Raw genomic sequence first — 115343 nt, 5'->3', positions numbered from 1 at the left:
GGGTGCGACGTGGTCACGCCGTCAGCGCCGCCTTGAGGCGGTTCAGACGGACAAGCGCGTGGTCCTTGCCGAGGATCTCCATCGACTCGAACAGGGGCGGCGAGACCTGGCGGCCGGTGACGGCGACACGCAGCGGGCCGAACGCGAAGCGCGGCTTGATGCCCATCTCGTCCACGAGCTTCGCGCGCAGCGCCTCCTGCTGGGCGTCGGGGCCAAAGTCCTCGAGCCCGGTCAGCACCTCGATCGCGGCATCGAGGATCTCGACGGCGTTCTCGGGCAGCTTGGCGATCGCGGTCTCGTCGAACGCGATCTGCTCGTCTCCCAGGAACAGGAAGCCGAGCATGCCGGGCGCCTCCCCCAGGAGCTGCATGCGCGTCTGGACGAGCGGAGCCGCCTCGGCGAGGATCTGCTCCTCGTTGGGGCTGAGCTCGCGCACGTCCGCAGAGCCGACGAGCCCTGCGGCATGCAGGTACGGCACCAGGCGTGCGGAGAAGTCGCCGAGCGGAAGCATGCGCATGTGGTCGGCGTTGATCGCCTCAGCCTTCTTGAGGTCGAATCGCGAGGCGTTGGGCGTGACGTCCTTGATGTCGAACGCGGCGATCAGCTCGTTGACCGTGAACACGTCGCGGTCCGGGCCGATGCTCCAGCCCAGCAGCGCCAGGTAGTTCAGCAGGCCCTCGGGCAGGAAGCCGCGCTCCCGGTGAAGGAACAGGTTGGACTCGGGAGCACGCTTGGAGAGCTTCTTGTTGCCCTCGCCGGTGACCATCGGCATGTGCGCGTACTCGGGCACCACGTCGGCGTAGCCGAGCGCGACGAGCGCGCGGAACAGCACGATCTGGCGCGGGGTCGAGGACAGCAGGTCCTCGCCGCGCAGGACGTGGGTGATCTTCTGCGTCGCGTCGTCCACGGGGTTGACGAGCGTGTACAGCGGGACGCCGTTGCCACGCACGATCACATAGTCGGGGATGCTGCCCGCAGGGAAGGTGACGTCGCCGCGGATCAGGTCCGTGAACGTGATGTCCTCGTCGGGCATGCGCATGCGCAGCACCGGCTGACGTCCCTCGGCGCGGTACGCGGCCTTCTGCTCCTCCGTGAGGTCGCGGTCGAAGTTGTCGTAACCGAGCTTAGGGTCGCGGCCGGCGGCCTTGTGGCGTGCCTCGACCTCCTCAGGCGTGGAGAACGCCTCGTACGCGTAGCCGCCCTCGAGCAGCTTGGCGACGACCTCGTTGTGGAGGTCGTGACGCTGGCTCTGACGGTAGGGCGCGTACGGGCCGCCGATGTCGGGGCCCTCGTCGTAGGTGATGCCGAGCCACGACAGAGCGTCGAGCAGCTGGTGGAACGACTCCTCGCTGTCACGCTCGGCGTCGGTGTCCTCGATGCGGAACACCAGGTCGCCCCCGGTGTGGCGGGCGTAGGCCCAGTTGAACAGCGCCGTGCGGATCAGACCGACGTGCGGCGTGCCCGTGGGCGAGGGACAGAAGCGGACGCGAACCTTGCTCATTGCTCTCTTTGCTCAGATCTTCGAAGGGGTGAGGAAGCGGGTGGGGCGCTAGCGGCGGATCACCGGGTTGCGGAGGACGCCGAGGTCCTCGATCTCGACCTCGACCACGTCGCCGTGGTCGACGGTGGTGACCCCTGCGGGGGTGCCGGTGAGGATGACGTCGCCCGGCAGGAGCGTCGTCACCTCGGAGACTGCGGCGACGGCGTTCATCACGTCGACGAGCATGTCCTGGGTGGAGGCGTCCTGCGTGGTGTCGCCGTTGACGCGTGCGGTGATGCGGACGTCGTCGTGGGCCAGGTCGGTCTCGATCCACGGGCCGAGCGGCAGCGAGGAGTCGAAGGCCTTGGCGCGGAACCACTGGTTCTCCTGGCGCTGCAGGTCTCGAGCCGTCACGTCGTTCGCGCAGGTGTAGCCGTAGATGTACTGCTCGGCATTCTCCGGCGCGACCTCCTTGCAGATGCGGCCGATGATGATCGCCAGCTCGGCCTCGATCTGCACGTCCTGGCTGTACGCGGGGACGACGATCGGGTCGTCGGGGCCGACGACGGCGGTGTTGGGCTTGAGGAAGAGGATCGGCATCTCCGAGTCGGGGATGGCGTTGCCCATCTCCTTCGCGTGCTCCGCGTAGTTGCGGCCCAGGCACACGGCCTTGGAACGCGGGATGACGGGTGCGAGGAGCCGCACCTCGTCGCTGTCGAGAGGGATCCGCTCGCCCGTCGGCTGGCCCGGGACGAACATCGGGTCGCCGGTGAGCACCACGAGCTCCTCTGAGCCCGGCTCGCCGTCGACGATCGCGTAGCGGGGGTCTTCTCCGGTCGTGAATCGTGCGATGCGCATGGGCTCCAGCCTAGTGCGTCGGCCGCCGCGCGCCGCCGGGGCGTGCGTGCCTACGATGGCGGCATGCCCCGGAACCGTCAGCAGGTGATCGATGCCGCCGCGGAGGGCCTGGACTCGCTTCTCGCCAGGACCGACGCGTCGCCCGACTTCGCGCTGGGCGACGCCTACCTGGGTCGGCGCGTGGCGGACGTCCTCACGCATCTGCATGGGTGGCATCTGATGTTCCTGGATTGGGTGGAGGCGATCCGCACAGGGCAGACCACCGCCTATCCCGCCGACGGGTACACGTGGCGCGACCTGGCCTCGCTGAACGACTCCCTCTACGACCGGTTCAAGGACCTCGACTATGCGGCTGCGCGTGCGGCCTTCGTCGCCTCCCATGACGACGCGGTCGCGGCGCTGGGCACGCTCGACGACGAGCAGCTGACCTCCACGGACGAGGTGGAGTGGCTGGGCAACGAGGCGTTCGCCGACGTGGCGCACGAGTGCCTGGGAGGGCACTACGACTGGGCGCAGGGCGTGCTCGACGCCGCCGGCGTGCCCGCCGCGTAGCCTTCACGCATGACCTTCGGTGACACGACGCCTGCGCGCGCCGCGGCGCAGCCCGCGTTGGACCGCGCGAGGATCGGCGGCCTGGACCTTGCCAGGGCGATCGCGTTCATCGGCATGGTCGCGGCGCACATCGGGGACGACGGCGCGGGCGGCTCCGGCCATGGCTGGGAGTGGCTGTGGGTGGCGAGCGGCCGCTCCTCGGCGCTGTTCGCGGTGCTCGCGGGGGTGTCGATCGGGATCATCGCGTCTCGCAGTCCATCGGCGGGTCATGCACGGGTCAAGGTGGCCGTCAGGGCCATGCTTCTGGTGCTGGTCGGCGTGATCGTCACGGCGCTGGGCACACCCGTGTACGTGATCCTTCCGAACCTCGGCCTGATGATGCTGATGGCGTCGCTGGCGATCACGTGGCGGACGTCCTGGCTGTGGTCGGGCGCGGTGACCCTGCTCATCGGAGGTGGACTCGTGCTGCCGTGGATCCAGTCGTGGGCCTCGGGTGCCGGGCTCGACGCGGTGCCCCTGCTCGACCGCCTGTGGTGGCACCACTACCCCGCTCTGGTCTGGACCGGCTACCTGCTGGTGGGGCTGGCGCTGTCACGGCTGGACCTCCGCGCGGGGGCGACGCGACTCGCCATGGTGGTGGGCGGCGCATGCGCAGGCGTCGGAGTCGCGGTGCTCGGGCTTGGCCTGGGCGGCATGCCGCCGTGGCCGCTCGACGATGGCGCGTTCGGCTGGTTCACGTGGTGGGCGTCGATGGAGCCGCACTCGTACAGCCCCGTGGAGCTCGTCTCGAACGCGGGCATCTCGGTCGCGGTGATCGGCGTGTGCCTGTGGCTGTCCGATGCAGCGGGCCGCGGGCTCTCGGCGGTGCGCGCGCTGGGCGCGATGGCCTTCACGGCGTACGTCGCGCATCTGTTCGTCATCGCGTTCGTGGGTCCGGAGATGGTCTACTACCCGAGCAACACGGCTCTGGTGGTGCTGCTCGTGACGTTCACCGTCGCCGCGTGGGCGTGGCGCCTGGTGTTCCCGCAGGGGCCGCTCGAGACTGTCATGACCCGGGCGTCGAATGCCGCCGCGGGAGCCTACGACTCCCGTCGCCGCGCGTGATCCTCCTGCCGCGCATAGCCTCGCCTCATGCATCGCGCTCCTGCTGACGTCGTCGGGTGGCTCTTGGACTCGGATCCGGCCATCCGCTGGCAGGTGCTGCGCGATCTGCGCGACGCGTCGGCCGACGAAGTGCAGGAGGCCCGCGCCCAGGTGGCGCGTGAGGGGTGGGGCGCCGCGATCCTCGGAGCGCGCAGGGACGACGGTTCGTGGGACTCGGGCGCGCATTGGCCCGACTGGGCGAACGAGGAGATCGTGCGCGCCGAGGGCCAGCCGTGGACCTCGACCGCACCGACGCTGACCGAGCTGCGGCTGCTGGGCGCGGATCCGTCTGATCCTGTGGTCGCCGAGGCGGTGGCCCGGGCCACCGCTGCCGTGCGCTGGGAGTACGCGGGCGAGGAGTTCTTCGCGGGCAAGGTCGAGCCGTGCATCAACGCGGCGACCGTCGCCACCGGCGTCTACTTCGGGCATGACGTGAGCGGGATCGTGGCACGCCTCCTGACGGAGCAGATGGCCGACGGCGGCTGGAACTGCGAGCAGGAGAACGGCTCGGTGCGGGGGTCCTTCGACACGACGATCGCGGTCGTGGAGGCGCTGCTCGCCTACGAGCGCGCGGGCCGCGCGGGGACGCTGCCGCCGCCGGGCGGCGAGGCTCCCGATCTGGACGTGGTCGCCGAGCGCCGACATGGCGGCGAGGAGTACCTCCTGGCACGACGCCTGTTCCGGCGCCTCTCGACGCGCGAGGTCGCGGACCCCGACTACCTGCTTCCCACGTTCCCGCCCCGCTGGCAGCACGACATCCTGCGCGGGCTCGAGCACTTCAGGAACCGTGGCGGCACTCCGGATATCCGCCTGGCCGACGCGATCGAGGAGCTCGCGGCGCAGCGACTGCCGGACGGTCGGTGGCCGCTCGCGCGCGTGATCCGCGGGCGCGCCTGGATCCCTGGCGAAGGACCGGCAGGGACTCCAAGCCGATGGATCACGCTGGGCGCGCTGCGCGTGGCGCGCTGGTGGAACGAGGCTCCCTGACGCCAGTGAGCCACCCTTGATGTCAACCTGTTGACATCAAGTTGTTTACCGGTTTACATAGAACCATGTTGCTCCCGCTCACCTACATGCTCCACGAGGTGATCGCCCGCATGGACCACCGCGCCGACACGGTGCTCAGGTCCGAGCTCGGCATCTCCTTCAACCTCTTCCAGTTCCTCGCGATCGTGGCCGACGAGGAACCCACCGACGTCACCGAGCTCGCCTCGTGCCTCTACATCTCCAAGGCCGCCGTCTCCAAGCGGCTGCCCTCATTGACCGACGAGGGCTGGCTCACCGTCGGTCCCGACCCCGAGCACGGACGACGGCTGCGCATCCAGCTCACCGAGAAGGGCCGCGACGTCATCGTGACCGGGAACGCCCTGCTCGAGAAGACCCTCTCCGAGGTGCTCGGCGAGGACAACGTGGACCCCGCCGAGCTCGCACGCTTCCACGGCTTCCTGACCACCCTCAACACCCGACTCCTCGACACGGAAGATCCCTGGCTATGAATATCCTCGTCATCATCGGCCACCCGTTTGCGGGCAGCCTCAACCACGCCCTCGCCCACGAGTACGCCGAGTCCGCCCGCAACGCCGGGGCGAACGTCGACGTGATCGACCTCGCGGAGGACGCCTCTCCCGACCACCCGCGCACTCTCAGCGATGTGCGCCGGGCGCGCGCCGGCTCCCCGGAGACGATCGACGCCCACGTCGAGGACTACCTGGCGCGTGTCCGCGCCGCCGACCACCTCGCGCTCTTCTATCCCATGTGGTGGGGGACCTATCCGGCGGTGCTCAAGCAGTTCTTCGACCGCGTCCTCCTCTCGGGCGACGCGTACGCCTCCCGCGCCAAGGCGTCGGACTGGGTGCGCGGGCTCAAGGGCCGCACCGCGCGCATCACACACACGTCCGACAGCCCTCGGCTCTTCGCCAAGATCGCCTACCACGACGCGTCGATCGCCTCCGTGAAGACGGCGACGCTCTGGTACACGGGCATCAAGACCGTCGGCGTGCGCCACTTCGCGAGCGTTCGAGGCTCGAGCCTCGCCACCCGCCAGAAGTGGATCGCCCGCATCGGCCGCGACGGGGCCACGGATGCGAAGCGCACCCCGAACCCTTCCAAGAACATGCTGCAGGCTCGCGCCCTCGTCGACGCCTGATCTGGTGATCGCCGCCGCGTCGCTCCCCGTTCACCCACCGGGATCGACGCGGCGGCGAGCCTTGCGACAATGGTGCGCATGACCGTCGACTCCCCCGCCGTGCGCACGCTGACGCGCGCCGAGTGGGAGCCGCTCGCCGCCGCTCACGCCTCATCGGCCGACACACTGACGGCTGGCCGACGTGAACGCGCCTCCCGTGGCGAGCGTCACGCGATCGAGGACTTCCTCTACGAGTACTACTCGACCAAGCCCGCCCAGCTCGCCCGCTGGCACCCTGGCGTCGGTATCGCCCTGGAGGCGGCCGACGCGCATGCAGGCTGGCGCTTCTATCGCACCGACGACGGGCTCACCCGGATGGACGTCGACGCCTTCATGGAGGCGCGCGGCGGGATGGTCGACTACGTGGCCGCACTGCTCGCCCGCACTGCGGGGCGGCCCGCCTCGTTCGGCTGCTTCGGGCTGCACGAGTGGGCGATGGTCTACCGGATGGACGAGGACGATCGCCGCCACCCGCTCCCCTTGCGGTTGGGCGCCTCCGGGACCGATGCCGTGGTCGAGTCGCACCCGATTCGCTGCTCGCACTTCGACGCCTTCCGGTTCTTCACGCCCGAGGCCGCACCGCTGAACGAGCTCCAGCCCACGCGGGAGAGCGTGCCCGCCATGGAGCAGCCCGGCTGCCTCCACGGGAACATGGACCTCTACAAGTGGGCGATGAAGCTTGCGCCCGCGGTGCCGTCAGCGGTGACGCTCGACGCGTTCAGGCTCGCGCTCGACGTGCGTCAGGTGGACATGCAGGCGTCGCCCTACGACGTTTCTTCGTACGGCCTCGAGCCGATCGCGATCGAGACCCCTGTCGGCAAGCGCGAGTACGTGGAGCGCCAGCGGGAGTTCTCGGAGCGGGGCGGCGTCCTGCGCGAGCGGCTGCTCGGCGCGATCAGTGCGCTGCGTGCGGCTGCGACTGCATAGAGTCGCCCACCAGCTCCAGCAGCTCGGGTGCGCCGACGTTCGCGCCGAACGCAGGCGTGCCCGGCTGCAGGTGGCGACCCTGCGCGAGACCCCCGATCGGTACGGGGTCGAAGCCGAGCGAGTCGACCAGGTGCCCCACCGTCGTCACGTCGGCCTGCACGTCGCCCGCGAGCGCGATGGCGCGTCGGCCGTCTGACCCTGCAGGCAGGGGTCCGTCCTCGAGGTCGTGGTAGCCCATGTGGTTGAACCCCTTGACGACGCGGGCGCCTGCGAGGTGGCGCGCGACGATCTCGGACGACGAGGTGGCCGGGTCGGTGAGGTCGTCGCGGATGCCGTCGACCTCCCACCAGTAGTTCATGGCGTCGACGACGAGCGTGTCGTGGAACAGGTCGGCGGGAAGCACGTGGTGCTTGCCGAGCGGGAGCGCGAGGATGACGACGTCGGACTCGGCGACCGCCTCGTCGGCCGTGGCGACGCGTGCACCCGGCACCAGCACCTCGATGGTGAGCGCGATCCGCTCGGGGTCCCCCGAGCCGGCGACCACCACGTCGTACCCGGCGGCCACCGCGAGGCGCGCCAGGACCGTGCCGAGCTTGCCGGCGCCCAGGATCCCGACGGTGCGGATCTGCGCGTGGGCCGTCACTTGGCACCGTCCGCAAGCAGCTCGCGCACGCGCGGGAACACCTCGGTGCCCAGCAGCTCGACGGCACGCATGCGGGTGGACGCGGGAACCGCGCCGCCGCCGGTGTACACCAGGTCGAAGCGGCCGACGCCGAGCCCGCCGATCGCGGCCGCCATCTTCTTCGCGACGGTCTCGGGGGATCCGACGTACAGCGAGCCGTACTCCACCTCGGCGTCGAACTGGGCGCGCTGCAGGGGCGGCCAGCCGCGGCTGGAACCGATGCGGTCCATCATCGCCTTGTAGCCGGGGTAGTAGGACTCGCGCGCCTCCTCGTCGGTCGCGGCCACGAAGCCGTGGCTATGCATGCCGACGGGGTGGGCGGTGGTGCCGAACTGGTCGGTCGCGCGCTGGTACAGGTCGATGTACGGCGCGAAGCGGCCCGGGTCGCCGCCGATGATGGCGAGCATGAGACGGAAGCCGTAGCGGGCGGTGCGAACGACGGACTCGGGCGAGCCGCCGACGCCGACCCACGTCTTGAGGGCGCCGGAGTCGGTCTTGGGGAACACATCGGCCTCGTGGAGCGACGCGCGGGTGGTGCCCTCCCAGGTGACGGGCTGCTCGGTCAGGAGCTCCGAGAAGAGGCCCAGCTTCTCCTCGAACAGCACCTCGTAGTCCTGGAGGTCGTAGCCGAACAGCGGGAAGGACTCAGTGAAGGAGCCGCGGCCCAGGATCACCTCGGCGCGGCCGCTCGAGACGGCGTCGAGGGTGGAGAAGCGCTGGAAGACGCGCACCGGGTCGTCGGAGGACAAGACGGTGACGGCGGAGCCGAGGCTCACCTTCTCGGTGCGGGACGCGATTGCGGAGAGCACCATCTCGGGCGAGGAGATGGCGAAGTCGGACCGGTGGTGCTCCCCCAGCGCGACGGCGTCGATCCCGATCTGGTCCGCGAGCGCGGCCTCGTCCACCACCTGGCGGATCGACGCGGCGTGCGACATCGGCTCGCCGGAGTCGTGCAGCGGCAGGTCGCCGAAGGTCTCGATGCCGAACTGGACGTCGGACGCGGGGATGCTCATGGTGGCGGGGCCCTCCAAGGTGACGCGATTACTTGATTTCTCATGTAATGAGCGTCTGGAAGGGCCGCGATATTCCTGGGCTCCACCCCTCGTTCCGCCTTGGCTCGGCCCGCATGACCGCCGCGCACGCTACGCACGGGACAATGGACGCGATGACTTCCACCGACGCGCCCCTGATCGCCCGCATGCCCGACTTCGTGAAGGGCGTCGAACCCGACCCCGACGCGCTGTACGAGGCGTTCGCCGAGTGGGCCGCCGAGGACGGGCTGCCCTTGTACCCGCATCAGGACGAGGCGCTCATGGAGATCGTCTCCGGGTCGCACGTCATCCTCGCCACCCCCACCGGGTCCGGGAAGTCGCTCGTGGCCGCGGGGGCGCACTTCGCGGCGCTCGCCGACTACCGCGCGGGCGTGGGCGGACGCACCTTCTACACGGCACCGCTCAAGGCCTTGGTGAGCGAGAAGTTCTTCGCGCTGATCGACCTCTTCGGGTCGGAGAACGTCGGCCTTATGACGGGCGACTCCGCCGTCAACCCGGACGCTCCGATCATCTGCTGCACCGCCGAGATCCTGGCGAACCTCGCCTTGCGCGACGGCAACGCGACCGACGCCGCGCTCGTCGTCATGGACGAGTTCCACTTCTACTCCGACCCGCAGCGCGGCTGGGCATGGCAGGTGCCGCTGCTCGAGCTGCCCGACACTCAGTTCGTGCTGATGTCAGCCACGCTCGGCGACACGTCCTGGCTGGTCGAGGACCTCAAGTCGCGCTCCGACCGCGACGTCGCCGAAGTGACCACCGCAGAACGGCCCGTGCCCCTCAGCTTCGAGTACATCGTCGAACCGCTGCCCGAGGTGGTCGAGCGCATCGTCGAGACGGGCAAGGCCCCCGTCTACATCGTCCACTTCACGCAGAAGGACGCCGTGGAGCGGGCGCAGGCGCTGCTGAGCATGAAGGTGTCCTCCAAGGAGGAGAAGGCACGCATCGCCGACGCGCTCGACGGCGTCCGCTTCGGCACTGGCTTCGGCAAGACGCTCAGCAAGTTCCTGCGCGCAGGCGTTGGCGTCCACCACGCCGGCATGCTCCCCAAGTACCGGCGGATCGTCGAGCGCCTCACACAGCAGGGGCTCCTCAGGGTCGTGTGCGGCACCGACACCCTGGGCGTCGGCATCAACGTCCCCATCCGCACCGTCCTGCTCACCTCGCTCGTGAAGTACGACGGCGAGCGCATGCGCCACCTCACCGCGCGCGAGTTCCACCAGATCGCCGGGCGCGCGGGCCGCGCAGGGTTCGACACCGAGGGCGACGTGCTCGCGATGGCACCCGAGCACGTCATCGAGAACCGCAAGGCGCTGCTCAAGGCCGGGGACGACCCGAAGAAGCGCAAGAAGATCGTCCGCAAGAGCGCACCGGCCGGCTCCGTGAACTGGACCGACGCGACGTTCGAGCGACTCCGCGACGCCGAGCCCGAGGCGCTCGTCAGCCGGTTCTCCGTCACCCACGCGATGGTGCTGAACATCCTGTCGCGCGGCCTGCCCAACCCGTGGCTGGACCGCGAGGCGGAGGACCCGGTGCTCGCCATGAAGCACCTGCTCGAGTCCGTGCACGAGACCGATACGCAGAAGTCGGCACACGTCCGGCAGGCGCTGCGGATCTACCGCTCGCTCCGCGTCGCCGGGGTCGTAGAGAAGGTGCGGGTGCCCGACGCGTCGCGGCCGAGCGGCTGGCGCCCCTCCGTGAAGCTCACGGTCGACGTGCCCAAGGGCTTCGCGCTCAACCAGCCCCTCTCGCCGTTCGCGCTCGCCGCGATGGACCTTCTCAACGTGGACGCGCCCGACCACGCGCTCGACGTCGTCTCCGTCATCGAGTCGACGCTGTCCGACCCCCGCCAGCTGCTCATCGCACAGCAGAACCAGGCGCGTGGCGAGGCGATCGCCGCCATGAAGGCCGACGGCATCGAGTACGAGGAGCGCATGGAGCTCATGGAGGAGATCACGTGGCCTCAGCCGCTCGCCGACCTCCTCGAGCCCGCGTTCGTGACGTATAAGCGCGCGAATCCCTGGATCCTCGACGCAGAACTGTCACCGAAGTCGATCGTGCGGGACATGCTCGAGAAGGCCATGTCCTTCGGCGACCTCATCTCCGCCTACGGGCTCGAGCGCACCGAGGGCGTCGTCCTGCGCTACCTCGCCGAGGCCTACCGCGCCATGCGCCAGACGGTCCCCGAGGAGCACCGCACCGACGACGTGGTCGCGATCACCGAGTGGCTCGGCGGCATCGTCCGGTCCACCGACTCGTCGCTGCTCGACGAGTGGGAACGGCTCATGAACCCCGACGCCGTCATCGCCGACGACGCCGACCCCGCCTCGGTCCCGGCGCTCGGCTCCGACTCGGGACCGGCCCGCCCGATGACCGGCAACCCGCGCGTGCTGCGCCGGCTCGTGCGCAACGCGATGTTCCGCCGCGTGGAGCTCGCCGCGCGGGAGGACTACGCCGCTCTTGGGGCTCTGGATGGCAGCTCCGGCTGGAACGCCGATGCCTGGCGCGACGCCCTGGACCCGCTGTTCGAGGCCCAAGGGGACGACGCGATCGGCATCGGCCCCGACGCCCGCTCCGCCGCGCTGCTCACGTTCGTGGAGCCTGGAGGCGATCACTCGGCTGGGCATGCGCTCGCAGCCCTGGCGGTCACACGCGACGCCTCGCTGCCCGAGGGCACCTGGGTCGTGCGCCAGGTGATCGACGACCGCGACGGCGACCACGACTGGGCAATCATCGCGCTCGTGGATCTGGACGCCTCGGACGAGGCGGGCGCGCCGGTGCTGAAACTCCTCCACGTGGGCCCGCAGTAGCCCACCCAAGCGGGTCGCTCACCGCCGCCCTGCCACCCGCCCCCACCGTTCCGGGTACGTGAGTGCCTGTAATGAGAAGTGCGTGCATCTGACGGGTAGCTGAGTGCCCGAGGGCGTGACTCAGGCGGGATTGGCAGCGCTTCTCTCGCACTAGCCTGCAGTCATGAGCAGCGCTTCGGACCCGCGGTGGAGAACCATCGAGAAGTGCACGCCGATCCTCGAGGAGACGTTCCGTCCCCGCGGCGTCATTCGCGTGCGCTGGGTGGCGAGTTTTCCGACTAATGGGAGCGCGAGCGCATGGCTCTGCGTCACGACAGACGCGGAGCGTGACGCGATGCGAACTGATCCGCATGTCGGCGACGGTGTCCGAGAGACGCTGCTGGCTCAAGGCTTCCCCGCACGTGACGCAGCAAAATCGGGAGCTTGGATCGAGTCCCAGGAGACCGTTGACCGAGACTTCGACTCAAGTTGGTTCCACGCGATGCGCTAGCGCAACGGCCACGACGCCGTCTGAACCGACCGGGTGGATTGGCAACTAGCGGGCTTGCCCAGAGGTGTCGCAATCCCAGACGAACTGCACGCAGTCAAGGGGCAAGATAGTCCGGAGACTACGGCAGCGCAGTCGCCCCGCCCGCTGTCAGCTCTAGATGGTTCGCAGTGGGAGATGCGGTCCGAATTGCTTCTTCGAGGTGGATCGCCAGGAGCGCGACTCCAGGCGAGACGGCACCAGAGCCGGGCTGGCCTCCGACTCCCGCTTCCATCCCCGACGCTTCGAGACGCCCTACCTGTTGCGCCAGATCTGACAGCACGCATGACAGGGGCCAGGCACGGGAGGCCAATACGTCGACGATGACGAGCGCGTCGTCGCGGTCGCGGACCAACTCAAGGTCAGGGTCGAGCGCACTGGCGATCGCAGCGATGAGTTCGTCATCGGTGCGAGACATGGTTCAAGTATGCGCACTTGGCCGGACGGACGAGCCTGGTACACGACACGTAGCGGGCGGATTGGCAAATCGCGGGTTGCCGACGCACGTGGTCTCCGCGCTCGGTGGATGACGCAACCGAACTGGCAATCAAATCGATTCCACGTCACAAACCCGCCGCTGCTGGACACTACTCAGCATGGGGGTACCTGCAGCGAGCGACGCCGACGAGTGGGAGCGAGCATGCGCTGGTGACGGCGAGGCGCTCGGCGCGCTCTTCGATCGCCACAGCGCTCGAGTGTTTCGCCACGCCCTGTACCTCCTCAAGCATCGTCAGGATGCCGAAGATGCGACAGCCACAGCGTTCCTTGAGTTGTGGCGAAGGCGGAGCCAAGTGCGACTTGTCGAGGACTCGGTGCTGCCGTGGCTGCTCGCGACCACGACGAACGCCTGCCGCAACCTCGCTCGGTCCACGCGGAGGTACCGGACGCTCATCGACGCACTGCCCCGGAGTGAGGCTCTACCTTCCGCTGACGAGGCCCTGGCTACAGAGTCCTCAGAGCTGCTCGAGCACATCGACCCGGACGTTGCGGCAGCGATTCGCCGTTTGCCCGCGACGTCTGCCTGCCTCCTCGCTCTGACCGCCCTGGAAGGCATGTCGTCAGCGGCGGCCGCCGAAGCGGTGGGCATCACTCCTGCTGCGGCGCGCAAGCGCCTCTCTCGGGCACGTTCTGAGGTGCGCGCTTCCCTCGGCCGGACGGCCCCACTCGATGATCTGAAGGAGGCACGGCATGGCTGACACACTCGACCCCGTCTTCGCTGCCGGGCTGCGCAGTGCACTCGTCGACACGTCGAACGGTGCGAAGCGCCCACAGCGAGCATGGTGGCGCCGAAGCTGGGTAGTCGCCGGGCTTTCCTTCGCCCTCCTGGCTGGAGCGGGCGGGGCCACAGCAACGCTGGCCGGAATCCCCGGAGGGGAAGTCTCCACCACGCTCGGCGCGACGGTCAGCACGACCGGCGTCGGCGATGGACGCCTGTACCTGGGGGAAGCGCCTGATGGCGCCGACGCAGTCGAGTACACATTCACGCCCCTCACCGGAGGGACCTTCGCTCTTGGCGCGGGCGGCACCCGCTTCCTCTACACGGACAAGGAGGCAGCCGACTACCAAGCGCCGGGGGGTGACCAACTCCCTCTCGGCGTAGTGGTCGACGGCTACCTCTCGGTCACCACCACGACCGCCGACGCGGCGTGGTCGCTTACGGCGGCCTACGTGTCGAACGAGTCCGTACCGCTCGCCACCAACGCACGCGGTGAGACGTATGGAACGGTGGCCTATGGTGCAGACCCGGACCTCATCGCTGCAATGGCGACGAACGGCTTGTTCGGCTATGTCCGCCGCGAGGACCTGCAGGCCGTGTACGGTCCAGAGCCGACATCGCCAGCCGAAGCCCTGGAGCGGCAACAGGAGCCTGGCTACGGCATCGGAGACATCCCCGTCTACCAGAGCGACGGCGTCACCGTCATCGGCGAGTTCGAAGTCGGCTGAGACTGCGCGGGAAGAGGCGGCTCCGCGCTCGGCTCGGCAACTAGGCGCGAATCCGCGAGCATCTCACGGGAGTAGCGTGCCTTCTGGGGCGACCGCGGATGCGGACTACTTCGCTCCGAGGGGGATACGAATGAGCGTCAACAGATGGGCCGTGCGCGCCGTCGTCGTGGCGTCGGCAGCCGTGTGCCTCGCAGCATGCTCGGACGGATCGGACGCACGGATCCCCGAGGTGGCCGAAGCCGAGTCGCTCATCGCACGGGCGTACGACGCGCGCGAAGACACCGCGGCATTGTGCGATCTGAGCTCGTCGCTAGGGAACTGCAAGGCACTGCTCCAAGGTGCAGGCACCGCACCCACCGCCGAGCCCGAAGTCGTCTGCACCCAGCCATACGAGGGCCACGACAGCTACACGCCGGGCCTCCTGGTGAGAACCGTCACCGTCGACGACTCCGGGCTAGCCGTCACCCACGACACGGTTGCGATCGACACCCCAGGCGGCGCGAGGCTGATGAACGTCGTCTACTGGGAACCGTGGGGCGTCTCGGACGGCAACACCACCGAGGACACCGTCGAGTTCGACTGCTGACCGCAGCGCCTCACGCCCCTGACCGCCTCAGGCCACCCGCGCCGCGCTGAGCGCCGACCGAACCTCCGGCAACACCTCGGTCGCAAGCAGCTCGATGGACCGCAGGGTCTGCGCCTGACCGAGTCCGCCGAGCCCCACCTGTGCGAGGAAACGCGTGTGGCCGAGCACCTCGTGCTCCCACAGGATCTTGTCGACGATCTCCGCCGGGCTGCCGGCGAAGAGCGCCCCTTGGGGTGAGGCCCAGGCCTCGAAGCCTGCGTGGTCCAGCCGTCCGGCACGAGGCATGTTCTGCGCGATGTACGAGGAGTAATGCGGGTAGAAGGTGTCGCGCGCACCCTGCGAGGTCTTCTCCACGTAGAAGTGCGAGGTGACGCCGACGCGGTTCGGCTCGCGCCCCGCCTGAGCGGCGGCCCGCTGGTAGAGCTCGACGAACGGCGCGAAGCGCGCGGGCTCACCCAAGATCGCGAGATACAGCGGCAGGCCGAGCACTCCCGCGCGCACCACCGACGCGGGGGTCCCGCCCACGGCGAGCCACACCGGCAGCTTCTCCTGGAACGGTCGGGGCCACACGCCCGCGCCCCTCAGCGGCGCACGCGTGGACCCCTCCCACGTCACGGACTCCTGGTCGCGGATCGCAAGCAGCAGATCCAGACGGTCCTCGAAGTACTCGTCGTAGCGCTCGAGCTCCTGCCCGAACAGAGGGAACGACTCGGTGTACGCGCCGCGCCCCGCGGTGATCTCGGCGCGCCCGCCCGAGAGCTGGTCGAGCGTCGCGAAGTCCTCGTGGATCCGCACCGGGTCGGAGCTGGACAGCACCGTGACGGTGCTGGTGAGGCGGATCTGCTCGGTCTGGGCTGCGGCGGCGGCGAGCACCATCTGGGGCGACGACACCGCGAAGTCCTCACGGTGATGCTCGCCGACCCCGAACACGTCGAGCCCCGCCTGGTCGGCGACGCGCGCCCATTCGAGCAGGTCCTTCAGCCGGGTCGCGGGCGCGATCGGCCTCCCATCGGCGTCGCGGGTGAGCTCGCCGAAGGTGAAGATGCCGATCTCGAACGGGTTGTCGAGCGACATCACGCGTCCTGCGACTGCAGCTCTGGCACGGCGGCGAGGAACTCGCGCACGTCGGCGAGCTCGGCCGCGTCGATCCCGTGAGCGAGTCCGGGGTAGACGCGCGCCTGCAGTGCGGAGTGCTCCGGGAGGAACTCGGCGGTCCGGTCGACGGCGCCGGGCGCGATGACCAGGTCGTCGGCGCCGCGGCCCCAGAAGACGGGCTTGGCTGCGTCACGCAGCGCCGTGTCACCGGGCTGTGGGTGCCCCAGCACGAAGCCCCCGAGGACGACGGCCGCAGGGACCCGCTCGGGCCGCGAGCGCAGGAGCTGGCTCGCCATGAGCCCGCCCTGCGAGAAGCCGAGAGGGACGACGGGGGTGTCAGCCCCCAGGTTGGCGTCCACCCAGGCCCAGATCGCGTCGGTCGCGGCCTCGACTGGTGCAGCGTCGGGGTTGCCGGGGCGCGTGATGGGGAACCAGGCTGCGCCGGCACCGGCGGGAACCGGTGCACGGAGCGAGGCCCAGCGTCGACCCCACCCGACGTGCGGGACGAGGCCGACGAGGTCGCGCTCGTGCGAGCCGAAGCCGTGCAGGAGCAGGAGGACCGGCGAGCGGTCGTCGGCGCCAGCAGCGTCGGACGACCGGATCGCCTCGGTGATGGCCGTCATCGAGCCATCAGCTCGTCGGTGGTGACGTCGGGCAGCGCGAGCGTGACGTTCGTGCCCCACGGGTCCTTGACGGAGACGGAGCGGCCGTCGGCGTCGAAGTCGATCTTCTTGTCGCGCAGGCGGACGGTGAGCGCGTCCAGGTCCTCGCGCGTCGGCAGGGTGATGGAGACGTCGCCCAGGCCCAGGCTGGCCGCGCGCGGGCCCGCTCCCCTGCTGTTCCACGTGTTCATCGCGATGTGGTGGTGGTAGCCGCCGGCCGACGCGAAGAGCGCGCCCGGGTAGTCGGCCTGGGTGGTCTCGAAGCCGAGCGAGTCGACGTAGAACGCCTTGGCGGTCGCCACGTCGCCCACCTGCAGGTGGACGTGGCCGACGGTGCCGGCGAGCGACGGACCCGCGGCCACGGTCTCCTCGGTGAGGTGCTTCTGGAGGTAGGCGTTCGGGTCCAGGTAGATGGTGTCCATCGCGATCTGGTTGCCGCTGCGGCGCCACGTCTCGCGGGGGCGGTCGGTGTAGAGCTCGACGCCGTTGCCCTCGGGGTCGGTGAAGTAGAAGGCCTCGCTGACCAGGTGGTCGCTCGAGCCGGCGAAGCGGCTGCGGGGGTCCTGCGCGGCGCGGTAGACGGTCGCGGAGAGGCTCTCCGGGGTGTCGAACAGGAAGGCGGTGTGGAACAGGCCGGCCTGGCGGGGGTCGACGCCGGGGAGGTCGGGCGTGTGGATCAGGCGGACGAGCGGAGTCGTGCCGCGACCGAGGACGCGGTGAACCTCGCGGCCGCGGGTCGCCTCCTCGAGCGCCTCCATGGCGAAGGCCTGCGTGTAGTAGCTGGACATCTCCTCGAGGTCGCCGACACGGAGGGTGACGGCGCCCATGGTGGTGTCTGCGGAGAGGATCTGATCGGTGGTGGTCTGGTTCGTCATGATGCGGGTCCTTCGTGTCTCTCGCGCCCGGTGCGGGCGCCTCTGGTGACGAACATACATCAATTTGGTTGTACCTACAAGTATCTATCGCAGACACTGCTCGACAGGCCGCGCGAACAGGGACGACGCCCGTGCCGGGTCTAGTCTCGACACCAGACCCACGAAAGGATCCACCATGGCAGAGCCGACCGGCACCGCACGCCTGGCAGTCCTGATCGACGCCGACAACGCGGGAGCCAAGCACCTCGAGCGCCTGCTCGCCGAGATCGCCAAGTACGGCACCGCCGGCGTTCGCCGCGCCTACGGCGACTGGACCTCCACCCAGCTCGGATCCTGGAAGGCGACGCTCCTCGAGCACTCCGTCCAGCCGATCCAGCAGTTCAGCTACACCACAGGCAAGAACGCCACCGACAGCGCACTCATCATCGACGCCATGGACCTGCTGCACTCCGGCAACCTCGACGGCTTCTGCCTCGTCTCCAGCGACAGCGACTTCACCCGCCTCGCCGCGCGCATCCGCGAACAGGGCCTCACCGTCTACGGCTTCGGCGAGCGCAAGACCCCCAAGCCGTTCGTCGCCGCGTGCGACACCTTCATCTACGTCGAGAACCTCGAGACCCCCACCGCTCCCCCCAAGGAGAGCGCGTCGTCGTCCCTCAAGAACGACAAGGCGCTCACCAAGTTGCTCACCGAGGCAGTCGAGGCTGCCGGAGGGGACGACGGCTGGGCTCAGTTGGGCACCGTCGGCAGCAACCTGTCGCGGCTCGCTTCCGACTTCGACTCCCGCACCTGGGGATACAGCAAGCTCACCGACCTGATGAAGGCGCACCCCGACTATCAGGTCGAGTCGCGCTCTGCGGGCGAGGGCAAGTCGCCGAACGCGTATGTGCGCCGGAAGCAGACCGGGCGGCGCTGAGCAACCCGGAAGCGTGCGAAGCGGCGCGAGAGCGACGCTCAGTGACCCGCAACGAGCGGAAGCGGCGCGAAAGCGACGCTGAGCGACCCGCTTCGGAGGGGTCAGGCGACGGGGTCGCCCGGCTCCAGGCCCAGGCTGAGCATCAGCTCGCGCACACGCCCGTCGATCTCCTTGAGTTGATCCTCGGTGTCGGCGGGCGCGATCGCCCAGTCCTCGTAGCGTCGACCGGGGAAGTACGGGCACGTGTCGCCGCAGCCCATGGTGACGACGACGTCGGCCGCCTTGATCCTGTCGTCCGTCCAGGGCTTGGGGTACTCGTGCGAGATGTCGATGCCGTGCGCGGCCATCGCGGCGACTGCCTTCGCGTTGAGCTGGTCGGCAGGCTCGGAGCCGCCGGACCACGCGACTGCGCGGTCTCCCGCGTAGTGCAGGAACAGGCCCAGGGCCATCTGGGACTTCCCGCCGTTCTTCACGCACAGGAACAGCACTGCGGGCTTGTCGCTCATCGTCGGACTCCTCTCGGGCCGCGCCGGTCCGAGGGCAAGACGGGCGTCGGCGGCTTCTGCCGCACAGCCTGCCATGCGCAGGTGGACGGCAGGTGAACCTGGCGAGCCCGGCGGCGCTGAGTGACCCGCGAGGAGCCGAACCGGCGCGAAAGCGACGGTGGGTGACCCGCAACCTGCGAGACCGGCGCGAAAGCGACGGTCAGTGACCCGCAACGCGCCGAACCGGCGCGAAAGCGACGGTGAGCGACCCGCTTCGCTAGGGGCCGGGGGTCAGCCGGTAGACCAGCCCGGCGTGATCGTCGGTCACGTACACCGACCCGTCCGGGCCGACTACCGGCATCACCGGCCGACCCCACCGCGCACCGCCATCGTCCTGGAAACCCGTCATCAGGTACTGCGCCGCGCCGAGCGTCGCCGTCGCGTCATCCCAGGGAGCGAAGGCGACGTAGGGCTCCTGCGGCGGGGTGCGGTTCCACGATCCATGCGCGCCGACGAGCGCACCGGCGCCGAGCACGTCGGCAAGCGCGGTGTCGTGCGTGAAGGTCATCCCGAGCGGCGCACTGTGCGCGGGCAGCCCCACCTGCGTGGCCGGCAGGGCGCCGCAGTCGAGCCGCGAGCCGTCGGCGTTGAACTCCGCGTCCGGCACGTACGGCACGTCGGTGACGCCATCCCGCGAATCAGGGACGCACAGCGGCCAGCCCAGGTCGATGCCGTCGGTAAGGCGCGTCAGCTGCTCCACCGGGTTGTCGTTCACGAACTCGGTGAATACCTCGCCGAAGCGCCCCGAGTCGTCCTGGAACGGGTACGGCAGGTTATCCATCTGGTTCACGGCGACGAACAAGGTGCCGTCGGGCGCGAAGTCGAGCGCGAAGCCGTTGCGGACCCCTCGTGCGAAGACACGGTTCCCTGAGCCATCGAGCCCCACGGCCCCGACGGCGGCCCGCTCGGGGTTCGCCTCGCGCTCCGCCGGCTCGCGATTGGAGCGCGAACCGAGGCTGTAGTACACGGTGCCCTCCGAGATCGCGACCGCCTTCGCCCCGTGGCCGTTCGACGGCAGCCCGTCGAGGATCACGCGCGGGTTAGAGGCGACCCCCGCGGCGTAGTCGTACGCGACCAGCCGGTCCGACTCGCCGACCACGAGGGTCGCCCCGTCATCCGTGAACGCAAGGCCCTGCGGGCTGCGGAGCCCGTCCAGCATGACCGACGACGCAGGCGCCTCACCCCCCTGACCCGGCGTCAGCACGTGGACGACGCCGAAGTCACCCGAGGAGACAAGCAACCGACCGTCCGGGGTCCAGGCGGCAAGTCGCGCATCCGGGATGGCCGTCCACACCTCGGCGCTCCAGCCCTCGGGGAGGTTCACCGACCGCCCCTGCGCGGGCCCGGGGTCGACGCCGTCGGCGACCGTCAGCGGCACGGAGGCGAGCTCACCGATCGCCATCGGCGCTGGCGCGGCGGACTGCGACTCCGACGGCGCTGCGGTGACCACTGGCTCGGTCGGGGCGCTGGTCGAAGGCGTCGGCGCTGGCTCGTCAGGCGTGCACGCGGTAAGGGCCAGCGCCGCGACAGCCGCCACGGCGGCGAACTGCGCGCGGCGAGGAACTCGAATGGCGGGGACCATGCCTGCACGATAGGCACACGTCAAGCGCGCAGACCAGGCCCGACGCAGGATCGCACGACACGCCGGGCGGCCCGGCGAGCACAAGGCCGGCGCAAGGAAGCAGCCGTGCGGCGTGCCCCGGTCAGCGCTCGGAGCGTGCAGGCCGCGCCGTCGAGGACCTGACCACGAGGTCGAACTCGACGGGCGCGAGCGTCGGTTCCGATGCGTCGCCGTCCATCATGCGCATCACCGCCTCCGCCGCGGCCTTGCCCTGCCGCTCGGGATACTGCGCGACGGTCGTGAGGCCGAAGAACTCGGCGAGCCCGTGCCCATCGATGCCGACGATCGAGAGGTCCTGCGGCACACGCACGCCCAGATCCCGGGCAGCGAGGAGCGCGCCGATCGCCATCTCGTCGGACGCGGCGACGATCGCGGTGGGCACGTGGTCGGGGTCGGCGAACATGCGCTTGGCGGAGGCGTAGCCGGATTCGATCGTGAAGTCGGTCGGGTGGAACAGCTGCGGATCGACGGGGATGCCCGCTGCGTTGAGAGCGGCCTCGTAGCCCTGCCTGCGGTTGGACGGCACGTGGAAGTCACGCTCGGTGGCCGGGTCGCCCCCGAGGTGCGCGATGGTGCGGTGCCCGAGCGCGATCAGGTGCGAGGTCGCGAGCCGGGCGACGGCCACGTCGTCGATCGCGACGGACGGGCTGCCGGGCAGCGGTCCACCCACCCCCACGACGGGCTTGCCGACGGCGCGCAGCAGCCCCAGCTCGTCATCGGTGAGCTCAAGGCTGACGGCGATCACGGCGTCGACTCGCTTGCGCGCGAGCGACCGCTCGAACACTCCCCTGCGCTCGTCGCCCGAGCCCATGAGGTTGTAGAGCGTGACGTCGTAGCCGTGTGCGGTGAGCTCGGCCTGGGCGCCCTCGATCACGGCCGTGTAGAACCAGTGGGAGAGGAACGGCACGACGACGCCGACGTTCGCAGTCTTGCCGCTCGCCAGTCCGGAGGCGTTCGCAGAGACCGCATATCCGAGCTCGCGCGCGGCTTCCCTGACCCGCTCCTGGGTGCGCGGCGACACCGACCCCCGTCCGCTGAGCGCGCGGGAGACGGTCGCGTTGGAGACTCCCGCCAGGCGGGCGACGTCGCCGATGTCAGGCATCACGCCTCCCCTCCTGGTCTGGTCGCCCAGCCTAGTGGCCGACGCTCGCCGCACCCTGGCGCCAGAGCTGGCCCGGTCCCGACGGCGCGGTCAGCGCCGCAGCCACACGGTCGCGTCGGGCGGGAGCACGTCCGCGACGGGGGCCGACGCGAGCAGCACCTCCTCAGTGCCGAGCGGCACCGGAGCGTCAGAGAAGTTGGTGACGACGAGCGCGTCGCCGCACTCGAACGCGAGCACGCCGGGCTCCGAGTCCGCCCACAGCAGCTCGCCGGTCGCGAGCCCGAGCTCCTTGCGCAGCGAGAGCGCCGAGCGGTACATCTCGAGCGTGGAGCCGTGCTGACCGCGCTGGGCGTGGCGGGCCAGGTCAGCCCAGTCCTCGGGCTGAGGCAGCCAGGACTCGCCCGCGTGGCTGAACCCGAAGGACGGCTCGTCGGCGGTCCACGGCAGCGGCACGCGGCAGCCGTCGCGGCCGTAGCGCTCGCCCTCGGTGCGGAACCAGGTGGGGTCCTGGCGCGCGTCGTCCGGGATGTAGACGTGCTCGGGCAGGCCGAGCTCCTCGCCCTGGTACAGGTAGGCGGAGCCGGGCAGGGCGAGCATGAGCAGGCTCGCGGCGCGGGCGCGGCGGAGTCCGAGCTCGGGGATGGGCAGGCCCGGCGAGTCGGGCCCGATGCCGTGGCCCTGCGGGTTCTCGGCGGTGAGCGCGAGGCGGCTCGCGTGGCGGACGACGTCGTGGTTGGACAGCACCCAGGTGCTCGGCGCGCCCACCGCGGAGAACTCGCGGAGCGACTCGGTGATGACGCGGCGCTGGTCGTCGGCGTCCCACTCGGCGGCGAGGTAGGCGAAGTTGAAGGCCTGGTGCATCTCGTCGGGCCGCACCCACTTGGCCATGCGGGACAGCGGGTGGATCCATGCCTCGGCGGCCAGGATGCGGTCGCGCCCGTACTCCTCGACCACCTGACGCCAGCGGCGCCAGATGTCGTGCACGCCCTCCTGGCCGAAGTAGGGGGTGGGGGCGTCGTCGTCGCCTCCCATGGAGCCGCCCTCGGGGTCGACGTCGTGGTCGGGCAGCCCGTCCTGCTTCACGAGCCCGTGGGCCACGTCCACGCGGAAGCCGTCGACTCCCATGTCGAGCCAGAAGCGGAGGATGTCGTCGAAGTCGCGGCGCACGTCCTCGTTGGACCAGTCAAGGTCGGGCTGCGAGCTGTCGAACAGGTGCAGGTACCACTGGCCGGGGGTGCCGTCGGCCTCAGTGATGCGGGTCCAGGCGGGGCCGCCGAAGACGGACTGCCAGTTGTTGGGCGGCTCGTCGCCGTTCACGCCGCGCCCGTCGCGGAAGAGGTAGCGGGCGCGCTCGGGCGAGCCGGGCTCGGCCGCGAGGGCGGCCTGGAACCAGCGGTGCTCGTCGGAGGTGTGGTTCGGGACGATGTCCACGATGACCTTGAGCTCCAGCTGGTGCGCCTGGGAGATGAGCTCCCTCGCGTCATCGAGCGTGCCGAACAGGGGGTCCACGTCGGTGAAGTCGGAGACGTCGTAGCCGCCGTCGCGCTGCGGCGAGGCATAGAACGGGGAGAGCCAGATCGCGTCGGCCCCAAGCTCCGCGATGCTGTCCAGGCGCTGGACGATGCCGGGCAGGTCGCCGACGCCGTCACCGTTGCCGTCCGCGAAGGAGCGCGGGTAGATCTGGTAGATCACCGCGGTGCGCCACCACTCGGTGGAGATGCCAGTGGTGCGGGCCTCGTCGATCGCGGTCATGGACTTCCCCTTTGAGGTGCTGCGCGTGCGGGGTGGCGCCCGGGAGACGCCGGCCTCGGGGTCGAGACGTTCACGACCCGAACAGGAATGTAAACGCTTCCAACGTCCCTTGGCAAGCCACATTTGCTGGAACTTTGCGGCGATCTCGCCCGTTGGTGCGCAGTCCGAGCACGACGGATCGAGATCGTGATGTAAACGTTTCCTTATCCGCCAACCGCCGAGCGTGCTGCCTGCGCTCAGACGTCGACCCGCACGCCCTTCTCGAACGACTCGACGATCGCCTCGGCGAGCTCCAGCGCGCGACGCCCGGCGCGCGCATGCACGGGAGGCTCCTCCCCCGCCCTGAACGCCGCGAGGATCGCGTCCACATGGCGATCGAAGGTGTAGACGAACGTGCGCGCCTCATCGTTGAAGTAGCCCGGTTCCCACACCTGTCGCGTCTCCTCGCCCGCCTTCTGGAGCGTGAGCCGCTTCACCGTGTCCTGGACCAGCAACCGGCCTTCAGTGCCGTTGACCTCGATGTACTGGGTGTCCGGATAGGCGTAGGACGAGTCGTAGGAACCGACCAGCGAGCCGACCGCCCGGTTCGCGAACTCCACCGCGACCGCGAGCGTCGTGTAGAAGCCGGCATTCGTCTTGTCCGTCGCCTGAGCCATGACGGAACGGATCGGGCCCGCGAGATGCTCGAGCATGTCCAGCCCATGGCACTGCGTCTCCACCAGGTTCGCGAACGGTTCGGTGCCGAAGTTCGGCTCGCCTCCGAACCTCCACGTCACGAACACGATGTCGCCCAGTTCCCCCGCGTCGATAGCCGCCTTGGCACGCAGCACCGGCTCGCCGTAGCGGTGGTTGAAGTTGAGCGCTACGAACAGGTCCCGCTCCTCCGCGGCGGCGATGATCGCGTCTGCCTGGGCCATGCGGAACACGAGGGGCTTCTCCAGCAGGAGCGGGACGCCGCGCTCGATCAGATGCATGGTCGGCTCGTAGTGCGCCTCGTTCGGCAGCGCGAGCGTCACCATGTCCGGCCGCTCCACGTCGAGCATCGTGTCCAGGTCGGTGTAGCCACGGGTCCCCCACTGCGCGGCCATCGCGTCGGCCTTCTCCTGCCGCCGCCCCACGACCGCCACCAGCTCGGTGTCCGGCCTGCGCGAGAAGATGCGGGCGTGCTCGCCGCCCCACCAGCCTGTGCCGACCACCGCGATCCGCAGCCTGTCCTCCATGACGCGCCTCCCTCGCGGCGCCTCGCCGTCGAGGCGCCTACGGCAAGCCTGCTCCTTCTGGGCCCGCCGCGAAAGCGGAGGCGCCGCGTCGGGCCGACATGACGGCGCCCGCGCCCGCGATGGTGACGAGCGCGATGCCGACCACCACGCCCCACGTGAGCGCCTGATCCAGCAGCACGAGCCCGGCCAGCGCGGCCACGGCGGGCGCGAGCGCCATGAGCACGCCGAACGTCTCCGCCTTCATGTGCCGCAGCGCGGAGATCTCGATGCCATACGGGATCGCCGAGGACAGGACCGCCACCGCGAAGCCGAGCGCCAGCACGTGCGGCTGCAGCAGCGTCGTCCCGGTGACCGCGAGCGCGAACGGCATGGTGACGAGCGCGCCGAGGGACATGGCTGCGGCGAGCCCCGTCACGCCGGGCAGCGCGGCGCCCGCGGACCTTGCCATGAGGATGTACACGGCCCAGAGAACCGCTGCCGCGGCGGCGAACAGGACACCCAGCAGATCCAGGTCATGCGCGGTGCCGCCGAGCAGCAGCACGCCCGCGGCCGCGGTGACGGCCCAGAGGACGCCGCGGAGGCTGCGGCTCGCGACCACGCTCAGGGCGAGCGGGCCGAGCACCTCGATCGTGACGGCGATGCCGAGCGGGATCCGGTCGATCGCCAGGTAGAAGACGACGTTCATGGCCGCGAGCGACAGGCCGTAGCCCACGAGGATCTGCCAATGCGCGAGCACTCCGGCGCGCAGGCCGCGCCACGCGAGCGGCACGAGCACGACGGCGGAGAACAGCAGGCGCAGCGCGACCATGCCGATCGGCCCCGCCGTGGGGAACACGAGCACCGCGACCGATGCGCCCGCCTCCTGGCAGACGAGGCCGAGCAGGACCGCGAACGGCGCCACCGTCGCGGCATTCACGCGCCCGGGCATCCTCAGCCTGCCTGGACCGGTCGGTCGACGATCGACGTCTCGCCAGGGACGACGGCGATCGCACCCTGGGTGAGCGAGGCCACGTCGGCCTGTAGGACGGGCACGTCCTCGGGGCTCGCGTGCACGGTCAGGTGGGCCGAGGCGACGTAGGTCGGCTCGTCGAGGACGGCGGCGTGGGAGCCGGCCCACTGGTGCAGGAAGGACAGGACGCGGCCCGCGTCGGCGTGGGGCACCTCCATGACGCAGCGCGTCAGGGGCACCCTCTCGACGACGGTGGCGCGGTCAAGCGCCTCGGAGACGGCGCTGCCGTAGGCGCGGACCAGACCCCCGGCGCCGAGGAGGGTGCCGCCGAACCACCGGGTGACGACGGCCACCAGATCGGTGACCTGGCGGTGCCGCAGCACCTCGAGCATGGGCACGCCTGCGGTGCCGGCGGGCTCACCGTCGTCGTTCGACCGTTGCCGATCAGCATTGTCGCCCAGGATCAGCGCCGTGCAGTGGTGCCGCGCATCCCAGTGCTCCTTGCGGATCGCGGCGATGACGGCGTCGGCCTCCTCCATGGAGCCCACGGGCTCCAGGTGGGCCAGGAACACCGACTTCTTGATCTCCAGCGAGTGCTCGACCGGCGACGCGATGGTCGACGGGAGCGGCGAGGAGGTCACTGAGGCAGGGTATCGGCAGCAGGCATCGGGCCAGCGCCGCCCGTCGAGGCTCCCCCGGGCGAAGCCGACGCCGGGACTCCGTGGCGGAGGCTCAGGCGTCGACGGCGCGGGCGGCCCGCGCGGCGATGACCTCGTCCGCGTGCTCGTCGGCCCAGCCGTTGATGGAACGCATCACGGGGCAGAGGCTCTCGCCCAGCGAGGAGAGCTCGTACTCGACGCGAGGCGGCACCTCGGCGTAGACGGTGCGGTCCACGAGGCCCGACGCCTCGAGCCGCTTGAGGGTCTTGGACTGGAGCTGTGCGCTCATGCCTGTCATGTCGCGCACCTCTCCGAAGCGGCTGCGTCCCTGCTCGAGCGCGGTGACCGTGACGACGGTCCAGCGGTTGGCGAGCAGGTCCAGGATCTCGGCGAGGTCCTCATCATCCACGCGACATCGTGGGCTCTTCTGGTCGCTCATGACGCCTCCTTCCGGGGTCTTCTTCGTGGGTTGCTGAGCACAACAATACGTTCTCAAAACATATTTCGTCCAGATCGGGAATGAACCTCGCCGCTTCCGCCTTAGTACTCATTGTCATACCGACAACGCATCAGCGAACTGATGCAGAAGAACAGGAGTCAGACCATGTCCGCAGAAGTCGCATCCACCATCGGCGCCACCTACGTCCAGCCGTCGGCCACCCAGGCCCTCACCCCCGGCAACAAGGTCGCCGACCTCTACGCCACCAACATGGCAGGCCCGGTCGTCCAGCGCCTCACCGAGCGCACCTACTGGGTCGAGGCCTTCAACTACCAGACCATCTTCTACGTGGGCGACGACGCCGTCCTCCTGTTCGACGCACCCGAGGGCATCTCCCCGATGGTCGCCGGAGCGATCGCACAGGTCACCGACAAGCCCGTCACGCACGTCGTCTACTCGCACTACCACGCCGACCACATCGCGGACGTCGGCATCTTCGTGGACGCCGCCAAGGAGCGCGGACAGGAGCTGACCATCGTCGGCACCGCCAAGACCCTCGAGAAGATGCAGCTCGTCGGCAGCCAGTACCCGGTGCCCACCGAGGTGCTCGCCTGGCCGAACGCCCAGTTCACCTTCGAAGGCCTGACCGTCGAGGTCCACGGCTTCGAGTGGGCCGCGCACACCGACGACCACTCCGCATGGCTGCTCAAGGAGGAGGGCGTGGTCCACTCCCCCGACCTGATCAACCCCGACCAGCCCCCGTTCTGGCGCTTCGCCGGCAACGAGCGCTTCCTGTTCAGCGCCGAGAACCTCCGCCAGGTCCGTGACCTCGAGTGGACGTTCCTCTCCGGCGGCCACGGCAACGTCGGCTACCGCGAGGACATCGACTTCGACCTCGCGTTCATGGAGGACCTGGTCGCCGCCGTCGGCGAGTCCATGGGTCGCAACGACTTCATGAGCTTCATCGACCCGAACGCCAACGCCCACACCGGCTTCCTCGCCGCATGGATCGACAAGATCGCTACCGAGGCAGTCAACGCCCTCCGCCCCAAGTACGGGAACCTCTACGGATACGAGGACGCCACGAAGCCGAACGCCGAGATGGTCGCCTTCTCGATGTTCGAGCACCGCTGATCCAGCGCCACCCGGACGCGGCCGGGGCACCACACGCCCCGGCCGCCCCGGCGCCCAGACCTCCACCACCGTCGTCCCCGAACCCAGAAGGAGCACTCCCATGACCACCACAGACCAGACCACCACCCCGCTCCGCGCCCTCGTCACCGGCGCCGGGGCAGGCATCGGCGCCGCCTCCGCACGCTCGCTCGCGCGCAACGGCGCCAAGGTCCTCGTGACCGACATCAACCTCGAGGCCGCGCAGCGCACCGCCGACGAGATCACCGCTGCGGGCGGCGTCGCCATCGCAGCGGCGCTCGACGCGTCCAGCAACGACGATCACGTGGCCGCCGTCGCGCTCGCCGAGAAGGAGTTCGGCGGACTCGACATCGCCATCAACAACGCAGGCCTCACCATCCCGTCCACCCCCACCGCCGACGTCACCGACGCCCAGTGGCACAAGGTGATCGACGTGGACCTCACCGGCGCCTTCTACGGCGTCCGCGCCCAGATCCCCGCGCTCCAGCGCGCAGGCGGAGGCACGATCATCACCGTGTCGTCCATCGCCGGCGAGCGCGCCCTGGTCGGCATGTCCCCCTACTCCGCGGCCAAGCACGCCGTCGTCGGCCTCATGCAAACCGTCGCCTGGGAGTACGGCAAGGACGGCATCCGCGCCCTGTCCGTCGCCCCCGGCTTCATCGCCACCGGCATGGAGGCGAACCTGGACGACGAGACCGCGGCCTCCCTGCCCGGCCTCCACGCCCTCAACCGGCTCGGCCGCCCCGAAGAGGTCGGCGACGCGATCGCCTGGCTCGCCGGGCCGCAGGCCAGCTTCATCTCCGGCTCCTACATCCCGGTCGACGGAGGCCTCCTGGCCCGCTGACCCGGAACGCAGAGCGGGCGCGTGGACCAAGGTCCATGCGCCCGCTCTGTGCTGTGCGCCAGGTGGGTGCAAGCCGGCCTGAGCCCCGCCCCAGGGGCACTGGGATACCAGTCAGATGCACACACTTCTCAGAACGGGCACTGGCTTTCCCGACACAGTCGACGCGGGTGGCGAAGCGACGGTGGGTGACCCCGACAGGAGCGAAACGGCGCGAAAGCGACGGTGAGCGACCCGCTTCGAGGCGTCGGCTAGAGGCGGGCTTCCAGCTCCGGCTCGCCTGTCGCGTCGTCCGTGGCCGACGGCGCGAACGCCAGCAGCACGAGCACCACGCCGATGAGCGCGAGGCCCACCCAGCCGAGCGGCCCCAGCCGCTCCCCCACGACCACGAACGCGAGCACCGCCGCGACGGCAGGCTCGAGCAGCGTGATCGTGGTCGCGGTGGAGGCACCGACCTTCGCGAGGCCGAAGCCGAACAGCACGTAGCCCGCGAACATCGGCACGAGCGCCATGTAGGCCGCGACCGCGAACGCCTCCGAGGTCGCCACCAGTGGCGCGCCCGTCACGAGCAGCACGGGCATGAGCATCAGGCCGCCGAGGCCGAACACCGCCCCCATCGACGCGCCCCGAGACGAGCCCACCTGCATGAGCCGACGCGCGGCCCACGAGTAGGTGGCGTAGGTCGCGCCCGCGACGAGCCCGAGCAGCACGCCCCATACCGTGCCGTCGCCCGCCCCCGCATGCCCCTCGAGGTCCGAGGCGCTGAGCAGTGCGGCACCCACGACACCAAGCCCCGCGGCGACCATCCACGATCGCGTGAGCCGAGTCCCGTCGACCACCCGCTCCAGAAGCCCCGCCGCGAGGGGCGCGGAGGCGAGCGACACCGTCGTCCCGATGGCGACGCCTGCCAGATGCATGGACGAGTAGAAGGCCAACGGATAGACAGCGACCGCGAGCCCGCCGATCAGGACGACGCGCCAGTCGGCCCGCAGCCGCGCCCGGTCCCGACGCAGCGCCGGGACGGCGATCGCCGCCTGAAGCAGCCCACCGATGCCGAGCGCCGCCGCACCGATCGCAAGGGGTCCCGCGTCGGGCGCGAACGTCGCCGCCGTGCCCGTCGTCCCCCACAGGATCGACGTCAGCACCAAGGCACCGACGGCGAGGAGGCGAGGGTTCATGAGCAGCCGACTGTCGCGTCGGCCCTAGGCCTTGGGGGTGCCGCGGTTGGCGAGCTCGTCGGCCTTCTCGTTGCCCGGGTCGCCCGCGTGGCCCTTGACCCACACCCACGTGATGTCGTGACGCTGAAGCTGCTCGTCGAGCGCCTGCCACAGCTCCACGTTCTTCACCGGCTGCTTGTTGGACGTCTTCCAGCCGTTCTTCTTCCAGCCCTTCATCCAGGACTGGGCGCCGTTCTTCACGTACTGCGAGTCCACGTGAAGCGTGACGTCACAGCGACGATTCAGCGTCTTGAGCCCCTCGATGACCGCCATCAGCTCCATGCGGTTGTTCGTGGTGACCTTCTCGCCGCCGAAGAGCTCCTTCTCCTTGCCCGCCGCGCGCATCAGCACGCCCCAGCCACCCGGTCCCGGGTTGCCCTTGCAGGCGCCGTCGGTCCACATGTCGACCTTGGTCAGAGTCTCGTCAGCCACCCGCATACGGTACCGGGGACGACACGTCGGGCGGGCCTCGGACAGCGTCGGCGACCGCCAGGTACCCGGGGCGCGACCACCAGGTACCCGGACACGACAGAATGGTGCCTATGTCCCGCAAGCACGCCGCCGGTGGCAGCACGCCCGCGATCCACGCCCTCCTGGAGGCCGGGGTCGAGCACGGCGTGCACGAATACCACCACGACCCGTCGACCGAGCTGAGCTACGGCATGGAGGCGGCGACAGCGCTCGGCATCGAGCCCGAGCAGGTCTTCAAGACGCTGTGCGCGGAGGTCGACGGGCACCTCTCCGTCGGCATCGTGCCGGTGGACGGCAAGCTGGACCTCAAGGCGCTGGCCAAGGCGCTGGGCGGGAAGCGGGCCGAGATGGCGGAACCCAAGCACGCCGAGCGCGCCACCGGCTACGTGGTCGGAGGCATCTCGCCGCTCGGCCAGCGCACCGCGCTGCCCACGGCGATCGACGAGACCGTCGAGCTGTTCGACGAGGTGTACGTCTCCGGCGGCCGGCGCGGCCTGGACATCTCGCTCGCCCCTGCCGACCTGATCCGCCTGACCTCGGCCGTCGTCGCCGACATCGCGAAGGAGAGCTGATGGACCTTACACCCCCCGCAGCCGGCTGGGACCCCGCCGCCGCGATCGCCGAGGTGAAGGCCCGCATCCACGTCGCCGAGGCGTCGTGCGGGCGCGCCGGAGCGGGCGTCCGCCTGCTGGTCGCCACCAAGACGTTCGACGCCGACGCTGCACGCATGGTCGTCCAGGCCGGCGGCACGCTCGTGGGCGAGTCCCGCATGCAGGAGCTGGACGTCAAGGGGCCCGCGCTCGCCGAGGCGGGCGCGACGGTCCACGTGATCGGCCAGCTCCAGCGCAACAAGGCGCAGATCGCGGTCGAGCAGGCGATCTGCATCCAGACCGTCGAGTCGTTGCGGCTCGCCGAGCGACTCTCGCGCCTCGCGCTGGAACGTGAGAAGGACCTCGAGGTGATGATCCAGGTCAACGTCTCGGGCGAGGAGTCCAAGGCAGGCGTGAACCCGGACGAGGCGCTTGCGCTGGCCGTGGCCGTGCAGGCGCTTCCGATGCTGACCGTCACAGGATTCATGACGATCGGCCTCAACTCCCCCGACGAGGACGCGGTGCGCGCCGGCTACCGACGCCTGCGCGAGATCCGTGACACCGCGCTCATCGAATCCGAGCGCGGCAAGTACGACCTGCGGGACGCCTGGGAGCTGTCGATGGGCATGTCGGGCGACCTGGAATGGGCGATCGCCGAGGGCGCGACCATGGTCCGCGTCGGCACCGCGATCATGGGCGCGCGGCCCCCGCTCGACTAGCCAGGACCCCAGGTAAGCGAAGCCTCAACTACCTGGCACGCCGTGGCGCCACGGGCCTACTCTGCAGTCATGGCACGCGACACCCACCGGCCGGACATCTTCGCCGGCCCCGACGAGGAGGCCATGTCCTCCCGTCTCAACTGGCTCCGCGCAGGAGTCCTCGGCGCGAACGACGGCATCGTCTCGATCGCAGCGATGCTGGTCGGCGTCGCAGCCGCGACCACCGACCTCGCCGTGATCGTCACCGCAGCCGTCGCCGGTGTCGTCGGCGGCGCACTGTCCATGGGCGTCGGCGAGTTCGTGTCCGTCTCCGCCCAGCGCGACGCCGAGGAGGCGCTGCTGGACCGCGAGCGCATCTGGCAGAAGGCCCGCCCCGAGTGGGAGCGCGAGCAGCTGGTCCGTCTCAACATGGAGACCGGCATGAGCGAGGCCACCGCGCGCTCGGCCGCGACCGAGCAGATGGAGAAGGACCCGATCGGCATCCACGCGCGCATGCACCTGGGCGTGGATCCTGACGACCTCACGAGCCCGTGGGCGGCCGGCATCGCGTCGATCATCGCGTTCACCGTCGGCGGCCTGACCCCGCTCCTGACCACGACGCTGCCCCCGGCCGGCCTGCGCGTCCCGCTGACCTTCGTGCTGGTCATCGTCGCGCTGGCCATCACCGGCTACGCGTCAGCGACCATCGCGAAGTCGCCGCCGGTGAAGGCAGTCCTGCGCAACGTCACAGGCGGTGCCATCGCGATGGCCATCACCTACGGCATCGGCTCGTTCGTGGGCATCCACGTCTGACGCCGACGCACCGCCTCCAGGGACGACGACGCCTCCGCACCTGGGTCGACGCCTGACCGACGTCACGCGGCTGGCTACGGCACCAGGTTGAGCCACTCCTCCGTGGCGAACTTGCGCTCAACGAGGCGCTCAGCGTCCTGAACCTCGACCTGGGTGACCGCCCCGGCAGTCGTCGCGTAGCGCGACGCGAAGTGCGCGAGGAACGCGTCGATGATCGCCTCGCGGTCCATGCCCGTCTGGCTGCGGAGCGGGTCCACGCGCTTGTTGGCGCTCTTCGTGCCCTTGTCGGACAGCTTCTCGCGGCCGATGCGGAGCACGTCCAGCATCGCGTCGGCGTCGATGTCGTACGCCATCGTCACGTGGTGGAGCACGGCGCCTGCGGCGTAGCGCTTCTGCGCGGCGCCCGCGATCTTGCCCGCCGGCGACGCGATGTCGTTGAGCGGCACGTAGGTCGCCTCGATGCCCAGCTCGCGGAGCGCGCCCAGCACCCAGTCGTCCAGGAACGCGTACGACTGCTCGAAGCTCAGACCCTCGACCAGCGAGGTGGGCACCGACAGCGAGTAGGTGATCGTGTTGCCCGGCTGGATGAACATGGCGCCACCGCCGGAGACGCGCCGGGTCACCGTGATGCCGTGGCGCGCCGCACCCTCAGGGTCGATCTCGTTGCGCATCGACTGGAACGAGCCGATGACGACGGCGTTGCGCTCCCACTCCCACACGCGCAGCGTGGGGCCGCGGCGACCCGCCGCGACCTCCTGCGAGAGGATCTCGTCGAGCGCCATCTGCATGTGAGGCGCGCGCGGCTCGTCGTGGATGACGTCGAACGTGTGGTCGTGCCAGCTGGTCGCGTGACCCAGCGCGCGACGCACCGCGATCGCGACGGCCTCGGGCGTGAAGCCCACCAGCATCGCGTCACGGGTCGCGTGGGCCACGGCCTCCGCCATGGGGCCGACGGGGGTCGACGCGGCCATCCCCGTCAGGGCGCGGTTGATCTCAAGGATCGTCTCGGGCGGCTCCATGAAGAAGTCTCCGGACACGACCGCTGACGTCAGCCGGGGGTGATCCCCGCCAGAGACCTCGACGTCTGCGACGACCAGCTTGCCGCCAGGAACCTTGTACTCGCCATGCATGGCTCCATCCTGCCCTGTCCGCGACCGCGCGCTGAACCCCGAGGCGACGGCTACCTGCCACTTCTCCACAGATTTTCGGACATACCGGATCTTTCGTGACATTCCGTGCCACTGTGGCAGCGCCGTGCCCGCCTGGAGGCCGAGGCACGTCGTTCGAAGGGAAACCCATGCACTTCCGTCCACGTCCATTCTCCGCGCTCGCGCTGGCAGCGGCGGCCACCCTGGTCGCCGCGCCTGCCGTCGCATGCGAGGACGAGCCCGCCACGAGTTCGGACTCGCCGCACCAGATCGCTGTCACGCCCGACTGCACGACCGCCTACGTGACCGATGCGAACGGCGACACGGTCTCGGTCATCGACCTCACCACCGGAACCACCTTCGCCTCGGTCGCCATCGGCGTCGCCCAGGGCGAGGTGGCCATCACCCCCGACGGGGGCCAGGCCTGGATCAGCGTCGAGACCTACGCGGAGGCCGAACGCGGCAGCTGGGGCCCGGGAGGCTGGACGCGCTCGGCGAAGAGCGCGCACGCGGAGATCACGATCGTGGACACCGACACCCAGGAGGTCACCGGCACCGTCGCCACCGCAGGCGCAGCCTCGAGCATCGCGTTCTCGCGAGACGGATCGACGGCCTACGCGACGAGCGGAGAGGCTCGCAGCACGATCTCGGCGATCGACACGGAGACGCACGAGGTCACCTCGTTCTGGGGCTTCTCGTCCCCGTACGACGTGGTCGCCTCCGCCGACGGCACCACCCTGTGGGTCAGCGAGATGCACTCGGGCAAGGTCAAGAAGGTGGACGCGCGCGACGGCAGCATCCTGGACGTCTTCAGCATCGGCCGCGGGAAGCACGCGCGCGAGCTCGCCCTGTCCGAGGACGAGTCCCTGCTCTACGTCGCCTCGCCCGACGACGACGGCGTCGTGGTCCTCGACTCGGCGACGGGCCAGTGGACGGCGACGATCGCCACGGGCCACGCGCCCAGCGGCGTGCAGGTCTCGCCCGATGGCGCACGCATCCTCGTGAGCGCCTCCGCCGATGGCAGCGTGACCGAGGTCGACGCCGTCACCTACTCGGTCACCGCCACCGCCACCGTCTCGGTCACCGCGTCCTTCACCGTGACGCTGCTGTGCGACGGCACTGCCGTGCACCTTGAGGAGGACGATGACGCTCCCGCCGTGGTCGACACCCCAGAGATCACCGCGCCGGAACCCTCCGTGACGCCAGAGAGCACCATGACGCCCAACGCCGAGCCGACTGTGCCCGACTGCCCGTGCGCCGACGGAGGCGAAGAGACTCCGGAGCCCGAGCCGACTCAGGAACCATGCGACGGCGCACCGGAGCAGCCCCCCACCTCTCCCGAGCCGAGCCCTTCCGCACCCGAGCCCAGCAGCGAGCCGTCGAGCACGGCCGCACCGTCGGAGACTGCCCAGCCGACGCCGTCGACGCCCACCGCGAGCCCCGAGCCGAGCGGGTCTCCGGCCACGCCGACGGCGCCGCCTGCCACCCCGAGCAGCCCCGAGGCCTCGCCTGCCGCGCCATCGCCCACGGCAAGCGCCAAGGCCGAGGTCGTCACATCGCCCACGCCTGTGGCCACGGCAGTCCCAGCGAGCGACGACACCGTCGGCGCAAGCGCTCCCGAGAGCGCCTCCGACGAGCTCGCACAGACCGGCGCCTCACCGTCCCTCGCGATCGCAGCCACGATCGCCGCACTCGTCCTCGGCACGGGCCTGCTCATCGCCCGCCGTCGGACCCACGCGAAGTAGGGCACCCCTGCGAGGTGGGCGCGAGGCCTGACCCCTCTCACGCGCTCGCGCCCACCTCGTCACATCCCCTCCCCAACGGGAGACCCCACCACTAGCATGGCGACATGGCGCACTCCGCTGAGGGAAAGAACGCCGACGTCGGCCTCGACACCGCGAGCCAGCCGACTCCCCGGCCGAGCGCCGCCGCGTCCACCGCGGGCCGCGTGCGCTTCACCTACATCGGAAGCCGCGTGCTGATCGCAGCCGCACTCCTCACGATCCTCGTCGTCGACTCGCTGCTGTCCCGCGGCTACGACATCAGCGCGCTCTACGCAGTCGTCGTCCTTGGCGCCGCCTTCACGCGCTCACGCATCACCGTGCTCGGCACCGCCATCGCCGGCGTCGCCATCGCGCTCGGCCTCATGCTCTTCAAAGCGATCGGCGAACCTCCCGACACCGGTCCGATCGTGTTCGCCCACAGCACCGCGATCATCCTCATCGTCGTCAGCGCGGGAGCGGGTCTGCTCGCGCTCAACCGCACCGTGCAGGCGCACAAGCTCAGCGACGCGCTGCGGCAGGCGGAACAGGCCAGGGAGCGCGACACCCGGATGCTGGAGGCCGCATCCCAGGTCGCCCCGATCGGTACGTGGTACTTCGACCCCGAGGACCAAACCCTCACCTGGCGGCGTGGCGCGGCTGAGATCGTGGAGTACGAAGCAGACGTTCCGTACGGAATGGACGTGGCCCTCGGCATCATCGCGCCGGAAGACCGCACGCGAATGCTCGGCACGGTCATGCACGCGATTCAGACCGAGACGCCCTTCCGCGAGGAGTTCACCTTCACCAGCGGATCCGGAGCCATCAAACGCATCGTCATCATGGGCGATCCCGTGACGAGCGAGGAGAACGGACGCCGACTGATCCACGGCTCAGTCCAGGACATCACGCGGTGGGCCGCCGCCGAGGAGGAGGCGCAGACCGCCGCACGCCGGTTCCGCGCAATGGCGGCCGCGGTGCCCTTCGCGGTCTGGAGCTCCGGCGCCGACGGCGAGATCGACTACGCGAACGAAGCCCTCGAGACCTTCACCGGCGCACCGCCCGAGCAGGCCATGGATGGCGGGTGGATCGACCTGATCCACCCGGACGACCGCGAGAGCGTGCTCGCCGCATGGCAGGAGTCGATCGAGACCGGCAGGCCCTACGACGTGGAGCACCGGCTCCGCGCCGCGGACGGACACTTCGAGTACTTTCACATCAGCGCACAGCCCGAGTACGACATCGAGGGGAACATCACCCGCTGGTGGGGCGCGTCGATCAACGTCGACGCCACAAGGAAGCTCCGTGAACGCGCCGAGGCGCTCGCCGCGGAACGCGCCACGATCCTCGAATCCACCACCGACAGCATCTACGCCGTCGATCACGACTGGCGGCTCGTCTACGCCAACTCCGCCGCGCGCTCGCTCGTGGGCAAGCTGTCGCAGGACCTCGTCGGAGAGCTGCTGTGGGACGTGTTCCCCTTCGAGCCGGACGACGAGGCGAGGGAAGGCCTCACGTTGGCGATGGCGACGGGCAACCCGCAGTCCTTCACCTACTTCAGCAAAGGCTTCGGCCGCTGGTTCGCAGTCATGGCGACGCCGACGCCACGTGGACTCTCCGTCTTCAACCGGGACGTCTCCGAGACCAAGCGGCTCACCGAGCAGCTCGTGCAGGCGCAGCGGCTCGACTCCCTCGGACGCCTCACGGGAGGCATCGCCCACGACTTCAACAACGTGCTCACCGTGGTGCTCGGCGGCGCCGAGGCGGTCGCGCACGACCCGTCAGTCGGCCGCGAGGCACGCGAGATGGCAGAGCTCGTCGTGGAGTCGGCGAAGCGAGGTGCCGACCTCACCTCCCGCATGCTCGCGTTCTCCCGCAGGCAGGCACTGGAGCCTCAGGCCGTGGACCTCGAGCTGAGGCTGGGAGACCTGGAGCCCATGCTTCATCGCGCGCTCGGCGAGACGATCGAGCTCCACGTGGCCCCGGACCCGGGGCTTCCAGCCGTGATGGTCGACCCCGTCCAGCTGGAGAACGCGCTGCTCAACCTGGTGATCAACGCTCGGGACGCGATGCCCGACGGAGGTCGGCTGTCGATCGGTGCTGAGGAGACCGAGCTCGACGCCGCCTATGCGAGGGCGCACACGGACGTGCATCCGGGCCGCTACGTCGCGATCACCGTCTCCGACACGGGCACGGGCGTTGACCCTGACATCGTTGAGCGGCTCTTCGAGCCCTTCTTCACCACGAAGGCGAGCGGCAAGGGGTCGGGACTCGGCCTCGCGATGGTGTGGGGCTTCGCGAAGCAGACCGGCGGCCACGTGTCCGTCTACTCGGAGCCGGGAGTCGGCAGCACCTTCCGGCTCTACCTGCCGCTGTCGAGCGTGGACGCAGAGGCGAGACGACCGGGTGAGCTGCCGCCGCTCAGGCCGATCCAGCCCGGCGTGATCCTCCTGGCGGAGGACGACGACCTGGTGCGCACGTTCGCGACGGAGAGGCTGAGAAGCCTGGGACACACCGTGCACGCCGCGCCCTCAGGTCCGGAAGCGCTCGCGCTCCTCGAGACGCTCGGGCCGATCGACCTGCTCTTCACGGACGTGGTCATGCCGGGCGGCATGTCCGGACGCGACCTCGCGGACGCGGTGCTCGAGCGTCGTCCCGGCACGCCGGTACTCTTCACCTCCGGCTACACGGAGGACGTGGTGCTCCACAACGGAGGCGCCGATCCCGAGGTGACGCTGCTCAGCAAGCCGTACACCGCGGAGCAGCTGACCGAGCAGATCACGGAGGCCCTCGATCGCGCTGAGGTCGGATGATGGGCACAGACCGATGCCCTCGCGTCCTGGTGATCGACGATGACGCTCTTGTCGCGGCGATGGCTGTCGCCCACGCGCGCAGCACGGGCTACGAGGCGCGCGCAGCGTCCGATCCGGAGCAGTTCCTGGTACTGGTGCGCGAGTGGAAGCCGTGCTGCGTCATCGTCGACCTGATGATGGGGACGCTCGACGGCATCGGGGTGCTCAAACAGCTCTCACAGACGGGCTATCGCGGCGCCGTGATCATCACCTCCGGCGCGGCTCCGCACCTCGTGGAGGCCGCCCGCACCTACGCGATCGAGTGCGGGCTCCAGTACGCGGGCACGCTTCCGAAGCCGTTCAGGCGCGGGGAGGTCGCCGCGCTGCTCGACTCACCGATCGACGACGCGCGACCTGAGAGGACCATCGCAACGGAGTTCGCGGAGAAGAGCTACTGGGGCTTCTCGGTGGCGCTGCGCAAGGCGATCCAGGACTCCGAGCTGGAGATCCACCTCCAGCCGAAGGTCTCGTGCCTGGACGGCAGGGTGACGGGCGCGGAGGTGCTCGCGCGCTGGAACCATCCGGTGCTGGGCTCTGTGCCGCCTGCGACGTTCGTGCCGTACGCGGAGCAGATCGGGCTCGTGGCCCAGCTGACGGACCTCATCAGCGCGCAGGCGGTGGCCTGGCTCGCGTCGACGTCCGTGCCGGAGCACTTCACGTTGTCGATCAACCTCTCTGCCGCCGAGTTGAGCGAGCCGGGCCTTGCGCGGCGGCTCGTGGACAAGTGCGTGGAGCATGGGGTCCCGCCGCGCCGCCTGATGCTCGAGCTGACGGAGACGAGCACCGTCAAGGACTCGATCGGTTCGCTTGAGGTGCTCACGCGGCTCGGCCTTGAGGGGTTCGGGCTCTCGATCGACGACTTCGGCACCGGCTACTCGTCGGTGTCGCAGCTCGCGCGACTGCCATTCTCGGAGCTCAAGGTGGACCGTTCGTTCGTCGGCGCCATGTCCACCTCGCCGCGTTCCGCGACCGTGGTGCGCTCCATCATCGCGATGGCGGAGGGCCTCGGCCTCACATCGATCGCGGAGGGAGTCGAGACCGCGGACCAGCTTCGTGCGGTCACCGAGATGGGCTGCAGCTCCGCGCAGGGATTCCACCTGGCACGCCCGATGCCCGCCTCGCGCTTCGCGGCGTGGATGCACGACTGGGAGTCGGAGCTGCCGCACACGTTCCTGCGCGCGCAGGAGGATGGTGCGCGCATCGAACCGTGACCGAGCCCCCGCTCGGCCGCGAGATCAGGGGTTCGGTGCGACGTCGTGGGTGACGAGCCCGTAGTAGAAGGCGTCGGTCAGAGCCTCCCACGAGGCCTCGATGACGTTCGGCCCGACGCCGACGGTGACCCAGGAGCGCCCGGTCTCGGTGTCGGCCGTGGTCACGAGGACGCGCGTGATCGCGTCCGTGCCGTGGCTCGCCTCCATGATGCGGACCTTGAAGTCGGTGAGCTCGAAGCGCTCGATCTCCGGGTAGACCTTGGCGAGCGCGCTCCGCAGCGCGTGGTCGAGCGCGTTCACGGGGCCGTTGCCCTCGCCGACCACGAGGTGCCGCACGGACCCTCCCGCGCGGAGCTTCAGCACCGCCTCCGCGCCCGCGTCGGTCGGGTCTCCCGGCTTCGAGGACACGCGGACCCGCCACTCCTCGACGGCCCAGTACCTGTGGAGCTGCCCGAGCTCTGCGCGCAGCAGGAGGTCGAACGAGGCGTCGGCCGCGTCATAGGTGTACCCGGCGGCCTCGGCGTGCTTGACCCGCTCGGTGATCCTGGTCAGCAGCTCGCTCTGACCGGACAGGTCGTAGCCGAGCTCCTTGCCCTTCAGCTCGATCGACGCGCGGCCCGCCATCTCGGACACGAGCATGCGCATGTCGTTTCCGACCAGCGCGGGATCGGTGTGCTGGTACAGGTCCGGATCCACCTTGATGGCCGAGGCGTGCAGCCCTGCCTTGTGCGCGAAGGCGGACGCACCCACGTACGGCTGCCGAGCGAACGGCGCGATGTTGGTGACCTCGGCGATCGCGTGAGCGATGCGGGTCGACTCGACGAGGCCGTCATTCGCGAGGGCATGGATGCCCTTCTTGATCTCGAGGTTCGCGGCGACCGCCACCAGGTCGGCGTTGCCGGTGCGCTCACCGTAGCCGTTGACGCAGCCCTGCACGTGGGTGACGCCCGCGGCGACCGAGGCCATGGAGTTAGCGACTGCGCAGCCGGAATCGTTGTGCGCGTGCATTCCCAGCTGCGCCTGGGTGGCCTGGCGCACCTCGGTCACGATGCCCGTCACGTCGTCCGGCAGCATGCCGCCGTTGGTGTCGCAGAGCACGAGCGTGGAGGCGCCTGCCTGCTCCCCCGCCTGGAGGCACCGGAGCGAGTAGGCGGGGTCGAAGCGGTAGCCGTCGAAGAAGTGCTCGGCATCGAGCACGACGCGGCGACCCTCGCCTACGAGGAAGGCGACGGTCTCCTCGATCATCCGCAGGTTCTCGTCGGGACTGACCCGGAGCGCACGCTCGGCGTGCCGGATGTCGGACTTGGCGACCAGGGTGATGATGGGCGCCTCAGAGTCGAGCAGGGCCCTGACCTGGGGGTCGGCGGCGGCGGTCGATCCTGCGCGGCGCGTCATGCCGAAGGCGGCGAACGTGGCGTTGCGGAAGCTCAGCTCCTTCGCGACAAGCTGGAAGAACTCGGTGTCCTTGGGCACGGCGCCCGGCCATCCGCCCTCGATGACCCCGACGCCGAGCTGGTCGAGCAGAGGCGCGATGGCCATCTTGTCGGCCACGGACAGGTTCATGCCCTCCTGCTGGGCACCATCGCGCAGGGTCGTGTCGTAGACCTCGACAGTGAGATCCGTCATCGTGTCGCTCCTCGGCTCGTGCCGCCGTCGACCCTTCCCAACAAAAAAGCCTCCCTGGGTGCGGGAGGCTGCGCGTCGGGAGGGGGTCGCCGACGCGCTACGGAATGATGATCGCGGTGTGCATCGGGATCAGTATGGCACACGGTGCGCCAGCCGAGCCGTCGAGCTGCGAGGCGGCTCGGTGCGGTCCCGAGTGAGGCATTCCACACCCCCGCTTCTCATTCTTGCGGATAGGCTCACGTGCACACGGCAACAGTGTGTCGAGCGAAGGCACTGAGGGGTTCCGGATGCGCGAAGAGATGCCGCCACGGAGGCGGTTTGCGGTCGACGCCGCTGTGGTCTCGGTCGGCGTGCTGGTGGTCTTCATCGTCGACCTGATGGTCGAGGTGCCGGTCGGAGTCGCAGCGGGGTACTCGCTCTTCGTGCTCATCGCGATGCTCGCCGAGCGCACTCGTCTCATCCTTGCGGCAGCGGGAGCCTCGATCCTGGGGATCGCCTTGGCATCGCTGCGCGATCCGGCGGACGCGCTGTTCCGCGTCTCCGAGTCCCAGTTCCTCTTCAGCAGAGGCGCGCAGATCGGCGGCATCCTGCTCGTCACAGCGCTCGCGGTGATGGGGGTCCGTCGTCGCGAGCGGCTCGCACGTGCCGAACAGGAGCTGACGAGCTCGGTGCAGGCCCTGGAGGGGACGGCGGCGCGGCTCCGGGTCGAGCAGGAGAGCCTGAAGGCGGTGGCGGAGGCCATGCCGGTCCCGGTCTGGATGCAGACCTCCGATCGAGAGGTTCTCTATTCGAGCGCTGCGATGGGTGACTACCTCGGCTACGACCCACGGGATGGCCTGAGCTGGGATCAGGCCATCCATCCTGACGACCTGGCGCGCGCCAACTCGCTGTTCGAGAACGCCGTGGCTCGGCCCCGTGGCTACGCCGTCGAGCTCCGCATCAAGCGTCACGACGGTGCGTATCGGGCCCACATGGTGCAGGTCGCGCCGATCCCGACCGGCGAGGAGACCCGCTGGTGGGCGAGCGCGATCGACGTCGAGGAGCTGCGGGCGAGCCAGCGCGAGGCCGACCGCCTGGCGCGCGAGCACCAGGAGACTCTGGAGTCGATCGATGACGGGGTCATCACGCTGACCCGCGACGCGCGCTATGCGTACCTCAATCCGGCCGCGGCCCGCATGATCGGCGCTGACCCGAAGCATCTGCTCGGCAGGCTCGTCACTGACGTGTACAGCGACGTGAAGGGGTCGGAGCTCGAACGCGCCTTCGCCGAGGTGCAGCGCACCGGCCAGCCCGGCCATGTCGTCGAGTACGCCGAAGTCCTGGACAAGTGGTTCGAGACGACGGTCACGAAATCCCCGACCGGACTCACGTTGTACGTGAAGGACATCACGGAGCTCCGTGAGCTGGGACAGCAGCTGGAGCGCACCAACCGGCTCGAGTCCGTCGGAAGCCTGACGGGCGGGATCGCGCACGACTTCAACAACCTCCTGACGGTGATCATCGGCGGCGCGGAGGCGCTCGCGGATGCCGACCTCACGCCGGAGGACGAGGCGATGCGCGACATGATCGCGGAGGCGGCCGATCGCGGCTCGGAGCTGATCCGCGCGCTGCTCGCGTTCGCGCGACGGCAGACGCTCCGCCCGGAGCCGACCTCGCTGACCGAGGTGCTCGCCACCATGCAGCCGCTGCTTCAGCGCACCTTGGGCGGTGCGATCGAGGTGAAGACCGACATCTCCACAGGACTGCCGGCGATCATGGTCGACCGCGGCAAGCTCGACAACGCGCTGCTGAACCTGGCGATCAACGCACGAGACGCGATGCCGGAGGGAGGCACCGTCACCCTCACCGTCCAGCCGTGCACGCACGACGACGTGCCGACCTCCCTCGCGATGGACCTTGAGGCAGGCGACTACGTGCGGCTCACCGTCGCCGACACCGGAAGCGGGATCGCCGCCGACGCGCTCCCCCGACTCTTCGAGCCCTTCTACACGACGAAGCCGCTCGGGAGCGGCTCTGGGCTGGGCCTGGCGATGGTGTGGGGCTTCGCGAGCCAGTCCGGCGGGACGCTCACGGTCGAGTCGGAGCCGGGCGCGGGAGCCGCGTTCTCGCTGTACCTGCCAGTCGCCTCGGACGCGCCGGGCGCCGCCACCCCGGAGTCCGGGTCGGTGCCCGAGCACGGCACCGGCACCGTCGTCCTGGTGGAGGACGACGCCCTGGTGAGGTCCTACACGGCCACCCGCCTGCGGGGGCTCGGGTACGACGTGCTCGAGGCCGACGGGGGCAGGGCCGGACTCGCCATGCTCGAGAGCCATCCGGAGACGGCGCTGCTCCTCACGGACGTGGTGATGCCTGGGGGGATGTCAGGAAGAGAGCTCGCTCGAGCTGCCGCGGAGCTCCGACCTGGCCTTCCGGTCCTCTGCGTCTCCGGCTACACCGAACAGGTTCTTGCGGCAGATGGCAGGCTGGACCCAGGAGCAGAACTTCTGACGAAGCCTTACACGCTTCACGAACTGGCCGAACGGGTCTCGAGACTGGTCTCGGAAGGAAGGAGTGCCGACGGATGAGCGACGACGCGATCGCACCGCGGGTCCTGATCGTCGACGACGACGACCTCGTGGGCCGCATGGCGCGCGCCATGGTGACGGCCGCCGGCGCTGAGGCACGGCTCGAGACGACGGTGGACTCGTTCCTGGCGGCGCATGACCTGTGGAACCCCACGCACGTCATGATCGACCTCGTGCTCGGCGCCGAGGATGGCCTCATGGTGCTCGAGGAGCTGGCGCGGCGACGCAGCTCCGCGGCGGTGATCGTCTCGAGCGGGCAGGACGCGCGCGTGCTCGAGTCAGCGCTGCGCTTCGCGACGGCGCACGGCCTCACGGTGGCAGGCTCGCTCGCGAAGCCGTACTCGCGGATGCGACTGGCGGAGATCCTGCAGGCACCCACCGGTGCGCCGGTGGTCGGCCAGGGTCCAGCGGGGCATGCGCAGAGCCCTGCGCTGCTCACTGACGACCCCCTCATGACCCCGGAGGGGCTTCATCGCCTGCTCGAAGAGGATCGCATCACCGTCGCACTGCAGCCCAAGGTGTCGTGCACGACGGGCGAGGTCGTCGGCTATGAGGCCCTCGCCCGGTGCCAGACGGTGGACGGCCGCAACATCCCGCCGGGCGTGTTCGTGCCGGTGGCGGAGGCGAACGGCCTCGCGTCGGAGCTGACCAACTCGGTGATGCGGAGCGCTCTGACGTGGTTCACGTCGGCGCGCCTGCCTGCCTCGCAGACCATCTCGATCAACATCTCGGCTTCGGAGGTGGGCGAGAGCAGCCTGGACCAGCGCCTGGTGTCCCTCACCCGCGAGTGCGGGGTGGATCCCTCCCGGATCATCGTCGAGCTCACGGAGACTGCGGCGATGTCCGACCCTGTGACGTCGCTGAAGCGCCTCACACGACTTCGGCTGGAAGGCTTCCAGGTGTCGCTGGACGACTTCGGCACCGGCTACTCGTCGATGCTCGAGCTCGCGCGCCTGCCGTTCTCAGAGCTCAAGGTGGACCGCAGCTTCGTCGCCACGGCCACGACGTCCGAGGAGTCGCGCACGGTGGTCAGGTCGATCATCGACCTGGGGCATGCGCTCGGCATGAGCTGCACCGCGGAAGGCGTGGAGCGCCCCGCCGACCTGGACCTCCTGGTGGAGATGGGCTGCGACAACATGCAGGGCTTCTACCTGGGCCGCCCCATGTGGCCGGAGGACATCGCGCGCTGGGCGCCGCCCGAGCGCGCACTCCCGCCCCGTCTTCGCTGACCGGGCCTCAGCGGCCCTTCACAGGGTGGGCGCGTGCACGCGCCCACTGGCAGGCGGGACGGCTCAGGCCTTCGCCTCGTAGTCGAGCATCAGGTCGATGCGGCGCTGGTGCCGCGCGTCGCCGCTGAACGGCTCGCCGACGAACGCGTCGGCGATCGCTGTCGCCTCCTCGAGCGAGTGCATGCGCGCCCCGATCGATCCGATCTGCGCGTCGTTGTGCTGCCGGGCCAGCCGTGCGGTCTCCTCCGACCAGATGAGAGCGGCCCGAATCCCGGAGACCCGGTTGGCGGCGAGCTGCTCGCCGTTGCCCGAGCCACCGATCACGATGCCCAGGTCGCCCGGCGCCTCGAGGACGGCCTCCGCTGCGGAGATGCAGAACGGCGGGTAGTCGTCCTGCGCGTCGTACTCGAACGCGCCGTGGTCCACGACGTCGTGGCCCTGGTCGCTGAAGTGCTGGATGAGGTGCTGCTTGAGCTCGAACCCGGCGTGGTCCGCGGCGATGTGGAGACGCATATCCCCATCATGCCAGCGTCGGCGGGCGATCCTCGACTCTCAGTGGTTCACTGGCGCCATGGACTTCGATTCGACCTATCGCCTCGTCACGCCCACCGAGGACCGCAAGCGCGAGGTGAACGACCTGCTGGGCTTCGCCTTCGCGGAGGGCGTGGCCGCGGGCGACGAGGCGGCGTCTGACAGCTGGCTGCCGTGGCGCCGCACCCGCGTCGTCGAGGAGATCGCGACGGGCCGGTATCGCGGCACCTACTCCGCCTTCGACAATCCGACCGTCGTGCCCGGCGGGGCACGGATCCCGAACCTGGGGCTCACCATCGTGGGCGTCCACGCGGCGCACCGGCGTCGCGGACTGCTGACCCGCATGATCGCCGACCACTTCGCGGTGGCGAAGGAGCAGGGCGCGATCATGTCGACGCTATGGGCGGCCGAGCAGGGCATCTACGGACGTTTCGGCTACGGCATGGTGAGCGAGGTGGCGGAGCTGTCGGTCGGACGCGGCGTCGAGCTCGCCGAGGTCGAGGGCTCGGAGGAGCTGTCGGTCGAGATCGAGACGCTCATCCCCGGGGAGCACGGCCCGCTCATGGCCGCGGTCGTCGCGGGGATGACGCGGCCGGGCAGCGCGCTCATGGACGAGGAGGTGCTGCGCTGGCACACGTCGGACGCGGTGCACGGCCGCGGCGAGAAGGAGCCCCGCCGCGTGGTGATCGTGCGCGATGGCGACACTCCTGTCGCTGCCGCGGCGTTCCGACGCCAGAGCAAGTGGGAGGGCGGCGTGCCGGGAGACGTGGTCCACGTGGGCTTCCACGGTGCCCTCTCCCCCGCGGCGGAGCGGCGCCTGTGGTCCGTGCTCACATCGATCGACCTGTCGGCCAAGGTGGAGGCGGAGAACTTCACGCTGGACCACCCGCTGCTGCGGCTGATCGGCCCACATCGCGGCGTCGTGAAGCACGTCTACGACGGCATCTGGGCACGACTGCTGGACGTCAAGGCGTGCCTCGAGGCCCGCTCGTACGGGGCCGACGCGTCCGTCACCTTCGCGCTCACCGACACCGTGCTCCCTGAGAACGCAGGAGTGTGGCGGCTCACCACCGCGGCCGACGGCGACGGCGCTCTCGAGCGCAGCGACGTGGCGCCCGACGAGGCGGACCTGGACCTCACCATCCAGCAGCTCTCGTCGCTGTACCTCGGCGGTGTCACCCTCGCCTCGCTGTACGACGCGGGGCAGGTGCGTGAACGTCGTCCCGGGGCGGTCACCGAGCTGTCGCGCGCACTCCAAGGAGACGTCCTGCCCGCAGGCAACTTCCATTTCTAGGCCGACAGCGAAACCTGGCCGACCCCGTCGGACCCTCCCCCTAGGGTGAGAGTCATGACGAAGCGCTCAGGGATCGATGTCGACGAGTTCTCCACGAAGGTCCGTCCGCAGGACGACTTCTTCCGCTACGTGAACGGAGTGTGGGAGGAGGAGCATGTCATCCCCGACGACAGGTCGGCCGACGGCTCGTTCTACACGCTGCGCGACGAGGCGGAGAAGCAGGTCAGGGTCATCATCGAGGAGGCGGACACCGACTCGCAGATCGGTGCGCTGTACGCCAGCTTCATGGACGTCGACCGCGCGGCCGAGCTCGGCACGAGCCCGCTCGACGAGGACCTCGCGCTCATCGACTCCGCGACGGACCACGCGTCGCTCGCACGCGTCGTCGGTGCGCTGCAGCGCAGCGGCGTGACCGGGCTCGTCGGCTACTACGTGTTCGCAGACAAGGCCGACCCTGACCGCAACGTGGTCTACATGTCGCAGAGCGGGCTCGGGCTTCCCGACGAGGCGTACTACCGCGAGGACGCGCACGCCGCGACCCGTGAGAAGTACGTGGCACACATCGACCGCATGGCCTCGCTCACCGGCGTCGCGTTCTCTGCGGAGCAGGTGATGGCGCTCGAGACCACGATCGCGTCGCACCACTGGGACGTGGTGAAGACGCGTGAGGCCGAGCTCACCTACAACCCTGCAACCCTCACCTCGCTCGCGGCGGATGCCCCCGGCTTCGACTGGGCCGGCTGGGCCGACGCCGCGCAGGTCCCCGAGGCCGCGCACGAGCTGCTCGTCGTCAGCGAGCCCGACTGCTTCACCGGCATCGCGGCGGCCTGGGAGGCCACCGACGTCGGCGCGTGGAAGGCGTACCTGCGCTGGCGCGTCGTGAACTCCCGCGCGCCGTACCTGACGGAGGAGATCTCCAAGGCGAACTTCGACTTCTACGGCACCGTGCTGTCCGGGGCTCCGGTCCAGCGCGAGCGGTGGAAGCGCGGCGTCGGCCTCGTGGAGGCCGTGCTCGGCGAGCTCGTGGGCCAGGAGTACGTCGCACGTCACTTCCCGCCGGACCACAAGCGCCACATGGACGCGCTCGTGGCCAACCTCATCGAGGCGTACCGCCAGTCGATCACGTCGCTCGAGTGGATGACGGAGGAGACCCGCGAGCGCGCGCTGGACAAGCTCGGCAAGTTCACGCCCAAGATCGGCTACCCCGACAAGTGGCGCGACTACACGGGCCTCGAGCTGGCCGCCGACGACCTGGTGGGCAACGTGCGCGCCGCGTCGGCCTTCGAGGAGGACTGGGAGTGGAACAAGATCGGCAAGCCGGTCGACCGCTCCGAGTGGCTCATGACCCCGCAGACCGTCAACGCGTACTACCTGCCGGTCGCCAACGAGATCGTGTTCCCTGCGGCCATCCTGCAGCCCCCGTTCTTCCACCCCAGCGCCGACGACGCGGTCAACTACGGCGGCATCGGCTCCGTGATCGGACACGAGATCGGCCACGGCTTCGACGACCAGGGCTCCAAGTACGACGGCACGGGCAAGCTGGACGACTGGTGGACCGAGGCCGACCGCACGGCGTTCACCGAGCGCACGAGCGTCCTCATCTCCCAGTACGACGGCTACTCACCCGCCCAGCTGTCCGACGACCACCGCGTCATCGGTGCGCTGACCATCGGCGAGAACATCGGCGACCTGGCGGGCGTGGAGATCGCTCTGAAGGCGTACGCGATCGCGCTGGGTCACCCGATCGAGGAGGCTCCCGAGCTGGGCGGCCTCACCGCGCTGCAGCGCTTCTTCGTGGGCTACGCGCTCACCGAGCGCATGAAGGTCCGCGACGAGGCCCTCATCACGCGGCTCAACACCGACCCGCACTCGCCCAGCGAGTTCCGCGTCAACGGCATCGTGCGCAACATGAACGCCTGGTACGAGGCCTTCGAGGTGGGCGCCGACGACGCGCTGTGGCTCGATCCCGCGGAGCGCGTCAGCATCTGGTGACGTCACGACCGGGGTGGCTGGCACGCTTTCGCGCCACCCCGGCGTGGTGAACTGCACTCGGTGTTCCACTTTTCGGCGACCGAGGCGTATCGTGTCAGGACGGACCCCGATCGGGGCCCCTACCCGGACGAGAGGAGCACTCTATGGCAGAGAAGACGAGCATCGACCTGATCGAGCTCACCGCTGACAAGGCTGCTGCTGAAGACACGTCGGGCGGTTGCGCCTGCGGAGGCTGCGGCTGCGGCGAGTAGCTCGACCCTGAAGACTTTCTAGCCGGAAGGCGGGAGCGGACCCCATGGTCCGTTCCCGCCTTTCTGCTTTCCGGGCACCCGGGCGGCTAGGCGGAGCGGAGGACCCGCACCTCCCAGGGCGCGAGCGGCCCCTCTGACGAGGCGCCGTCGATGTTGCCGAGCACGAGCTCTCCCCCACCGACCGAGCCGTCGACCTCAGCCGTCTGGCCGGACAGGTTGGCGACAACCGTAAGGACCACGCCGTCGAGCGCACGACGGTAGGCGAAGACCTGCGGGTCCTCGGGCATCAGCATCTGGAAGTCGCCATGGGCGACGACCGGCTCGGCATGCCGGAACGCGATCAGCTCACGATAGAACGCCCACACCGAGTCCGAGTCGTCCACCTGCGCGGCGGCGTTGAGCCATGTGTGGTTGCCGGTCACCTTGAGCCACGGCGTGCCCGTCGTGAAACCCGCATGAGGCGACGCGTCCCACTGGACCGGCGTGCGCGCGTTGTCGCGACTCATCGCCTGCAGGCCCTCGATGACCTTCGCGTCCGTCCACCCCTGGGCGCGCAGCTCGTCGTACGCGTTGAGGCTCTCGACGTCGCGGTAGTCGTCGATGGTCGCGAGCCCGGCGTTCGTCATGCCGAGCTCCTCGCCCTGGTAGATGTACGGGGTGCCGCGCATGAGGTGGAGCACGGCCGCGAGCGCCTTGGCGGACCGGGCGCGGTGCTCGCCGTCGTCGCCGAAGCGGGAGACGACGCGCGGCTGATCGTGGTTGTCCCAGTAGAGGCTGTTCCAGCCGCGCTCGCCGAGCTCGGACTGCCAACGGCCCAGGATCGACTTGAGCCGCACCAGGTCGAGCGGCTGCACGTCGAACTTGCCCCCGGGCCCGTGGTCCACGTCCACGTGGTCGAACTGGAACACCATGTCCAGCTCACGCCTGTCGGGATCGGTGACGAGCAGCGCGTCCTCGGGCGTCACGCCGGGCATCTCGCCGACGGTGAGGAGCTCCGCGTCGCGGCCGTCGAACACCTCGCGGTGCATCTCCTGCAGGAACTCATGCATGCGTGGGCCGCAGGCGTACAGGGGGAAGCCGTTGCCGAGCCCGCCCGCGCCCGGCGCGCCGTCCTGGAGCGGAAGCACCTTGGAGATGAGGTTGATGACGTCCATGCGGAAGCCGTCGACGCCCTTGTCGAGCCACCAGCTCATCATCGTGTAGACGGCCTGGCGGACCTCCGGGTTCTCCCAGTTGAGGTCGGGCTGCTTCTTGTGGAACAGGTGCAGGTAGTACTCGCCGGAGTCCTCGTGCGGCTCCCAGACGGGACCGGAGAAGAAGCTGCGCCAATTGGTGGGCTCGCCGCCCTCCTGGCCGAGGCTGTACTCGGGCCGCGGCGGGCTCCACCAGTACCAGTCCCGCTTGGCGCTGCGCTTGGACGCCTGCGACTCGAGGAACCAAGGGTGCTCGTCGGAGGTGTGGTTGACCACCAGGTCCATGACAAGCCGCATGTCGCGCTCATGGACCTCGGCGAGCAGGGCGTCGAAGTCGGCCATGCTGCCGAACGAGGGGTCGATCGCCTGGTAGTCGGAGATGTCGTAGCCGTTGTCGGCGTGCGGCGACTCGTAGATGGGCGACAGCCACAGGACGTCGACTCCCAGGTCGTGGAGGTAGTCGAGCCGCTGACGGATCCCGTTGAGGTCGCCGATGCCGTCACCGTTGGAGTCCTGGAAGCTCCGCGGATAGATCTGGTACACCACGGCGGACTTCCACCAGTCGCTGCTCACCTCTGCCCCTTTCGACGGCGTCGTCCCTCTCACCCTAGGCCCGCGGGGTGGCGCTCGGTGACACTAACGACGCTGCGCCGCGGCGAGCTCCGCGTAGACGCCGGCGCGCGCGACGAGGTCGTCGTGGGAGCCGGACTCGACGATGCGTCCTCCCTGGACCACGTGGATGACGTCGGCATCGGCGACGGTGGAGAGCCGGTGCGCGACGACGAGGGTGGTGCGGCCCTGGGCGGCGTTGTCGAGCGCCTCCTGAACCACGCGCTCACTGACGGTGTCGAGCGCGCTGGTCGCCTCGTCGAGCAGCAGCACGGGCGGGTCCTTCAGCAGCACGCGCGCGATCGCGATGCGCTGCTTCTCGCCACCGGAGAGCCGATACCCGCGCTCCCCCACGATCGTGGCGTAGCCGTCCTCGAAGCCGAGGATCGTGTCATGGATGTTCGCCGCGCGGCACGCCCGCTCGAGCTCGGCGTCCGTCGCGTCCGGCCTGGCGTAGCGGAGATTGGCGGCGATGGTGTCGTGGAACAGGTACGTCTCCTGCGTGACGACCCCGATCCGATCCACCACGGACTCCTGGGTCAGGTCGCGCACGTCCGCTCCCGCGAACACGACGGACCCCTCGGTCGCCTCGTGGAGGCGGGCCGCGAGATAGACCACCGTGGTCTTGCCCGCGCCCGACGGACCGACGAACGCATGCGTCGTCCCCGGCTCCGCCGTGAAGGTGACGCCCGACAGCGTCGGCGCGGCGTCGGCCCTGGAACCCGGGTAGCGGAAGCCGACGTCACGGAACTCGATCCGGCCCATCGGGCCCGGAGCGTCGGCGACGTCGATCGCCCCGGGTCGGTCCGAGATCGCGGGCGCGAGGTCCAGGTACTCGAAGATGCGCGCGAACAACGCCTTGGAGGTCTGCACCTCGAGCGCGACGCGCATGAGCGCCATGAGCGGGAACAGCAGCCGCGCCTGCAACGTGGTGAACGCGACGATGGTTCCCGCGGACAGGGCGCCGCCGGCCGCGTCGGGAGAGCCCGACCAGATCAGCCATCCGGCGGCCAGGTAGACGACGGCGGGCACCGACGACATGACGATGCTCACGAGTCCGAAGAACCACTGCCCCGACATCGCCTGCTGAACCTGGAGCCGCACCTGGTTGCTGTTCTCATCTGAGTAGCGGGCGGTCTCGAAGCGCTGTCGGTTGTAGGTCTTCGACAGCAGGATGCCGCTGACCGAGAGCGTCTCCTGCGTGATGGCCGTCATCTCGGACAGGCTCTCCTGCGTGCGCGCCGCGATGCGCTGCCGGATCAGGCCGACGCGCCGCTGCACCACGACGAGCGCGGGCATGAGGATCACGGCGAGCAGGGTGAGGCGCCAGTCGAGCACGATCATCGCCACCAGGCTCGCCGCGACGGTGACGACGTTGCCGACGATGGTCTGGACGAATGTGGTGAGCACGTTGGAGACGCCGCCCACGTCGTTCTGGAGCCGCGACTGGATGATGCCCGTCTTGGTGCGGGTGAAGAACCCGAGCTCCATCGACTGCAGGCGGGTGAACAGGCGGACGCGCAGGTCACCCGTGACGCGGTTGCCGACGGTCGAGGTCACGTAGGTCTGCCACACACCGAGCGCTGCGGCAGCGATGAAGATGCCGATCATGACGGCCACGAGCTCGACGAGCAGCCCCATGTCGGGGCTGCCCACGGTGCCGGAGGCGTCGGTGGGGAACAGCGCCTCGTCGAAGACCCGCTGCACGATCAGCGGCGGGATCACGGCCGCGCCGGAGGCGGCGATGACGAGCACCGCCGTCAGGATCAGGTGCCCGCGGTACGGGACGAAGAGCGCGCCGATCCGCTTCCACAGGTCGGGGATTCGGGGCGCCTCCGCGATCTCGCGTCGCGCCTCGTCCTCGTTGCGCACGAGTCTGCGACCGCCACCACCGGGACCCATGCGACCTCTTCTCTGCTCAGGGAGTCAGCGTACGGCGCAACGGGACGGCGTCAGGAACCATTCCCGTCGCCTGGGCGGGCGGACGCGGCTACAGGCCGAGCTCGAGGAGCTCGCCGGGTGCGGCCTCTCCGGCGGCGGCGGCGAACAGCTCCATGCCCTCGCGGACCTTCTCGCGGTCCTCGGGCGGAAGCGAGGTGAGCGCCGCGGCGATCTCGGCACGGCGACGGCGGGTGACCTCGGCGACGAGCTCCCGGGCCTTCTCGGTCCGCTCCACATGTACCTCGCGCCGATTGCCTTCCACGGGCACCCGCTCGACCCAGCCCCCTGCGGCGAGGCGGTCGACGGTGCGGCTGAGCGTGGACGGGTGCACGCCGACGCTCTCGGCGAGGTCAGCCATGCGTGCGGGTTCCGCCGTCTCGAGCACGACCAGGATGCGGAACTGGACGAGCGTGAGCTCCTCGAGCACAGGTGCGAGCGAACGGGCGACGAAGCCGAGAAGCGAGCGGGAGGCGAGGATCGCGGCGCCGATCGTGGGGTCGGCGAGGGGATCGCCGGAGGGCGGCGGGGCGGTCGCTGACGACGTGCTGTCGCCGGTGTCGGGCGCCTTGTTCATGCGTTCACCGTAATGGATATGCGTGCTACCGTACAACAGTTGCATGAATACACGTGAGGACTGACCCGTGCCCCCCGCTCCAGCACCGCTCCACCGCCGCGCGCTGACGTGGCTGCGCCGCTCCGAGAACTCCGCGCTCATCGCGCTCGCGCTGGTCATCGGCGCCGCGGCCGGATTCGGCGCGATCGCCTTCCGTTGGCTGATCGAGACCGCGACGCTCTTCTTCTCCGGTCACGCCGACTACTCCGCCGTGACCGATCACGCACCTCACCCCTGGGTCCCTTGGCTCGGGGGTTTCTTCGTGGTGCTGGCGCCCGCCGTCGGCGGACTCATCTACGGTCCGATCATCCATCGCTGGGCACGCGAGGCACGCGGGCACGGCGTGCCCGAGGTCATGTACGCCATCTCCAAGCGAGGCGGCCGCATCCCGGTGAAGGTCGCCTTCGTCAAGGCGCTCGCCTCCGCCATCACGATCGGCTCCGGAGGCTCGGTCGGCCGCGAAGGCCCGATCGTGCAGATCGGCTCCGCGCTGGGCTCCGCGCTCGCCCGCGCCGTGAAGCTCAACGAGTCCCAGGTGCGCCTGCTCGTCGCCTGCGGTGCCGCGGGCGGCATCGCCGCTACCTTCAACGCGCCGATCGCCGGAGTGTTCTTCGCGATGGAGCTGCTGCTGGTGAGCTTCGCCGCGCGCACCTTCGCCGCCGTCGTCCTGTCGTCCGTCACAGCCTCCGTCATCGCCCGGTCGATCCTGGGAGACGAGGCGTTCCTCACCCTCCCGGAGTTCCACGTCTCGCACGTCGGGGAGTACGGGCTCTACGCCGTGCTGGGCCTGCTCGCCGCGCTCGTCGCGATCGGGTTCACCAAGGCGCTGTACTGGTTCGAAGATGTCGCGGACAAGATCTGGAAGGGCCCCGAGTGGCTGCGCCCGGGAGTCGGCGGCCTCCTGCTCGGCCTGCTGCTGCTCGTCATCCCGCAGATGTACGGCGTCGGCTATCCGGTGCTCGAGAACGCCGTCATGGGCGAGTACGTCATCGGCTTCCTGGTGGTGCTCCTGCTCGCCAAGGTCGTCGCGACGTCGCTGACCATCGCGATCGGAGGCTCGGGCGGGGTGTTCGCCCCCTCCCTGTTCCTGGGAGCGATGCTCGGCGCCGCCTTCGGGCAGGCCCTCGCCTGGATGCTTCCCGACGCGGGGATCACCCCCGGCGCCTACGCGCTCGTGGGCATGGCCGCCGTCTTCGCGGGCGCCTCGCGTGCGCCGATCACGGCCGTCATCATCCTGTTCGAGCTCACCGGCGAGTACACGATCATCCTGCCGCTGCTGCTGGCCGTCGTGGTCTCGACGATGCTGTCCTCGCACCTGTCCAAGGAGTCGATCTACACGGCCAAGCTGCGTCGCCGCGGCGTGGACCTCACCGTGCGTCCCGGCACCGCCGCCCTCACGGGAGTGTCGGTGGACACGCTGATGCGCAAGGCGCCCCGCACCGTCAGCACCACGCTGCCCGCCGCGGACGCAGTCGAGTTCCTCCTCACCTCGGGCCGCAAGTCACTGCCCGTCATCACCGAGCACGGCGAGTACGTCGGAGTCGTGACCCTCTCGTCGGCCGCAGGAGCGATCACCCAGGACGAGGACGCGTCGGAGGTCACCGTCTCGCAGCTCATCGAGTGGCGCGACTACGTCTCCCCCGACGCCCCGGTCGCCGATGTGCTCGACCGCATGCTCGAAGGCGAGTCGAACGACGGACTCCCCGTGCTCGACGACGACGGCAACCTCGTGGGCTGGCTGCGCACCGAGGCGGTGCTCAGGAGGATGTCCTCCGCCGTGTGACGCGCATCAACCATGGGAGACTGGCACCCATGACCGCGCTGCCCTCGATCGTCTTCTTCGAACCGCGGATCCCCAACAACACCGGCAACGCGATCCGCCTGTCCGCAGTGACCGGCTGCACGCTGCGCCTCGTGGAGCCGCTGGGATTCGACCTGTCCGAGCCGAAGCTCAAGCGTGCGGGCCTCGACTATCACGACCTCGCATCGATGACGATCCACCCGAGCCTCGACGCGCTGCTGGACGAGTTCCCCGACTCTCGCGTCTTCGCGTTCACCGGTCGCGGCGAGACACGCTTCACCGACGTCACCTACGAGCCCACCGACCTGCTGCTGTTCGGGCCCGAGCCCACCGGTCTTCCCGACTGGGTGCTCGACCACCCGCGCATCACCTCATGGCTGCGCATCCCCATGCTGCCTGGCCGACGCTCGCTCAACCTGTCGAACTCCGCGGCCATCGCCGCCTACGAGGCCGCGCGGCAGGCCGACTTCGACGGCCACGTCTGACAGCGCGCGACGCGCCGCCTCACTCCACGCGGTAGGTGGTCTGCACGTAGCCGGGACCGTACTTGCGCACGTCTGCGACGGCCAGGTCGATGCGCGGCATCGGCGCCTCGAACAGGCGCAGCCCGTCGCCCAGCACCGTGGGGATCACGGTGATGATGAGCTCGTCCAGCAGGTCCGCGACGAGCGCCTGGCGGATCAGCGAACCGCCGTCCACATAGATGTCCTTGCCGCCGGCCACATCCTGCGCGGCATCGATCAGGTCCTCGATGTCCCCTGAGACCGCCGTGACCGAGCCCTCGGACTGCGACAGGTCACGCGTGGTCGCGACCAGCACGGGAATCTCGCCGTAGGGCCAGGTGCCGAACCCGCACGCGACGTCGAACGTCTTGCGCCCCATGAGGAGGCAACCGACGTTGGCGGCGAAGTCCTCGTACGTCGTCCCGTCCGGCACGACCTCCGCCCAGGGGCCCACCGCCATCGGCACGCCGGAGTTGCGTGGCTCCTGGAGCCACCCGATCTCATCGTCAGGGCCTGCGATGAAGCCGTCGGCCGAGGTCGCGAGGTAGCCGCGAACGCGGCCCGGGGTGGTCGACATGTTCATTACCGTAACGGAAAGAGTGTGAACGGCTTATTGCGGACATGGTTCAGGGCGCCGCAGGAGCCATGCCCGACGCCGCTGTGCGGAGCCTCGTGCACGCGCACTTGGGATTCCTCTGACCTTGGTCAGCGATACTCGAGTTCGGTGGCAGAATCTTCGCGTGACGACGAAGGCCGAGAACGAGACCCCCTCGCTGTGGCGCAACCGCAGCTTCACCACACTGCTCACCGGTGAGGCCATCTCGCATGCGGGCGTCCAGATCGCGACGCTCGCGCTCCCCATCACCGCCGTCAACTACCTTGGCGCCGACGAGCGTGAGTCGGGCCTGGTCCTTGCCGCCGCGACCTCAGCGTTCCTCCTGATCGGCCTTCCCGCGGGTGCGTGGGTGGACCGCATGCGCAAGCGCCCCGTCATGATGACCGCCAACCTGGTCCGCGCAGCCCTCATGGCGATGATCCCCGCGCTCTACATGACCGGGCACCTGACCATCGCCTGGCTGATCGGGATCGCCTTCGCGCTCGGATTCGCCACCGTGTTCTTCGACGTGGCCTACCTCTCCGTCGTGCCGTCCCTGGTGCGCAAGGAGCATCTGGGACAGGCGAACGCGAACCTGGAGACCGTCGGCATCGTCGCCCGCGTCGCCGGACCTGGCGCCGCCGGCCTGCTCACCCGCATCCTCGAGGCGCCGAACCTGCTCGGCGCCGGCGCCATCGGCTACCTGGCCAGCGCGTTCGCCGTCTCACGGATCAAGGCGGAGGAGCAGCGCGGCGAGAAGTCCGCGGGTGGGCTCTGGAGCGAGGTCCGCGAGGGCACGTCCTTCGTCTTCCGCCACCCGCTGCTGTCCCGCACCACGCTCTCCGCCGCCGCGGTCGGCCTGTTCGACAACCTCGCACGCGCACTCATGGCGATCCTGATCCTGCGCGAGATGGGCGTCTCGGAGACCGCGTACGGCATGCTCTTCACGCTCGCGGCGCTCGCTTCCCTCGGCGGAGCAAGGCTCGCGCCGTGGCTCCAGAGCCGCTTCGGCTCCGGCAAGGTCATCGTCTGGGGCTTCGGGGTCGCCGCCCTCACCACCGCCGCCTATCCGCTCGCGCTGATCCTGCCGCCCACCGCCGGCTACCTCACGCTCCTCGCGTCGATGCTCCTCGGCTTCGGCGGCATCACGGTCTTCAACATCGCGCACGTGACGATGCGTCAGCAGCTGTGCCCCCCGCGGATGCTCGGACGCATGACCGCCACGATGCGCTTCGCCATGTGGGGCGTCATGCCGATCGGGTCGCTGCTCGGCGGCGAGCTCGGCAGCCGCCTGGGGCTGGGCCCTGCGTTCCTCATCGCGCTGGTGGGGTCGATCCTGGGCTGGCTGATCGTGGCGCTCTCCCCTGTGCGCCGCGTCCGCTCGGCCGACGAATGGCTCGCGCGCCAGGACCACCCGTCCACCTGGGCGCGCGAGCGCGTGGAGTCCTCCCGCATCAAGGAGGTCAAGCCTGGCGAGCAGAGCCTCGAGGCGACGAGCGTCGACGTGGACGGTCAGGTGCCGCGATAGCCGACCGGCGCCCTGCCCGACGCTCCGGTAATCCCTGCTGATCGTCCATCACGGTGGACGATCAGCACAGTATTCGGCCACCATCGGAGCATGTCCAGCTCACCCGAGGGAGACCGCCCCGCCCTGCGCGCCCCTTTGCGGACCCTGCGTCTGAGGTCCTCGCACTTTCTCGACGGCGCGCTCGAGGCACCGTGGCGCTACACCCGCGGTCCCTCCGCAGACGCCTTCCGCCTCTACGTCGTCACCGACGGCGAGTGCACCGTCGCACCCCACGAGGGCAAGTCGGAGACGCTCGGCCCGGGCGAGCTCGCCCTCGTGCCCGGCGGCATGACGCACGACGTCGCGTCATCCCTGGACGTCCCGCCGAGCACGAGCGAACCGCTCCGGCACCCCGTCACCGAGACCTTCGCCACCATCACGTCGCGGGGAGACGGACCCCGCTGCCGCGTCCTGATGGGAACGCTCGAACTCGAGCCGGGCCCCGCACTCCGGATACTCCGCCAGCTCCCACCCGTCATCAAGGTGTTCCCCAAGGACGACCTCAGCGCCCTCTGGGTGCCCGCCACCGTCCGCATGCTCCGGCGCGAAGCGGTCGACCGACGCACCGCCGCCGACGAGGTCATGACCAGGCTTGCCGACCTGCTCGTGCTCTTCATGACCCGCACCTGGCTCGAGCAGGCCGACTACGACGGAGGCGCTCCCGCCGCCTGGACCGACGAGCGGATCGGCGCCGTCGTCGCCCGCATCCACGCCCGTCCCGCCGACGACTGGACGGTGGCCGACATGGCGCACTCCGCCGGCATGTCACGGTCCGCCTTCGCCGCCAGATTCACCGAGGTCACCGGCACCACTCCCCTGCGCATGGTGACCGACCGGCGCATGGCCCTCGCCCTGCACATGCTCCAGACCAGCGACGACACCGTCGCAGCCATCGCCGCCCGGTGCGGCTACGCGTCCGAGGCGGGTTTCGGCCGTGCCTTCATGCGCGCCCACGCCACCACCCCTGCTGCCGCGCGACGCGCCGCCCACCACGAGAGGATCCCGTCGTGACAGCCGACGAGCGACCCGAGACGCCCCCAGAGCACGCACCGCTCGACGAGGTCGACGCGACCGAGACCGTCTCGCCGACGCCGATCGGCGCCGAGCCCGTCATGACCGAGGTCGGAGCGGCCCCGTCGGCCGCGCACGAGGACGACGCGGAGGAACCGCCTTCGCTGTGGCGCAACGGCCCGTACATGGCCCTGCTCACCGGCGAGACGGTCGGGAACGTCGCCGTCGAGATCGCGCAGGTCGCGTGGCCGATCATCGCGATCACCTACCTGGCCGCGACCGAGCTCGAGATCGGCATCCTGGGCATGGCGGAGGGCATCGCCTTCCTGATCCTCAGCCTGCCCGTCGGGGCCTGGGTGGATCGCGTCTCCCGCCGCAAGGTGATGGCCGTCGCGAACGTCGTGCGCGCCCTGACCATGGCGGCCATCCCGACCCTGTGGCTGATGGGCCTGCTCGAGGTCCACTGGCTCATGGTCATCGCGCTCACCATGTCCGCCGCGCAGGTCTTCTTCGACATGGCCTACATGTCGATCGTGCCGTCGCTCGTGCCCGAGAAGCAGCTGAGCGAGGCGAACTCCCGCCTTCAGATGACCAACGAGGTGGCGCGCGCCGCAGGGCCGGGCCTCGGCGGCGTGCTGGCCCGAGTCATCTCGGCACCGCTCCTGCCGATCTTCGCGACCGTCGGATATCTCGTCTCGGCCCTCGCCATCTGGCGGATCCCCGCCGATGAGCCACCGCCCCGCGAGCACGACACCACGATGCGCAAGGAGATCGCCGACGGCCTCAGGTTCGTCTTCCAGCACCCGTTCATCCGCCCCGTGGTCGTGTCCACCACGGTGTCGAACTTCTTCTCCAGCATCGCCTTCACGATGTTCCCCGTGCTCGTCCTGCGCTACCTCGAGGTGGGACCCCTCGGGTGGGGCCTGCTCCTCACGGCAGGCTCGATCGGAGGCATCCTCGGCGCGCTCGCCGCCCCATGGTTCGCCCGCACGTTCGGCGACGGACACTCGATCGCCGTCACGTACGCCGTGAACGCCGTCGCCTTCATGCTGCCCGTGGTCACCTTCCTCGTGCCGCGGCCGGTCGCCCTCGGCGTCCTCGCAGTGAGCATGATCGGAGGCCTGTTCGCGATCGTCTCCTTCAACGTGGTGCAGGTGACCATGCGACAGAAGCAGTGCCCGCCCCGCATGATCGGGAGGATGACGGCCTCCATCCGCGTGATGATCTGGGGGATCGCTCCTCTCGGCGCACTGATCTCAGGAGTCGTCGCAGAGCACTGGGGACTCGCACCCGCCTTCTGGATCGGGGGCCTCGGGAACGCGCTCGGCCTGCTGCTGCTCGTCAGGTCGCCGCTGTGGAGGATGGGCGAGGTCCCGGTCGTCCCGTCGGGCTCGCGCTGGCCCTGAGCGCGCCGTGTGACAGGCATCGAATGCCACTTTCCAGGGCCGACGCGACACCCGTGGAGAGAGGTTCAGGAGCAGCCGAAAACGGACTATCCTGACACCGCCGAACGACCCGGATACCGTCCCATCCAGGCCGCGCCGACGCGGCAGCCCTCCGAAGGATCACCCGATGCCCTCCCGCCTGACCCTTGGCGCCGCCGCGCTGATCGGCACCTCCGCGCTTCTGCTGACGGCGTGCTCGTCGACGGAGGATCCGAGCGCCGAGCCGGAGTACACGGTGGAGGATGCCGCGGCCGAGGCCACGCGCGGCGCAGACGAGGTCTCGCCCGACCTGCCGAACCCGTGCGAGCTGATCGACGCCGCCGCACTCGAGTCGACGCTCGGCGTCTCCTTCGGCGAGGGTGCGTTCAACGGCTACCTGTCCAACGAGGAGGAGTCGATCTGCGAGTGGAACGGCACGGGCGAGAGCTACGCGTCCGTGCAGGTCGCGGTCAGGATCTTCTCCGGCTCCGAGGACGAGGAGATCGCGCGCGCGGTGACCGTCTACGGGGACCTGTCCCAGGCCGAGCTGGAGGGGATCGAGTCGGGGTACGCAGCGCCAGACGGCACGATCGTCGGCGCGCTCACCGCTGACGGCATCGCCGTCTACGTGCTCCACTACACGGAGGCATGGACGGACCTCACCGAGAGCACGGCGGCGGTCGCCGCGCTCGTCGTCTCCGCGCTGTAGCGCCCTTCCGCTCGTCTGTCGTCTCGCTCAGGGACGCGGGTCGCGCGCGTCGTAGTCCAGGAATCTGAGCCCGCCCGGCTTCCAGCGGAGCCTCACGAGCACCGCCGTGGCGGCGACGATGACGAACCCTCCGAGCAGTGGCGGGAACCACAGCGCGACCGCAGTCGCGAGCACTCCCGCATACATGTCGCCCAGTCGCGGTCCGCCTGTCACGACGACGACGAAGACGCCCTGCATGCGGCCGCGCATCTGGTCGGGCGCCGCCTGGATCATCATCGTCTGACGGAAGATCGCGGACACCTCGTCCGAGGCGCCCATGCCCATCATCGCGACCGAGAGCGCCACGAGCGTGCCGGCATGGATGCCGCCCCACCCCTCGGCCGGCTCGTGCTCCACGCGGGAGGCGATCAGCGTGATCGCGCCGAACGCGAGAGCGAAGCCGCCGAACGTCAGGTTCGCGCGCAGGATCGCGACTCCATGCCTGTGCACGCGGGCGACGGGTCCGGAGAAGAGCGACGCGAGCATCGTCCCGACCGCGCCGGCCGCCGTGAGGGCGCCCACGGTCAGCGCTCCTCCGCCGACGAGCGTCGCACCGAGCGCGGGGAAGAGGACGTAGGGGCGGAAGAAGGTCATCGCGATGATGTCGACCAGGAAGTTCATGCGCAGGTTCGGCGCGTGCCTCAGGAACCGCAGGCCTTCGAGGAGCATGCCCCAGCCCGCCTCCGCCTTCTCACCCAGGCGCGGTAGCGCGGGCAGCATCCAGACGCCGAGGAACCCGAAGCTGAACAGCACGGCGTCCACCGCGAACGTCCACGCGAATCCGACGCTCGCCACGAGCACGCCCGCGAGCGCGGGGCCGACCGTCAGCGCGACACCGATGGCGATGCCGTTGAGGGCGCTCGCGCGGGAGACCAGCTCGGGCGGCAGGATCCGCCCGACGAGGGCGCTTCGAGTCGCGCCCGAGATCGTCGCCGCGACGGCATTGACGGTGGTGACCACGAGGAAGGGCCATGCCTCGGCGCGGCCGCCGGACCTGATCTCGGCGAGGTCCCACAGGGCGAGCGCGACGAGCCCCAGAGTGGACGCCCACGAGACGAGCGACGACACGATCAGCAGGCGGCGCCGGTCGAAGACGTCCGCGAGCATGCCTCCCCAGAGCCCCGCGATGATCATCGGGATCAGGGACGCACCACCGACGAGCCCGACCATGAAGGTCGACTCGGTGATGTCGTAGATCTGCAGGCCCACCGCCACGATCGACATCTGCGCGCCGATGTTGGCGATCGTGCCGCCCGCCCACAGGCGCGCGAAGGCAGGAGAGGCCTTCAGCGGGGCGAGGTCGACGAGCCTGCGACCCTTCGCGGGGGCCGTCTGAGGCGCGTCGTCAGCGGTCGGGGCGCGGTCGACGGGTTCGGTCACCGGACGAGTGTAGGCGCCCGGAGCCGAGGACAGTCCCCGTCCGGGCGCCTCCCCGACGTCAGGGTGCCGGTGGCGGCGGGGGTGGCTCCGGGTCCTCCCCCGTCAGGTCGTCATCGGGCTCGTCCGGCGTGGGCGGTGAGTGCAGCTCCCCATGGAAGAACTGCGCGTTGCGCGCACGACGGTCGGGCTCGTTCTCGTTGCGTCCCTCGGTGGACCCCGAGCGGCTGCGGAAGCTTCCCTTGGGGTGGTCGTCTCCGGTCAGGCCCGAGACGTGATGATCCACCGTCCGGTCGGGACGGTAGCGGGCGTCGCGGTTGCGGTACTTGCGCTGGATCCACCACCAGGTGCCCCAACCCGCCGCGGGACCCGCCGCGAACAGGAGCAGCGCGACGAATGCGACGCCGCCTCCGCCGTCGCCGTTCATCCGCCCACCGCCAGGGTCAGGAAGCCCAGGGGCCACGTGACGACGGACACGCCGACGGCGATGCCCCAGGCCAGCAGCGCGGCCTTGCGCGTGTTGATCGGGACCGAGCCCATCGTCGCGCCTGTGCGGCCGTTGACCGCGATGTAGTGCGTCACGGGACGTCCCTTGCGTGTCTCGGTGAATCCGTAGAGCCACACCGGCAGCAGCACCGAGGTCCAGCGGGCGCCGTCGATGCGCACCTGCTCGGACTCCCAGCGGACGCCGCGCTTGTACTGCGCGACCGACTGCGTCGAGGCTCCGCGCGCGACCGTCATGAAGTGCCCGGCCGCGATGCTCTCCGCCTCGTCGATGTCCATGTCGCGGCGCTGCGAGGTGTGCTCGTCTCCCAGGAAGTGGGCGTCGAACCGCACGATGTTCTTCACGTCGAACGGGAGGATCGCGTTGATCACGTTGTTCGTGCTCGTCGCCGAGTGGATGTCGGCCTTGTCGAAGTTCGACTCCACGATGAGGTCGTCGATCTCGATGTCCAGGAAGCGCGTCACGGAGTAGCGGTCACCGTAGTAGGTGGTGCCGTGCTCCTTGCTGTGCGTGGTGCGCCTCGTGATCTCGCCCACGCCGTCCAGCCGCACCGAGATGTTGCCGTCCACCGTCATGTACGGCAGGTAGACGCCCATGATGTTTTCGGGCGTGAACGTGGACGAGAACTCGGGCAGCGCGAACGATTTCCGCTCCTCCACGAACCTCGCGATGTGCTGCATCGCCTGCTCGCGCGTGATGGAGAAGGGCAGGATGCCGTCGGGCACCGCACCGTTCGGGATGCGGTTGTTGAGCGACAGCACGTGCTTGCACCAGTGGCAGCGCGCCTGGAGCGTGCGGTCGGTGTCGACGACCACCTCCGAGCCGCAGCCGTCGCACTTCATGGTGACGAGCGCGTCGTCGGAGACGATGTCCGATGCGGCGGTCGAGTAGGTCGTGCCACGAAGGTCGGCGATGCCCTCGGACAGGCCCATCGCCTCGTCGAGGCGCTCGAAGCCCCACCGGTGACGGCAGAACTCGCACATGAACATGTGCTGGTCCTTGAGCTCGACCACGTCCGAGGCGCCGCACTTGGGGCAGCGCACCACGCCGTCGGCGCGGCCGGCCGGGGTCGCCAGGTGCTGGGGGCCGGAGGTGTCAGGGGCGTCCAGGCCGTCGGCGCCGTCGGGCGCGCCGTCCTGCGACCCCGGGGACTCGGGGTTGATGTCAGCCATGCCTGCCCCTAGAGCCCGAGGGCCTTCTTCTTGAGGGCGTCGTAGTCCTCCTGCGTGATGAGCCCGTCGTCGAGCATCTTCTTCGCAGAGGCGAGCTGCGCGTGGGGGTCGGGTGCGGCGGGCTGCTGTGCGGCGGCGCCCGCAGCCATGCCTGCAGGGGCGCCGGGGGTCTGCGGGACCATGCCGCCGATCGCACCCATGCCCATGCCCATCATGGCGAGGCCCGTGCCTCCGCCGGTCTCGCCCGCGTTCTCGACGCCGCGCGCGACGGACTGCTTGAGGAACGTGTCGGCGCGGCCGCCGGACAGCGCGTCCGCCTTGCGGACGTCGGAGAGGAGCGCCTGCGTGTCGGCGTCGTACTCGATGGCGACGAGCGTCGCGGAGGAGATCTCGAGGCCGCGCTCGGTGGTCCACTGGTAGTTCTTCTCCACCTCCTCCGACAGCGACTTCGCGAAGCCCACGGAGTCACCCTGGATGCGGGTGATGCGGTGGTCCTTGTCGGGGTCGTTCACGTAGCGCGAGAACGCGCCCGCGAGCGATCCGACGACCTCGCTGAAGAGCTGCTCGGAGACCGGGTTGGTGGCCTCGGTGATGTCGAAGGGTCGTGCGCCCGCCGACAGGTACGACGCGGGCACGAGGGTCTTCACGAACAGCACCGGGTCCGCGATCTCGAGCACGTAGGTGCCTCGCGTGATCGCGCCCGCCTGCGTGTTGAGGTAGCGGTCGTCCCAGTAGATGGGGCTCTGCGTGCCGAACTTGTTGTTCGGGATCTCCTTGAGGTTCACGTAGAAGGCGAGCTGCTGACCCATGGGCCGGCCGCCGAACTTGAAGCGCTCCCACGAGGTGGTGAAGGTCGAGTTGAGCAGGCCGCCGCCGGAGAACACCGACTTGGAGTCCTGCGACTCGCTGTCCCACCGGTACGCGCCCGCCTCGGCGACGACGGCGGAGACCGCGCCGTCCTGGAACGTCAGGAGGCCGTAGCCCTCCGGCACGACGATGACCGAGCCGTTCGTGATGATGTTCTCGGAGCCGCGCGTGTTCTGGCCACGTCCAGCGTTCGTGCCCTGGGTCACCGCAGGGAAGAGGACTGCGGTGTCGCTCAAGCCGGTGGGCGGGACCAGGAAGTCGAGGAACTGATCCCCGAATGACGATTTCAGCGCGTCCCAGCCTGCTCCCAGCGCGATCTGGATGAACCCCACAGCAACTCCTCGACTCAGGCGCGGCGCATGCCGCGCGGCGGACCCCGCGAGGCCCTCCCCCTAGCGCGGACAGGACAGTCCGCACAGGAAACCTATCCAGGTGCCGCAAGTGGCCGCAACCCGATGCAGGCACCTGGTGACCCGGAAAGGCGGGGGCGTTCCAGTTCCCGAGAAAGGGCGATCCCGACATCTCCCCGCGTGCCGACGTGACGTTCACCACTGTCCACCCCTTTTTCGACGGGTGTCCTGTTGACTCCTCGCCAAGACCGCCGATAGGAGCGCCATGACCCGACTCAGCCCCGCCGCGAAGGTGCTCGCCGCCGCCGTCGCGCTCGCGGCTGTGTCGCTCGGCGTGTACTGCACCGGGGGGCCCGTGGTGAAGGGCGCCGTCGTCACGCTGCTGAGCATGCTCGTGGCGGGCACCGTGCTCGCAAGGATGATCCGCGCCATCGGCCCGACCCGGGTGCCCTACGCGCTCCTTCTCACCGGCTTCACCCTGCTCATCGCCGTGAACCTCATGTGGATGATCACGGTGCCGTGGGGAGGTGCCGACCTGCCGCCGGATGGCCCTTACAGGCTGCTTCTCGGGCTCTCGTACCTGTTCCTGCTCGCCGCGGCGTTCATCGCGATGGCGCCGTCCGTGCGGCGGGACCCTGGCGGCGTCCTCGACGCCGCCACGATGGGTGTCGCGCTCGCCTCAGCGACCTGGCAGGCGTTCCTGTCCCCTGCCCTCCACGACGCTGACGCTCCGGCGTCACAGCGCGTCTACGCGTTCACCATCACGATCATCCTGAGCGCCGCAGCCGGCATCGTCACCGGTGTCGGCGTCAACGGTTCCGTGCCGCGCGCGGCCCTGCCGGTCCTCGGCTACTTCGCCACCGCGATCCTCATCGCAGTCGCCGCGAACGTCCTCGACTCCGTGCTCGTGGACGCCACCACCGGCATGTCCCCCGACTGGATCGACTCGCTGTGGACCGTCTCCTACGCCGCAGCATGGGCTGCAGTCGCCCACCCGGCCGGCCCTGAGGCCTTCGCTGTCGGCAAGCCGCGCCCCAGCCGCCTCAGCTCGAAGCGGCTCGCGCTCCTCGGCGCCGCCCTCGTCGCGACGCCCGCGATCGCCGTGACCCGGGAGCTCGCGGGCTGGTACACCGAATGGCTCTCGGGCGCGCTCGCGCATCTGGCGATCCTCATCATGGTCCTGCTGCGCGTGGGCCAGCTGGCGCGGGCGCACCGAGCAGCAGAGGCACGGCTCCAGGTCCTCGCCGATCACGACGTCCTCACGGGGCTGCCCAACCGACGCTCGGTGGACCGGCATCTCTCCCAGCTCGTCTCCAAGGTGGACGCTGGCAGGTCCCCGGGCGTCGTGGTCGCGTTCATCGACCTGGACGGGTTCAAGGAGATCAACGACACCCGTGGCCATGCCACCGGCGATCAGCTGCTGCAGCGGGTGACTCGGCGCCTCGCAGCCGCCGCAAGGATCGACCAGGGAGATGTGCTGGGAAGGCTCGGCGGCGACGAGTTCATCCTGATCGCCGAATGCGATCCGGCGCACGCCCTCCAGTCGATCGAGGCGCGCCTGCGCGGAGCCTTCGACGAGCCCGTGCTGCTGACGGACGGCCTCGCGACGATCAGCGCGAGCATCGGCTCGGCATCCGCGACACGGGGCGAGCCCTGCACCGAGGATGCGCTGCTCACGCTCGCCGATCACGCCATGTACGAGGACAAGCGTCGTCGTCGCGCCACCCGGAACGCCTGACCTCCCTCGCGGATCGCATCGCACGGGCCCGACGCGCCGGTGAGATACTCACTCGGTGACCGCGCAGCCGCCCCCGCAGCCGCAGGCGCGCGGCCCGTTGCGCGCACTCGTGACGGCGCGCGTGGCGGAGCGATTCGCCGACGAGCTCGCAGTGCTCGGCATCCCGCTCGTGGCGACGGTCACGCTCGCGGCGAGTCCGCTGTGGATCGGAACCATCAAGGCCGGGCTGTTCCTCGCACCTCTGCTGATCTCGCTCCCCGCCGGGCTGTGGGCGGACCGCTTCTCGCCACGTCGGATCATGGCCACCGCCGCGCTCGTGCGCGGCCTTGCGCTGGCCGCGATCGCAGGGGTGTGGGCGCTCGGCTGGCTCACGGAGCGGTGGCTGCTCGCGCTGGCCGTGGCGGCAGGCCTTGCTGCCACCACCTACGTCGTCGTGGCGCAGGCAGCGGTGCCTGCGATGATGCCCCAGGGGGCGCTCGGAGCCGCCAACGCGAGGATCGAGACCGGAGCGCACGTGTCGTCAACCGTCGCCCCGACGTTGGGCGGCGTGCTCGGCCGCTTCGCCGCGGCGCCCCTGCTGCCCCTGGCGGCCGCCGCGTCGACCGTCGTCACCGGCTTCGCCGCCCTGAAGCTCCCCGAACCGCGCCGACACGTCCACGCCGCACCCCCGCGCATCCGGGACGGCCTCGCATACGTGGTCTCCCACCCTCTGCAACGACGCATCCTGGCACGTAGCGCTGTGGCGAACCTCGGGATGATGGCGATCGTGGCGATGATGCCCGTCGCAGTGATCCGCACGATGGGGTTCGATGCGCTCGCGCTGGGCGTGCTGCTCGGCGTCTCTGGCGTCGGAGGCATCGCTGGAGCCGCTGCAAGCCCGGCCCTCACGCGCCGATTCGGCGAGGGCGGGGTCGTCGTCGCCGCGTCCGTCGTCGGAGGCGCCGCCGCTCTGCTGTACCCGGTCTCCCTGGCGCTTCCGCGAGGATGGAACATCGGCGTGCTGCTGCTCGCCGAGACCGTCTCACTCGCCGCGGTGACGGTCTACTCGGTCACGGGGAGAACGCTGCGTCAGCAGCTGTGCCCGCCTGACATGCAGGGGCGGATGAACGCCTCCATGAGCTTCGCGGTGCAGGGAACCGGGCCTGTCGGCGCCGTCCTCGGAGGCGCCCTGGCGTCGGCCGCTGGCACGCCTGCCGCGTTCTGGGCGGGCGCGCTGCTGATCCTGGCCTCCGTGCCCCTCGTGCTGCTGTCGCCGCTGCGAGGCATGCGTGAGGTGCCGGTCGAGCGCTGACCGCCCGCCGGAGCCTGACTCCGGTGCATCCCTGTGATGTTGCCCACGCAGGGCCGTATCGCCCGCGCACGCACCTTGAACGACGCGCACTGCGACCGATGAGCGACGAGTGAGACAGATGTCGGCAGCCGCGCGCGTGCACTGGGGTGTCGCCGCGATGGCCCTCGTCTCCGTGGGCGCCGCCCTGTTCGGCGGTGCGACCGCGAGCGCGCTGGCAGTCGCGGCCATGAGCCTGCTCGTCACGTGGGCCGGCGGCGTCAGGATGGTGCGCTCCGCAGGGTTCGTGCGCCTGTTCTACGCCACCCTGTTCGCGGGGTTCGTGCTCCTGGACTTCGTCACGCTCGTGTGGTTCGTCACCGTGCTCCTCCACGGAGACATGGCGGCCACCCACACGCTCGTGCAGCTGCTCATGGGCGTCTCGTATCTGTTCCTCCTGGCCGCCGCCGCTCTCGTCGTGCGCAGATCGGCGAGCCGCGACACCGGCGGGGTGCTCGATGCCGCCACGCTCGCCGTCGCAGGCGCCTCTGCGCTGTGGCAGGTGCTTCTCGCGCCCGCACTCGAGGCCGGCGAGGCCACGCTCGCCGAACGCGCCTACATCTTCGCGATCGTGATCATCCTCGCGGGCTCGATCGGCGTCGTCGTCGGACTCCGGGCGAACCGCGTCGTGCCGCGCGAGGCGCTTCCCGTCATGCGCTACTACGGGGCCGCGCTCGTCGTGACTGTCGCAGGCAACGCGCTGGGCGCGATGTATGCGGACCCCGTGACGGGGATCGCCCCCTGGTGGGTGGGTGCGTTCTGGCCGCTCGCCTTCGCGTGCGCGTGGGGCGCGATCGCGCATCCCGTCGCGCCGTCCTCGCTCGAGCTGGGCGAACCCCATCCGAGCCGTCTCACCTCGACGCGCATCGTGATGCTCGGCGTCGCGGTGGTGCTGACCCCCGTCGTCTCCGTCGCGAGGTCGCTCACCGGAGGGTACGTGGGCTGGCTCGCGAGCGCAGGCGCGACGATCACCCTCGTGGTCATGGTGCTGACTCGAGTGAACCAGCTCGCCCAGGCCCACCGCGAGGCTGAGGCAAGGCTGCGCCTCCTCGCCGAGAGGGACGTGCTCACCGGGCTTCCGAACAGGCGGGCCGTGGACAGGCACCTGGCAGACGCGGCGGCGCGGGTCGCCTCGGGCAAGGCGGAGGGGATCGTCGTGTGCTTCATCGATCTCAACGGCTTCAAGGAGATCAACGACACCCGCGGCCACGCGATCGGCGACGAGCTGCTGGTCGCGATCGCGGTGAGGCTCGACCGGCTCATGCGGCACGACGGCTCCGATCTCGTCGGCCGGCTGGGCGGCGACGAGTTCGTCATGGTCGTCGAGGGGCCCGCGCACGCGGCCGACGCGCTGGCCACCAGGGTGCGCACCTCGCTCGGCCACGACTTCTCCCTGAGCGACGGGCCTGCGCGGGCGTCTGCAAGCATCGGCCTCGCGACGGGCACGCCTGGCGAGCTGCCGACGGTGGACGAGATGCTCACGCGCGCCGACCACGCGATGTACGCGGACAAGCAGGAGAAGCGGGACGCTTCGGCACCGTGACGCCGGGCACGCCGGGTCAGCTGAGAGTGAGCCACTCCGAGGCCGCGTCCGCCGACTCGCGGGAGATGCGACCGTCCCTGACGAAGTCGCCCCACGCCTGCCGCACCGCGACGCCGACCCGACGTATGCGGTCGGGGCTCTCATGCTTCAGGCCATCGGCCTCCACCCAGGCGTCCGGGTCCCCGAGCAGCACCGGGATGTCCATGCCATGCCCGTCGGCGATCGGCGAGCCGGTGGCCTTCCACCCGAGCACGTAGTGGATGGCGTTGCCACCGGCGGCCCGATGCTCCTCGACGAAGTGCGCCGCCGCCTTCTCGTAGACCGCCGCTTGGAGCGACCCCGCGACAGCGTGCTGGACGGCCCCGCCGACGACCGGCGCTCTGAACGCCTTCCCGAGCGGTGGGAGAGCCGCGCCCACGAGCACGCCCTCGTCTGACATGTGGCCGAGCAGCAGGTCGACGTCGTGCGCGAGCGCGGTGGCGTCGGCGCGCTTGGACTCGGGCGGAAGCGGGTACCTGCCCCATTGGGGCCCGTACGGCATGAGCCCCTTGAGCCCGTGCTTGCGGGTCGCGCGGTAGATCTCCTCGTTCGCGTCGAGCACCTGGTCGAGGCTCATCGTGGGGTCGACGGGACGCACGGTGCGGAGCATGGTGCGCTGCATGGCGCCGCGACGGTCGCCGATGCCGAGCGGGGCCGACTGCACGATCGCGCGCCTGAAGAGCCCGCGTGCCTCGGGCACCGCCATGAGCGCCGCGATCGCGTCGCCGCCCGCCGACTGCCCCATGACGGTCACCTTCGAGGTGTCGCCTCCGAAGCCCTCGATGCACGTGCGCACCCAGCGCAGCGCCTCGATCATGTCCATCAGGCCAAGGTTGGCGGGAGCGAAGTCACCGTCGCCGAGCCATCCGAGCAGGCCCAGCCTGTAGGTCACGGATACGACGATCACGCGCTGCTCCCGGACCAGCAGGGCCGGGTCGAAGCCGTCCAGGTCGCCGCCGCCGGTGAGGTAGCTGCCCCCATGGATCCAGACGACGACGGGCAGCGGTGCGTCTCCCGTTCCCGAAGGCCAGGTCACTGAGACTCGCTGGCACTGCTCGTCGGTGCCGAGCCGTTCCAGGTAGTCGGGGCTGACGGAGCCCATCAGGCCGTCGGCATGCTGAGGGCTGACCGGCGCAGGGGCCGACGCGTCGAACGGCTTTCGCCAGGGGCTCACCGGCGAGGGCCGCTGGAATCGCTCCGCGACCGCGTAGGGGATGCCTCTCGCGCGCCACAGATCCCCGTCGCGGTGCGCGAGGACAGGACCCAGCGCCGTGTCCACACGGCGCACAGCGGAATCGGGCACGACGGAACCTCCCGGCTTCTCAGCGATGATGACCCCTGTCACGCACTTTACGCCCGTATGCCGAGGCCATCACCTGACTGTCACCTGGACATGACAGAATCCGCGTATGCCAGGTACCAACCTCACGCGCGCAGAGGCCGAGGCCCGCGCCGCTGCCGTCACCACAGACAGCTACGACATCGAGCTCGATCTCACCACCTCTGAGACGACGTTCCGATCCACGTCCACGGTCCGCTTCTCCGCCACCCCCGGGGAGTCGACCTTCATCGACCTCATCGCACCGTCGGTGCTGAGCATCACCCTCAACGGCGAGGCGCTCGATCCCGCGACCCATTTCGTGGACAGCCGCATCTCGCTGCCGGCGCTCGCCGCGGAGAACGAGCTCACGGTCGTGGCCGACTGCGCCTACATGAACACGGGCGAGGGCCTGCACCGGTTCGTCGACCCCGAGGACGGCGAGGTCTACCTGTACTCGCAGTTCGAGGTGGCGGACACGCGCCGCGTCTACGCGGTGTTCGAGCAGCCCGACCTGAAGGCCTCGTTCGCCTTCACCGTGACGGCGCCTGACCACTGGCACGTGCTGTCCAACTCGCCGTCGGAGAAGACTGCGCTCGAGGGCACGGTGAGCAACGCGGGCATCGACCGCGGCGTCGCCCGCTGGACCTTCTCCCCCACCACCCGCATCCCCTGCTACGTGACGGCGATCGTCGCGGGCCCGTACCACGAGGTGCAGGGCTCGGTGGAGTCGAACAAGGGCACGCTCAGCGCGAACGTGTACTGCCGCAAGGCGCTTGCCGAGTTCCTCGACGCCGATGTGATCCTCGACGACACCCAGAAGGGCTTCTCGTTCTACGAGGAGAAGTTCCAGATGGACTACCCGTTCGAGAAGTACGACCAGATCTTCGTGCCCGAGTTCAACGCCGGCGCCATGGAGAACGCGGGCTGCGTCACGTTCCTCGAGGACTACGTGTTCCGCTCCAAGACCGCGCAGGCGCGCGTCGAGCGTCGCACGATCACCGTGCTCCACGAGCTCGCGCACATGTGGTTCGGCGACCTGGTCACCATGAAGTGGTGGAACGACCTGTGGCTCAACGAGTCGTTCGCCGAGTTCATGTCCACCCTGTGCGCGGCCGAGGTCACCAAGTACTCGGATGCCTGGGTCACGTTCAACTCGCTCGAGAAGTCGTGGGCCTACCGACAGGATCAGCTGCCCTCGACCCACCCGATCATGGCCGAGATCAGGGACCTCGAAGACGTCGAGGTCAACTTCGACGGCATCACCTATGCGAAGGGCGCGTCGGTCCTCCGTCAGCTCGTCGCGTACGTGGGCCAGGACGAGTTCTTCGCCGGCGTGCAGGAGTACTTCCGCAAGCACCACCACTCGAACGCGGTCCTCACCGACCTGCTCGTCGAGCTCGAGGCGGCCTCGGGCCGCGACCTCGCGGCGTGGTCCGACGTGTGGCTGCAGAAGGCGGGGGTCACCACTCTCCGCCCGGTGATCGAGGAGGACAGCAACGGCGACATCGCGGCGTTCTCGGTGCTCCAGGAGGTCCCGGAGGAGTGGCCCACCCAGCGCCCGCACCGCATCGGCATCGGCGCCTACGACGTCGTCACCGATGAGGCCGGCGACGCGACCGTGAAGCGCACCTCGTACGTCGAGGTCGACCTGGACGGCGCCCGCACCGAGATCGCTGAGATGGTCGGCATCCGCCGCCCCGCCCTGATCCTGGTGAACGACGGCGACCTCGCCTACGCGAAGGTCCGCCTGGACGAGGTGTCGCTCGCGACCGCGGTCGAGCACGTCGGCTCCTTCACCGACGCGATGCCGCGCTCCATGGTGCTCTCGGCGGCGTGGGACATGACCCGCGACGGCGAGATGCCCGCACGCCAGTTCGCGGACCTCGTGCTCGGCTGCATCGCCACCGAGGACCAGTCGACCGTCGTGCTCACGCTCCTGCGCCAGCTCGACACCGCGCTGACGCTGTACGCGGCACCGTCCGCCTCGGAGGAGGCGACCCGTGCCGCCGCCGCGTCCCTGTGGTCGCTCGCGCTGGGCGCAGAGCCCGGCTCGGACAACCAGCTGCAGTTCGTGCGCGCCTACGCGTCACTGGCCTCGTCGGACGCTCAGCTCGACACGCTGCAGGCGATCATCGACGGCAAGATCCAGCTCGAGGGCCTGCCGCTCGACGCAGACCTCACGTGGGACCTCCTCACGGCGCTCGCCGCGGGCGGTCGCGTGGGCGAGGTGGCGATCGAGCTCCAGCTCACCAAGGACGCCACCGCCTCGGGCCAGCGTCGTGCCGCCACCGCTCGCGCCGCGATCGCGACCCCTGAGGCCAAGCAGGCCACCTGGGACGCGCTCGTGAACGCGGCCGAGGGCGAGGACATGCCGAACGCGCTCCAGTTCGCTGCGACGCAGGGCTTCTCGATCGTGCACGACACCGCGCTGCTTGAGCCGTTCGTCGACCAGTACTTCGGGATGCTCCGCAGGGTCTACAAGGACAAGACCAACGAGATGGCCACGAACCTGATCGAGGGCCTCTACCCCGTCGAGCTCGCGGGCCGCGTGCCCGACCTGCAGGACAGGGCCTTCGCGTGGCTCGAGGCGAACGCCGATGCGCACGACGCGCTGAAGCGCCTGGTCCGCGAAGGCAGCGACGGCGTGCGCCGCGCGCTCGTCAACCAGGCCGCAGACGCCGCCTACGAGGGCTGACGCTCAGCGCATCACCCGCGTCCGCGGACGCGCCACGAGGGGCCGGGATCGCACGATCCCGGCCCCTCGTCTGCTCACGGCTCCCACCGGGGATGATCATGAGTCCGCATGATCATCCTCTCGGCGGGCGCCGCGCGTCAGGAGGCTCCTCTCCTCACTCCGTTCCCGCAGCGGGCCACGTGTCGTGGTCCTCATCCAGCGCGAGGATCTCCGTGACCTCGTCGCCGCAGTACGACTGCGGGTTGTTGAACTCGTCGCCCGGGTACTGGACCTTCCAGTAGTACGTGCCCGGCTCGTCGACCGCGATGCCGTCGACGGTGGAGGCGATGCCGCCGGAGAGAGCGACCGACTCCTCGTGGGAGAAGCCCTCGCCGCCCGTGACGGGGACGCTGCACTGCGCATCGGTGTAGAGGCCGAAGGTGACCTCCACGTCGCCAGCGCTCGGTGCGCCCGCGCGGATGCCGGTGAACGTCGCCGTGTCATGCAGCACCCAGTCCTGGACCGTCGTGAAGTCAGGGCTGGCCTTCTGCGCCACGTTGAGCACGGTGCATGTCCTGGTCTGTCCGAGCCCCAGATCCGCCTTGAGCGTGCCGTCCGCGTTGCAGTCGCCGCCGTACGTCACCGTGTACGTGACATCGCCTCCGTAGGCGTCCTCCGTGATCGAGTATCCCGACCCTGCCGAGAGGCCACCGAACGAGGTGCGCCCTTCCAAGGTCTTGCCCTCGTCGTTGACGAAGGACTTGCTCGACGGCAGCCCGGTCGTCGGACCGGTCAGCGTCACCGAGAAGTCATCCGCCTCAAGCACGCCACCGGCGCCGTTGTCGACCGTCTTGGTGACGACGATCGTGGACGGGTCGTCATCGTTGGCGATCGTGCAGGACGCAGACCCGCCTGCCGGCACGTCCACAGACGCGCAGTCGGAGTCGTCCTCGGTGTAGCCGGCCACGTCATCCTCGGTCGCCGTGTAGGTGCCCGGCATCACGGCCAGGCTCCACACTCCGTCGGCCTCGGTGTCGGTGTCCTCGCTGAACCCCTGGTTGGTGAGCTTCACGAAGCCGTTGGGGCCCGTCAGCGAGAAGGTGAAATCAGCGTAGGTCTTGGTTCCGCCGTTGTCGTTCGTCACCGTCTTGTAGACCGTCAGCGTGCCCTTGCGCTCCTTGTTCGTGATGACGCAGCTGGTGGTCTCCCCGACCTTCACAGGGAAGGTGCCTCCGGCCGTCACCGTGTGATCGGTGCCGTCCTCGGTGGTGCAGACGATGCTCTTCAGCTCGAAGGCCGTGATGCCGTCGTCACCAGGGTCGATGACCTCGCCTAGCGTGTAGTTGGCCGCAGCGATGAGCTTCGTCTCAGTGGGCGAGGAGTCTCCGCCGTAGAGCGTGTCGGTCGCGCTGAGCGCGCCGCCATCGGCCTGGTAGCGGATGGCGTCTCCCCCGGTGCGGGCGAGGGTCCAGTCGAAGCTGTCGTCGTAGCCGGTGGCGCTGGAGGGCTCCAGCACCTTGGAGACCGTGACGGAGCCGCAGTTCGCGATCGTGGTCTGCTCGGTGAGATCGGCGAGCACCACATCCTTGTAGTCGGCGCTGTCGGAGTTGCCCGTCAGCGTGCTCGGGATGATGTTGCCGATGCTCGTGCAACGCAGAGCGCCGCCGAAGACCGCCTGAGTGATGTTCACGGCCATCTCGACGTAGCCCGTCTCGGCGTTCGCCCTGCCGCCGCCGACGGTGTCCGGAATCAGGGTGAAGTCGCCGAGGTAGTCGGCGTCCCCTCCCGATGCGGCACCGGTCACGTTGTCCATCCAGACTCGGTAGCCGAGCGTGACGCTGTTGCCCTGGTAGTCGGCGACGATGAAGAAGTCGCCTGCCTGGCGATAGAGCCAGGGATTGCAGGCCGCGATCAGGTCCGCCTCGGTCATGGAGTCGTAGTCGCACTCGGGCGGGGCCGCCTTCTCCATGAACTCCCATGCGGACTGGCCGGTGCTGAAGCTCTCGATGGTGAAGGCGAAGTAGCCCCAGACGTCGGTACCGACGGTGGCGGTGTCGATGCGCACCTCGGTCATGTCGGTGCCAGGGTTGGGGTTCGTCTTGCCGAGCACGGGCACGGCGGTCCTGTGGATCGCCTCAACCTTGTACGCGTTGCCGTTGATCGGGCCGAGCTCCTTCGAGTTGCCTGACGAGTCGGAGACGACCAGCATCGTGCCGGTCATGTTCGGGAGCCCATCGGTGGCGTTCCACGGGAGGCTCCCCGGGAGCGCGGCATGCGCGGGCAGTGCCACGAGCGTGGCGACGACGAGGGAGGTGACCGCGAGCAGCGCGAGCCTTCCCTTCGCCGGGATCGTCGTATTCATTGTTGTTCCCCTCAGCTGGGCCGCTGCTGTCGATCGACCCACCCGGCGGGGTTGCCGGCGCTCTTCTCCCCTTCGACGACCCGCCCTCACGGTGTGTCGAATCGTCGCGCCGATGTACGCCACGTCTATGTGACATATCTCACACTTGCTGCGACGCCTCCAGTGTCGCGCGGTGCCACGAAGCCTGCAAGGCGACCGTGAGCACGCACACCCAGGGGGGCATACGCGCCTTCCCTGGATCGCGACACCCGGCGCCTCTTCTCCACCCGTCCAAAAGTCCGTCCCCCCGCGTCTCCCGGCGTGGAAGACTGCGCTCATGGCTGGACTGAACCTCACCAAGATCGAAGCCGCAGAGCGCGCGACGGTCGTCTCGCACGCGTCCTACTCGGTGGAGCTCGACTTCACGCTCCCGGGAGACACGTTCGGCTCGCGGACCACGCTCACGTTCGACGCCGCCGACGAGACGTCGACGTTCCTCGACCTGGTGGCCGACTCCGTCACGCGGGTCGAGGTCGACGGCGCCGAGCAGGACCTGAACGCGGTCGTCTCCGAGGGCAGGCTCGCGCTGACGCAGGTGTCGTCCCGCACCGTCGTGGTCGTCGAGGCCCTCATGCCGTACCGCACCGACGGCCAGGGCGTCCACCGCTTCGTGGACCCCGAGACGGGTGAGACCTACCTGTACACGCAGTTCGCCGCCAACGACGCCCGCAGCGCCTTCGCATGCTTCGACCAGCCTGACATCAAGGGCACCTTCGCCTTCACGGTGGACGCCCCCGCGCACTGGGTCGTCGTCTCCAACTCACCCGAGCCCACGCCGGTCGTGGTCGACGGCGCCACCACCGAGGTCTGCCCCACCGGCACCACCGCGGTCCACCGGTGGACCTTCGCTCCGACGGTGCCCCTGCCCTGCTACGTCGCCGCGGTGATGGCAGGCCCCTACGCGTCGGCCGGCGGCACCCTGACCTCCCAGAAGGGCGAGATCTCCGCGCGCGTCTACGGCCGCGCACAGCTCGCCGACCACCTCGACGCGGACGAGCTGCTCGGCGTCGTCCAGTCCGGCCTGGAGCTGTACGAGCGCATGTTCGGCACGCCGTACCCGTACGAGAAGTACGACCAGCTGTTCGTGCCCGAGTACAACCTCGGAGCCATGGAGAACGTGGGAGCGGTGACCATCTCGGAAGACCGGCTGCTCTTCCGCTCCCGACCCTCCGACGCCGAGCGCGAGGCCCGCCAGAACGTCGTCCTTCACGAGCTCGCGCACATGTGGTTCGGAAACCTCGTGACCATGCGCTGGTGGGACGACCTGTGGCTCAACGAGTCGTTCGCGGAGTTCGTGGGCACCTGGGCCACCGAGAAGGTCACCGAGTTCACGGACTCGTGGGTCACCTTCGGAGCGAACCGCAAGTCCGTCGCGTACGTCCAGGACCAGCTGCCGACCACCCACGCGATCGTCACCGAGGTCCCCGACACGGAGGCGACGGTCTCCGCGTTCGACATGATCACGTACGCCAAGGGCGCCTCCGCGCTCAAGCAGCTCGCGGCCTACGTGGGCGAGGACGCGTTCTTCACAGGAGTCGCCTCGTACCTGACGACGTATGCGTACGGCAACGCGACCCTCGCCGAGTTCCTCGCCGAGGTGGAGAACGCCGCAGGACGTTCCCTCGACGCGTGGGCGCACGCCTGGCTCGAGACTCCTGGCGTGCCGACCCTCCGCACCGAGCTCACCGAGGCGGCGGACGGGACGATCGGCTCGCTCGCGGTCGTCGAGGACCCCGCCCCTGCCTTCCCCGTGGCGCACCCGCACCGTCTCTCGGTCGCGGGCTACGCCCACGCCGATGGCCATTTCACCCGCCTCTGGGATGCCGAGGTCGCAGTCGAGGAAGGCTCCGCTCCCGTCGAGGCCGCAGCCGGCCGGCCACTGCCGGACCTTCTGCTCGCGAACGACGGCGATCGCACGTACGCGAAGCTGCATCTGACCGAGCGCACCATCCGGACGGCGTCCGATCACATCGCCGACCTCACGGAGGCGAAGCCGCAGGCGCTCGTCCTCGATGCGCTCTGGCACATGTGCCGCGACGGGCAGCTGCCCGCGGCGCGATACATCGACGCCGCGCTCACCGCCCTGCCGGTGATGGCGAACTCCACCGCGGCCGAGGCGCACGCGCGCACGCTCGTGGCGGCGCTCACGAGGTACGCCCCGCCCGCACAGGCGCAGGAGCTGGGACGCGAGGCGGCCGAACGGCTCTGGACCGCCGTCGATTCGGCGGCGCCGTCATCCGACCTGCAGCTCCAGCTGCTCAAGGCCTACGCGCAGGTCGCGCGCACCGACGCCCAGGCGGCTCGCCTCTCGGCGCTGCTCTCGGGTGAGCTGGCGCTCGACGGCCTCACCATCGACACCGACCTGTCCTGGGCCCTCGTCCAGTCGCTCGCTGCCGCGGGCGCGATCGACGAGGCCGGGATCGACGCACACCTCGCGACGGATGACACGGCCGCAGGACGACGGCGTGCCGCCGGAGCGAAGGCAGCGATCTCGACGATCGAGGCCAAGCGCGCCGCGTGGAACGCGCTCGCGCACCCCGAAGGCGCGGCGCTCAACAACGCCACGCAGTACGAGGTGGGGCTCGGGCTCGCCCGCGTCAACGACCCGGCGCTGCTCACCGAGCTCGCGCCCGTGCTGCTCGACGAACTGCTCGACTACTACCTCGAGAACGAGGGCTTCGTCGGCGCACGCGTCGCGCGCTACGTGTTCCCTGTCGCGACCGTCGGCCGCGTGGAAGGGGTGGACGCTCAGGTCGAGGCGTGGCTCGAGGCCCACCCCGACGCCCCGTCGGTCCTGCGGAAGGTGGTCATCGAGAGCCTGGACGAGATGAGAAGGGCGCTGCTCGCGCAGTCCGTCTAGGCGCCCGCTGGCACAGACGGCGAAGGGCGGCCCCACGGGGCCGCCCGGTCCGGTCTTGAGCGCAAGGGCCAGGTGCGTCGGCCGACCCCCGTTGCTCCGTCCGACGCACCAAGCACCTCGGCTTGCTGCCCAAGGGGAAATCTAGCGGCACGCGGTGCCAGTGCGCTGTGACCTGCGTCACACCGCGTGCGGCCGTGCGTGCAGGCTCGCGAGGCCCTGCCCGACGGTTCAGCCCCGCGCGGTCTTCAGCTTCGTCACGAGCCGCCTCACCCGCGGGTGCTCGAACAGGTCGTCCAGCAGCACCGGCACACCGTTCGAGTCGGTGAGCGGGATCTGCCAGTTCGGGTACTCCGTGAACGTGCCCGGCTGGTTCTGCGTACGCATGTCCCCCACCAGGTCCGTCACCGCGATCGCACTGAGCAGCGCCGGCGTGTTCAGCACGAGCGTGTGCATGCCCGCCAGGATGTCCTCGTCGCTGTGCTCGATCGGCAGCCACCCTCGCTCGTCCAGATAGCGGGTCAGGTCGGCGACCTCCCGACGGCCCCGCTCGCGCTGCTCCTCGACGTCGCCGACGATCAGTCCCAGCGATTCCGGCACGTCCAGATCGGTGCCCGCCAGGTACGACGCGGTGGGCGGGTGGTCATGGGTCGTCACCGCGACCAGCACGTCGGACCTGTAGTCCTCCGGCGCCAGAGGGTGACCGTCGCGCCACTCGAAGCGCTGGACCACGGTGCCCAGGAGGCCCCGCTCGTTCAGATACGCCATCACCCACGGCTCGACAGTGCCGAGGTCCTCGCCGATGACGATCGCACCTGCACGCTGCGCCTCGAGCGCGACGATCCCGATCAGCGCCTCATGATCCACGTTCACGTACGCGCCGTCATCAGCACGGTGACCATCCGGGACCCACCACTGCCGGAACAGGCCCAGCACGTGATCGATCCTCAGCGCACCCGCGCTCGACACGGCCGCACGCACGAGGTCGCGGAACGGCATGTACGCAGACGCCTCGAGCGCCCGCGGATTCCACGGAGGCAACGCCCAGTTCTGGCCCATCTGGTTGAACGCGTCCGGAGGGGCACCGATCGCGACGCCCCGCGCGAGCACCGACTGCAGCGCCCACGAGTCGGCGCCCTCAGGGTGCACGCCGACGGCGAGATCCGTCATGACGCCGATCATCATGCCCGCCTCGCGCGCACGGACCTGGGCGTTCGCGAGCTGCTCCTGTGCGATCCACTGGAGCCACGCGTAGAACATCACCCGATCCGGGTGCTGCTCGCGCCACTGCGAGACCTCGGCCGAGTGCGGCTTGGCCATCTCGTCCGGCCACGGCACGCCCCTGTGCGCCTCCGCGAGCGCGCACCACGTGGCGAAGTCCTCCAGCGCACGCCCCTCACGCAGGCAGTAGGCCTCGAACTGCGCATCGCGGCCCACCGAGCGGGACGCCTTGAACACGTGCTCCAGGGCGGCCTTCTTCGCGCGCCACGCGCTGTCCCTGTCGAGCAGCGCATCGGTGCCGTTGACGCGACGCGGCCGCTCCGACTCCCACTCGAGCACCGCGCGCTGCTGACTCGGCAGGTACGCGACCTCCGGGATGTCCTCCACACGGATGTACATGGGGTTCAGATAGCGCCGGGACGACGGGCTGTACGGGGAGTTCGAGATCGGCGGCACGGGCTCGGCAGCGTGCAGAGGGTTCACGAGCACGAAGTCCGCGCCAGCGCGCACCTTCGCGAGGGCGCACAGGTCGCCCAGGTCCGCGAAGTCGCCCAGTCCCCACGAGCGCGACGACCGCACCGAGTAGAGCTGCGTATGCAGGCCGTAGGGCCGCGCCTCCCGCACCTCCTGCGGGATCTCCACGCGCTGAGGGGTCACGACCACCCAGCCCTTGCCCTTCATGCCCGTGGTCCTGCCCTCGAGACGGTGCCAGCCGAGCGGCAGGTCGCCGGGCACGCGGAACGACGCCCGACCGATCTCCCGCTCGCCGACCGAGCGCGGAGGAAGGTAGATGTCCAACTGCTCGAGCTCTCGCACCTCGCCCGACTCGAGCGTGAGGAAGGACGACGCCGGCTCGCCGTGCGGGACGTGCACCGGCACCACGGCCTCCTGGCCCTGACGCACCACCGTGATCGCCGGCACCAGCCGCTCCCAGCGCAGATCCTCAAGCCGGTTGAGCGCGTCCGCGCACCGATGGTCGTCGGAGCCGTCCACCCCCATGGCCGCAAGCACCTTGCGGATCGCCGCCGCCGACGACGTCTTGTGCTCACCCGACGCCGCCGTGTACTCGAGTGCCACGCCACAGGCGCGCGCGAGGTCCTGGAGTGCCGGCGAAGGGCTCTCGTGGTCTGGGGCGCCGGAATCGCTCACATCGTCCATACTGCCACCGCACGTCCCCGCTGGGGAGGTCGCCGCACCCGACGCGCCGCACAGAATGCCTGGTCGGGGCCCACGAGTCGGCCGCGCGCTGAGGCGTCGCTACTGTAGAACCGTGCTGATCTCCGGAATGTCCTCGCTTGCCTCGACGGCGACCGCAGCGTCGGTCGACCCGACTCCCAACCCTTCCCCCAGCCTTCCCGGCTCCGGACAGGTGAATCGCCTGTCCGAGTACTTCGACGACATCTTCGGGTCCGGGTTCGGTCCGCTCGCCTTCATCGGCGTGATCATCCTCGTGGCGATCATCCTGTGGTCGATCGGTCGCTGGGTCATCAAGGTCGTGACCCAGTCGATCGAGGACGGGCTCCCCGTCACCGAGCGTCGTGCACGAGCCGCCCTCAAGAAGGCGCGCATCTCGGTCGCCGAGGACACTCTCGACTCCCGGCTCGAGCGCGAACGGCGCAGGCAGCGGGCCAAGACGATCCGACTCGTGCTGAACTCCACGTGGGCGGTCCTCATCATCACGACCACGGTGCTGATCGTGCTCGGCGAGGTCGGCATCTCCATCGCGCCCCTGCTCGCCTCCGCCGGAATCGTCGGCGTGGCGCTCGGTTTCGGCGCGCAGTCGCTCGTGAAGGACCTCATCGCGGGAGTCTTCATGCTGGTCGAGGACCAGTACGGCGTCGGCGACATCATCGACGTGGGCGAGGCCTCCGGAGTGGTCGAGGAGATCGGGCTGCGCTCCGTCCGACTCCGCTCGATCGACGGCACCATGTGGTACGTCCCCAACGGCAACATCACCCGCGTCGGCAACATGACCCGCCTCTGGTCCCGCGCGATGCTCGAGGTCAAGATCGGCTACGACAGCGACGTCGAGGAGGCCCGCCAGGCCATGCTCGACGCCGTCGAGGCCGCCCGCAGCCAGGACGAGCAGGTCGACGGGTCGATCCTCTCCGAGCCGGACGTCCCCGGAATCGAATCCTTCGACTACGACTCCGTCACGCTGCGCCTGCTGATCCAGGTCCAGCCCGCCACCCAGTGGGACGTGATGCGTGCGCTCCGCCGCGAGATCCGTCGCGAGTTCGCGGACCGCGGCATCCAGATGGCGCTCCCGCACCAGGGATTCAAGCTCGACCGCCCCTCCCCCGACACGCTGCGCGAGCACACCGCCGAGACGCACGCCGACCCCGCGTCGCACCCCGGCAAGGGTGAGACGACGCGCGGCGGATCCGTGGTCCGCGGCGACCAGGGCGCGGAGGGCGACGAGTGAGCGAGAGCGGCGCGCCGACGCCCGGCATGTCCGTCGGCGCAGGTCCGACGCAGGCCGAGGGTCAGAGCTTCTTCGACGCCATCGGGGGCCATGAGACGTTCGAGGCGATCGTCCGCAGGTTCTACGAGGGCGTGAAGGACGACGACATCCTCGCGCCCATGTACCCCGAGCACGACATGGACGGCGCCGTCTGGCGCCTCACCGCGTTCCTCGAGCAGTACTGGGGCGGACCCACCACCTACTCGGAGCAGCGCGGGCACCCCCGGCTGCGCATGCGGCACCAGCCCTTCCACGTGAACCCCGAGGCGAGGGACCGGTGGCTGCTCCACATGCGCGCCGCAGTCTCGGAAGCGAACCTCGCTCCCCTGCACTCGGCGACGCTGCTCGACTACCTCGAGCGCGCCGCCCACTCGATGGTGAACACGTTCGAGGAGACCCCGCGCGGCTGAGACGCCCCGCGCTGAAGCTCGCCGGACCGGAAACCTTCGGCACCTGCGGATAGTCTCGGACCCATGACTCACTCCACCGACACGTGGGCCGAGGCGGCGGTCGCCTCCGGTCTCGCCGCACTGGACCTGCACCGCGACGGCGACACCAGCTTCACCGGACAGTCCCTGCCCATGCCTGGGGGCCGCGTCTTCGGCGGCCAGGTGCTCGGCCAGGCCATCATGGCCGCCGGCCTCACCGTCGACGAGGACCGCCCGGTCCACTCCATGCACGGGTACTTCCTGCGCCCCGGCGACGCCTCCAAGCCGATCGACTTCGAGGTGGAGGTGCTGCGCGACGGACGCTCGTTCTCCGCGCGACGCACCCACGCGATCCAGGAGGGCGTGCCGATCCTGTCGATGATCGCGTCGTTCCAGCTGGACCAGGACGGCCCCGAGCACCAGGTCACGATGCCCGAGGTCCCCGCGCCCGGCGACCTTCCGTCCGGCGTCGACTTCTTCCGGCCCCTCGCCGGCCACCCCACAGCCGACTTCTGGCTCGAGCGCGCACCCTTCGACGTGCGCCAGGTCGAGGGCCCGATCTTCCTCAAGCCCGACTCGCAGCCCCGCGCCTACCAGTCCACCTGGGTGCGCGCCCGCACCGCCGTCGACGTCTCCGACCTCACCCACCGCGCGCTGCTCGCCTTCGCCTCGGACCAGATCATCCTCGAACCGATCCTGCGCCGCCATGGTGCGTCGTGGGCCACCCGAGACATCTCGTTCGCGAGCCTCGACCACGCGATGTGGTGGCACCGTCCGGCCCGTGCCGACGAGTGGCTGCTCTACGTCCAGGACGCTCCGACGGCCCAGGGAGGCCGCGGGCTCGCCGGCGCGTGGGTCTTCGCCGAGGACGGAAGACTCGTCGCTACCGTCGCCCAGGAGGGCATGGTCCGCATGTGACCTGCCAGGGGTGACACCCGGTTTTGCTCCCGATATACCAGGCGATATCCCGGGTCACACGCTCCCCTCGGAACAGTCACAACTTGGTAACGGAATTGATTCGCCTTCTTCTCGGTTGCTACGGTCGTTAAGGATCCGTGGCGTGGGCCTGTCTCTGAGATGGGCTCCCACGGGTCAATGAAACCCAGGTCCGCGGGCCGAGACTCCCCTGTCTCGGGACGTATGGCACTGCGTGTCCGGCGCCGCCACCCGGCGAGTGCCGCACGGGATCGTGCGGGCGCATCAGCGTCCCGATCCAGACGCGAGTGCCCGGACCGCGAGGAGACTCCTCCGCGTCTTCGTGCGCGGACATATGAGGACGAATCTGTGAACGACAGCATCGCCCTGCGAGCTGAGGGACTGTTCAAGGTCTTCGGCAAGCATGCTGACCAAGCCGTGTCGCGACTGCGCAACGGCACCGACCGCACCGAGCTCGGCTCGGGCACGACCGCAGCCGTGATCGACGCCTCCTTCGAGGTCAAGCGCGGCGAGATCTTCGTCGTCATGGGCCTGTCCGGCTCTGGCAAGTCGACGCTGATCCGCATGCTCAACGGCCTGCACGACGTGACCTCGGGCACCGTCGAGATCGGCGATGACACCATCACCGACATCCCGGCGAAGAAGCTCCGCGACATCCGCCGCAAGCGCGTGTCGATGGTCTTCCAGCACTTCGCGCTGCTCCCCCACCGCACCGTGCTCGACAACGTCGCCTACGGTCTTGAGATCCAGGGCATGACGAAGGCCGACCGCGAGGCCAAGGCCCGCGAGGTCACCGAGATCGTCGGCCTCGGCGGCTGGGAGGAGAAGCTTCCCAGCGAGCTCTCCGGCGGAATGCAGCAGCGTGTCGGCCTCGCCCGCGCGCTCGCCGCGGACACCGATGTGCTCCTCATGGACGAGGCGTTCTCCGCGCTCGACCCGCTGATCCGCCGCGAGATGCAGGAGCAGCTCCTCGAGCTCCAGTCCTCGCTCGGCAAGACCATCATCTTCATCACGCACGACCTGAACGAGGCCATGTTCCTCGGCGACCGCATCGCAGTCATGCGCGACGGCCGCATCGTGCAGATCGGCACCCCTGAGGACATCCTCACGGACCCGGCGAACGACTACGTCGAGCAGTTCGTCGCCGACGTGGACCGCACCCGCGTCCTCACGGCCGAGTCCGTCATGCGCAAGCCGCGCGCGTCGGTCTACCCGACGTCCGGCCCCCACACCGCGCTCAAGATCATGCGCGACGAGCAGCTCAGCGCCATCTACGTGACCAAGCGCGACCGCACGCTCGTCGGCTGGATCACCGACCGCGCCGCGCTGGACCTGGTCCGCAAGGGTGTCACGAGCCTCGAGAGCATCATCAGCGAGGACCACGGCGCCGTGTCCAAGGACACCTCGCTCGCCGACCTCTTCATCCCCGTCGTCGAGTCGCAGCTGCCGCTCGCCGTCACCGACGACCGCGGACGCCTCGTCGGCGTCATCCCCCGCGTGACCCTCCTCTCCGCCCTCGGCGGCGAGGCCGACGGCGCGATCCAGGCCGGCGCACGGCCTGACCCGCTGCCCACCGACGTGGTCGACCAGGCCCTGGAGGCCGCCGTCGACTCAGGTTCCATCGACGCGAAGGAGGTGCAGTGATGGATTTCCGCATCCCCTTCGGTGCATGGGTTGAGACTGCAGTGGACTGGGTCGAGGCGAACCTCGACTGGCTCCTCACCTTCCTCGGCGACCTGTGGACCATGCTCTACGACGCCGTCGGCTACGTCTTCAGCACCCCGCCGGCGATCGCCGTCATCGTCGTGCTCGCCCTGCTCGCACTTCTCGCACGCGGATGGAGGTTCGCCGTCGGCACCGCACTCGGCCTCACCTTCATCATCGGCGTGGACCAGTGGGAGAACGCCATGGACTCCCTGTCCCTGGTGATCGTCGCCGCGTTCCTCGCCCTCCTGCTCGGCATCCCGCTGGGCATCTGGGCCGCGCGCAACAAGCACGTCTCCAACATCGTGAAGCCCATCATGGACTTCCTGCAGACGATGCCCGCATTCGTCTACCTGATCCCCGCGATCGCCTTCTTCGGCGTCGGCGTGGCCCCCGGCATCTTCGCGACCGTGCTGTTCTCGATCGCGCCCGGCGTCCGCCTCACCGAGCTCGGCATCAAGGGCGTGGACAAGGAGGTCGTCGAGGCCGGCCAGGCGTTCGGCGCCTCGCCGCGACGCATCCTCCGTCAGATCCAGGTTCCGCTGGCGATGCCGTCGATCATGGCCGGCGTCAACCAGGTCATCATGCTCTCGCTGTCGATGGTCGTCATCGCCGGAATGGTCGGCGCGGGCGGACTCGGTGGCCAGGTGGCCCGTGCGGTCAGCGCGCTCGACATCGCGATCGGTGCCGAGGCCGGTATCTCCGTCGTGATCCTCGCGATCATCCTGGACCGCTTCACCGGCGCGTTCGGCATGAAGCGCGGCACGCACCTGATCCGCAAGATCAAGGAGCGCTACGCGCCGAAGGGCAACCCGGTCGAGGACCACTCGGGCAAGACCACCGAGCAGATCCTCGCCGAGAACTCCGGCAACCGCCGGCAGCCCGGACGCTGATCCCCCGGCGCACCCTGTGCGCCATCTGACACACAACACCACACAGACCTCGCGGCTTCTGAGGGAGCCGCGCGCACCCCGCCCCGACCGATGGGCGGAACCGGTGCTCACGACGTGGGGAGACACCCCTCGTTGGGAAAGGACACTCATCATGAAGATGCGCAAGTTCGCGCCTCTCGCCGTCACCGCTGCTGCGGGCCTCGTGCTCGCCGGCTGCTCCTCCTCGGAGGACACGGACACCACCGCTGCCGCCACGTCGGGCTCCGACGAGGCCATGGCCGGCGGTGAGATCACCTTCGGCGTCTTCAACGGCTGGGACGAGTCGGTTGCCTCGTCGCTGCTGTGGGAGGCCATCCTTGAGGACAAGGGCTACGACGTCACCCTCGAGTACGCGGACCCGGCCGTCACCTTCCAGGCGCTCGCCGACGGCGACTACGACCTGGTGACCGACGTCTGGCTGCCCGGCACCCACGCCTCGTACCTCGAGGAGTTCGGTGACGACATCACCGAGGTCGGCGCCTGGTTCGACAGCGCCGCCCTGACCGTCGCGGTCAACGCCGACGCCCCGATCGACTCGCTCGCCGACCTCGCCGCCAACGCGGACGAGTTCGAAAACCGCATCGTCGGCATCGAGCCGGGCGCGGGCCTCACCGCGGCCGTCGAGAACGGCATCCCGACCTACGGCCTCGAGGGCATGGACTTCATCACCTCGTCCACCCCGGCCATGCTCGCCGAGCTCGACTCCGCGATGGCGGACGGCGAGAACATCGTCGTGACGCTGTGGGAGCCGCACTGGGCCTACGGCGCCTACGACATCAAGAACCTTGAGGACCCCGAGGGCATCCTCGGTGACGCCGAGTCGATCTACACCTACTCGCGCAACGGCTTCGCGGACGAGTTCGCGGACGTGAACGAGTGGATGGCCGGCTTCACCATGGAGTCGGACCTCCTGTACGACCTTGAGAACCGCCTCAACGCGGCCTCGGGCGAGTCGGAGTACCCGGAGATCGTCGCCGAGTTCATCGCTGACAACCAGGAGTGGGTCGACTCGCTCACCGCGTAAGTCTCACTCTCGACGCTGACGCGTCGAACCTCACGAGGCCCCGGGGCATCCGCCCCGGGGCCTCGTTGCGTCCGGGTACCTGGCTGCCGCACGGTTCCGGGTCACTCACCGTCGCTTCTCGGCCTGTTCGCGCGGATCCGGGTCACTCACCGTCGCTTCTGGGCCCGTTGGCGCGGATCCGGGTCACCCACCGCCACTCCTGGGCCCGTTGGCGCGGTTGCGGGTCGCTCACCGTCGCTTTCCGGCCGCTTCGCGCGCTTCGGGGTCACTCACCGTCGCTTTCCGGCCTGTTCGCGCGCTTCCGGGTCACTCACCGCCACTCCTGAAGCAACAATGCGCGCGGGACCCTCAGTTTGGGGTGGAAGACTGCCCCTCGTGAACCGTGGGCGCATCTGGCGGGTAGCTCAGTGCCCGCCTCCCCGATCAGCGCGCGCCTCCGCTCCCCTCGCCCGGCTCATCCGTCCCAGAACCGCCGGCATCGAGTCCGTCAGACTCCTCGTCGTCAAGGTCCTTCACGCTCGGACGCAGCACCGGACCTGAGGGGTCGTCGCGATCGCGGATCTTGACCCAGAAGAAGAACACGAGCACGCCAACCATCGGCAGACCGATCGCGATCGCGGCGATGACCGGGAGCAGCCCCGGGTCGGAGGCGTCCTCGATCGTGCCGCCGCTCAACGGGACGACGTGGTGAAGCACCGACGCGAAGGCTACGTTCCCGCTCATCCGATCACCGTACTGCGAGCGCGACGAGGAAGTGCCTCCGGGAGCACTCACCTGCGCGCCCACGTGCGGCGGTGAGTGACCCGCGACACGGCTGGCGGGGGCGGAAGCGGCGGTGAGTGACCCGCGACGCGACTGGCGGGGGCGGAAGCGGCGGTGAGTGACCCGCGACGCGACTGGCGGGGGCGGAAGCGGCGGTGAGTGACCCGGAACGGTGCGAACTCGCCGCAAAGCGGCGGTGAGCGACCTGCGACACGGCTGGCGGGGGCGGAAGCGGCGGTGAGCGACCCGCAACGGTGCGAACTCGCCGCAAAGCGGCGGTGAGCGACCCGGAACGCGACTGGCATGTACCCGGAACGCACGGGAGCCCCCGGCCGTCCACGGCCGGGGGCTCCCGTCACAAGGCGGCGACAGCGTCGCCGCCGGCGCTCAGTCGCGCGTCAGCTTGCGGTACGTCACGCGGTGCGGGCGAGCCGCATCCGCGCCGAGACGCTCGACCTTGTTCTTCTCGTACGACTCGAAGTTGCCCTCGAACCAGAACCAGTTGGCAGGGTCCTCATCCGTGCCCTCGTAGGCGAGGATGTGCGTCGCCACGCGGTCCAGGAACCACCGGTCGTGGGAGACGACCACGGCGCAGCCCGGGAACTCGAGCAACGCGTTCTCGAGCGATCCGAGGGTCTCGACGTCGAGGTCGTTGGTCGGCTCGTCAAGCAGGAGCACGTTGCCGCCCTCCTTGAGCGTCAGCGCCAGGTTGAGGCGGTTGCGCTCACCGCCGGACAGCACGCCCGCGGGCTTCTGCTGGTCCGGACCCTTGAAGCCGAACGCGCTCACGTACGCACGCGAGGGCATCTCGACCTTGCCGACCTGGATGTAATCGAGGCCGTCGGACACGACCTCCCACAGCGACTTGTCGGGGTCGATGCCGCCGCGCGACTGGTCGACGTACGAGATCTGCACGGTCTCGCCGACCTTGAGGTCGCCGCCGTCGAGCGGCTCGAGGCCCACGATGGTCTTGAACAGCGTGGTCTTGCCGACGCCGTTGGGGCCGATGACGCCGACGATGCCGTTGCGCGGCAGCGTGAACGACAGGCCGTCGATGAGCTTGCGGTCGCCGAAGCCCTTCTCGAGGTTCTTCGCCTCGAGAACGATGTTGCCCAGACGGGGGCCCGGCGGGATCTGGATCTCCTCGAAGTCGAGCTTCTTGGTGCGCTCGGCCTCGGCAGCCATCTCCTCGTAGCGGTTGAGTCGCGCCTTGGACTTGGTCTGGCGACCCTTGGCGTTCTGACGCACCCACTCGAGCTCGTCCTTGAGTCGCTTGGCGAGCTTCGCGTCCTTCTTGCCCTGGACCTGGAGACGCTCCTGCTTCTTCTCGAGGTACGTCGAGTAGTTGCCCTCGTACGGGTAGAGGCGGCCGCGGTCGACCTCACAGATCCACTCGGCGACGTGGTCGAGGAAGTAGCGGTCGTGGGTCACGGCGAGCACGGCGCCGGGGTACTTGGCGAGGTGCTGCTCAAGCCACTGGACGGACTCGGCGTCGAGGTGGTTGGTGGGCTCGTCGAGCAGCAGCAGGTCGGGCTTCTCGAGCAGCAGCTTGCAGAGCGCGACACGGCGGCGCTCACCACCGGAGAGCACCTTCACATCTGCGTCGCCCGGGGGGCACTGGAGCGCGTCCATGGCCTGCTCGATCTGGGAGTCGAGGTCCCACGCGTCGGCGTTGTCCAGGTCCTCCTGGAGCGAGCCCATCTCCGCGAGCAGCTTGTCGTAGTCGGCGTCGGGGTCGGCCATCTCCTCGGAGATCGCATTGAACCGCTCGAGCTTCTCGTAGATGGCGCCCATGCCCTCGCGCACGTTGCCGAGCACGTCCTTCTCCTCGTTCAGCGGGGGCTCCTGGAGGAGGATTCCGACGCTGTAGCCGGGGGTGAGGCGCGCCTCACCGTTGGACGGCTGCTCGATGCCCGCCATGATCTTGAGGATCGTGGACTTACCGGCGCCGTTGGGCCCGACGACACCGATCTTGGCGCCCGGGTAGAAGGCCATGGTGACGTCGTCGAGGATGACCTTGTCGCCGTGCGCCTTGCGCGCCTTCTGCATGGTGTAGATGAACTCAGCCACTGATGCTCCGAGACTTGTGGGTTTCGGGCCGCGAGGGACCCGCTGTCGACGCCCCTAGCCTACGCGGGGTGCGCGGTTCGTCCGAGCCGCGCAGGGCCGCCGCCAGCGGGTCGCCCCTGGATCGCGCCTCAGCGGGCGTCGGCGAGCTCTGGCTCGACGGGTTCGGCGGGGTCGCTCTCCCACGGGTCGGAGGCGTCGAGCGCCGCGTCGTCATCCTGCGCGGGCTCGGCACCGTCGGCGCCGTCGGCGGCGTCGTCGTCCCGGGAGTGGGAGCCGGCCGACGGACCGTTCCCGTCCGCCTCTGACCCCAGGGTCGCGTCACCGATGGCTCGGGTGAACGACGCCATACCGCGCGTCAGGTCGTGACCGAGCGCGGTGGCGTCGAGCTGCAGGTCGGTTCGGGGTCCGTCGGCGGCCTCCCAGCTGTGGGTGCGAAGACGGCCGGTGACCAAGACGGGCTGGCCCTTCTTGATGGACTCGTGGGCGGTCATGGCTCCGCCGCGGAACACGCGCACGCTGAACCACTCGGTGTCTCCGTCGATCCATGCGCCTGCGTTGCGGTCGAAGCGGCGCGGGGTCGAGGCGACACGGAAGGCGCACATCCTGCCGCCGCTGGGGCCTACGTGGATCTTCGGTTCGGTGGCCACCCATCCGGTAACGGTGACTGTCAGGTCGTTCATGCGGTCCTCCTTCGGGGCCGCACGGTGCGGCCTGCGCACCAGGGTCGGCGGGTGGAGGGGTGGCGTGCCCGGCCGCCTGGCGACCGGTGGAGGACGCGGCGCGACACGCGGCCTGGGGACGCCGCGGGTGAGGCGCCTCAGTCGAGCTGCGTCAGCTCGTCGAGGTTGCGGTAGGCGAGGTGGATCCGGACGGTCGGCTCGACGAGCGCGGACCGCACCACGCGTCCCACTGCGTCGTGCCCGACGGCGGTGACGGCCTTGGAGGCGGCCGCGGCACGCACGGGCCTGGCCATGCGGGCCTTCCATCCTGAGGGGCGTTCCACGTCGGGCCATTCGGCGGCGGCGAGCTCGCGGTTGAGCGCCTCGGCGAGCTCCTCGCCGCTGGCGACTGTGTCGGCGAGGACATGCCTCCAGGTGAGCGGGAGCCCGTCGGTGGCGGCGTCGATCCAGTCGAGCCGCTCCCTCTCGACGGAGGCGAGTCCGAGCGGCGTCAGCTCGGGCACCTGGCTGGCGCGTCCGGCGGCGACGGCACCTGCGGCGCGGGCGCGCGCGTCGACCCCGGCGAGCCGTGCGAGCGCGTCGATGATCTCGGTCTTGTCGGGCAGGGTCGGCTCGGCGTCCTTCGCGAGCGCACGCGCAAGCGCCTTGCCGGACGCGACCAGGTCGGCGCGCACTGCCTCGGCGGCGATGGATCCCGACTCGACGGCGCCCTCGAGCTCGGCCTTGAGACCGTCGATGCCGCGGCCGGTGCGGGCGCTGATCGGGATGACGGGCACCTCGAGCAGGCCCTCCTCGCCGATGAGCCGCTGGAGGTCCTCGACGATCTTCCAGTCGTCGCCCTCGGCGAGCCTGTCGGTCTGGTTGAGCGTGACGAGCGAGGGCTGGCCGTGGACGGACGCGACCTGGAGGTAGGCGGAGTGGAGCGCGTGGTCTGCGTACTTCTGCGGGTCGACCACCCAGATGAGGAGGTCGGCGAGGGGGACGACGCGGTCCACGACCTCGCGGTTGGCGCCGTTGATGGAGTCGTGGTCGGGCAGGTCGAGCAGCACGAGCCCGGCGAGCTCGGGCGGCGGGTTGGGCACGTGGTACCTGTGCTCCTCGCGCACTCCGAGCCAGTCGAGCAGGGCGCCTGCGCCGTCGGAGTAGACGGCGGCTGACGCGTGCGAGGTGGTGGGCCTGGTGACGCCGGGGACGGCGAACTCGGACCCGGTGAGCGCGTTGAACAGCGTGGACTTGCCGGAGCCGGTGCCGCCTGCGAGAGCCACGATGGTCCAGTCGACGCCGAGCTCGAGCCGCTCGTCGCAGCGGCCGATGGTCTCGCGGACCTCGTCGCGCACGTCACGGGGCATCGCGTCGGCTGCCCACTCCATGGAGGCGCGCAGGCGGTCGACCCGCTCCTGGAGCGCGGTGGTCTGGTTCCGGGGCGGAACCTCCTGGAAGGTGGGGCTCACAGGAGTCCCCTGAGCTCGGCGCGGCGCAGGCGCACGCGGGCGGAGGCCTCGGGCAGGAGGGACGTCACGTCGGTGGGCTTCATCATGTCGAGCGCCTCCTTGTTGATGACGTACTTCCGTGCGGCAGTGAGCTCGGTGCGGGCCGTCTCGGACTGCTCGTTGATGGACCCGGAGGTGGCGACGGTGAGGAAGGTGCGGGCGGCCTCGACGCCGAGCGCCGCGGAGGCGAGCGCGGTGGAGAGCCCTTGCGCGCCGATGAGGTCGCGTGCGCGCTGGGCTCCGGGGAGGGTGTCTGCGAGCTCGTCGACACGGTCGAGCCAGGCGCGCGTCGCGTCGGCAGCGTGCCGTTCGCGGATGGCGCGGGCCTCGCGTGGGTCGCGCTGGGAGGCGAGCCAGGGTCCGGGCCCCTCGCCCACGTCGGTGAGGGCGGTGATCATCGCGTCGGACGCGTCGGACGCGGCGAGCACGAGGAAGGCCTCGACGGCCTCGGTGATCTCGCGTCGCATGGTCTGCAGGACGTCGTCGCGCTTCTCGCGGGCGATCCGTCGCTTGGTCCACATGGAGCGGCGGAGCCGGAACAGCTCGCCGCCTTCGCTTGCGGCCTGCTCCCAGCGGGAGGCGAGGGACGACGTGGGGATGTCGAGGTACCAGGTCTCGCCGCCCTTGTTGTCGGCCTGGGCGGCGCAGCGGCGGACCTCGGAGCGGACCTCCTTGGCGGCGGCGGCCTGGTCGTCCATGATCTCGGCGAGCCGCTCGAGCCATTCCTTGAGGGATTCGGCGGCGCCGTGGAGGGTGCGTTCCACGATCGCCTCGGCGGACGCGGAGGCGACGGATTCGAGCCAGCGGGCGAGGCCGCCGACGATGTCTCGCGGCACGTTGCCGCGGCCTTCGGGGTCCTCGGGGATGACAAACAGGGGCAGGCCTTCAAGACCCTCGTCCTGGAGACGTTCGACGAGGTCGCGGCGCACGTGGGCGGCGACGTCGACGGTGACGCGGTTGAGGACGATGGCGATCGACGCACCTCGTTCGGCGCCGGCGCGGAGCGCCTCCCACGGGACGGCGTCGCCGTAGCGCGCGGCGGTGGTGACGAACAGCCACAGGTCGGCGGTCTCGAGCAGCTCGTGCGCGATCTCGCGGTTCTCGCCGGACACGGAGTCGAGGTCGGGGCTGTCCACGAGCGCGAGCCCGCGCGGCACCTCCTCGGTGGCCATGACCTTGGCCTTCTGCTCGACCTCGCTCAGCAGCTGGGTGTCGAGCGGGTGGTGGAAGAGATGGGGCTGCTTGGTGGTGGGGCGCAGCACGCCGGAGGGGGTGAGCTCCTCGCCGATGAGCGCGTTGACGACCGTGGACTTGCCTGCGCCTGTGGACCCTGCGACGACGACGATCGCGGGCGAGGCCTCCTCGCGCACACGCGGGATCAGGTGGTGGTCGAGCTGGTCCAGCATGTGCTCCATGAGCTCCGCGGACTCGTCCTGATGACCTGTGGGCAGGGGCAGCTGAGTCGTCGCCACCACCTTGCGGGTGTCGACGAGCGCATCGAGCAGCGCACCCGGGTATGACCATGTCTTGATGGGCCGGATGCTCATGCCTGGTATCCCCGCACAAACGCCATAGGTCCCAGGCTACCCGTCCAGAGGGCGGACGCCCTGCCGCACTGCCGGGGCGGCGTCAGGCCCGTGGGGCCCCGGTGGAGGCGTCCGACGTGGGGGTCGCCGCGTCGTCCGCGGGGCCGACGGGCCGCGTGGACTCTCGTACGACGAGCTGGGCGGGCAGGGGCGTGTCGATGGTCTCCTCACCGTCGGCGTCGAGAGCGACGAGCACCTTCTGCACGATCGCGCGTCCGAGCGCGGCGAAATCCTGGCGGACGGTGGTGAGCGGCGGGAAGAGGTAGCCGGCCTCGGGGATGTCGTCGAAGCCGACGATGCTGACGTCCTCGGGCACGTGGAGCCCGCGCTGACGCAGGGCTGACATGAGGCCGATCGCCATCTGGTCGTTGGACACGAAGACGGCGCTCCCGTGAGGCAGGTCGAGCGTGCCGCCGATGCCGAAGCCGCTGGCAGCGGTCCAGTCGCCGTGCTCGGGCTCGATGATCTCGAGGCGTCGGGCTGCGAGCTCGTCGCGCCATCCGCGCACGCGCTCGTTCGCGTCGGGCGCGCCCGCAGGGCCTGCGACGTGGAGGATGCGCGTGTGGCCCTGCTCGGCAAGGTGGGCGACGGCGGCGCGGGCGCCCCGGTACTGGTCGATGGACACGATCCGAGGGCCGGGTCGGGGCACCGAGGCGGAGGCGACGACGGGGACGGACACATCGATCGCGGAGACCACCTCGAGCGCGGGGACGTCCGCGACGACCACGACCACGGCGTCGACCCGCTGCCGCAGCAGGGCTTCGATGCTGGCGCGGACGGCCGACGCGTCGGCACCCGCCGTGCTGACCGCGTCGACGCTGTAGCGGGCCTCGCGCGCGGCGATGTTGACGTGCATCGCGATCGACGCGGGCCCGTGATCCACGTTGTTGGGCGTGATGAGCCCGATCGTGCGAGTGCGGCGGGTCACGAGCGCGCGTGCCGCCGGTGACGGGCTGTAGTGGAGCTGGGCGATGGCCTCACGCACGCGCTGCTCGGTCGCAGGCCGCACGTTCGGGAGCCCGTTGAGGACGCGGGAGACCGTCTGGTGGGACACTCCGGCGAGGCGCGCGACGTCGAAGATCGTCGCGGCGCGCGTGCCCTCGTCCTCAGCCACCGGTCAGACCTCGCTCTCGTCGGGTCGCGCCACGAGCGCGAGCAGGCCGTCGGTCGTGAGGGAGGATGCGTCGACGGTGTCCACGATCCTGCCATCCCGCAGGACGACCACACGGTCGCCGACGCTCAGCACCTCCTCGAGCTCGGCGGAGATGAACACGACGGACACTCCGTTGAGCGCCATCTCGCCGACGAGGTTCTGGATCTCGACCTTGGTGCCCACGTCGATGCCGCGGGTCGGCTCGTCGAGCACGAGCACACGCGGGGCGAGTGCGAGCAGGCGGGCGAGCAGCACCTTCTGCTGGTTGCCGCCTGAGAGCGTGCCTGCGGGCCTGTCCACGTCGGCGGGTCGGATGTCGAGCGCGTCCACCCAGCTCATCGCGAGCTCGCGCCTGTGGGCGGGTGGGAGGCGACGGATGATGCCGCGCTCCGCCTGTAGGCCGAGCGTGATGTTGTCCAGGACGGACATCTCGGCGACGATGCCGTCGCGGCGGCGGTTCTCCGAGGAGTAGACGACGCCAAGCGACATGGCGGTGCGGGGCGACTCGAGGTCGGTGGTCTCGCCCTCGATCCTGATGATCCCGGAGTCGAGCCTCGTCACGCCGGTGAGCGCGCGGGCGAGCGAGGTGCGGCCGGAGCCGAGCAGCCCGGCGACGCCGAGCACCTCGCCCGCGCCCAGGTCGACGTCTGCCTCCACCACCCCGCCGGCGGAGATGCCTCGACCGCTCACCAGGGCCTCCCCCGACGCCCGCTCGGGGGTCTCCCGGTCGCGAGCGCGCAGCGGCGCACCTTCGTGGCCGAGCATCTTCTGGACGAGGTCCACGCGCAGGAGCTCGTCGGTGAGGTACTCCCCCACGAGCTCTCCGTCCCTCAGCACGGTGATGCGGTCGCAGATCTCGTACACCTGGTCCAGGAAGTGGGAGATGAAGAGGATCGCGACGCCGCGGGCCTTGAGCTCGCGGATGATGCGGAACAGCTCGGCGACCTCGTCCAGGTCGAGGCTCGAGGTCGGCTCGTCGAGGATCAGGACGCGGCAGTCGGTGGAGATGGCGCGAGCGATCGCGACGAGCTGCTGCACCGCGACGGACTGGCTGCCGAGCAGCGCGGACGTGTCGACCTCGAGCCCGAGGCCCTCGAGGACCTCGCGGGCGCGCCGCCTCATCGCCGCACGGTCGATCACGCCGAGCCGTCGTGGCTCGCGCCCCAGGCAGACGTTCTCCGCGATCGAGAGGTTGGGCAGCAGGTCGATCTCCTGGTAGACGGTCGAGATGCCGAGCCCGATCGCATGCTCGGTGCTCGCGATCTGGACGTCCCGCCCCGCGAGCGTCATCCGTCCCTCAGTCCAGGGGACGGCTCCAGTGATCGCCTTCACGAGCGTCGACTTGCCCGCACCGTTCTCCCCCATGAGCGAGTGCACCTCGCCGGGGTACAGGTTCAGGTCCACCCGACGCAGCACGGCGTCGGCGCCGAAGCGCACCGTTGCGCCGGTCACCTGGAGAAGCGGAGAAGCCTGGTCCACGCCCCCATTATCGGGGAGCGGACCAGGCCTCCTGAGGGACGCGCTCAGCGCCTGCCCTCGGAACGGGCGACGATCGCGCGCTGCACCACGATGAAGAGGAGCAGCAGCGCGCCGACGATGATCTGCATCCACGACTGCTCGGCGCCCATGAAGGAGATGATCGTCTTGATGGTGCCGTAGACGAACACACCGACCATGGAGCCCACCACGTAGCCGCGGCCGCCTGTGAGCAGCGTGCCGCCGATGACGACGGCCGCGATCGCGTCGAGCTCGGTGCCGATGCCGTTGCGCGGGTAGCCGGCGCCCGAGTAGGCGGTGAGGATCAGGCCGGCGAGGCCCGCGCAGAGGCCGCTGATGACGTAGACGGCCACCTTGGTGCGTGCCACGTTCAGACCCATCAGCCTGGCGGAGCTCTCGGAGCCGCCGATCGCGTAGACCGTGCGACCGAACCTGGTGAGGTGAAGGACGAACGCGGCCACCGCGACCGCGAGGAGCGCGATGATGCCTGTGGGCGTGATGTACCAGGATCCGACCGTGATGCGGGTGGACTGGAGCCACAGGATCGCCGGCTCCTCCACCTTGATGGACGACAGGCTCACGACGAACGCGAGCCCTCGTGCGAGGAAGAGGCCGGCGAGCGAGGCGATGAACGGTTGGACGTTGAAGTACTGGACGAGCACGCCGATGACGAGCCCGATCAGCGCGCCGCCCAGGATGATCGCCGGCACCGCGATGACCACGGGCAGCCCGTCCGCGAGCAGCTTCGCGCCGAGGATGCCGGTGAACGCCATCACCGATCCGACGGACAGGTCGATGCCGCCGGTGAGGATCACGAACGTCATGCCGACCGCCAGGACCAGCAGGTAGGCGTTGTCGAGCAGGAGCGCGGAGATGTTGCGCGGGGTGATGAAGTCGCCGCGGAGGAACGCCTCGGCGCCTGCGAACAGCAGGAGCAGGATCGCGAGCGCCGCGAAAGTGGGCATGAGGGCCGCGTGACGGCCCAGGAAGGACTCGACCTTCATGGTCCTGCTCTCCTTGGTGGTCTCGTCCCTGACTGCGGTCGCGGTCATCGCGCCACCTCCGCCTTCTCACGGTCGTCCGTGTCTGTCTTCGCTCGGGTGAGGGAGGCGGACGCGCGGGAGAGCGCCCCGCGCACACGCGAGGACTGCACGACCACGACGACCACCACGACGATCGCGAAGAACACGGGGCTCTGCGCGGAGGGGACGCCGAGGAAGAGGATGGTCGAGTCGAGCGTCTGGATGATCAGCACGCCGATGACGGTGCCTGCGAGCGAGAACTTGCCGCCCGAGAGCGACGTGCCGCCGAGCACGACCGCGAGGATCGCGTACAGCTCGATGAACAGGCCCGCCGCGTTGGCGTCGGCTGCCTTGATGTTGGAGGCGTAGATGATGCCGGCGACGCCCGCGAGCGTGCCGGACACGATGTAGGCGCTCCAGATGATGCCGCGCGAGCGGACGCCCGCGAGGCGGCTCGCCTCGGGGTTGATGCCGACCGCCTCGGTGAGCACGCCGAGGGCCGTCCGCCGTTCGACGAGCGACATGACAGCGATCGCGGCGACCGAGATGAAGAAGGCGACGGGCAGCAGCAGCACGTAGCCGCTCGCGATGAAGGAGAACGGGTCCGAGTTCACCGTGGTGATGAACCCACCGGTGATCAGCAGGGCGACGCCTCGGCCCGCGAGCATCAGCACGAGTGTCGCGATGATCGGTTGGATCTTGAGGACGGCGACCAGGAAGCCGTTCCACACGCCCAGCACGAGCGCGACGAGCACAGCGACGACCACGGCGACCGCGACCGTCCCCAGGCTCCCCGGATTGCCCGATCCGTCGATGATGGTGAGCGCCACCGCGCCGGAGACCGCCATGACGGCACCGACGGAAAGGTCGATGCCTCGCGTCGCGATGACGATCGTCATGCCGAGCGCCACGAGCATCAGCGGGGCGCTGTTGCGGAGGATGTCGATCAGAGCGCCGTAGAGGCGCCCGTCCCGCATCGTGATCTCGATGAACTGGGGGCGCGCGATGGTGTTGACCACCACGAGCGTCAGCAGCGAGACGACCGGCCAGAACAGCCGGTTCTTGAAGATGCCGGTCATGCCGCGCTCCCTTCGCCCTCGTTGGCGATGTAATCGATGAGCCCGTCGAGGTCGGTCGACGCGCTCTCGAGCTCGCCGATCTTGCGCCGGTCGCGCATCACGACGATCCTCTGCGCCAATCGAAGCACCTCTTCGAGCTCGGAGGAGATGAAGATGACGGAGAGTCCGTCAGCGGACAGCTCGGAGACCTTCTTCTGGATGTCAGCCTTGGCGCCCACGTCGATGCCGCGGGTCGGCTCGTCGAGCACGAGCAGCTCGGGCGCGGTGGCGAGCCATCGTGCGAGCAGCACCTTCTGCTGGTTGCCGCCGGAGAGGTTGCCGACGAGCGCGTTCGGGTTGGCGGGGCGCACACCGAGCGCCTCGATCCAGCCGGTGACGACCGCGTCCTTCTCGGACCTGCGCAGGCGCCGCGCCCAGCCTTGCCTGGCCTGCATGCCGAGGACGATGTTCTCGGCGACGGTGAGGTCGGACACCACCCCCTCCTCGCGTCGGTTCTCGGAGGAGAAGGAGATGCGGCGTCCGATCGCGTGGAGGGGGGAGTGGATCTTGGCGGGCGCGCCGTGCAGCTCGATCTCGCCCTCGTCGGCGCGGTCGGCGCCGTACAGAAGGCGGACGAGCTCGGTGCGTCCGGAGCCGAGCAGGCCCGCGAGGCCGACGACCTCGCCGGGATAGACCTCGAGGTCCGCGGGTTCGAGGATGCCGCGCTTGCCGAGCCCGGTCGCCTTGACGACGGGCGCGCCGCTGCGGTCGATCTCACGATGTGCCGAGCTGGACAGCGTCGCGAGGTCCTCGAGCTCGCGGCCGATCATCTTGGTGACGAGCGCGTCACGGGGCAGCTCTGCGATGGGGTACTCGCCGACGAGGGCACCGTTCCTGAGGACCGTGATGCGGTCGGCGATCTCGTACACCTGGTCGAGGAAGTGGGAGACGAAGAGGATGGCGACGCCGCGGTCGCGCAGGTCGCGGACGACGCGGAAGAGGAGCTCCACCTCTCCGCGGTCGAGGCTGGACGTCGGCTCGTCGAGCACGAGCACCTTGGCCTCGAGGACCATGGCACGGCTGATCGCGACGAGCTGCTGGATGGCGATCGAGTGGCTCGCGAGCGAGGATCGCGGGTCGATCGCGAGGCCGAGGCTCACGAGGTGCTTCCTCGCCTCGGCATGGGTGCGCCGCCAGTCGATGACGGAGCCGCGGCGGGGCTCATGCCCGAGCATCACGTTCTCCCCCACCGTGAGGTTCTCGCAGAGGTTCACCTCCTGGTAGACGGTGGAGATGCCCGCCGCCTGGGCGTCGCCTGCGGTCGAGAACGACTGCTGGCGTCCGTCGACGACGATGGTGCCCTCGTCGATCGTGTAGACGCCGGTGAGGGCCTTGATGAGGGTGGACTTGCCGGCGCCGTTCTCGCCCATGAGGGCGTGGACCTCGCCTGGCCGGAGGGTGAAGTCGACCTTGTCGAGAGCGAGGACGCCGGGGAATCGGATGGTGATCCCGGTCATCTCGACGATCGGTGGGACGACGGTGTCCGCGGTCATGTCTTCAGGCAGCTTTCTGATCGAGTGCGAGGGTTCCCGTCGGGGGCCGGCTGCTGTGACCGGCCCCCGACGGGGCTCCCTCCCGGTTGGAGAGGACGCCCGTCAGTACGAGCGGTTCGGGAGGGCCTCGATGGCGGCCTCCTGGTCGAAGGCCTGGTCCTCGACGATGGTCCGCTTCTCCACGGAGTCGCCTGCCAGGACCGCCTTGACCAGCTCGGCAGCCTTGTCGCCGAGCAGCGGGTTGCACTCGACGATGTAGTTGATCTTGCCGTCGGCGAGGGCCTGCATACCGTCGTGGACGGCGTCGATGGAGACGATCATGATGTCCTCGCCGGGCACCGCGCCCGCCGCCTCGATGGCCTCGATCGCGCCGAGCGCCATGTCGTCGTTGTGCGCGTAGACCAGGTCGATCTCGTCGGCCCCGTACTTCTGCAGGAAGCTCTCCATGACGGTCTTGCCTCCGTCACGGGTGAAGTCGCCGGTCTGCGAGTCGATCTTCTCGATCGGTGTTCCCTCGATCGCCATGTCGAAGCCGGTGGCCCTGTCGTTGGCGGGCGCGGAGCCGGTGGTGCCTTCGAGCACGACCATGTTCGTGGGCTCGGTGAAGGTCTCAGCCGCCCACTCGCCGGCCTTCTGGCCCTCGAGCTGGAAGTCGAGGCCGACCCACGAGGCGTAGAGGTCGTCGGAGGCCGAGACCGTCCGGTCCTCGAGGATCACGGGGATGCCCGCGTCGGAAGCCTCCTGGAGGACGTCGTCCCAGCCGTCCTCGACGATCGGGGCGATGACGATGGCGTCGACGCCCTGGTTGATGAAGCTGCGGACCGCCTGGATCTGGGCAGCGGGGTCGTTGTCCGCCGCGTTGAAGACAAGGTCGAATCCGTTGTCCTCGGAGAACGCGGTCTTCATGGACTCGGTGTTCGCGGAGCGCCAGCCGCTCTCGGAACCCGTCTGCGCGAAGCCGACGGTGATCATGTCACCGCCGCCGTCCGCTGGTGCCGCACCGTCAGAGCTCTCGGTGTCTCCGGAGCTGGAGCAGGCAGCCAGTGCGAATGCCGCGACACCTGCCAGTGCGAGGGTGGATAGGAAACGCTTCTTCATGCTCAGAACCTCCTCGTTCTGTCCGGCGCCGTTGCCGGGTAGAGCGCATTGCCTCACGACGTCGCCGATGACGTCGCTTACAAATATTAGCGCTCACAATTCGGAGGCTCTCAAGTCGAGAACGGTCACGTTTCTGTAAAGTCTTGTACGGGGAACCGGTTCGACGCAGGCATTCGAGCAGAAATGTGAGTGCTCACAACAGCTGCCTCACCCGCGTCGACCCGGGTACCCCGCTCACGACACCTGGCGGCGCCAGCCCATCATCGTCGCCGTGAGGACGCGCGAGGCCTCCGCGAACGACCCTCCGGGCTCAAGGGATGCCTCCGCATCGGCCCGTCGACCGGCATCGAGCATCCGCAGCACCTCGGCGGCTGCCCGATGGAAGGCCGCATGCTGCTCCTTGGCGACCGCATGGTTGCCAGTGGAGTCCTGACCGCCGCTCTCCCCCAGCCAGCGCCCGAAGGCGCATCTGTCGTCACGACCGACGAGGGCGACGTCCTCCTGGTGACGGCCCGCGTCGACCGCGCTCCGCAGACGCTTCTTCCACGCGCCGTGGGCGCCGATCGCTCGGGTGATCTGCCGCTCGACCGCGACGTCCCCGTCGTCGGCGACATAGCGGAAACGGGCCAACAGCTCCGTGAGACCGCCCGTCATCCGGGCGGCGTCGGCCTGCGCCGCCGTCGTGTCGGTCACCGCCTCGCTCGACGTGGACGCAGCATCCGCGATCCGGTTGATCGACTCCGCGATCGCCTCGGCCCCCGCGGCCGCCTCCGTCACCGACCGGCTCATCTCCTCGGTCACCGACGTCTGCTCGTCGAGCGCCGTGGCGACCGCACCCTGGCTCTCGCTGACATGGTCGATCACTGTCGTGATGCGGCCGATCGCCGTCGCCGCGGCGCCCACGTCGGTCTGAATCGCCTCGATCCGCCCGCCGATGTCCTCGGTGGCGCGCGCCGTCTCCTGCGCCAGATCCTTGACCTCGGACGCGACGACCGCGAAGCCCTTGCCCGCCTCCCCCGCGCGCGCCGCCTCGATCGTGGCGTTCAGCGCGAGCAGGTTCGTCTGCTCGGCGATCTGCGTGATCAGCTTCACCACCTCGCCGATCTGCGCCGACGACTCGCCGAGCTGCGACACCGTCGCGCTCGCCGTCTCGACAGCCTCGACCGCCTGCGACGCCTCCGCCGCACCGGCGCTCGTCGAGCTCGCGATCTCCCGGATCGACGCCGACATCTGCTCGGTCGCGGTCGCGACGGCCTGCGCACTCGTGGAGACCTGCTGCGCCGAGGCGGCGACCGAGCCCGCCTCGCGCGAGGACTCCGCGACGCCGCCCGAGATCTCCGACGTCGCGACCGAGAGCTCCTCCATCGCAGCGGAGAGGGCGAGCACGTCGTCTCCGATCGTGCCGAGCTCATGGCCCAGGCGAGCGGCGAGGTGGTCGTAGTCCTCCGCGAGCCCTGCGCACGGGCCGCGGCGCGCGGCCTCAGTCCGACCCGTCAGGTCGCCGTCAGCGGCCGCGCGCATCAGGCCTGCGAGCTCGCGCCACGAAGCCCCCACCCGCGCCGCGAACCAGCCCGCCCACGCGAAGGGGAGCACGACGGCGCCGATGGCCGCGACGGCCAAGGTCGGCAGCGCCCATCCCGGGGCGCCCTCGACGCCGCTCAGCGCTGTCACTCCCGCGAGCGCGCCCACGACCCCCGCGAGCGACGACACCGTCGCCCCCACCATCAACTGACCCTTGAACCCGAACACGAGCCACCCCCTAGACATCAGAGCCGTCTCTGCGACCCACAGGCGCCCGGACTGCCGGGGCACGCCGACAGTTCGTCCATGCCGAACGATCAGGAATGGGACCTTGGGCCCGATCTCGCGCCCCTCCCAGGAGTTCTTCTCAGGACGCACGCCCACTACCCTGGTACCCGTCGGCCACGCCGCCGCCTTGCCCTCGTAGCTCAGCTGGATAGAGCATCGGACTTCTAATCCGCAGGTCGCAGGTTCGAATCCTGCCGGGGGCGCCCGCTCCGTCGTCCCCGCCTCCCGTTGCAGACCCGGCACACCTGGCTGATCATCGAAGGGCGAGGCCCCGCACCGGAGGGCGGTCATCGCCGACGCCGACGGCAACCACATCGGCCCCTACGAGGGCGTCACCGAGACCGGCTGACGCGGCTTCGCTCGGACTCCACCGCCTCGCGCACCTCAGGCGCCGTCTCCTGGATGAAGCGCGTCATCGCGGCGGGGTCGTCCGACGCGACGATGAAGGTGGAGAAGCCGTGCGTGAGCGCGAGGTCGGCGAGCTGGTCGGCCCCCTCCCCTCCCGAGATGTTCAGGAGCCGCGTGATCTCGCCCGGGTCCCTGCCGGCCGCGGCCGCGGCGTCGTCGATCCGCGCGGTGTGCACGCCGATCTCGTCCGGCCTCATGTAGCCGAGGCTGGGCAGCCATCCGTCGCCCTTGCGTCCCGTGAGGCGGAGCATGCGCGGCTTGTAGGCGCCGATCCATAGAGGGATCCTGTGGGCCGGCTGGGGGCCGCGCTTGGCCCCGACCGCCGGATAGTAGTCGCCACCGCGCAGCCCGCCGCGCTCCTCCGGCGCCCACAGTCCCCGCATCAGGTCGATCGCCTCCTCGAGCGCGTCGACTCCCTGGCCGGGCGTGAGGCGTCGGCCGCCCATCGCCTCGATCGCATCCCAGAAGCCGCCAGCACCGATGCCCAGGTCCAGCCGGCCGCCGCTCAGCAGGTCGAGCGAGGCCGCCGCCCGCCCGTAGACGAGCGGCTGCCGCAGCGGCAGGTTGAGCACGTTCGGGGCGAGCCGGATCGTCTCGGTGGACGCGGCGACGTAGCTGAGGAGCGTCCATGTGTCGTGGAATCGCGGCTGATACGGGTGGTCCTGGAACGTCACCAGGTCGTAGCCGAGCCGCTCGCTCAGCTGCGCGAGCGCGACGGGCGCGTGCGGCTGAGCGTTGCCCGGGGTGACGAAGGTGCCGAAGGCGAGTCGATGCCCGTAGTCCATGGGTGAGGTGCTCCTCGAAGCGCAGGGGCGGGGTGCCATCCAGGACAACACGGGCGCGGCCGCCGAAAGTCCTGGCGGAGGGGGTCTCCCGCACAGCCGGGCCCTAGGTACCACCCGCACCCCCCGCGTGGTTGGCTAGAGTTCCCTCGACGGAAGTCCACCGACGGCCTCTCGCCCCCCATGAGCATGGCCGCCCGACGCAACGGTCGCCCCGGACCCTGACTCCGCCTCAGGCGGGCTCGGACCGGAGCGGCGGACAAGGATCGACCATGAAGATAGGGGTCCCTGCAGAGACCCGCCGCGGCGAGAGGCTCGTCGCCGCCAGCCCCGACTCTGTCGCCAAGCTCATCAAGCTCGGCTACGAGGTGGTCGTCCAGGAGGGCGCCGGCACGGCCGCGAGCTTCCTTGACGAGCAGTACCTCGAGGCGGGTGCGACGATGGTCGACGCCGCCGAGGCGTGGGGCGCGGATGTCGTCACCTGCGTGAACGCGCCGGGTGCCGCACAGATCAAGCTGCTCGCGAAGGACGCGACGCTGATCTCCACGATGGCGCCTCAGTCGAACGAGAAGCTCGTCGCGAGCCTCGCCAAGAAGGGCGTCACCGCGCTCGCACTCGACGCCGTGCCGCGCATCTCGCGTGCGCAGGCGATCGACGTGCTCTCCACGATGTCCAACGTGGCCGGCTACCGAGCGGTCATCGAGGCCGCGGAGTCGTATGGCGGCATGTTCACCGGGCAGGTGACCGCTGCGGGCAAGACGAAGCCTGCCACCGTCTTCATCATCGGCGCCGGCGTCGCGGGCCTCGCGGCCATCGGAGCCGCCAGCTCGCTGGGCGCCCAGGTGCGCGCATTCGACGTCCGCCCCGAGGTCGCCGAGCAGATCGGCTCCATGGGCGGTGAGTTCGTGGTCGCGCCCGAGGCGCAGCAGGAGATCAGCGCCGACGGCTACGCCAAGCCCCTCACCGAGGAGCAGCAGGCCGCAGCGATGGATGTCTACGCCCGCGAGGCTGCGAACGCCGACGTGGTCATCACCACCGCGCTCGTGCGCGGCTCGGCACCCACGACGATCACGGCCGCGATGGTCGAGTCGATGAAGCCCGGCTCCGTGGTCGTGGACCTTGCAGCGTCCGGTGGCGGCAACTGCGAGCTCACGGTTCCCGGCAAGACGATCACGACCGACAACGGCGTGACGATCGTCGGCTGGACCGACCTGACGAGCCGCATGCCGCGCCACACCTCCACCCTGCTGGGTACGAACATCGTCCACCTGATGGCGTTGCTGACGCCCGAGAAGGACGGGCATCTGGTGCTCGACCTCGAGGACGTGGTGCAGCGCGGCATGACCGTGGCGCATCAGGGCGAGATCATGTGGCCGCCGCCGCCCGTCTCCGTGTCCGCCGCGCCCGCATCTGCGGCCGTGGCCGGCCCTTCAGAGGAGGAGCTCGCCGAGCAGGCACGCGTCGCCGCCGAGGAGGAGCAGCGCAAGACTCAGCGCCGCAACATCATGTACGGCATCGGCGCGGTCGCCTCGCTCCTGCTCCTCTCGTTCGCCGATTCGGCCACCGTGCAGCACCTCACGGTGTTCGCGCTCGCCGTGATCGTCGGCTTCTACGTGATCAGCAACGTGAAGCACTCGCTCCACACGCCGCTCATGAGCCAGACGAACGCGATCTCCGGAATCATCCTGGTGGGCGCGCTTCTGCAGATCGGCTCCGCCGACACGCTCGTGTCCACGCTCGCCTTCATCGCCGCGGCGGTCGCGAGCATCAACATCTTCGGAGGCTTCCTGGTGACCTACCGCATGCTCGGAATGTTCAGGAAGGACGCGTGATGACCCTCACCTCGCTCGCTCAGGCGACCTACGTCGTCGCCGCTGTGCTCTTCGTCCTGTCCCTCGCTGGCCTGTCCAAGCAGGAGACGGCCCGACGCGGCAACATGCTGGGCATGGTCGGCATGGGCCTCGCGCTCGTCGCCACGGTCATCCTGGCGCTGGATGTCTCGGAGCGCTCGCTCTGGGTCACGGCCCTGCTGATCGCGATGGTGTTCGCGATCGGTGCCTCGATCGGCATCTGGCGGGCCCGCACCGTCGAGATGACGCAGATGCCGGAGCTCATCGCGATGCTCCACAGCTTCGTCGGCGCCGCCGCGGTGCTCGTGGGCTTCAACTCCCACCTCACCGCCACGCACGCCGACGCCGTGCACCAGATCGAGGTCTTCCTCGGCATCTTCATCGGTGCGGTCACGCTGACCGGCTCTGTCGTGGCCTTCCTCAAGCTGTCGGCGCGCATGAAGTCGAGCCCGCTGACCCTTCCGGGCCGCAACTGGCTGAACCTCGGCGCGATCGTCGTGAGCCTCGTCCTGATGGGCGTCTACATGGCGACCGGCAGCATCGTCCCGGTGCTGATCATGACGGTGATCGCCCTGGCGCTGGGCTTCCACCTGGTCGCGGCGATCGGCGGCGGCGACATGCCCGTCGTCGTCTCGATGCTCAACTCGTACTCCGGCTGGGCCGCCGCTGCGGCGGGCCTCATGCTCAGCAACGACCTGCTGATCGTCACCGGTGCGCTCGTGGGCTCGTCCGGTGCGATCCTGTCGTACCTCATGTGCAAGGCCATGAACCGGGCGTTCATCTCCGTGATCCTCGGCGGCTTCGGCACCGAGGCGAGCTCGTCGTCCTCCGGCGCGGAGCAGGGCGAGCATCGTGAGGTGCAGGCCGCCGACGTGGCCGAGATGCTCACCGACGCGAAGTCCGTGGTGATCGTGCCCGGCTACGGCATGGCCGTGGCGAAGGCGCAGTACCCGGTGGCGGAGATCGTCGAGCACCTGCGTGCGCAGGGTGTGGAGGTGCGCTTCGGCGTGCACCCCGTCGCGGGACGCCTGCCCGGCCACATGAACGTGCTGCTCGCCGAGGCGAAGGTGCCGTACGACATCGTGCTCGAGATGGACGAGATCAACGACGACTTCCCGGAGACCGACGTGGTGCTGGTCATCGGCGCGAACGACGTGGTGAACCCGTCGGCGCTCGAGGACCCGGGCTCTCCCCTGGCCGGCATGCCGGTGCTGGAGGTCTGGAAGGCCAAGCAGTGCATCGTCTTCAAGCGCTCCATGGCGACCGGCTACGCGGGCGTCCAGAACCCGCTGTTCTTCCGCGAGAACTCGGCGATGCTGTTCGGCGACGCCAAGGCGAAGGTCGAGGAGATCCTCACCGAGGTCCGCACGAAGGCGGGCGCCAGCGCCTGACCTCCCCCGTCACGAAGGCCCCCACCCGCCCGGGTGGGGGCCTTCGTCGTCCTCGGCGGCGAGGCTGTCAGACGCGCGAGGCGACCGGGCCACCCGGAGCCGCCACCTCCTGCGCATCCGCGTCAGGAGCGCGAAGCCGCAGCCCCTTCAGGATCAGGAACAGCGCGAGCGAGATCTCCCACGCGAAGATCGGCACCGCAGCGAGCGAGGCGGTGACCGACACCTGGTCCTGGAGCCCGAAGAAGATCAGCAGGTTGGACGCGGTGACCAGCGGGGCTCCGACGAGTCCGAGCCACGTGATCCACTGCGGCACGAGTGCATGGCGTCGCAGCACTGCGGCGAGGACGACGGTGTGCACCCCGACCACGAGGCCCGGGCCCACGAAGAACGCCCACGTATACGTCTCGACCAGCCCTGCGGCAACATCGGCCTGGCCGACGTCGCGCATCTGCACCGCGGCCATCACCATCACGGCACCCACTGCGGCCACCCCTGCCTCGAGGGTGCGCAGCCCCACGTAGGCGATGGCTCCGGTCTGGCTTCGGCGCCGCACATGCGGGTAGAGGGCGACGGCGGTGCCCACGATCGCGACGGCGAGCACGACGTCGAGCAGCGCGCCGAGCTGCTGCGGGAGAGCGGAGCCGCCGCCTTCGCCCCAGGCCTCGTCGGTGAGCATCGTGCCGTAGAGCACGACCGCTCCCACCGAGGTGACGTGGGTGAGCAGGTACATGGCGCCTGCGAGTGCGCCCGGTCGACGGTAGGTGGCCATAGGGCTCTCCTCAGGTCATGGGTGTACGGCGTACACCTTTCGCGATGGAGAGTAGGGTGTATGGCGTACACCGTCAAGAGGAAGGGCATGATCGCGCGATGACGCCTGCCTCAGCACCCGCCGCCCGCACCCCGCTCAACCGCGCACGCGTGGTGGCGGAAGCGCTCGCAACCGCCGACGAGGCGGGACTCGAGAGCCTGTCGATGCGCAGCCTCGCGGACAGGCTCGGCGTGGTCCCCATGGCGCTGTACAAGCACGTCAGCAACAAGGAGGAGCTGCTGGACGCGATGGTCGACGCCGTGATCCGTGAGATCCAGCCGCGCGACGTCGCCGACGACTGGAAGGAGGCGGCACGCGAGCAGGTCATGGCCGCGCGCCGCACCATGCTCCAGCACCCGTGGGCATGGCGTGCTATCGAAACTCGCGAGGCCCCCTCCCCCGCAGCGCTCGACCGCATGGAGGCGATGATCGGGACGCTCCGTTCAGGCGGCCTCTCCGCCCCGCTCGTGCATCACGTCATGCACACGCTCGGGAGCAGGCTGTGGGGCTTCAGCCAGGAGGTGTTCGCCACAGGGCCGCAGCCGACGGACCCGCAGGCGGCGCAGGAGGCCATGGAGATGATGGCCGCCAGATGGCCGTCGGTGCTCGAGTCAGCCATGTCGACGCTGCACCAGCAGGACACGGCCGTGGGCCCCGGATGCGACGACGAGACCGAGTTCACCTTCGCGCTCGACCTCATCCTTGACGCCGCAGAGAGGCTGCACACCCAGGGCTGGACCCCCGGACCTCGCAGCGACGGCGCCACCCGCGTCGGCGCTCCGTGACATCGCCGTGTCCTGAGCCCAGCGCCTGCCGCGCCCGCCGGTCGCCCCAGCGAGCGCTCAGCCCACCTCGGGTGCCGGCTGCTCGCCCTCGGTGAAGTACGCGCGATAGGCGGAGATCAGGCGCTCGTTGAACGCGGCGTACGCCTCGACGTCGGCCACGTCCCAGGTGTCGAGCGAGCGCGCGAGGAGCGAGCGTCCGGAGCCCCGCAGCGGCGCCAGCCTCCGCACGGCGTCGGGCGTGAGGGCCAGCACCCTCTGACGCCTGTCCTCCGGATGCGGCGTGACCTCCAGGAGCCCGAGCTTCTCCAGGTCCTTGATGAGCCTGCTCACGACAGCGCGATCGGTGTGGATCGCATCGGCCGCGTCTCCCGCGGTGAGCGGCCCACGTCGCGAGATCGAGGCGAGCAGGCGGAACCCCAGGCTCTGCAGCTCAGGGTGGACCCTCACGGCGACGTCGCGCAGGACGTCCCTGTAGGCGGCCTGGACGTCCGCCACGGAGCGCTCGAGGCGCACCATGGCGGCGTCACGGTCCGTGAGGGCATCGGGAGTCACGGGCGGTCAGCCTCCTCGGCGCCGTCGGCCTCCGCCTCGCGCGAGGGCACGGCGCCGACCGCGGCCAGGCCGAGCTCCGCCTCCACGAGCTCGCTCTCGAGAGCGCCCGCCTCGGCGGCGCGCTGCGCGGCCTGACGCTCCGCCTCGATCGCGGTCTGCGTGCCGAGACGCGCGTTGGGGAGCAGGGAGACGGCCACGAAGGCCACGATAGCGAGCGGGACGGAGAGCAGGAACACGTGGCCGATGCCCGCCCCGTACGCATGCTCGACCACCGAGGCGATCGAGTCCGGCAGCTGGGCGATCTCAGGCACCGAGCCCGAGGCGAGGAGACGCGCAGCATCCGCCTGGTCCTCCGCGGAGAGCGTCGCGAAGCCCTCGGCGAGACGGCCCGGCAGCGAGTTCGCGAGCGCGACCCCGAGCAGGGACACGCCGATGGTGCCGCCGATCGTGCGGAAGAAGGTCAGCGTCGAGGTGGCGACGCCAAGACGCTCGACCTCGATACGGTTCTGCACCACGAGCACCAGGTTCTGCATGAGCATGCCGACGCCGGCCCCGAGGATGAACATGGAGATGCCCACCTGGACCAGCGACGTGTCGGCGTCGATGGTGCCGAGGAGAGACGAGCCGATGACGGCGAGCGTGGCACCCGAGACCATGATCGCCTTCCACTTGCCGGTGCGGCTGATCACCTGGCCGAACGTCGTGGAGGCGATGAGCAGGCCGCCCATCATCGGGATCGTGAGCAGACCCGACTGCGTGGGTGTCGCGCCGTGCGAGAGCTGCATGTACTGCGCGAGGAAGACCGAGGTGCCGAACATGGTCACACCGATCGCCGCGGAACCGATCACCGCGAAGGTGAACGTGCGGTCCTTGAACATGTCGAGCGGGATCAGGGGGTCCGGGACCACGAGCTCGACGACGACGGCGCCGATGAGCAGCGCCGCCGCTGCGCCCACCATCACATAGGACGTGGTCGAGGCCCAGGCGAACTGGCTACCCGCGAGGGTGACCCAGATCAGGAGCGTGGAGACGCCGGCGGAGATGAGCGCGATGCCCCAGTAGTCGATGCTGACCTTCTTGGGCTCACGGTGAGGCAGGTGCAGCGTGAGCTGGATCATCACGAGCGCGATGATCGCGACCGGCGCGGCGATGAAGAAGTTCCAGCGCCATCCGAACGTGTCGGTGACGACGCCTCCGAGCAGCGGGCCGCCCACCGTCGCGACCGCCATGACGCCACCGAAGAGGCCTGCGTAGCGCCCACGCTCACGGGGGCTGACGATGTCGGCCATGATGATCTGGCTGAGCGCCGCGAGCCCGCCTGCGCCGATGCCCTGCACCGTACGGGCGGCGATGAGCACGCCGACATCGCCTGCGAAGCCTGCGATGAGCGAGGCGACGATGAACAGTGAGATGGCGGCCTGGAAGAGCACCTTGCGATTGGCCAGGTCCGCGAACTTGCCCCACAGGGGCGTGGACACGGCGGTGGCGAGCAGCGTGGCGGTGACGACCCAGGTGTAGGAGGTCTGGCTGCCCCCGAGCTCAGCGACGATCAAGGGGAGCGAGGAGGACACGACGGTGCTCGCGAGCATCGACACGAACATTCCGAGCATGAGTCCGCTCAGGGGACGCAGGACGTCGCCGCGGCTCCGGGGCGGTGCGACGTCGGTGGGGAGTGCGGTCACGGATTCCCTCCAAGATTCTGTGACGTGGATCAACGTTTGATACTTGTCAAACATTAGGGAGTGGTCAAGTATTCCGCAAGCCGCTTCCATTTCCAGGAACGTTCCTGCGAATAGCCACCACTCACGCACCCTGGAGCGATATCGTGTCGGGCATGAGCGTCGACCCGCGATTCGCACGCAGCGCCACAGCGCTGGAGGCCACCGTCCTCACGCTTGCCGCGTCCCGACCCGTCGAGGACCTGTCGGTCAGCGAGATCGCGCGGGCGGCACACGTGTCCCGCGCCACCTTCTACAACCATGCGGAGTCGCCGGAGGAGCTGCTCGGCCGGGTGCTCGCAAGCGAGCTCGACCGCGTGCGCGAGGACTTCCTGCACGGCACCGTGTCCGGCGACCTCATGACCCAGTGGAGGGCCTCCGAGGACGCCCTCATGACGCACGTGCTCAACCACGAGGACGTGTACCGCACCGGGCTCGCCCCCACTCAGGCGAACCGCGGCACCGCGCTCTCGGCCCTTCTGGCCCGGCACTTCGAGGCCACGCTCCTCAAGTACGCCGAGACGGCCTCCCCCGCCAGGTTCTCCGACCCCAACGAGCGCCTCCGCCTGCAGATGGAGGCCGCCTTCACCAGCCACGGACTCGTGGGCGCGATCCGTGCCTGGCTCGTGTCGCCCGCACCCCGCGACCGCGACGCCGCGGCCGCCATCATCGTCGAGGCCACGCCGCGCTACTGGTTCGAGTTCTCCGACCCCGCCTGACAGCGGCCAGAAGATCGACTGTTCGCAAATCTGCCGACATGCGCCAGGATGGGGCCATGACATCAGCGCTCTTCTCCCCCCTGACGATCCGGTCCGTCGAGTTCCGCAACCGCCTGTGGGTGAGCCCGATGTGCCAGTACTCGTGCGAGAACCAGGACGGAGTGCCGGGCGACTGGCACCTCGTGGAGCTGGGCGCCTACGCCCAGGGAGGCGCAGGACTCGTCATGGCGGAGGCCACCGGCGTGGTCCCCGAGGGCCGCATCACCCCCTGGTGCCCCGGGATGTGGAGCGACGAGCAGGAGACCGCCTGGAAGCGTGTCGTCGACTTCATCCATTCGCAGGGCGCCAAGGCCGGCATCCAGCTGGCCCACGCCGGTCGCAAGGCCTCGACCCAGCGCCCCTGGGTCGGCAACGGCTCGGTCCCCAAGGACGAGGGCGGCTGGAGCACCGTCGCCCCCTCACCCATCGCGTTCCCCGGCTACGCCGAGCCGAACGGACTCTCCTCGGACGAGATCAACGACATCGTCTACGCCTTCGGCCAGTCGGCCGCGCGTGCGCTGGCAGCAGGGTTCGACGTGCTGGAGATCCACGCCGCCCACGGCTACCTGATCCACCAGTTCCTCTCGCCGCTCTCCAACGATCGTGAGGACGAGTACGGCGGCTCGATCGTCAACCGCTCGCGGATCCTGCTGGACATCGCCAAGGAGGTGCGCGCGATCGCCGGACCTGACGTCCCTGTGCTCGTGCGCGTGTCCGCGACCGACTGGATGGAGCCCGAGGGCTGGACGCTCGAGGACACCGTCACCGTCGCGACCTGGCTTCGCGAGGCGGGCGTCGACATGATCGACACCTCGACCGGCGGGCTCGTGCCCGGCGCGACGATCCCGACCGGCCCCGGCTACCAGGTGCCCCACTCGGCCGCCATCTACGACCGCTCGGGCATCATCACCGCCGCAGTGGGCGAGATCGTGGACGCGCGTCAGGCGGAGAGCATCATCGCCGACGGCAAGGCCACCGCGGTCTTCGCGGGGCGCGAGTTCCTGCGCGACCCGCACTTCGCGCTCCGCGCGGCGCACGAGCTGGGCGTGGACATCAGCTACTGGCCCAAGCAGTTCCTGCGCGGCACCTTCGCCGCCCGCCCCACCTCGGTCGACCAGCAGGACTGACGGGTCGGGGCCGCCAGGACCCCGACCCGTATGCAGTCGGCTACGAGCGGACCGGCGCCCGCCTGATCAGCGCGAAGCCTGCGCCGGCGCTGACCGCGACCACGAGCAGCGCCCACGTCGCCAGGGTCGGGATCGAGGTTCCGGTGAGGAAGCTCCAGACGTCGCCCCAGGCGTGCGAGGTGGTCACGACCCACAGGAACGCGACGACGGCGACGAGCAGCGTCGCGAAGTAGACGTACAGGCCGTTGCTCGCCCACCTCACCCAGACGCCTGCAGCGAACGCCCCGGTGGACAGTGCGAGGAGGAACCCGACCACGTAGAGGTACGTGACCACGGGCACCGGCTGGCCCGCCAGACCGAGCGGGGCGAAGAACGCCGCATCCATCCACCATCCCCCGGTGGCGCGCTCGATCACGGCGAAGACCGTGAGCCCCAGCGAGTGCACAAGGGCGAGGATGCCGAAGTACCCGAGCGTGCCCACGTAGTAGTCGCGCCTGGCCACGGACATCCCGAGGGCGAACCGGAACGTGAAGTGCATCGCCTGCACGGCGATGACGATCATGAAGACGAAGACCCAGCTCACGCCGCCGTTGTTCTGGAACGCGCCCTCCTCGACGCGGTCGGCGCCGCCGGCCGCATAGGCGATGAGGCCGTAGATCGCCAGGTTCACCCCGAAGATCAGCAGCGTGATGAGCCACGGCTGGATCAGCGTCATGAACGGGTTCGCGAAGTGGATGCGGAGCACCGCGCGCAGGCGGTGCGCCAGCGGGGTCGCGGGGTAGCCGACCGCGGCGGCCGGGCTCGTCTCGATGGCGGTCATGCGGAGATCTCCTCGGTGGACTGGACGCCGGTGCGGCGCACGATGAGCTGCTGGAGCGAGACGGGCGCGAGCTCGAGGCCCGCGGCGACTGCCTCGGCCTTGAAGGCGTCGTCGGCGCCGTCGACGGTGACCGCGGCGGTCCCGCCGAGGGTCTCGCGGTGGAGCACCTCACGCGAGCCGACGAGCCGGTCGACCTGAGCGGCGGGCCCGACGAGCCTGACGGCGGCGCCGCGCAGCTCGTCGGCGTCCTGGTCGATGACGAGGCGACCCTTGTCGATCACCAGGACCCGCTGGAACAGATCCGCCGCCTCGTCGATCAGGTGCGTGGACATGAGGATCACCCGGGGGTGCTCGGCGAAGTCGGTGAGGAGCCGGTCGTAGAAGAGCTGGCGGGCGACGGCGTCGAGGCCGGCGTAGGGCTCGTCGAGAAGGGTCACCTCGGCGCGGGAGGCAAGGGCGACCACCGCGCCGACAGCGGAGCGCTGTCCGCGCGACAGCTTCTTCATGTGACGGTCGAGCGGCGCACCGAAGTCCTCGATGAGCTGGGCGGCGTACGCGTCGTCCCATCGCGGGAAGATGCCCGACGCGGCCTTGAGCACGTGGCGGCCCTTGTAGCCCTCGGGGTAGGCCTGCGACTCCTTGATGAAGGCGATGGCGCCGAACGCATGGGAGCCGGTCGCGGGGTCGAGGCCCGCGAGGCGGGCCGTGCCGGAGGTCGGGAAGTCCTGACCCGTGAGCAGGTTCATCAGGGTGGTCTTGCCTGCGCCGTTGCGGCCGAGCACGCCGTAGACGCCGGGACCGTCGATGCTGAACGACACGTCGGCCAGGGCCGTCACGTCCTTGAACCTCTTGGTGAGGCCGTGG

96 protein-coding genes and 1 tRNA gene (2 of these 97 cut by a window edge) are annotated in these 115343 nt (G+C 69.8%); 46 read left to right on the top strand and 51 right to left on the bottom strand.

Features of this window, described 5'->3' with window-relative positions:
• The 3 genes in view from QQX04_RS08550 to QQX04_RS08540 are tightly spaced (at most 48 nt apart) and all read right to left on the bottom strand, a layout consistent with a single transcriptional unit that may run on beyond the window.
• Nucleotides 1-17 carry the beginning of a GNAT family N-acetyltransferase gene (locus tag QQX04_RS08550; protein WP_301128170.1) on the bottom strand. The gene continues 589 nt to the left of window position 1, outside the view, so the window shows 17 of its 606 coding nt (coding positions 1-17); the start codon lies at nt 15-17; its stop codon lies beyond the left edge, outside the window.
• Nucleotides 14-1501, bottom strand: coding sequence for a glutamate--tRNA ligase (gltX, locus tag QQX04_RS08545; protein WP_301128168.1), 1488 nt, complete (start codon nt 1499-1501; stop codon nt 14-16). The genes QQX04_RS08550 and gltX overlap by 4 nt, the downstream gene beginning before the upstream one ends.
• Nucleotides 1502-1549: 48 nt before the next feature.
• Nucleotides 1550-2338: a fumarylacetoacetate hydrolase family protein gene (locus QQX04_RS08540; RefSeq protein WP_301128166.1), complete on the bottom strand. Its 789-nt coding sequence runs from the start codon at nt 2336-2338 to the stop codon at nt 1550-1552.
• Nucleotides 2339-2401: 63 nt separating this feature from the next.
• Here QQX04_RS08540 and QQX04_RS08535 point away from each other — a divergent pair, with 63 nt between their 5' ends.
• The 6 genes from QQX04_RS08535 (at nt 2402) to QQX04_RS08510 (ending at nt 7145) form a co-directional block, all read left to right on the top strand.
• On the top strand, nt 2402-2890 hold the full coding sequence (locus QQX04_RS08535; RefSeq protein ID WP_301128164.1) for a ClbS/DfsB family four-helix bundle protein: 489 nt from the start codon (nt 2402-2404) through the stop codon (nt 2888-2890).
• A 9-nt stretch (nt 2891-2899) separates the two neighbouring features.
• Nucleotides 2900-3994, top strand: a complete 1095-nt coding sequence (locus QQX04_RS08530; RefSeq protein ID WP_301128162.1) for a heparan-alpha-glucosaminide N-acetyltransferase domain-containing protein — start codon at nt 2900-2902, stop codon at nt 3992-3994.
• Between the two features lie 27 nt (nt 3995-4021).
• The gene (locus QQX04_RS08525; protein WP_301128160.1) at nt 4022-5020 is read left to right on the top strand and encodes a hypothetical protein; all 999 of its coding nucleotides are present in this window, start codon (nt 4022-4024) and stop codon (nt 5018-5020) included.
• 65 nt (nt 5021-5085) lie between these two features.
• A complete protein-coding gene (locus QQX04_RS08520; RefSeq protein ID WP_301128158.1) occupies nt 5086-5529 on the top strand; it encodes a MarR family winged helix-turn-helix transcriptional regulator in 444 nt (147 codons plus the stop codon).
• Nucleotides 5526-6179 (top strand): NAD(P)H-dependent oxidoreductase, encoded by a 654-nt coding sequence (locus tag QQX04_RS08515; protein WP_301128157.1) that lies wholly within the window; start codon nt 5526-5528, stop codon nt 6177-6179. The genes QQX04_RS08520 and QQX04_RS08515 overlap by 4 nt, the downstream gene beginning before the upstream one ends.
• A gap of 78 nt (nt 6180-6257) precedes the next feature.
• Nucleotides 6258-7145, top strand: a complete 888-nt coding sequence (locus tag QQX04_RS08510) for a 3-methyladenine DNA glycosylase (protein ID WP_301128155.1) — start codon at nt 6258-6260, stop codon at nt 7143-7145.
• Here QQX04_RS08510 and QQX04_RS08505 read toward each other — a convergent pair.
• Nucleotides 7114-7788 (bottom strand): NADPH-dependent F420 reductase, encoded by a 675-nt coding sequence (locus QQX04_RS08505; protein WP_301128153.1) that lies wholly within the window; start codon nt 7786-7788, stop codon nt 7114-7116. The genes QQX04_RS08510 and QQX04_RS08505 overlap by 32 nt on opposite strands.
• Nucleotides 7785-8840 (bottom strand): LLM class flavin-dependent oxidoreductase, encoded by a 1056-nt coding sequence (locus QQX04_RS08500; RefSeq protein WP_301128151.1) that lies wholly within the window; start codon nt 8838-8840, stop codon nt 7785-7787. The genes QQX04_RS08505 and QQX04_RS08500 overlap by 4 nt, the downstream gene beginning before the upstream one ends.
• Nucleotides 8841-8992: 152 nt before the next feature.
• Here QQX04_RS08500 and QQX04_RS08495 point away from each other — a divergent pair, with 152 nt between their 5' ends.
• A complete protein-coding gene (locus QQX04_RS08495; protein WP_301128149.1) occupies nt 8993-11686 on the top strand; it encodes a DEAD/DEAH box helicase in 2694 nt (897 codons plus the stop codon).
• Nucleotides 11687-12294: 608 nt separating this feature from the next.
• Here QQX04_RS08495 and QQX04_RS08490 read toward each other — a convergent pair.
• Nucleotides 12295-12630 carry a hypothetical protein gene (locus QQX04_RS08490; protein ID WP_301128147.1) on the bottom strand — a complete coding sequence of 112 codons (336 nt, stop codon included), beginning with the start codon at nt 12628-12630 and terminating at the stop codon, nt 12295-12297.
• A gap of 178 nt (nt 12631-12808) precedes the next feature.
• Between QQX04_RS08490 and QQX04_RS08485 the strand changes: the two genes are divergently transcribed.
• From QQX04_RS08485 to QQX04_RS08475, 3 genes are all read left to right on the top strand, one after another.
• Nucleotides 12809-13408 carry an RNA polymerase sigma factor gene (locus QQX04_RS08485; RefSeq protein WP_301128145.1) on the top strand — a complete coding sequence of 200 codons (600 nt, stop codon included), beginning with the start codon at nt 12809-12811 and terminating at the stop codon, nt 13406-13408.
• Nucleotides 13401-14156: a hypothetical protein gene (locus QQX04_RS08480; RefSeq protein ID WP_301128143.1), complete on the top strand. Its 756-nt coding sequence runs from the start codon at nt 13401-13403 to the stop codon at nt 14154-14156. The genes QQX04_RS08485 and QQX04_RS08480 overlap by 8 nt, the downstream gene beginning before the upstream one ends.
• Nucleotides 14157-14286: 130 nt before the next feature.
• The gene (locus QQX04_RS08475) at nt 14287-14742 is read left to right on the top strand and encodes a hypothetical protein (RefSeq protein ID WP_301128141.1); all 456 of its coding nucleotides are present in this window, start codon (nt 14287-14289) and stop codon (nt 14740-14742) included.
• A gap of 27 nt (nt 14743-14769) precedes the next feature.
• On the opposite strand, the gene QQX04_RS08470 is transcribed toward QQX04_RS08475, so the two are convergent.
• The 3 genes from QQX04_RS08470 to QQX04_RS08460 are packed head-to-tail and all read right to left on the bottom strand — an operon-like array spanning nt 14770 to nt 17374.
• Nucleotides 14770-15816, bottom strand: a complete 1047-nt coding sequence (locus tag QQX04_RS08470; protein ID WP_301128139.1) for an LLM class flavin-dependent oxidoreductase — start codon at nt 15814-15816, stop codon at nt 14770-14772.
• Entirely contained in the window at nt 15816-16460 is a 645-nt protein-coding gene (locus QQX04_RS08465; protein WP_301128137.1) for an alpha/beta hydrolase, read from the bottom strand. The genes QQX04_RS08470 and QQX04_RS08465 overlap by 1 nt, the downstream gene beginning before the upstream one ends.
• Complete coding sequence (locus QQX04_RS08460) at nt 16457-17374, bottom strand: VOC family protein (RefSeq protein ID WP_301128135.1); 918 nt, start codon at nt 17372-17374, stop codon at nt 16457-16459. Before QQX04_RS08460 ends, QQX04_RS08465 begins: the two co-directional genes overlap by 4 nt.
• A gap of 175 nt (nt 17375-17549) precedes the next feature.
• Here QQX04_RS08460 and QQX04_RS08455 point away from each other — a divergent pair, with 175 nt between their 5' ends.
• Nucleotides 17550-18290, top strand: coding sequence for an NYN domain-containing protein (locus tag QQX04_RS08455; protein ID WP_301128133.1), 741 nt, complete (start codon nt 17550-17552; stop codon nt 18288-18290).
• 101 nt (nt 18291-18391) lie between these two features.
• Here QQX04_RS08455 and QQX04_RS08450 read toward each other — a convergent pair whose 3' ends face one another.
• From QQX04_RS08450 to QQX04_RS08415, 8 genes are all read right to left on the bottom strand, one after another.
• Nucleotides 18392-18796: an arsenate reductase/protein-tyrosine-phosphatase family protein gene (locus tag QQX04_RS08450; RefSeq protein ID WP_301128131.1), complete on the bottom strand. Its 405-nt coding sequence runs from the start codon at nt 18794-18796 to the stop codon at nt 18392-18394.
• Nucleotides 18797-19052: 256 nt separating this feature from the next.
• Nucleotides 19053-20417 carry a PQQ-dependent sugar dehydrogenase gene (locus tag QQX04_RS08445; protein ID WP_301128130.1) on the bottom strand — a complete coding sequence of 455 codons (1365 nt, stop codon included), beginning with the start codon at nt 20415-20417 and terminating at the stop codon, nt 19053-19055.
• Nucleotides 20418-20538: 121 nt separating this feature from the next.
• Nucleotides 20539-21558, bottom strand: coding sequence for a LacI family DNA-binding transcriptional regulator (locus QQX04_RS08440; protein WP_301128128.1), 1020 nt, complete (start codon nt 21556-21558; stop codon nt 20539-20541).
• A 90-nt stretch (nt 21559-21648) separates the two neighbouring features.
• Nucleotides 21649-23310, bottom strand: coding sequence for a glycoside hydrolase family 13 protein (locus QQX04_RS08435; protein ID WP_301128127.1), 1662 nt, complete (start codon nt 23308-23310; stop codon nt 21649-21651).
• A gap of 236 nt (nt 23311-23546) precedes the next feature.
• Nucleotides 23547-24530, bottom strand: a complete 984-nt coding sequence (locus tag QQX04_RS08430) for a Gfo/Idh/MocA family protein (RefSeq protein ID WP_301128125.1) — start codon at nt 24528-24530, stop codon at nt 23547-23549.
• A gap of 37 nt (nt 24531-24567) precedes the next feature.
• A complete protein-coding gene (locus tag QQX04_RS08425) occupies nt 24568-25446 on the bottom strand; it encodes an EamA family transporter (RefSeq protein ID WP_301128123.1) in 879 nt (292 codons plus the stop codon).
• A 14-nt stretch (nt 25447-25460) separates the two neighbouring features.
• On the bottom strand, nt 25461-26120 hold the full coding sequence (locus QQX04_RS08420; RefSeq protein ID WP_301128122.1) for a YigZ family protein: 660 nt from the start codon (nt 26118-26120) through the stop codon (nt 25461-25463).
• Between the two features lie 91 nt (nt 26121-26211).
• Complete coding sequence (locus tag QQX04_RS08415) at nt 26212-26577, bottom strand: winged helix-turn-helix transcriptional regulator (protein WP_301128120.1); 366 nt, start codon at nt 26575-26577, stop codon at nt 26212-26214.
• A gap of 165 nt (nt 26578-26742) precedes the next feature.
• On the opposite strand from QQX04_RS08415, the gene QQX04_RS08410 reads away from it, so the two are divergent.
• Nucleotides 26743-27711, top strand: coding sequence for an MBL fold metallo-hydrolase (locus QQX04_RS08410; RefSeq protein ID WP_301128118.1), 969 nt, complete (start codon nt 26743-26745; stop codon nt 27709-27711).
• Nucleotides 27712-27811: 100 nt separating this feature from the next.
• Nucleotides 27812-28573, top strand: coding sequence for an SDR family NAD(P)-dependent oxidoreductase (locus QQX04_RS08405; RefSeq protein WP_301128116.1), 762 nt, complete (start codon nt 27812-27814; stop codon nt 28571-28573).
• A 248-nt stretch (nt 28574-28821) separates the two neighbouring features.
• On the opposite strand, the gene QQX04_RS08400 is transcribed toward QQX04_RS08405, so the two are convergent.
• Together QQX04_RS08400 and rnhA are read right to left on the bottom strand one after the other, a co-directional pair.
• A complete protein-coding gene (locus tag QQX04_RS08400; protein WP_301128114.1) occupies nt 28822-29748 on the bottom strand; it encodes an EamA family transporter in 927 nt (308 codons plus the stop codon).
• Between the two features lie 24 nt (nt 29749-29772).
• Nucleotides 29773-30225, bottom strand: coding sequence for a ribonuclease HI (gene rnhA / locus QQX04_RS08395; protein WP_436968472.1), 453 nt, complete (start codon nt 30223-30225; stop codon nt 29773-29775).
• 104 nt (nt 30226-30329) lie between these two features.
• On the opposite strand from rnhA, the gene ybaK reads away from it, so the two are divergent.
• The 3 genes from ybaK (at nt 30330) to QQX04_RS08380 (ending at nt 32359) form a co-directional block, all read left to right on the top strand.
• Entirely contained in the window at nt 30330-30830 is a 501-nt protein-coding gene (ybaK, locus tag QQX04_RS08390) for a Cys-tRNA(Pro) deacylase (RefSeq protein WP_301128112.1), read from the top strand.
• The gene (locus tag QQX04_RS08385; RefSeq protein WP_301128110.1) at nt 30830-31567 is read left to right on the top strand and encodes a YggS family pyridoxal phosphate-dependent enzyme; all 738 of its coding nucleotides are present in this window, start codon (nt 30830-30832) and stop codon (nt 31565-31567) included. Before ybaK ends, QQX04_RS08385 begins: the two co-directional genes overlap by 1 nt.
• Before the next feature lie 69 nt (nt 31568-31636).
• Nucleotides 31637-32359: a VIT1/CCC1 transporter family protein gene (locus QQX04_RS08380; RefSeq protein ID WP_301128108.1), complete on the top strand. Its 723-nt coding sequence runs from the start codon at nt 31637-31639 to the stop codon at nt 32357-32359.
• 74 nt (nt 32360-32433) lie between these two features.
• Here the strand turns inward: QQX04_RS08380 and lplAB are convergent, their stop codons facing one another.
• Nucleotides 32434-33489 (bottom strand): lipoate-protein ligase LplAB, encoded by a 1056-nt coding sequence (lplAB, locus tag QQX04_RS08375; RefSeq protein WP_301128106.1) that lies wholly within the window; start codon nt 33487-33489, stop codon nt 32434-32436.
• 167 nt (nt 33490-33656) lie between these two features.
• Between lplAB and QQX04_RS08370 the strand changes: the two genes are divergently transcribed.
• The 3 genes from QQX04_RS08370 to QQX04_RS08360 all read left to right on the top strand — a co-directional run bounded on the left by QQX04_RS08370 (nt 33657) and on the right by QQX04_RS08360 (nt 39330).
• Nucleotides 33657-35252 (top strand): LPXTG cell wall anchor domain-containing protein, encoded by a 1596-nt coding sequence (locus tag QQX04_RS08370; RefSeq protein ID WP_301128104.1) that lies wholly within the window; start codon nt 33657-33659, stop codon nt 35250-35252.
• A gap of 104 nt (nt 35253-35356) precedes the next feature.
• Nucleotides 35357-38080, top strand: coding sequence for a hybrid sensor histidine kinase/response regulator (locus QQX04_RS08365; RefSeq protein WP_301128102.1), 2724 nt, complete (start codon nt 35357-35359; stop codon nt 38078-38080).
• Nucleotides 38080-39330 (top strand): EAL domain-containing response regulator, encoded by a 1251-nt coding sequence (locus QQX04_RS08360; RefSeq protein WP_301128100.1) that lies wholly within the window; start codon nt 38080-38082, stop codon nt 39328-39330. Before QQX04_RS08365 ends, QQX04_RS08360 begins: the two co-directional genes overlap by 1 nt.
• A gap of 24 nt (nt 39331-39354) precedes the next feature.
• Here the strand turns inward: QQX04_RS08360 and cimA are convergent, their stop codons facing one another.
• A complete protein-coding gene (gene cimA, locus QQX04_RS08355; protein ID WP_301128099.1) occupies nt 39355-40956 on the bottom strand; it encodes a citramalate synthase in 1602 nt (533 codons plus the stop codon).
• 287 nt (nt 40957-41243) lie between these two features.
• Between cimA and QQX04_RS08350 the strand changes: the two genes are divergently transcribed.
• Together QQX04_RS08350 and QQX04_RS08345 are read left to right on the top strand one after the other, a co-directional pair.
• The gene (locus QQX04_RS08350) at nt 41244-43520 is read left to right on the top strand and encodes a hybrid sensor histidine kinase/response regulator (RefSeq protein ID WP_301128097.1); all 2277 of its coding nucleotides are present in this window, start codon (nt 41244-41246) and stop codon (nt 43518-43520) included.
• Complete coding sequence (locus QQX04_RS08345; protein WP_301128095.1) at nt 43517-44749, top strand: EAL domain-containing response regulator; 1233 nt, start codon at nt 43517-43519, stop codon at nt 44747-44749. Before QQX04_RS08350 ends, QQX04_RS08345 begins: the two co-directional genes overlap by 4 nt.
• A 63-nt stretch (nt 44750-44812) precedes the next feature.
• On the opposite strand, the gene QQX04_RS08340 is transcribed toward QQX04_RS08345, so the two are convergent.
• Entirely contained in the window at nt 44813-45262 is a 450-nt protein-coding gene (locus tag QQX04_RS08340; RefSeq protein WP_301128093.1) for a ribose-5-phosphate isomerase, read from the bottom strand.
• A gap of 58 nt (nt 45263-45320) precedes the next feature.
• Between QQX04_RS08340 and QQX04_RS08335 the strand changes: the two genes are divergently transcribed.
• Both QQX04_RS08335 and QQX04_RS08330 read left to right on the top strand, forming a co-directional pair.
• Nucleotides 45321-46574 carry a GNAT family N-acetyltransferase gene (locus QQX04_RS08335; protein ID WP_301128091.1) on the top strand — a complete coding sequence of 418 codons (1254 nt, stop codon included), beginning with the start codon at nt 45321-45323 and terminating at the stop codon, nt 46572-46574.
• A 54-nt stretch (nt 46575-46628) separates the two neighbouring features.
• A complete protein-coding gene (locus tag QQX04_RS08330) occupies nt 46629-48566 on the top strand; it encodes a M13 family metallopeptidase (RefSeq protein WP_301128089.1) in 1938 nt (645 codons plus the stop codon).
• Between the two features lie 337 nt (nt 48567-48903).
• On the opposite strand, the gene QQX04_RS08325 is transcribed toward QQX04_RS08330, so the two are convergent.
• The 3 genes from QQX04_RS08325 to QQX04_RS08315 form a co-directional block, all read right to left on the bottom strand.
• Entirely contained in the window at nt 48904-50583 is a 1680-nt protein-coding gene (locus QQX04_RS08325; RefSeq protein WP_301128087.1) for an alpha-glucosidase, read from the bottom strand.
• 63 nt (nt 50584-50646) lie between these two features.
• Entirely contained in the window at nt 50647-52521 is a 1875-nt protein-coding gene (locus QQX04_RS08320; protein WP_301128085.1) for an ABC transporter ATP-binding protein, read from the bottom strand.
• Nucleotides 52522-52609: 88 nt separating this feature from the next.
• Nucleotides 52610-53134, bottom strand: a complete 525-nt coding sequence (locus QQX04_RS08315) for a MarR family winged helix-turn-helix transcriptional regulator (protein ID WP_301128083.1) — start codon at nt 53132-53134, stop codon at nt 52610-52612.
• A 67-nt stretch (nt 53135-53201) separates the two neighbouring features.
• Here QQX04_RS08315 and QQX04_RS08310 point away from each other — a divergent pair, with 67 nt between their 5' ends.
• Together QQX04_RS08310 and QQX04_RS08305 are read left to right on the top strand one after the other, a co-directional pair.
• Entirely contained in the window at nt 53202-54956 is a 1755-nt protein-coding gene (locus QQX04_RS08310; RefSeq protein ID WP_301128081.1) for a chloride channel protein, read from the top strand.
• A gap of 29 nt (nt 54957-54985) precedes the next feature.
• Nucleotides 54986-55459: a tRNA (cytidine(34)-2'-O)-methyltransferase gene (locus QQX04_RS08305; protein WP_301128079.1), complete on the top strand. Its 474-nt coding sequence runs from the start codon at nt 54986-54988 to the stop codon at nt 55457-55459.
• Nucleotides 55460-55478: 19 nt separating this feature from the next.
• Here QQX04_RS08305 and QQX04_RS08300 read toward each other — a convergent pair whose 3' ends face one another.
• Nucleotides 55479-56054: a dihydrofolate reductase family protein gene (locus tag QQX04_RS08300; protein WP_301128078.1), complete on the bottom strand. Its 576-nt coding sequence runs from the start codon at nt 56052-56054 to the stop codon at nt 55479-55481.
• Between the two features lie 163 nt (nt 56055-56217).
• Here QQX04_RS08300 and QQX04_RS08295 point away from each other — a divergent pair, with 163 nt between their 5' ends.
• The 4 genes from QQX04_RS08295 (at nt 56218) to QQX04_RS08280 (ending at nt 60783) form a co-directional block, all read left to right on the top strand.
• Complete coding sequence (locus QQX04_RS08295; protein WP_301128076.1) at nt 56218-57600, top strand: MFS transporter; 1383 nt, start codon at nt 56218-56220, stop codon at nt 57598-57600.
• 90 nt (nt 57601-57690) lie between these two features.
• Nucleotides 57691-58650, top strand: coding sequence for an AraC family transcriptional regulator (locus QQX04_RS08290; protein ID WP_301128074.1), 960 nt, complete (start codon nt 57691-57693; stop codon nt 58648-58650).
• A complete protein-coding gene (locus tag QQX04_RS08285; protein WP_301128072.1) occupies nt 58647-60056 on the top strand; it encodes an MFS transporter in 1410 nt (469 codons plus the stop codon). The genes QQX04_RS08290 and QQX04_RS08285 overlap by 4 nt, the downstream gene beginning before the upstream one ends.
• A 166-nt stretch (nt 60057-60222) precedes the next feature.
• A complete protein-coding gene (locus QQX04_RS08280; RefSeq protein WP_301128071.1) occupies nt 60223-60783 on the top strand; it encodes a DUF3558 domain-containing protein in 561 nt (186 codons plus the stop codon).
• 27 nt (nt 60784-60810) lie between these two features.
• On the opposite strand, the gene QQX04_RS08275 is transcribed toward QQX04_RS08280, so the two are convergent.
• From QQX04_RS08275 to QQX04_RS08260, 4 genes are read right to left on the bottom strand one after another with little or no spacing between them, the layout of a single operon-like run.
• Nucleotides 60811-62202 (bottom strand): MFS transporter, encoded by a 1392-nt coding sequence (locus tag QQX04_RS08275; protein WP_301128069.1) that lies wholly within the window; start codon nt 62200-62202, stop codon nt 60811-60813.
• A 58-nt stretch (nt 62203-62260) separates the two neighbouring features.
• The gene (locus QQX04_RS08270; RefSeq protein ID WP_301128067.1) at nt 62261-62626 is read right to left on the bottom strand and encodes a hypothetical protein; all 366 of its coding nucleotides are present in this window, start codon (nt 62624-62626) and stop codon (nt 62261-62263) included.
• Complete coding sequence (locus tag QQX04_RS08265) at nt 62623-63876, bottom strand: TFIIB-type zinc ribbon-containing protein (protein ID WP_301128065.1); 1254 nt, start codon at nt 63874-63876, stop codon at nt 62623-62625. The genes QQX04_RS08270 and QQX04_RS08265 overlap by 4 nt, the downstream gene beginning before the upstream one ends.
• 8 nt (nt 63877-63884) lie before the next feature.
• Nucleotides 63885-65075 (bottom strand): SPFH domain-containing protein, encoded by a 1191-nt coding sequence (locus QQX04_RS08260; protein WP_301128063.1) that lies wholly within the window; start codon nt 65073-65075, stop codon nt 63885-63887.
• Nucleotides 65076-65358: 283 nt separating this feature from the next.
• On the opposite strand from QQX04_RS08260, the gene QQX04_RS08255 reads away from it, so the two are divergent.
• The 3 genes from QQX04_RS08255 (at nt 65359) to QQX04_RS08245 (ending at nt 69701) form a co-directional block, all read left to right on the top strand.
• On the top strand, nt 65359-66831 hold the full coding sequence (locus QQX04_RS08255) for a GGDEF domain-containing protein (protein WP_301128061.1): 1473 nt from the start codon (nt 65359-65361) through the stop codon (nt 66829-66831).
• A 55-nt stretch (nt 66832-66886) separates the two neighbouring features.
• Nucleotides 66887-68122 (top strand): MFS transporter, encoded by a 1236-nt coding sequence (locus QQX04_RS08250; RefSeq protein ID WP_301128060.1) that lies wholly within the window; start codon nt 66887-66889, stop codon nt 68120-68122.
• Nucleotides 68123-68240: 118 nt separating this feature from the next.
• Complete coding sequence (locus tag QQX04_RS08245) at nt 68241-69701, top strand: GGDEF domain-containing protein (RefSeq protein ID WP_301128059.1); 1461 nt, start codon at nt 68241-68243, stop codon at nt 69699-69701.
• A gap of 16 nt (nt 69702-69717) precedes the next feature.
• Here QQX04_RS08245 and QQX04_RS08240 read toward each other — a convergent pair whose 3' ends face one another.
• A complete protein-coding gene (locus QQX04_RS08240; RefSeq protein WP_301128058.1) occupies nt 69718-71043 on the bottom strand; it encodes a carboxylesterase family protein in 1326 nt (441 codons plus the stop codon).
• Between the two features lie 106 nt (nt 71044-71149).
• Here QQX04_RS08240 and pepN (QQX04_RS08235) point away from each other — a divergent pair, with 106 nt between their 5' ends.
• A complete protein-coding gene (gene pepN, locus QQX04_RS08235; protein WP_301128056.1) occupies nt 71150-73756 on the top strand; it encodes an aminopeptidase N in 2607 nt (868 codons plus the stop codon).
• 154 nt (nt 73757-73910) lie between these two features.
• Here pepN (QQX04_RS08235) and QQX04_RS08230 read toward each other — a convergent pair whose 3' ends face one another.
• Nucleotides 73911-76097 (bottom strand): hypothetical protein, encoded by a 2187-nt coding sequence (locus QQX04_RS08230; protein WP_301128054.1) that lies wholly within the window; start codon nt 76095-76097, stop codon nt 73911-73913.
• Between the two features lie 316 nt (nt 76098-76413).
• Between QQX04_RS08230 and pepN (QQX04_RS08225) the strand changes: the two genes are divergently transcribed.
• On the top strand, nt 76414-78996 hold the full coding sequence (gene pepN / locus QQX04_RS08225) for an aminopeptidase N (protein WP_301128052.1): 2583 nt from the start codon (nt 76414-76416) through the stop codon (nt 78994-78996).
• A 228-nt stretch (nt 78997-79224) separates the two neighbouring features.
• Here the strand turns inward: pepN (QQX04_RS08225) and malQ are convergent, their stop codons facing one another.
• On the bottom strand, nt 79225-81372 hold the full coding sequence (gene malQ / locus QQX04_RS08220) for a 4-alpha-glucanotransferase (RefSeq protein ID WP_436968471.1): 2148 nt from the start codon (nt 81370-81372) through the stop codon (nt 79225-79227).
• 112 nt (nt 81373-81484) lie between these two features.
• On the opposite strand from malQ, the gene QQX04_RS08215 reads away from it, so the two are divergent.
• From QQX04_RS08215 to QQX04_RS08190, 6 genes are all read left to right on the top strand, one after another.
• The gene (locus QQX04_RS08215; RefSeq protein ID WP_301128048.1) at nt 81485-82639 is read left to right on the top strand and encodes a mechanosensitive ion channel family protein; all 1155 of its coding nucleotides are present in this window, start codon (nt 81485-81487) and stop codon (nt 82637-82639) included.
• A gap of 26 nt (nt 82640-82665) precedes the next feature.
• Nucleotides 82666-83088 (top strand): globin, encoded by a 423-nt coding sequence (locus QQX04_RS08210; protein WP_301128228.1) that lies wholly within the window; start codon nt 82666-82668, stop codon nt 83086-83088.
• Between the two features lie 63 nt (nt 83089-83151).
• The gene (locus QQX04_RS08205) at nt 83152-84024 is read left to right on the top strand and encodes an acyl-CoA thioesterase (RefSeq protein WP_301128046.1); all 873 of its coding nucleotides are present in this window, start codon (nt 83152-83154) and stop codon (nt 84022-84024) included.
• A 366-nt stretch (nt 84025-84390) separates the two neighbouring features.
• A complete protein-coding gene (locus QQX04_RS08200; protein WP_301128045.1) occupies nt 84391-85686 on the top strand; it encodes a quaternary amine ABC transporter ATP-binding protein in 1296 nt (431 codons plus the stop codon).
• Entirely contained in the window at nt 85686-86639 is a 954-nt protein-coding gene (locus QQX04_RS08195; RefSeq protein ID WP_301128043.1) for an ABC transporter permease, read from the top strand. Before QQX04_RS08200 ends, QQX04_RS08195 begins: the two co-directional genes overlap by 1 nt.
• A 151-nt stretch (nt 86640-86790) precedes the next feature.
• A complete protein-coding gene (locus QQX04_RS08190) occupies nt 86791-87702 on the top strand; it encodes a glycine betaine ABC transporter substrate-binding protein (RefSeq protein WP_301128041.1) in 912 nt (303 codons plus the stop codon).
• Between the two features lie 423 nt (nt 87703-88125).
• Here the strand turns inward: QQX04_RS08190 and QQX04_RS08185 are convergent, their stop codons facing one another.
• From QQX04_RS08185 to QQX04_RS08130, 12 genes are all read right to left on the bottom strand, one after another.
• Nucleotides 88126-88425, bottom strand: a complete 300-nt coding sequence (locus QQX04_RS08185) for a hypothetical protein (protein ID WP_301128039.1) — start codon at nt 88423-88425, stop codon at nt 88126-88128.
• A 426-nt stretch (nt 88426-88851) separates the two neighbouring features.
• Nucleotides 88852-90534, bottom strand: a complete 1683-nt coding sequence (gene ettA / locus QQX04_RS08180; RefSeq protein WP_301128037.1) for an energy-dependent translational throttle protein EttA — start codon at nt 90532-90534, stop codon at nt 88852-88854.
• Between the two features lie 128 nt (nt 90535-90662).
• Nucleotides 90663-91214, bottom strand: a complete 552-nt coding sequence (locus QQX04_RS08175; protein WP_301128030.1) for a single-stranded DNA-binding protein — start codon at nt 91212-91214, stop codon at nt 90663-90665.
• Between the two features lie 137 nt (nt 91215-91351).
• Nucleotides 91352-92665, bottom strand: a complete 1314-nt coding sequence (locus tag QQX04_RS08170) for a GTPase (protein ID WP_301128028.1) — start codon at nt 92663-92665, stop codon at nt 91352-91354.
• A complete protein-coding gene (locus QQX04_RS08165; protein ID WP_301128026.1) occupies nt 92662-94251 on the bottom strand; it encodes a dynamin family protein in 1590 nt (529 codons plus the stop codon). The genes QQX04_RS08170 and QQX04_RS08165 overlap by 4 nt, the downstream gene beginning before the upstream one ends.
• Before the next feature lie 82 nt (nt 94252-94333).
• The gene (locus QQX04_RS08160; RefSeq protein WP_301128024.1) at nt 94334-95404 is read right to left on the bottom strand and encodes a LacI family DNA-binding transcriptional regulator; all 1071 of its coding nucleotides are present in this window, start codon (nt 95402-95404) and stop codon (nt 94334-94336) included.
• A 3-nt stretch (nt 95405-95407) separates the two neighbouring features.
• Nucleotides 95408-96922: a sugar ABC transporter ATP-binding protein gene (locus QQX04_RS08155; protein ID WP_301128023.1), complete on the bottom strand. Its 1515-nt coding sequence runs from the start codon at nt 96920-96922 to the stop codon at nt 95408-95410.
• A gap of 44 nt (nt 96923-96966) precedes the next feature.
• A complete protein-coding gene (locus tag QQX04_RS08150; protein WP_301128021.1) occupies nt 96967-97992 on the bottom strand; it encodes an ABC transporter permease subunit in 1026 nt (341 codons plus the stop codon).
• Nucleotides 97989-99041: an ABC transporter permease gene (locus tag QQX04_RS08145; RefSeq protein ID WP_301128019.1), complete on the bottom strand. Its 1053-nt coding sequence runs from the start codon at nt 99039-99041 to the stop codon at nt 97989-97991. Before QQX04_RS08145 ends, QQX04_RS08150 begins: the two co-directional genes overlap by 4 nt.
• Nucleotides 99038-100573: a sugar ABC transporter ATP-binding protein gene (locus QQX04_RS08140; protein ID WP_301128017.1), complete on the bottom strand. Its 1536-nt coding sequence runs from the start codon at nt 100571-100573 to the stop codon at nt 99038-99040. Before QQX04_RS08140 ends, QQX04_RS08145 begins: the two co-directional genes overlap by 4 nt.
• 102 nt (nt 100574-100675) lie before the next feature.
• Nucleotides 100676-101671: an ABC transporter substrate-binding protein gene (locus QQX04_RS08135; RefSeq protein ID WP_301128015.1), complete on the bottom strand. Its 996-nt coding sequence runs from the start codon at nt 101669-101671 to the stop codon at nt 100676-100678.
• Nucleotides 101672-101905: 234 nt separating this feature from the next.
• Entirely contained in the window at nt 101906-103438 is a 1533-nt protein-coding gene (locus tag QQX04_RS08130; protein WP_301128009.1) for a methyl-accepting chemotaxis protein, read from the bottom strand.
• 171 nt (nt 103439-103609) lie between these two features.
• Between QQX04_RS08130 and QQX04_RS08125 the strand changes: the two genes are divergently transcribed.
• A tRNA-Arg gene (locus tag QQX04_RS08125) sits at nt 103610-103683 on the top strand.
• 129 nt (nt 103684-103812) lie between these two features.
• On the opposite strand, the gene QQX04_RS08120 is transcribed toward QQX04_RS08125, so the two are convergent.
• Entirely contained in the window at nt 103813-104673 is an 861-nt protein-coding gene (locus tag QQX04_RS08120; RefSeq protein ID WP_367312950.1) for an LLM class flavin-dependent oxidoreductase, read from the bottom strand.
• Nucleotides 104674-104942: 269 nt separating this feature from the next.
• Here QQX04_RS08120 and QQX04_RS08115 point away from each other — a divergent pair, with 269 nt between their 5' ends.
• Nucleotides 104943-106502 carry a Re/Si-specific NAD(P)(+) transhydrogenase subunit alpha gene (locus QQX04_RS08115; protein WP_301128008.1) on the top strand — a complete coding sequence of 520 codons (1560 nt, stop codon included), beginning with the start codon at nt 104943-104945 and terminating at the stop codon, nt 106500-106502.
• Complete coding sequence (gene pntB / locus QQX04_RS08110; protein ID WP_301128006.1) at nt 106502-107911, top strand: Re/Si-specific NAD(P)(+) transhydrogenase subunit beta; 1410 nt, start codon at nt 106502-106504, stop codon at nt 107909-107911. The genes QQX04_RS08115 and pntB overlap by 1 nt, the downstream gene beginning before the upstream one ends.
• 67 nt (nt 107912-107978) lie before the next feature.
• On the opposite strand, the gene QQX04_RS08105 is transcribed toward pntB, so the two are convergent.
• On the bottom strand, nt 107979-108680 hold the full coding sequence (locus tag QQX04_RS08105) for a DUF4386 domain-containing protein (protein WP_301128004.1): 702 nt from the start codon (nt 108678-108680) through the stop codon (nt 107979-107981).
• 98 nt (nt 108681-108778) lie between these two features.
• Between QQX04_RS08105 and QQX04_RS08100 the strand changes: the two genes are divergently transcribed.
• The gene (locus QQX04_RS08100) at nt 108779-109504 is read left to right on the top strand and encodes a TetR/AcrR family transcriptional regulator (protein WP_301128002.1); all 726 of its coding nucleotides are present in this window, start codon (nt 108779-108781) and stop codon (nt 109502-109504) included.
• Nucleotides 109505-109561: 57 nt separating this feature from the next.
• Here the strand turns inward: QQX04_RS08100 and QQX04_RS08095 are convergent, their stop codons facing one another.
• The gene (locus QQX04_RS08095) at nt 109562-110056 is read right to left on the bottom strand and encodes a MarR family winged helix-turn-helix transcriptional regulator (RefSeq protein ID WP_301128000.1); all 495 of its coding nucleotides are present in this window, start codon (nt 110054-110056) and stop codon (nt 109562-109564) included.
• Entirely contained in the window at nt 110053-111738 is a 1686-nt protein-coding gene (locus QQX04_RS08090) for an MDR family MFS transporter (protein WP_367312949.1), read from the bottom strand. Before QQX04_RS08090 ends, QQX04_RS08095 begins: the two co-directional genes overlap by 4 nt.
• A gap of 152 nt (nt 111739-111890) precedes the next feature.
• Between QQX04_RS08090 and QQX04_RS08085 the strand changes: the two genes are divergently transcribed.
• A complete protein-coding gene (locus QQX04_RS08085) occupies nt 111891-112493 on the top strand; it encodes a TetR/AcrR family transcriptional regulator (RefSeq protein WP_301127998.1) in 603 nt (200 codons plus the stop codon).
• A gap of 56 nt (nt 112494-112549) precedes the next feature.
• A complete protein-coding gene (locus QQX04_RS08080) occupies nt 112550-113659 on the top strand; it encodes an NADH:flavin oxidoreductase/NADH oxidase (RefSeq protein WP_301127996.1) in 1110 nt (369 codons plus the stop codon).
• A 40-nt stretch (nt 113660-113699) separates the two neighbouring features.
• On the opposite strand, the gene QQX04_RS08075 is transcribed toward QQX04_RS08080, so the two are convergent.
• The gene (locus QQX04_RS08075; protein ID WP_301127994.1) at nt 113700-114479 is read right to left on the bottom strand and encodes a hypothetical protein; all 780 of its coding nucleotides are present in this window, start codon (nt 114477-114479) and stop codon (nt 113700-113702) included.
• A protein-coding gene (locus tag QQX04_RS08070) for an ABC transporter ATP-binding protein (RefSeq protein WP_301127992.1) crosses the window boundary here: on the bottom strand, nt 114476-115343 show its 3' portion. The gene runs 20 nt beyond the window's last position; 868 of the gene's 888 nt are visible here — the last part of the coding sequence; its start codon lies off the right edge, out of view — the gene reads right to left on this strand; the stop codon is at nt 114476-114478. Before QQX04_RS08070 ends, QQX04_RS08075 begins: the two co-directional genes overlap by 4 nt.

It is taken from the genome of Demequina zhanjiangensis (assembly GCF_030418315.1).
In the GTDB taxonomy this organism is placed as follows: Bacteria; Actinomycetota; Actinomycetes; order Actinomycetales; family Demequinaceae; genus Demequina; species Demequina zhanjiangensis.
Note: the sequence above shows the minus strand (reverse complement) of the source record. Positions and strands in the feature narration are given on the sequence as shown.

Coding starts and splice junctions, on each gene's coding strand:
- gltX (WP_301128168.1), bottom strand. CDS start 1,501: ATGAGCAAGGTTCGCGTCCGCTTCTGTCCCTCGCCCACGGGCACGCCG.
- QQX04_RS08540 (WP_301128166.1), bottom strand. CDS start 2,338: ATGCGCATCGCACGATTCACGACCGGAGAAGACCCCCGCTACGCGATC.
- QQX04_RS08535 (WP_301128164.1), top strand. CDS start 2,402: ATGCCCCGGAACCGTCAGCAGGTGATCGATGCCGCCGCGGAGGGCCTG.
- QQX04_RS08530 (WP_301128162.1), top strand. CDS start 2,900: ATGACCTTCGGTGACACGACGCCTGCGCGCGCCGCGGCGCAGCCCGCG.
- QQX04_RS08525 (WP_301128160.1), top strand. CDS start 4,022: ATGCATCGCGCTCCTGCTGACGTCGTCGGGTGGCTCTTGGACTCGGAT.
- QQX04_RS08520 (WP_301128158.1), top strand. CDS start 5,086: ATGTTGCTCCCGCTCACCTACATGCTCCACGAGGTGATCGCCCGCATG.
- QQX04_RS08515 (WP_301128157.1), top strand. CDS start 5,526: ATGAATATCCTCGTCATCATCGGCCACCCGTTTGCGGGCAGCCTCAAC.
- QQX04_RS08510 (WP_301128155.1), top strand. CDS start 6,258: ATGACCGTCGACTCCCCCGCCGTGCGCACGCTGACGCGCGCCGAGTGG.
- QQX04_RS08500 (WP_301128151.1), bottom strand. CDS start 8,840: ATGAGCATCCCCGCGTCCGACGTCCAGTTCGGCATCGAGACCTTCGGC.
- QQX04_RS08495 (WP_301128149.1), top strand. CDS start 8,993: ATGACTTCCACCGACGCGCCCCTGATCGCCCGCATGCCCGACTTCGTG.
- QQX04_RS08490 (WP_301128147.1), bottom strand. CDS start 12,630: ATGTCTCGCACCGATGACGAACTCATCGCTGCGATCGCCAGTGCGCTC.
- QQX04_RS08485 (WP_301128145.1), top strand. CDS start 12,809: ATGGGGGTACCTGCAGCGAGCGACGCCGACGAGTGGGAGCGAGCATGC.
- QQX04_RS08480 (WP_301128143.1), top strand. CDS start 13,401: ATGGCTGACACACTCGACCCCGTCTTCGCTGCCGGGCTGCGCAGTGCA.
- QQX04_RS08475 (WP_301128141.1), top strand. CDS start 14,287: ATGAGCGTCAACAGATGGGCCGTGCGCGCCGTCGTCGTGGCGTCGGCA.
- QQX04_RS08470 (WP_301128139.1), bottom strand. CDS start 15,816: ATGTCGCTCGACAACCCGTTCGAGATCGGCATCTTCACCTTCGGCGAG.
- QQX04_RS08465 (WP_301128137.1), bottom strand. CDS start 16,460: ATGACGGCCATCACCGAGGCGATCCGGTCGTCCGACGCTGCTGGCGCC.
- QQX04_RS08460 (WP_301128135.1), bottom strand. CDS start 17,374: ATGACGAACCAGACCACCACCGATCAGATCCTCTCCGCAGACACCACC.
- QQX04_RS08455 (WP_301128133.1), top strand. CDS start 17,550: ATGGCAGAGCCGACCGGCACCGCACGCCTGGCAGTCCTGATCGACGCC.
- QQX04_RS08450 (WP_301128131.1), bottom strand. CDS start 18,796: ATGAGCGACAAGCCCGCAGTGCTGTTCCTGTGCGTGAAGAACGGCGGG.
- QQX04_RS08445 (WP_301128130.1), bottom strand. CDS start 20,417: ATGGTCCCCGCCATTCGAGTTCCTCGCCGCGCGCAGTTCGCCGCCGTG.
- QQX04_RS08440 (WP_301128128.1), bottom strand. CDS start 21,558: ATGCCTGACATCGGCGACGTCGCCCGCCTGGCGGGAGTCTCCAACGCG.
- QQX04_RS08435 (WP_301128127.1), bottom strand. CDS start 23,310: ATGACCGCGATCGACGAGGCCCGCACCACTGGCATCTCCACCGAGTGG.
- QQX04_RS08430 (WP_301128125.1), bottom strand. CDS start 24,530: ATGGAGGACAGGCTGCGGATCGCGGTGGTCGGCACAGGCTGGTGGGGC.
- QQX04_RS08415 (WP_301128120.1), bottom strand. CDS start 26,577: ATGAGCGACCAGAAGAGCCCACGATGTCGCGTGGATGATGAGGACCTC.
- QQX04_RS08410 (WP_301128118.1), top strand. CDS start 26,743: ATGTCCGCAGAAGTCGCATCCACCATCGGCGCCACCTACGTCCAGCCG.
- QQX04_RS08405 (WP_301128116.1), top strand. CDS start 27,812: ATGACCACCACAGACCAGACCACCACCCCGCTCCGCGCCCTCGTCACC.
- QQX04_RS08400 (WP_301128114.1), bottom strand. CDS start 29,748: ATGAACCCTCGCCTCCTCGCCGTCGGTGCCTTGGTGCTGACGTCGATC.
- rnhA (WP_436968472.1), bottom strand. CDS start 30,225: ATGCGGGTGGCTGACGAGACTCTGACCAAGGTCGACATGTGGACCGAC.
- ybaK (WP_301128112.1), top strand. CDS start 30,330: ATGTCCCGCAAGCACGCCGCCGGTGGCAGCACGCCCGCGATCCACGCC.
- QQX04_RS08385 (WP_301128110.1), top strand. CDS start 30,830: ATGGACCTTACACCCCCCGCAGCCGGCTGGGACCCCGCCGCCGCGATC.
- QQX04_RS08380 (WP_301128108.1), top strand. CDS start 31,637: ATGGCACGCGACACCCACCGGCCGGACATCTTCGCCGGCCCCGACGAG.
- lplAB (WP_301128106.1), bottom strand. CDS start 33,489: ATGCATGGCGAGTACAAGGTTCCTGGCGGCAAGCTGGTCGTCGCAGAC.
- QQX04_RS08370 (WP_301128104.1), top strand. CDS start 33,657: ATGCACTTCCGTCCACGTCCATTCTCCGCGCTCGCGCTGGCAGCGGCG.
- QQX04_RS08365 (WP_301128102.1), top strand. CDS start 35,357: ATGGCGCACTCCGCTGAGGGAAAGAACGCCGACGTCGGCCTCGACACC.
- QQX04_RS08360 (WP_301128100.1), top strand. CDS start 38,080: ATGGGCACAGACCGATGCCCTCGCGTCCTGGTGATCGACGATGACGCT.
- cimA (WP_301128099.1), bottom strand. CDS start 40,956: ATGACGGATCTCACTGTCGAGGTCTACGACACGACCCTGCGCGATGGT.
- QQX04_RS08350 (WP_301128097.1), top strand. CDS start 41,244: ATGCGCGAAGAGATGCCGCCACGGAGGCGGTTTGCGGTCGACGCCGCT.
- QQX04_RS08345 (WP_301128095.1), top strand. CDS start 43,517: ATGAGCGACGACGCGATCGCACCGCGGGTCCTGATCGTCGACGACGAC.
- QQX04_RS08340 (WP_301128093.1), bottom strand. CDS start 45,262: ATGCGTCTCCACATCGCCGCGGACCACGCCGGGTTCGAGCTCAAGCAG.
- QQX04_RS08335 (WP_301128091.1), top strand. CDS start 45,321: ATGGACTTCGATTCGACCTATCGCCTCGTCACGCCCACCGAGGACCGC.
- QQX04_RS08330 (WP_301128089.1), top strand. CDS start 46,629: ATGACGAAGCGCTCAGGGATCGATGTCGACGAGTTCTCCACGAAGGTC.
- QQX04_RS08320 (WP_301128085.1), bottom strand. CDS start 52,521: ATGGGTCCCGGTGGTGGCGGTCGCAGACTCGTGCGCAACGAGGACGAG.
- QQX04_RS08315 (WP_301128083.1), bottom strand. CDS start 53,134: ATGAACAAGGCGCCCGACACCGGCGACAGCACGTCGTCAGCGACCGCC.
- QQX04_RS08305 (WP_301128079.1), top strand. CDS start 54,986: ATGACCGCGCTGCCCTCGATCGTCTTCTTCGAACCGCGGATCCCCAAC.
- QQX04_RS08300 (WP_301128078.1), bottom strand. CDS start 56,054: ATGTCGACCACCCCGGGCCGCGTTCGCGGCTACCTCGCGACCTCGGCC.
- QQX04_RS08290 (WP_301128074.1), top strand. CDS start 57,691: ATGTCCAGCTCACCCGAGGGAGACCGCCCCGCCCTGCGCGCCCCTTTG.
- QQX04_RS08280 (WP_301128071.1), top strand. CDS start 60,223: ATGCCCTCCCGCCTGACCCTTGGCGCCGCCGCGCTGATCGGCACCTCC.
- QQX04_RS08270 (WP_301128067.1), bottom strand. CDS start 62,626: ATGAACGGCGACGGCGGAGGCGGCGTCGCATTCGTCGCGCTGCTCCTG.
- QQX04_RS08265 (WP_301128065.1), bottom strand. CDS start 63,876: ATGGCTGACATCAACCCCGAGTCCCCGGGGTCGCAGGACGGCGCGCCC.
- QQX04_RS08255 (WP_301128061.1), top strand. CDS start 65,359: ATGACCCGACTCAGCCCCGCCGCGAAGGTGCTCGCCGCCGCCGTCGCG.
- QQX04_RS08245 (WP_301128059.1), top strand. CDS start 68,241: ATGTCGGCAGCCGCGCGCGTGCACTGGGGTGTCGCCGCGATGGCCCTC.
- pepN (WP_301128056.1), top strand. CDS start 71,150: ATGCCAGGTACCAACCTCACGCGCGCAGAGGCCGAGGCCCGCGCCGCT.
- QQX04_RS08230 (WP_301128054.1), bottom strand. CDS start 76,097: ATGAATACGACGATCCCGGCGAAGGGAAGGCTCGCGCTGCTCGCGGTC.
- pepN (WP_301128052.1), top strand. CDS start 76,414: ATGGCTGGACTGAACCTCACCAAGATCGAAGCCGCAGAGCGCGCGACG.
- malQ (WP_436968471.1), bottom strand. CDS start 81,372: ATGGACGATGTGAGCGATTCCGGCGCCCCAGACCACGAGAGCCCTTCG.
- QQX04_RS08210 (WP_301128228.1), top strand. CDS start 82,666: ATGTCCGTCGGCGCAGGTCCGACGCAGGCCGAGGGTCAGAGCTTCTTC.
- QQX04_RS08205 (WP_301128046.1), top strand. CDS start 83,152: ATGACTCACTCCACCGACACGTGGGCCGAGGCGGCGGTCGCCTCCGGT.
- QQX04_RS08195 (WP_301128043.1), top strand. CDS start 85,686: ATGGATTTCCGCATCCCCTTCGGTGCATGGGTTGAGACTGCAGTGGAC.
- QQX04_RS08190 (WP_301128041.1), top strand. CDS start 86,791: ATGAAGATGCGCAAGTTCGCGCCTCTCGCCGTCACCGCTGCTGCGGGC.
- QQX04_RS08185 (WP_301128039.1), bottom strand. CDS start 88,425: ATGAGCGGGAACGTAGCCTTCGCGTCGGTGCTTCACCACGTCGTCCCG.
- QQX04_RS08175 (WP_301128030.1), bottom strand. CDS start 91,214: ATGAACGACCTGACAGTCACCGTTACCGGATGGGTGGCCACCGAACCG.
- QQX04_RS08165 (WP_301128026.1), bottom strand. CDS start 94,251: ATGAGCATCCGGCCCATCAAGACATGGTCATACCCGGGTGCGCTGCTC.
- QQX04_RS08150 (WP_301128021.1), bottom strand. CDS start 97,992: ATGACCGCGACCGCAGTCAGGGACGAGACCACCAAGGAGAGCAGGACC.
- QQX04_RS08145 (WP_301128019.1), bottom strand. CDS start 99,041: ATGACCGGCATCTTCAAGAACCGGCTGTTCTGGCCGGTCGTCTCGCTG.
- QQX04_RS08140 (WP_301128017.1), bottom strand. CDS start 100,573: ATGACCGCGGACACCGTCGTCCCACCGATCGTCGAGATGACCGGGATC.
- QQX04_RS08135 (WP_301128015.1), bottom strand. CDS start 101,671: ATGAAGAAGCGTTTCCTATCCACCCTCGCACTGGCAGGTGTCGCGGCA.
- QQX04_RS08130 (WP_301128009.1), bottom strand. CDS start 103,438: ATGTCTAGGGGGTGGCTCGTGTTCGGGTTCAAGGGTCAGTTGATGGTG.
- QQX04_RS08120 (WP_367312950.1), bottom strand. CDS start 104,673: ATGGACTACGGGCATCGACTCGCCTTCGGCACCTTCGTCACCCCGGGC.
- QQX04_RS08115 (WP_301128008.1), top strand. CDS start 104,943: ATGAAGATAGGGGTCCCTGCAGAGACCCGCCGCGGCGAGAGGCTCGTC.
- pntB (WP_301128006.1), top strand. CDS start 106,502: ATGACCCTCACCTCGCTCGCTCAGGCGACCTACGTCGTCGCCGCTGTG.
- QQX04_RS08105 (WP_301128004.1), bottom strand. CDS start 108,680: ATGGCCACCTACCGTCGACCGGGCGCACTCGCAGGCGCCATGTACCTG.
- QQX04_RS08100 (WP_301128002.1), top strand. CDS start 108,779: ATGACGCCTGCCTCAGCACCCGCCGCCCGCACCCCGCTCAACCGCGCA.
- QQX04_RS08085 (WP_301127998.1), top strand. CDS start 111,891: ATGAGCGTCGACCCGCGATTCGCACGCAGCGCCACAGCGCTGGAGGCC.
- QQX04_RS08080 (WP_301127996.1), top strand. CDS start 112,550: ATGACATCAGCGCTCTTCTCCCCCCTGACGATCCGGTCCGTCGAGTTC.
- QQX04_RS08075 (WP_301127994.1), bottom strand. CDS start 114,479: ATGACCGCCATCGAGACGAGCCCGGCCGCCGCGGTCGGCTACCCCGCG.